The 115343-nt window shown below is 58.5% G+C and carries 96 protein-coding genes, 1 tRNA gene and 1 pseudogene (1 of these 98 only partly in view); 44 read left to right on the forward strand and 54 right to left on the reverse strand.

The window, feature by feature from the left end; all coding sequences use genetic code 11:
- The 3 genes from H8B14_RS16175 to H8B14_RS16185 all read right to left on the reverse strand — a co-directional run.
- On the reverse strand, positions 1–2299 hold the 5' portion of the coding sequence (locus tag H8B14_RS16175) for a 3-hydroxyacyl-CoA dehydrogenase/enoyl-CoA hydratase family protein (protein ID WP_187316701.1). 110 nt of this gene lie to the left of the window's left edge; 2299 of the gene's 2409 nt are visible here — the first part of the coding sequence; it begins with the start codon at positions 2297–2299; its stop codon lies off the left edge, out of view.
- A 155-nt stretch (positions 2300–2454) separates the two neighbouring features.
- Positions 2455–2931: a MarR family winged helix-turn-helix transcriptional regulator gene (locus tag H8B14_RS16180; protein ID WP_044014483.1), complete on the reverse strand. Its 477-nt coding sequence runs from the start codon at positions 2929–2931 to the stop codon at positions 2455–2457.
- A gap of 176 nt (positions 2932–3107) precedes the next feature.
- The gene (locus H8B14_RS16185) at positions 3108–4907 is read right to left on the reverse strand and encodes an AMP-dependent synthetase/ligase (RefSeq protein ID WP_187316702.1); all 1800 of its coding nucleotides are present in this window, start codon (positions 4905–4907) and stop codon (positions 3108–3110) included.
- 214 nt (positions 4908–5121) lie between these two features.
- Here H8B14_RS16185 and H8B14_RS16190 point away from each other — a divergent pair, with 214 nt between their 5' ends.
- From H8B14_RS16190 to H8B14_RS16205, 4 genes are all read left to right on the forward strand, one after another.
- Complete coding sequence (locus H8B14_RS16190; RefSeq protein WP_187316703.1) at positions 5122–6270, forward strand: formimidoylglutamase; 1149 nt, start codon at positions 5122–5124, stop codon at positions 6268–6270.
- 60 nt (positions 6271–6330) lie between these two features.
- A complete protein-coding gene (locus tag H8B14_RS16195; RefSeq protein ID WP_187316704.1) occupies positions 6331–6600 on the forward strand; it encodes a cytochrome b5 domain-containing protein in 270 nt (89 codons plus the stop codon).
- 131 nt (positions 6601–6731) lie between these two features.
- Positions 6732–7532, forward strand: coding sequence for an N-acetylmuramic acid 6-phosphate etherase (murQ, locus tag H8B14_RS16200; protein WP_187316880.1), 801 nt, complete (start codon positions 6732–6734; stop codon positions 7530–7532).
- Between the two features lie 154 nt (positions 7533–7686).
- The gene (locus H8B14_RS16205) at positions 7687–8253 is read left to right on the forward strand and encodes a hypothetical protein (RefSeq protein ID WP_187316705.1); all 567 of its coding nucleotides are present in this window, start codon (positions 7687–7689) and stop codon (positions 8251–8253) included.
- 103 nt (positions 8254–8356) lie between these two features.
- On the opposite strand, the gene H8B14_RS16210 is transcribed toward H8B14_RS16205, so the two are convergent.
- The 3 genes from H8B14_RS16210 to era all read right to left on the reverse strand — a co-directional run bounded on the left by H8B14_RS16210 (position 8357) and on the right by era (position 11156).
- A complete protein-coding gene (locus H8B14_RS16210; RefSeq protein ID WP_187316706.1) occupies positions 8357–8626 on the reverse strand; it encodes a hypothetical protein in 270 nt (89 codons plus the stop codon).
- A gap of 151 nt (positions 8627–8777) precedes the next feature.
- Positions 8778–10100 (reverse strand): ribosome biogenesis GTPase Der, encoded by a 1323-nt coding sequence (der, locus tag H8B14_RS16215; RefSeq protein ID WP_187316707.1) that lies wholly within the window; start codon positions 10098–10100, stop codon positions 8778–8780.
- 159 nt (positions 10101–10259) lie between these two features.
- Positions 10260–11156: a GTPase Era gene (era, locus tag H8B14_RS16220; RefSeq protein ID WP_187316708.1), complete on the reverse strand. Its 897-nt coding sequence runs from the start codon at positions 11154–11156 to the stop codon at positions 10260–10262.
- A gap of 215 nt (positions 11157–11371) precedes the next feature.
- Between era and hemH the strand changes: the two genes are divergently transcribed.
- Entirely contained in the window at positions 11372–12412 is a 1041-nt protein-coding gene (gene hemH / locus H8B14_RS16225) for a ferrochelatase (protein ID WP_187316709.1), read from the forward strand.
- A gap of 116 nt (positions 12413–12528) precedes the next feature.
- Here the strand turns inward: hemH and H8B14_RS16230 are convergent, their stop codons facing one another.
- Together H8B14_RS16230 and H8B14_RS16235 are read right to left on the reverse strand one after the other, a co-directional pair.
- Positions 12529–13050, reverse strand: a complete 522-nt coding sequence (locus H8B14_RS16230; RefSeq protein ID WP_187316710.1) for a PRC-barrel domain-containing protein — start codon at positions 13048–13050, stop codon at positions 12529–12531.
- A gap of 37 nt (positions 13051–13087) precedes the next feature.
- Positions 13088–13819, reverse strand: a complete 732-nt coding sequence (locus tag H8B14_RS16235) for a hypothetical protein (RefSeq protein WP_187316711.1) — start codon at positions 13817–13819, stop codon at positions 13088–13090.
- A gap of 35 nt (positions 13820–13854) precedes the next feature.
- On the opposite strand from H8B14_RS16235, the gene H8B14_RS16240 reads away from it, so the two are divergent.
- The gene (locus H8B14_RS16240) at positions 13855–14844 is read left to right on the forward strand and encodes a DUF2157 domain-containing protein (RefSeq protein WP_187316712.1); all 990 of its coding nucleotides are present in this window, start codon (positions 13855–13857) and stop codon (positions 14842–14844) included.
- Positions 14841–16034: a hypothetical protein gene (locus H8B14_RS16245; RefSeq protein ID WP_187316713.1), complete on the forward strand. Its 1194-nt coding sequence runs from the start codon at positions 14841–14843 to the stop codon at positions 16032–16034. The genes H8B14_RS16240 and H8B14_RS16245 overlap by 4 nt, the downstream gene beginning before the upstream one ends.
- An 82-nt stretch (positions 16035–16116) precedes the next feature.
- Here the strand turns inward: H8B14_RS16245 and H8B14_RS16250 are convergent, their stop codons facing one another.
- On the reverse strand, positions 16117–17265 hold the full coding sequence (locus H8B14_RS16250; RefSeq protein WP_187316714.1) for a cysteine desulfurase family protein: 1149 nt from the start codon (positions 17263–17265) through the stop codon (positions 16117–16119).
- Between the two features lie 167 nt (positions 17266–17432).
- The gene (gene glmM, locus H8B14_RS16255) at positions 17433–18821 is read right to left on the reverse strand and encodes a phosphoglucosamine mutase (protein WP_187316715.1); all 1389 of its coding nucleotides are present in this window, start codon (positions 18819–18821) and stop codon (positions 17433–17435) included.
- A 166-nt stretch (positions 18822–18987) separates the two neighbouring features.
- On the opposite strand from glmM, the gene mazG reads away from it, so the two are divergent.
- The 8 genes from mazG to H8B14_RS16295 all read left to right on the forward strand — a co-directional run bounded on the left by mazG (position 18988) and on the right by H8B14_RS16295 (position 27138).
- On the forward strand, positions 18988–19824 hold the full coding sequence (gene mazG, locus H8B14_RS16260) for a nucleoside triphosphate pyrophosphohydrolase (RefSeq protein WP_187316716.1): 837 nt from the start codon (positions 18988–18990) through the stop codon (positions 19822–19824).
- Between the two features lie 254 nt (positions 19825–20078).
- A complete protein-coding gene (locus H8B14_RS16265; protein WP_187316717.1) occupies positions 20079–20957 on the forward strand; it encodes a MotA/TolQ/ExbB proton channel family protein in 879 nt (292 codons plus the stop codon).
- Between the two features lie 65 nt (positions 20958–21022).
- Entirely contained in the window at positions 21023–21646 is a 624-nt protein-coding gene (locus H8B14_RS16270; RefSeq protein ID WP_187316718.1) for an ExbD/TolR family protein, read from the forward strand.
- Positions 21647–21718: 72 nt separating this feature from the next.
- Positions 21719–22177 carry an ExbD/TolR family protein gene (locus H8B14_RS16275; RefSeq protein WP_315984844.1) on the forward strand — a complete coding sequence of 153 codons (459 nt, stop codon included), beginning with the start codon at positions 21719–21721 and terminating at the stop codon, positions 22175–22177.
- On the forward strand, positions 22174–23001 hold the full coding sequence (locus H8B14_RS16280) for an energy transducer TonB (RefSeq protein WP_261990063.1): 828 nt from the start codon (positions 22174–22176) through the stop codon (positions 22999–23001). The genes H8B14_RS16275 and H8B14_RS16280 overlap by 4 nt, the downstream gene beginning before the upstream one ends.
- Before the next feature lie 225 nt (positions 23002–23226).
- Positions 23227–24063, forward strand: a complete 837-nt coding sequence (locus tag H8B14_RS16285) for an energy transducer TonB (protein ID WP_187316720.1) — start codon at positions 23227–23229, stop codon at positions 24061–24063.
- A 332-nt stretch (positions 24064–24395) separates the two neighbouring features.
- Complete coding sequence (locus tag H8B14_RS16290) at positions 24396–25478, forward strand: PstS family phosphate ABC transporter substrate-binding protein (RefSeq protein WP_261990064.1); 1083 nt, start codon at positions 24396–24398, stop codon at positions 25476–25478.
- Positions 25479–25524: 46 nt separating this feature from the next.
- The gene (locus H8B14_RS16295; RefSeq protein ID WP_187316721.1) at positions 25525–27138 is read left to right on the forward strand and encodes a tetratricopeptide repeat protein; all 1614 of its coding nucleotides are present in this window, start codon (positions 25525–25527) and stop codon (positions 27136–27138) included.
- A 73-nt stretch (positions 27139–27211) separates the two neighbouring features.
- On the opposite strand, the gene H8B14_RS16300 is transcribed toward H8B14_RS16295, so the two are convergent.
- From H8B14_RS16300 to H8B14_RS16365, 14 genes are all read right to left on the reverse strand, one after another.
- A complete protein-coding gene (locus H8B14_RS16300) occupies positions 27212–28303 on the reverse strand; it encodes an RluA family pseudouridine synthase (protein ID WP_187316722.1) in 1092 nt (363 codons plus the stop codon).
- A gap of 95 nt (positions 28304–28398) precedes the next feature.
- Positions 28399–29049 carry an OmpH/Skp family outer membrane protein gene (locus H8B14_RS16305; RefSeq protein WP_261990065.1) on the reverse strand — a complete coding sequence of 217 codons (651 nt, stop codon included), beginning with the start codon at positions 29047–29049 and terminating at the stop codon, positions 28399–28401.
- A gap of 46 nt (positions 29050–29095) precedes the next feature.
- Positions 29096–29770, reverse strand: coding sequence for an OmpH/Skp family outer membrane protein (locus H8B14_RS16310; RefSeq protein ID WP_187316724.1), 675 nt, complete (start codon positions 29768–29770; stop codon positions 29096–29098).
- Between the two features lie 44 nt (positions 29771–29814).
- Positions 29815–32340: an outer membrane protein assembly factor BamA gene (gene bamA / locus H8B14_RS16315; protein ID WP_187316725.1), complete on the reverse strand. Its 2526-nt coding sequence runs from the start codon at positions 32338–32340 to the stop codon at positions 29815–29817.
- 15 nt (positions 32341–32355) lie between these two features.
- Positions 32356–33102, reverse strand: a complete 747-nt coding sequence (locus H8B14_RS16320) for an isoprenyl transferase (RefSeq protein ID WP_187316726.1) — start codon at positions 33100–33102, stop codon at positions 32356–32358.
- A gap of 72 nt (positions 33103–33174) precedes the next feature.
- Positions 33175–33930: a type IX secretion system protein PorG gene (porG, locus tag H8B14_RS16325; RefSeq protein WP_187316727.1), complete on the reverse strand. Its 756-nt coding sequence runs from the start codon at positions 33928–33930 to the stop codon at positions 33175–33177.
- Between the two features lie 48 nt (positions 33931–33978).
- Positions 33979–34875, reverse strand: a complete 897-nt coding sequence (locus H8B14_RS16330) for a DUF6089 family protein (RefSeq protein ID WP_187316728.1) — start codon at positions 34873–34875, stop codon at positions 33979–33981.
- A gap of 128 nt (positions 34876–35003) precedes the next feature.
- Complete coding sequence (locus tag H8B14_RS16335) at positions 35004–35897, reverse strand: NAD kinase (RefSeq protein WP_187316729.1); 894 nt, start codon at positions 35895–35897, stop codon at positions 35004–35006.
- 34 nt (positions 35898–35931) lie between these two features.
- On the reverse strand, positions 35932–37350 hold the full coding sequence (locus H8B14_RS16340) for a POTRA domain-containing protein (protein WP_187316730.1): 1419 nt from the start codon (positions 37348–37350) through the stop codon (positions 35932–35934).
- Between the two features lie 68 nt (positions 37351–37418).
- Positions 37419–38096 carry a CBS domain-containing protein gene (locus H8B14_RS16345; protein WP_261990067.1) on the reverse strand — a complete coding sequence of 226 codons (678 nt, stop codon included), beginning with the start codon at positions 38094–38096 and terminating at the stop codon, positions 37419–37421.
- A gap of 211 nt (positions 38097–38307) precedes the next feature.
- Complete coding sequence (locus H8B14_RS16350; RefSeq protein WP_187316732.1) at positions 38308–39087, reverse strand: alpha/beta fold hydrolase; 780 nt, start codon at positions 39085–39087, stop codon at positions 38308–38310.
- 4 nt (positions 39088–39091) lie between these two features.
- A complete protein-coding gene (locus H8B14_RS16355; RefSeq protein ID WP_187316733.1) occupies positions 39092–39709 on the reverse strand; it encodes an anthranilate synthase component II in 618 nt (205 codons plus the stop codon).
- Between the two features lie 98 nt (positions 39710–39807).
- Positions 39808–40329 (reverse strand): CvpA family protein, encoded by a 522-nt coding sequence (locus tag H8B14_RS16360; RefSeq protein WP_187316734.1) that lies wholly within the window; start codon positions 40327–40329, stop codon positions 39808–39810.
- A 102-nt stretch (positions 40330–40431) separates the two neighbouring features.
- Positions 40432–40896, reverse strand: a complete 465-nt coding sequence (locus H8B14_RS16365; protein ID WP_187316735.1) for a GatB/YqeY domain-containing protein — start codon at positions 40894–40896, stop codon at positions 40432–40434.
- Between the two features lie 274 nt (positions 40897–41170).
- Here H8B14_RS16365 and H8B14_RS16370 point away from each other — a divergent pair, with 274 nt between their 5' ends.
- From H8B14_RS16370 to H8B14_RS16405, 8 genes are all read left to right on the forward strand, one after another.
- Positions 41171–41884 carry a pyridoxine 5'-phosphate synthase gene (locus H8B14_RS16370; RefSeq protein WP_187316736.1) on the forward strand — a complete coding sequence of 238 codons (714 nt, stop codon included), beginning with the start codon at positions 41171–41173 and terminating at the stop codon, positions 41882–41884.
- A 120-nt stretch (positions 41885–42004) separates the two neighbouring features.
- Positions 42005–43027, forward strand: a complete 1023-nt coding sequence (mnmH, locus tag H8B14_RS16375; protein ID WP_187316737.1) for a tRNA 2-selenouridine(34) synthase MnmH — start codon at positions 42005–42007, stop codon at positions 43025–43027.
- A 14-nt stretch (positions 43028–43041) separates the two neighbouring features.
- Positions 43042–43434, forward strand: coding sequence for a VOC family protein (locus tag H8B14_RS16380; protein WP_187316738.1), 393 nt, complete (start codon positions 43042–43044; stop codon positions 43432–43434).
- 29 nt (positions 43435–43463) lie between these two features.
- Positions 43464–44522, forward strand: coding sequence for a selenide, water dikinase SelD (selD, locus tag H8B14_RS16385; protein WP_187316739.1), 1059 nt, complete (start codon positions 43464–43466; stop codon positions 44520–44522).
- A 6-nt stretch (positions 44523–44528) separates the two neighbouring features.
- Positions 44529–45140, forward strand: a complete 612-nt coding sequence (locus H8B14_RS16390) for a hypothetical protein (protein WP_187316740.1) — start codon at positions 44529–44531, stop codon at positions 45138–45140.
- 167 nt (positions 45141–45307) lie between these two features.
- The gene (locus tag H8B14_RS16395; RefSeq protein WP_187316741.1) at positions 45308–47242 is read left to right on the forward strand and encodes an ATP-binding protein; all 1935 of its coding nucleotides are present in this window, start codon (positions 45308–45310) and stop codon (positions 47240–47242) included.
- A gap of 60 nt (positions 47243–47302) precedes the next feature.
- Positions 47303–48079 (forward strand): alpha/beta fold hydrolase, encoded by a 777-nt coding sequence (locus tag H8B14_RS16400; protein WP_187316742.1) that lies wholly within the window; start codon positions 47303–47305, stop codon positions 48077–48079.
- Positions 48080–48144: 65 nt separating this feature from the next.
- Positions 48145–48855, forward strand: a complete 711-nt coding sequence (locus tag H8B14_RS16405; RefSeq protein ID WP_187316743.1) for an SAM-dependent methyltransferase — start codon at positions 48145–48147, stop codon at positions 48853–48855.
- 119 nt (positions 48856–48974) lie between these two features.
- Here H8B14_RS16405 and feoB read toward each other — a convergent pair whose 3' ends face one another.
- Both feoB and H8B14_RS16415 read right to left on the reverse strand, forming a co-directional pair.
- Positions 48975–51164 carry a ferrous iron transport protein B gene (gene feoB / locus H8B14_RS16410; RefSeq protein ID WP_187316744.1) on the reverse strand — a complete coding sequence of 730 codons (2190 nt, stop codon included), beginning with the start codon at positions 51162–51164 and terminating at the stop codon, positions 48975–48977.
- An 8-nt stretch (positions 51165–51172) separates the two neighbouring features.
- Positions 51173–51448, reverse strand: a complete 276-nt coding sequence (locus H8B14_RS16415; protein WP_187316745.1) for a FeoA family protein — start codon at positions 51446–51448, stop codon at positions 51173–51175.
- A gap of 281 nt (positions 51449–51729) precedes the next feature.
- On the opposite strand from H8B14_RS16415, the gene H8B14_RS16420 reads away from it, so the two are divergent.
- Complete coding sequence (locus H8B14_RS16420) at positions 51730–52596, forward strand: carboxypeptidase-like regulatory domain-containing protein (protein WP_187316746.1); 867 nt, start codon at positions 51730–51732, stop codon at positions 52594–52596.
- A 184-nt stretch (positions 52597–52780) separates the two neighbouring features.
- Here the strand turns inward: H8B14_RS16420 and H8B14_RS16425 are convergent, their stop codons facing one another.
- The 4 genes from H8B14_RS16425 to H8B14_RS16440 form a co-directional block, all read right to left on the reverse strand.
- Complete coding sequence (locus H8B14_RS16425; protein WP_187316747.1) at positions 52781–53401, reverse strand: OmpA family protein; 621 nt, start codon at positions 53399–53401, stop codon at positions 52781–52783.
- 71 nt (positions 53402–53472) lie between these two features.
- Positions 53473–54864 (reverse strand): alpha/beta hydrolase family protein, encoded by a 1392-nt coding sequence (locus H8B14_RS16430; protein ID WP_187316748.1) that lies wholly within the window; start codon positions 54862–54864, stop codon positions 53473–53475.
- Positions 54865–55264: 400 nt separating this feature from the next.
- Entirely contained in the window at positions 55265–56614 is a 1350-nt protein-coding gene (locus H8B14_RS16435) for an alpha/beta hydrolase family protein (protein WP_187316749.1), read from the reverse strand.
- A 216-nt stretch (positions 56615–56830) separates the two neighbouring features.
- The gene (locus H8B14_RS16440) at positions 56831–59329 is read right to left on the reverse strand and encodes a bifunctional UDP-N-acetylmuramoyl-tripeptide:D-alanyl-D-alanine ligase/alanine racemase (RefSeq protein WP_187316750.1); all 2499 of its coding nucleotides are present in this window, start codon (positions 59327–59329) and stop codon (positions 56831–56833) included.
- 170 nt (positions 59330–59499) lie between these two features.
- Here H8B14_RS16440 and H8B14_RS16445 point away from each other — a divergent pair, with 170 nt between their 5' ends.
- The 5 genes from H8B14_RS16445 (at position 59500) to H8B14_RS16465 (ending at position 66015) form a co-directional block, all read left to right on the forward strand.
- Positions 59500–60396, forward strand: coding sequence for an EamA family transporter (locus H8B14_RS16445; protein WP_187316751.1), 897 nt, complete (start codon positions 59500–59502; stop codon positions 60394–60396).
- A 270-nt stretch (positions 60397–60666) separates the two neighbouring features.
- The gene (locus H8B14_RS16450; protein WP_187316752.1) at positions 60667–63276 is read left to right on the forward strand and encodes a YfhO family protein; all 2610 of its coding nucleotides are present in this window, start codon (positions 60667–60669) and stop codon (positions 63274–63276) included.
- A gap of 238 nt (positions 63277–63514) precedes the next feature.
- Positions 63515–64264, forward strand: coding sequence for an energy transducer TonB (locus tag H8B14_RS16455; RefSeq protein ID WP_187316753.1), 750 nt, complete (start codon positions 63515–63517; stop codon positions 64262–64264).
- Positions 64265–64370: 106 nt separating this feature from the next.
- A complete protein-coding gene (locus H8B14_RS16460; protein ID WP_261990068.1) occupies positions 64371–65309 on the forward strand; it encodes a 1-aminocyclopropane-1-carboxylate deaminase/D-cysteine desulfhydrase in 939 nt (312 codons plus the stop codon).
- 70 nt (positions 65310–65379) lie between these two features.
- On the forward strand, positions 65380–66015 hold the full coding sequence (locus H8B14_RS16465) for a DUF4230 domain-containing protein (RefSeq protein WP_261990069.1): 636 nt from the start codon (positions 65380–65382) through the stop codon (positions 66013–66015).
- A gap of 173 nt (positions 66016–66188) precedes the next feature.
- Here H8B14_RS16465 and H8B14_RS16470 read toward each other — a convergent pair whose 3' ends face one another.
- Positions 66189–66701, reverse strand: a complete 513-nt coding sequence (locus H8B14_RS16470; RefSeq protein WP_187316754.1) for a regulatory protein RecX — start codon at positions 66699–66701, stop codon at positions 66189–66191.
- Positions 66702–66858: 157 nt separating this feature from the next.
- Between H8B14_RS16470 and H8B14_RS16475 the strand changes: the two genes are divergently transcribed.
- Both H8B14_RS16475 and H8B14_RS16480 read left to right on the forward strand, forming a co-directional pair.
- Positions 66859–67743 carry a DMT family transporter gene (locus H8B14_RS16475; protein WP_261990070.1) on the forward strand — a complete coding sequence of 295 codons (885 nt, stop codon included), beginning with the start codon at positions 66859–66861 and terminating at the stop codon, positions 67741–67743.
- A 129-nt stretch (positions 67744–67872) separates the two neighbouring features.
- Positions 67873–70494 (forward strand): DUF5686 and carboxypeptidase regulatory-like domain-containing protein, encoded by a 2622-nt coding sequence (locus H8B14_RS16480; RefSeq protein ID WP_187316755.1) that lies wholly within the window; start codon positions 67873–67875, stop codon positions 70492–70494.
- Positions 70495–70705: 211 nt separating this feature from the next.
- Here H8B14_RS16480 and H8B14_RS16485 read toward each other — a convergent pair whose 3' ends face one another.
- Positions 70706–70996 (reverse strand): DUF4834 family protein, encoded by a 291-nt coding sequence (locus H8B14_RS16485; protein WP_187316756.1) that lies wholly within the window; start codon positions 70994–70996, stop codon positions 70706–70708.
- 14 nt (positions 70997–71010) lie between these two features.
- Positions 71011–71757, reverse strand: coding sequence for an FkbM family methyltransferase (locus tag H8B14_RS16490; protein ID WP_187316757.1), 747 nt, complete (start codon positions 71755–71757; stop codon positions 71011–71013).
- 182 nt (positions 71758–71939) lie between these two features.
- Between H8B14_RS16490 and H8B14_RS16495 the strand changes: the two genes are divergently transcribed.
- Positions 71940–72012: transfer RNA gene (locus H8B14_RS16495), tRNA-Thr, on the forward strand.
- A gap of 145 nt (positions 72013–72157) precedes the next feature.
- Here H8B14_RS16495 and H8B14_RS16500 read toward each other — a convergent pair.
- The 8 genes from H8B14_RS16500 to H8B14_RS16535 all read right to left on the reverse strand — a co-directional run bounded on the left by H8B14_RS16500 (position 72158) and on the right by H8B14_RS16535 (position 88181).
- Entirely contained in the window at positions 72158–74221 is a 2064-nt protein-coding gene (locus H8B14_RS16500; RefSeq protein WP_222840628.1) for a glycoside hydrolase family 65 protein, read from the reverse strand.
- A 126-nt stretch (positions 74222–74347) separates the two neighbouring features.
- Entirely contained in the window at positions 74348–76114 is a 1767-nt protein-coding gene (locus tag H8B14_RS16505; protein WP_187316758.1) for a glycoside hydrolase family 13 protein, read from the reverse strand.
- A 214-nt stretch (positions 76115–76328) separates the two neighbouring features.
- Positions 76329–77894, reverse strand: coding sequence for a RagB/SusD family nutrient uptake outer membrane protein (locus H8B14_RS16510; RefSeq protein WP_187316759.1), 1566 nt, complete (start codon positions 77892–77894; stop codon positions 76329–76331).
- Positions 77895–77912: 18 nt separating this feature from the next.
- On the reverse strand, positions 77913–80960 hold the full coding sequence (locus H8B14_RS16515; protein ID WP_222840629.1) for a SusC/RagA family TonB-linked outer membrane protein: 3048 nt from the start codon (positions 80958–80960) through the stop codon (positions 77913–77915).
- Positions 80961–81230: 270 nt separating this feature from the next.
- Positions 81231–82772, reverse strand: coding sequence for a glycoside hydrolase family 32 protein (locus H8B14_RS16520; RefSeq protein ID WP_187316760.1), 1542 nt, complete (start codon positions 82770–82772; stop codon positions 81231–81233).
- A 23-nt stretch (positions 82773–82795) separates the two neighbouring features.
- Positions 82796–83683 (reverse strand): carbohydrate kinase family protein, encoded by an 888-nt coding sequence (locus H8B14_RS16525; protein WP_261990071.1) that lies wholly within the window; start codon positions 83681–83683, stop codon positions 82796–82798.
- A gap of 158 nt (positions 83684–83841) precedes the next feature.
- On the reverse strand, positions 83842–85164 hold the full coding sequence (locus H8B14_RS16530) for a sugar porter family MFS transporter (RefSeq protein WP_187316761.1): 1323 nt from the start codon (positions 85162–85164) through the stop codon (positions 83842–83844).
- 191 nt (positions 85165–85355) lie between these two features.
- Entirely contained in the window at positions 85356–88181 is a 2826-nt protein-coding gene (locus H8B14_RS16535) for a substrate-binding domain-containing protein (RefSeq protein ID WP_187316762.1), read from the reverse strand.
- Positions 88182–88539: 358 nt separating this feature from the next.
- On the opposite strand from H8B14_RS16535, the gene H8B14_RS16540 reads away from it, so the two are divergent.
- The 4 genes from H8B14_RS16540 to H8B14_RS16555 all read left to right on the forward strand — a co-directional run bounded on the left by H8B14_RS16540 (position 88540) and on the right by H8B14_RS16555 (position 90949).
- Positions 88540–88878: an ArsR/SmtB family transcription factor gene (locus H8B14_RS16540; protein WP_187316763.1), complete on the forward strand. Its 339-nt coding sequence runs from the start codon at positions 88540–88542 to the stop codon at positions 88876–88878.
- Positions 88879–88918: 40 nt separating this feature from the next.
- A complete protein-coding gene (locus tag H8B14_RS16545) occupies positions 88919–89377 on the forward strand; it encodes a DUF6428 family protein (RefSeq protein WP_187316764.1) in 459 nt (152 codons plus the stop codon).
- Positions 89378–89440: 63 nt separating this feature from the next.
- Positions 89441–89863, forward strand: coding sequence for an arsenate reductase ArsC (locus tag H8B14_RS16550; protein WP_187316765.1), 423 nt, complete (start codon positions 89441–89443; stop codon positions 89861–89863).
- 24 nt (positions 89864–89887) lie between these two features.
- A complete protein-coding gene (locus tag H8B14_RS16555) occupies positions 89888–90949 on the forward strand; it encodes an ArsO family NAD(P)H-dependent flavin-containing monooxygenase (RefSeq protein WP_187316766.1) in 1062 nt (353 codons plus the stop codon).
- A 179-nt stretch (positions 90950–91128) separates the two neighbouring features.
- On the opposite strand, the gene H8B14_RS16560 is transcribed toward H8B14_RS16555, so the two are convergent.
- On the reverse strand, positions 91129–91686 hold the full coding sequence (locus H8B14_RS16560) for a hypothetical protein (RefSeq protein ID WP_187316767.1): 558 nt from the start codon (positions 91684–91686) through the stop codon (positions 91129–91131).
- Between the two features lie 298 nt (positions 91687–91984).
- Between H8B14_RS16560 and H8B14_RS16565 the strand changes: the two genes are divergently transcribed.
- Positions 91985–92719, forward strand: a complete 735-nt coding sequence (locus H8B14_RS16565) for an SDR family NAD(P)-dependent oxidoreductase (protein WP_187316768.1) — start codon at positions 91985–91987, stop codon at positions 92717–92719.
- A gap of 140 nt (positions 92720–92859) precedes the next feature.
- On the opposite strand, the gene H8B14_RS16570 is transcribed toward H8B14_RS16565, so the two are convergent.
- Positions 92860–93234: a hypothetical protein gene (locus H8B14_RS16570; protein ID WP_187316769.1), complete on the reverse strand. Its 375-nt coding sequence runs from the start codon at positions 93232–93234 to the stop codon at positions 92860–92862.
- 341 nt (positions 93235–93575) lie between these two features.
- Here H8B14_RS16570 and H8B14_RS16575 point away from each other — a divergent pair, with 341 nt between their 5' ends.
- Both H8B14_RS16575 and H8B14_RS21415 read left to right on the forward strand, forming a co-directional pair.
- On the forward strand, positions 93576–94136 hold the full coding sequence (locus H8B14_RS16575) for a C40 family peptidase (protein ID WP_261990072.1): 561 nt from the start codon (positions 93576–93578) through the stop codon (positions 94134–94136).
- Positions 94137–94341: 205 nt separating this feature from the next.
- A pseudogene (locus tag H8B14_RS21415) lies at positions 94342–94695 on the forward strand (YkvA family protein); the annotation flags it as partial.
- 440 nt (positions 94696–95135) lie between these two features.
- On the opposite strand, the gene H8B14_RS16585 reads toward H8B14_RS21415, so the two are convergent.
- The 5 genes from H8B14_RS16585 to H8B14_RS16605 form a co-directional block, all read right to left on the reverse strand.
- Positions 95136–95414, reverse strand: coding sequence for an acyl carrier protein (locus H8B14_RS16585; RefSeq protein ID WP_187316771.1), 279 nt, complete (start codon positions 95412–95414; stop codon positions 95136–95138).
- 183 nt (positions 95415–95597) lie between these two features.
- Complete coding sequence (locus H8B14_RS16590) at positions 95598–99017, reverse strand: efflux RND transporter permease subunit (RefSeq protein ID WP_187316772.1); 3420 nt, start codon at positions 99015–99017, stop codon at positions 95598–95600.
- 57 nt (positions 99018–99074) lie between these two features.
- The gene (locus H8B14_RS16595; protein WP_187316773.1) at positions 99075–100205 is read right to left on the reverse strand and encodes an efflux RND transporter periplasmic adaptor subunit; all 1131 of its coding nucleotides are present in this window, start codon (positions 100203–100205) and stop codon (positions 99075–99077) included.
- 47 nt (positions 100206–100252) lie between these two features.
- Positions 100253–101941 carry a TolC family protein gene (locus tag H8B14_RS16600; protein WP_187316774.1) on the reverse strand — a complete coding sequence of 563 codons (1689 nt, stop codon included), beginning with the start codon at positions 101939–101941 and terminating at the stop codon, positions 100253–100255.
- A gap of 22 nt (positions 101942–101963) precedes the next feature.
- Complete coding sequence (locus H8B14_RS16605; RefSeq protein ID WP_187316775.1) at positions 101964–102578, reverse strand: TetR/AcrR family transcriptional regulator; 615 nt, start codon at positions 102576–102578, stop codon at positions 101964–101966.
- Between the two features lie 214 nt (positions 102579–102792).
- On the opposite strand from H8B14_RS16605, the gene ispF reads away from it, so the two are divergent.
- From ispF to H8B14_RS16625, 4 genes are all read left to right on the forward strand, one after another.
- Positions 102793–103269 (forward strand): 2-C-methyl-D-erythritol 2,4-cyclodiphosphate synthase, encoded by a 477-nt coding sequence (gene ispF / locus H8B14_RS16610; protein ID WP_187316776.1) that lies wholly within the window; start codon positions 102793–102795, stop codon positions 103267–103269.
- A 71-nt stretch (positions 103270–103340) separates the two neighbouring features.
- Positions 103341–105044, forward strand: coding sequence for a M28 family peptidase (locus H8B14_RS16615; RefSeq protein WP_187316777.1), 1704 nt, complete (start codon positions 103341–103343; stop codon positions 105042–105044).
- A gap of 238 nt (positions 105045–105282) precedes the next feature.
- Positions 105283–106692, forward strand: a complete 1410-nt coding sequence (locus tag H8B14_RS16620; RefSeq protein ID WP_187316778.1) for a LutB/LldF family L-lactate oxidation iron-sulfur protein — start codon at positions 105283–105285, stop codon at positions 106690–106692.
- Between the two features lie 84 nt (positions 106693–106776).
- Positions 106777–107826 (forward strand): hypothetical protein, encoded by a 1050-nt coding sequence (locus H8B14_RS16625; RefSeq protein WP_187316779.1) that lies wholly within the window; start codon positions 106777–106779, stop codon positions 107824–107826.
- 13 nt (positions 107827–107839) lie between these two features.
- Here H8B14_RS16625 and sdaAA read toward each other — a convergent pair whose 3' ends face one another.
- Together sdaAA and msrB are read right to left on the reverse strand one after the other, a co-directional pair.
- A complete protein-coding gene (gene sdaAA / locus H8B14_RS16630; RefSeq protein WP_187316780.1) occupies positions 107840–108742 on the reverse strand; it encodes an L-serine ammonia-lyase, iron-sulfur-dependent, subunit alpha in 903 nt (300 codons plus the stop codon).
- A 174-nt stretch (positions 108743–108916) separates the two neighbouring features.
- A complete protein-coding gene (gene msrB, locus H8B14_RS16635) occupies positions 108917–109375 on the reverse strand; it encodes a peptide-methionine (R)-S-oxide reductase MsrB (RefSeq protein ID WP_187316781.1) in 459 nt (152 codons plus the stop codon).
- Between the two features lie 152 nt (positions 109376–109527).
- Between msrB and H8B14_RS16640 the strand changes: the two genes are divergently transcribed.
- Entirely contained in the window at positions 109528–111042 is a 1515-nt protein-coding gene (locus H8B14_RS16640; RefSeq protein ID WP_187316782.1) for an NAD(P)H-hydrate dehydratase, read from the forward strand.
- A gap of 13 nt (positions 111043–111055) precedes the next feature.
- Here the strand turns inward: H8B14_RS16640 and H8B14_RS16645 are convergent, their stop codons facing one another.
- The 4 genes from H8B14_RS16645 to pafA form a co-directional block, all read right to left on the reverse strand.
- Entirely contained in the window at positions 111056–111964 is a 909-nt protein-coding gene (locus H8B14_RS16645; protein WP_187316783.1) for a UbiA prenyltransferase family protein, read from the reverse strand.
- Between the two features lie 70 nt (positions 111965–112034).
- Positions 112035–112718, reverse strand: coding sequence for a DUF6766 family protein (locus H8B14_RS16650; protein ID WP_187316784.1), 684 nt, complete (start codon positions 112716–112718; stop codon positions 112035–112037).
- A 99-nt stretch (positions 112719–112817) separates the two neighbouring features.
- On the reverse strand, positions 112818–113402 hold the full coding sequence (locus tag H8B14_RS16655) for an inorganic diphosphatase (RefSeq protein ID WP_187316785.1): 585 nt from the start codon (positions 113400–113402) through the stop codon (positions 112818–112820).
- A gap of 150 nt (positions 113403–113552) precedes the next feature.
- Positions 113553–115259, reverse strand: coding sequence for an alkaline phosphatase PafA (pafA, locus tag H8B14_RS16660; protein WP_187316786.1), 1707 nt, complete (start codon positions 115257–115259; stop codon positions 113553–113555).
- Between the last annotated feature and the right edge of the window lie 84 nt (positions 115260–115343).

A 115343-nucleotide genomic window follows, 5' to 3' on the forward strand; every position in this document is an offset into this window, starting at 1 on the left:
GCTCCGATACTTCGGTGGGGCTGCTCAGGTCGCCGCCGCACATGATGTAGGCCAGCTTGTTGGCAATCTTCACGTCGTGGTCGGAGATGTAGCGGCCTTCCTTCATGGCGTGCACGCCGGTCAGGAACATGCCCAGGGCGCCCTTGCCCTGCACCTTGATGTTGGTTTTCTGCAGCGGCTGGGTGTAGCCATCCTCGGCCAGCTCAATGGCGGCGGCTTTGGCCTGGGCCAGTACGCGGTTGGAGTTCACCACCACTTCGTCGCCGCGGCGCAGGAAGCCCAGGTCGAAGGCTTCGTGGGCCGAGGTGGATACTTTGGCGGTGCTCACCGTCATGAAGGCGTTGCGCAGCAGGTTGTACTCCGGCTCGCCTTCCTCGTACTTGAGGGCGGTGCGCAAAGTCATTTCCTTAGTGCCGCCGCCGCCCGGAATCAGGCCCACGCCGAATTCCACGAGGCCCATATAGGTTTCGGCCGCTGCTACCACCCGGTCGCAGTGCAGGTTCAGCTCGCAGCCGCCGCCCAAAGCCAAGCCGTGGGGTGCGCCCACCACCGGAATGCTGCTATAGCGCATCCGCATCATGGCCTGCTGGAACTGGGCAATCATCAGGTTCAGCTCGTCGTACTCCTGGTCCAGCGCGAACATGTACACGAGGCCCAGATTGGCACCGGCCGAGAAGTTCGGCGCGTCGTTGCCCACTACGAGGCCGCGGAAGTCCTTTTCGGCCAGCTCCACGCCTTTCAGCAGGCCCTGGATGACGTCGGAACCCAGCGCGTTCATCTTCGAGTGGAACTCCACGTTCAGGATACCGTCGCCCATGTCGAGCACCGAGGCCCCGGCGTTTTTCCACAGCACTTTGCCCGTGGCGCGCAGGTTGTCCAGAATGATGAAGTTCTCCATGCCCGGAATGGCCTGGTAGCTCTTCGACTCGATGTCGTAGAACTGCTTCATGCCCGCTTCACTCACTTTGTAGAAGGCGGTGTGGCCGGCGGCTACCATTTCCTCTACCCAGGGGGCTACGGTTTTGCCTTCGGCCTTGGCCAGCTCCAGGCCCTTCTGCACGCCCAAGGCATCCCATGTTTCAAACGGGCCCAGGTCCCAGCCGAAGCCGGCGCGCAGGGCGTCATCAATCTTGTAGAGCGAGTCGGTGATTTCCGGAATCCGGTTGCTCACGTAGGCAAACAGGCCCGCGAAGGTCTTGCGGTAGAAGTCCCCGGCTTTGTCTTTGCCGGCGGCCAGCACCTTGAAGCGGTCCGCCAGCTTTTCAATCGGCTTGGTGGCCTCCAGGGTGGCGAATTTCACCTTCTGGCTGGGCTTGTATTCCAGCGTGTTCAGGTCGAGGGCCTGAATTTCCGACTTACCGCCGGCGCCCTTCACTTTCTTGTAGAAGCCCTGGGCGGTTTTGTCGCCCAGCCACTTGTTCTCGGCCATCTTCTTGATGAAGTCGGGCAGCTGGAACACGTGCTTGGCTTCGTCGTTCGGCAGGTTCTGGGCGAGGCCGTTGGCCACGTTGATCATCGTATCCAAGCCCACCACGTCGGAAGTGCGGAACGTGGCCGACTTGGCGTGGCCGATAACCGGGCCCGTCAGCTTGTCCACTTCCTCCACCGTCAAACCCAGCTCGCTCATCACCTGCACCACGTCCATGATGGCGAAAACGCCCACGCGGTTGGCAATGAAAGCGGGCGTGTCTTTGGCCAGTACGGTGGTTTTGCCCAGGTACAGGTCGCCGTAGTGCATCAGGAAATCCACCACCGCCTGGTCCGTGTCCGGCGTCGGAATGATTTCGAGCAGCTTCAGGTAGCGGGGCGGGTTGAAGAAGTGCGTGCCGCAGAAGTGCTTGCGGAAGTCGTCAGAGCGACCTTCCGTCATCATGTAAATCGGAATGCCCGAGGTGTTGGAGGTGATGAGCGTGCCGGGCTTGCGGTACTGCTCTACGCGCTCAAACAGGCTCTTTTTGATGTCGAGACGTTCCACTACCACCTCAATCGTCCAGTCGCAGCCGGCAATGTCCTTGAGGTTGTCGTCGAAGTTGCCGGTCTTAATGCGCGCGGCATCAGCCTTGCGGTACAGCGGCGAGGGGTTGGCCGCCACGGCTGCCTGCAGGGAGGCATTCACGATGCGGTTCTTCACGGCCGGGTTGTCCAGCTTCAGGCCTTTGGCCTCCTCGGCGGGCAGCAGCTCCTTGGGCGCAATGTCGAGCAGCAGCACCTGCACACCGATGTTGGCGAAGTGGCACGCAATGCGCGAGCCCATCACCCCGGAGCCCAAAACGGCTACTTTTTTGATGGTACGATTCATTCGTGGGGAGGAATGAGGTGGGAAAATGAGTTGTTAGTTGTCAGTTACCAGTTGTCAGCCGAAGGCTTGAACTAGTCGTCATGCCGAGTTTTTAGGCGAACAAACTCCCTTTCTCAGTTGGAAGTAAGTCCGTAAAAAAGCCCCGGGCCGCCCGGCTAAGCCGGCGACTCGGAGCGCAGAGGTTTCAGCTTGAAATCGTCGTAGAGGGTTTTGCCTTCAATCATGCCCGTAATCTGGGCCACTACTTTAAAGAACACGTTCAGCTCGCTCTGCGGGATTTTTTCGCGCACCTTCAGGTTGAAGTGGCGCACCGTCTGGCGGGAAATTTCCTTGCCGCGCAGGCCTTCCTCGGTCAGGAAGATGCGCACCGAGCGTTTGTCCTGGGTGTCGGCCTGTTTATAGATGAGGCCCTTTTCTTCCATGCTGCGCAGAATGCGCGTGAGCGAGCGGGTTTCTAATCCTAGCAGCGGTGCTATCTTCGTAGCAGGCGTGCCGTTTTCCTGATCGATGTTCAGCAGCACAAAGCCGATGCTCGTGGTGATGTCGTGCTTGGCAGCCTGCGTATTGTACATACGCGAAATGGCGTGCCAGGCAACCTTGATGTTATAATCGACGGTTTCTTCGGGAGTCATGGGGAGGTACGGCAAGTCCGGTAAACATACAGAAATATGTTATGCTTGCATACTAAGTTAGGCAAAAAAAGTTTCTCCGGAACGAGCCTTGTGCCCTCGTAGTTACCCGCTCACAAAACAGCCCGGCCCCTGCAATGCAGGAACCGGGCTGTTTCAATTATTTCTCAGCAACTATACTAGTGGCTGCTGGATTTTTCCGGCCGCTCGGCATGCTGGTACAGGTCTTCGATGGCCGCTTTGTTGTTCTCGGTAATGACTTTGCGCTTCACCTTCATGGTTGGAGTCATTTCGCCGGTTTCTACCGTCCAGAGCTGCGGTAGCAGGGCAATTTTCTTTACCTGTTCCCACTGTGCGAAGCCGTTGTTGTACTTATGCACGAGGTCTTCGTACATCTTCACCACTTTCTCGTTTTTAACCAACTCCTCATTGGAGCAGTTGCAATCAACGCCGTTGCGCCTGCACCAGCCTTTGAGGTCATCGAAAGAGGGAATCACGAGAGCCGACGGGAACTTCTGGCCGTCGCCAACCACCATGCATTGCTCTACCAGCGGCGACTCCTTCAGTTTCCCTTCAATTACCTGCGGGGCAATGTACTTACCGCCCGAGGTTTTGAACATTTCCTTTTTGCGGTCGGTGATTTTCAGGAATTTGCCGTCTACAATCTCCCCGATGTCACCGGTGTGGAACCAGCCTTCGGCATCGAATTCCTTGGCCGTCAATTCAGGCTTGTTGTAGTAGCCCTTCATCACCGACTCCGACTTGGTAAGGATTTCGCCGTCCTGGGCAATTTTCACTTCGGTGTTGTCGATAATAGGGCCGACGGTGCCAATCATATTGTTTTCGGGCTCGTAGCCACCCACAGCAATAACCGGCGACGTTTCGGTGAGGCCGTAGCCTTCCATTACGGGAATACCCGCCGACCAGAACACCCGCGCCAGACGCGGCTGCAAAGCGCCGCCGCCGCTCACAATGCAGCGCAGGTTGCCGCCCAGTGCCTCACGCCACTTATTGAAAATGAGCTTATTGGCTAGCTTAAGCTGCGTGTTATAGAAGAAGCCGTGGTCTTTCTGGTTGTCGTATTTCAGGCCCAGATCCAGAGCCCAGAAGAATAGGTTCTTCTTGACACCTTCCAGCGTGTGGCCTTTCGCTACAATCTTGTCGTAGACTTTCTCCAGCAGGCGCGGCACCGTCGTGAAGATTTCAGGCTTAACTTCGCGCAGGTTGTCGGCAATAGTTTCCATGCTCTCGGCGTAGTAGATACTCACGCCGTTGATCAGGTAGAGGTGCGTTACCATCCGCTCGAAGATGTGGCAGAGCGGCAGGAAGCTCAAGGCCTTGTCTTCTTTGGAGACAGGCACAAACCGCTGAGCGTTGCGGCAGTTGCTGAGCAGGTTGTTGTGGGTCAGCATCACGCCTTTGGGCTGGCCGGTGGTGCCGCTGGTGTAAATCAGCGTGAGCAGGTCGTCGGGCGTCACAGCGGCTTTGATAGGCTCCAGGTCGGCAGCGCTACCCTGCTTGCCCAGCGCCAGCAGCTCGTCGAAATGGCGGGCGCCTTCCAGCTTGTCGAATGTGAAGACATTTTCAGCCGGGATATCCAAGCCCTGCGTTGCTTCCCGCACCTTGTCGAGCAGCTTCTGGTCGGCCACGAAAATGGCCTTTACGCCGGCATCTGTGAAGATATACTTATAGTCTTCGACGGTGATGCTGGGGTACATGGGCACGCTGGTGGCCCCCAACTGGGCAATACCAAAATCCGCGAACATCCACTCGGGGCGGTTCATGGAAATGATGGCCACTTTATCGTCTTTGCCAATGCCGAGGCTGCGCAAGCCCAGGCTGACCTGGTTTACCTTTTCAACTACGGTATCGGTGCTGATAGGCGTGTACTGGCCGTTGACTTTGGCGGCGAAGCAGTCAGGTTTATTGTACTTCTGCTGCAAATGAGGCAGGATGTCAAACGTACGGCGAATGTCCATGCGGGGAGAGGGCACTAAGGTGGGATAGATGGTCGAAGAGAGAGGCGACGACGCCCGGGTAGGGTTTCTGAAAGACAGGGCACACCCGAACTGCTGCTTAAATAAACACTTTTTCCAGTTATTGCCTAACTCAAGGAGCTCAGCCGTCTCCTGAAGATAGGCCCATGGCGGCGTTTTCTGTAGCTTTGTACGAGTCTGCATCCTCCCGCGCCCGATGAATCTGGCCATCTTTTTTGATCCGCTCCGCGAAGAGCTTGTTTCCTCTTCCGCTAGCGCCACCATTCTGGCCGCTTACGCCACGCCCTTTCTGGATACGTTTCCGGATTGGCGGGCCGCTGATCTTGCCCTGATTGGCCTGGACGAATGGCGCGGCAGCGCGGCAGGCGCCCCCGCTACCCAAGGCGCCGACGAAGTGCGCCGCCGCTTCTATCAGCTGCAAAAAGGCACCGGCCCGGCCCGCATTGCTGATTTAGGCAACCTGCGCCCCGGCCTGACACTGGAAGACACCTACCAGCGGCTGCGCGAAATCATTGCGGCGCTACTGGAGCACGGCACTGTTCCGATTCTGTTGGGTGGCTCCCACGACCTGGATTATGGGCAGTTTCTGGCCTACGAAACCCTGGACCGCCCCGTGAGCTTCGCCACCGTAGATGCCCGCGTGGACATGGCCGAGCAGGACTGCGCTGCTCCCGAGGAAAGCCATTTGCGCCGCATGCTGGTGCACGAGCCCAGCTTCCTGTTCAACTTCGCGCAGCTGGCCCACCAGCAGTATCTGGTAGCACCCGATGTGCTGGCGGCGCTGGAAAAGCTGCACTTTGAAACCCTGCGCGTGGGTCAAGTGCGCGACGATATCCGGCAGGCCGAGCCATTGCTACGCCAGGCTGATTTCGTGAGCTTTGATATTGCGGCGCTGCGCTGGAACGATGCGCCCGGCTACTACCCGGCCAACCCGTTCGGCCTTACCAACGAGGAGGCCGCCAAGCTGGCCTGGTACGCCGGCCACAACGACCAGCTCAGCTCCTTCGGTCTCTACGGCTACCGCCCCGACTACGATACGCACGGCTTGGCCGCCGCCACGCTGGCCACTATGCTGTGGTACTTTGTGGAAGGCTATTACCACCGCCGCCGCGAAACCGACTTTCAGAGCCGCCGGTTTCTGCGCTACGCCGTGGGGCTACCGGGCACGCCGGCCAAGCTGGTTTTCTACAAAAGCCGCCACACCGAAAAGTGGTGGCTGGAAGTGGAAAGCATGGCCGACAGCGAGATTAAGCGGATTGTGCCGTGCAGCTACGAAGACTACTTCCGGGCCGCGCAGGGCGACCTGCCGAACCGCTGGATTCTGACACAGGCGCTGCTGGGGTAGCTCTGGGGTTTGGCTGTTGGTAAGCATGGCCCAACGCAGAACGATTGATTTGATGAACGCATGAGCCTGACACCTGACCAGCAGCCACCAGCCACCCAGCTCCCTACGTACACCAAAAGCCAGCTGGCCCTCCGCAACGGGCAGGACCGGGACGAAATCTGGGTGGCCTACCGGGGCCATATTTATGATGTGACCCGCTCGCGCCTCTGGAAGCGCGGCAACCACTACGAACACTGGGCTGGCCAGGACCTCACCCAAGAGCTGGACCGCGACGCCCCGCACACGCCCAACGTATTCGATAAATTCCCCGTTATCGGGCAACTAGGGTGAAGGAGGTGTTTAGGCGATAGAGTGAAAAGGTGTTGAAGTAACGAGGCTGCTTTACCACATCAACTACCGCATCACCCTAACTAGCTCATTCCTTCATCACGCTATTGCCCTATCACTTCATCACCACCTTCATGAGCACCACCGAAAGCCCCTCCATCTTCAACAACCTCGAAACCCTCTCCACGCACGAGCTGCTGGCGGGCATGAACAGCGTCGATCAGACGGTGCCGCAGGCGGTAGCGAAAGCCCTGCCGCAGCTGGAGGCGCTGGTAGAAGCTACTGTGGCCCGGCTGGGAGCGGGTGGGCGGCTGTTCTACATCGGGGCTGGTACGAGCGGGCGGCTGGGCGTGCTCGATGCCTCAGAGTGCCCACCCACGTTTGGCGTGCCACACGGGCTGGTGGTAGGTATCATTGCAGGCGGCGACACGGCCATTCGGAAGGCGGTGGAAAACGCTGAAGACGACGCCCAGCAGGCGTGGTTGGATCTGCAGGCCTTCGACATCAATGACAAGGATATTGTGGTGGGTATTGCCGCCTCCGGCCGCACTCCTTACGTAATTGGCGGGCTGCAGCAGGCCCGGCAGCACGGCCTGGCTACCGGCTGCATCGTGTGCAATGCCAACTCGGAGGTGGCGGCTGTGGCTGAGTTTCCGGTGGAAGTAGTGACGGGGCCGGAGTTCGTGACGGGCAGCACGCGCCTGAAGGCCGGCACCGGCCAGAAACTGGCCCTTAACATGCTCACTACCGTCACATTTATCCGGCTGGGCCGCGTGAAGGGCAATAAGATGGTGGACATGCAGCTCAGCAACGCCAAGCTGGTAGATCGGGGCGAAAAGATGCTGATGGAAGAACTGCATATCGGCCAGCCGGAGGCGGCGGCACTGCTGCTGCAGCACGGCTCGGTACGGGCGGCCATGGCGGCGCGGGCATAGACTGGGCGGCGGCTGAGGCTCAAACGGAATTGTGGGTTTCGACCACCAATGGAAACCCTCCGTGTTCACGCGTAGTTACAGATCAGGCTCCTGCCACGCTTTTTTTTGTGCTGACTAACTCCGGCAGAAGCCTACTCCACACTACCCGACCACTATGCATACTCTTGAGCCGCACTACGCCTGGCTGGATCAGTATTCAGCCTCTGAAGACCCCCGCTCTCCGCTCCACGAAGCCGAAAACAGCCTCGACGCCTACGTCAATACCATCTACGGCTACTATATCCATCCACAGTGGGATAGTCTGGATTCTGAGACGCTGTTTCTGAAAATCCTGTTTGTGGATTATGACGAGGGTATCGGCATTATCGAGTTGATTGGCGAGTGGAACGACGCCATCGAAAATGACATCATGCACCTCAAGCGCAACATCATTGATATGATGACCAATGAGGGCATCCGCAAATTCATTCTCATCGGCGAAAACGTGTTCAACTTCCACGGCTCCGAAGACGACTATTACGAAGAGTGGTTTGAGGATGTGGAAGACGGCTGGATTGCAGCTGTAAACTTCCAAGAGCACGTGGTGCGCGAAATGCGCCAATACAATATCGACAACTACGTGAACTTCGGTGGCCAGCTCGACGAGCTACCGTGGCGCACTTACGAACCCAGGCGGCTCTTTGAGGTGGTTGATAGCCTGCTGCAACGGCGACTTGGCTAGTTGCTTCGGCTCCGATAAATCTTGGTGTACTGCAATCGAAAACAAAAAAGAGGCTTTCCGCACGCGGAAAGCCTCTTTTTTTGCGTCCAGGACGCTGCCGTAATTACTGGGCAGGAGTCGTAGCAGGAGCTGGAGTAGCCTGGCTTGGCTGAGCATCAGCAGCATCTTCCATAGCGTCAGCCTTGGCTTCCGTAGCATCTTCTACCGAGTCAGCACCGGCTTCGTTGCCAGCAGCTTCCATAGCGTCAGCCTTGTCTTCGCCAGCAGCTTCTACGTTGTCAGCAGCTTGCTCCATGTTGTTTTCTTTCTGGCTGTCGCACGAAGCGAAGGTGAACGAAGCAGCGGCCAGGGCGAGGAACAGTACTTTTTTCATGATGGGGGTTGTTGAGAGATTTGGAAAGTCTTTTTTGAGGTAAAATCAAGCCCGTGCCGGAAAGGCTACCAGCTGATTTCAGGGCTTTATACCAAGCTGAACAGAAGGTAACCCGGGCGCTGCAAAATATTTTTCAGCGCCCGGGTTCCTCCTACTTTTTGCGGAACACAATGCCGATTGGCACGCCCTTGAAGTCGAAATGCTCGCGCATGCGGTTTTCGAGGTAGCGCGTGTAGCTCTCCTTCACGTATTGCGGCAGGTTGCAGAAAAACGCGAATACCGGATTGTGGGTCGGGAGCTGCGTAACGTACTTGATGCGCACCGTTTTGCCCTTCTGAATAGGCGGCGGGTACTTCTCCACTTCTTTGAGCATGGTTTCGTTCAGCTCGGAAGTTGGGATTTTGCGGCGCTTGTTGCCATACACCTCAATGGCCGTTTCAATGGCCTTATGCACGCGCTGCTTGGTGAGCACCGACGTGAAGATGATGGGCGGGTAGGAAATCGGCGCAATCTTCTCGTAGATCTTCTGCTCGAACTCCTTGGCCGTGTTGGTTTCCTTGTTTTCGATCAGGTCCCACTTGTTCACCAGAATCACGATGCCCTTGCGGTTTTTGTCGGCCAGACCGATAATGTTCACGTCCTGGGCCTCAATGCCGCGGGTAGCATCCAGCATCACCACGCACACATCAGCTTCTTCCAGCGCCCGGATGGAGCGCAGCACGGAGTAGAACTCCACGTCTTCGTGTACCTTGGTTTTGCGGCGCAGACCAGCGGTGTCCACCAGCATGAACTCGTGCCCAAAAGCGTTGTAGCGCGCCTGGATAGAGTCGCGGGTGGTGCCGGCAATGTCGGTCACGATGCTGCGCTCGGTGCCCAGCAGCAAATTCACGAAGCTGGACTTGCCCACGTTGGGGCGGCCCACCACGGCAATTTTCGGGATACCCAGGTCGGGCTCTTCCACGCCTTCTTCCTCGAAGTGGCTGATGACGGCATCCAGCAAATCACCGGTGCCGGAACCACTGGCCGAGGAAATCGGGTAGATTTCGCCGTCGCCAACACCCAACGCATAAAATTCGCCGGAAGAGTGGATGCGGGAGTTGGTATCGGCCTTGTTGGCGACGATGTATATTGGCTTTTTGCCCTGGTAGCGGCGCAGTACGTTGGCAAACTCCTCGTCGAGGCTGTGCACGCCGGCCATAGCATCTACCATGAACAGCACCACATCGGCCTCGTCGATGGCCAGCTTTACCTGCTTGTTGATTTCGCCCTCGAAGATATCATCGGAGTTGTGCACGTAGCCACCCGTGTCGATGACGGTGTAGTACTTGCCGGTCCAGTCGCCGTAGCCGTAGTGCCGGTCACGCGTAACGCCGCTTTCATCGTCCATGATGGCCTTGCGCTGGCCGACGAGGCGGTTGAAAAGAGTGGATTTGCCCACATTCGGGCGGCCCACAATGGCAATAGTATTTTTCATGTTGTCTGACTCCAGCCGCCGGCCCGACCAAGTTCGGCAGTGCCCGGAGTAGTTAAGTGAATGTGAGGTCGGAGGTTTAGTGCTTAGTGCCTGGGGCTTAGTGCTTAGGTCGTTCGTTTCGCAATCGATTAAAGGAACAGCCTAAGCACTAAGCACTAACTATTGATACCCAAAGCGGCTGAGGGCTTTGGGGTCGGTGCGCCAGTTCTCGTTCACCTTGACGTAGATTTCGAGGAACACCTTTTTCTGGAAAAACTTCTCCATTTCCTCGCGGGCCCAAGTACCTACTTTTTTGAGGGCCGTGCCCTGCTGGCCGATGATGATGCCCTTCTGGCTGGCGCGCTCCACGTAAATCACGGAGCGCATCCGGATGATGTTTTCGTCTTCCTTGAACTCCTCAATCTCCACCTCGCAGCTGTACGGAACCTCTTTTTTGTAGAGCTTGAAAATTTTCTCCCGGATCATCTCGGCCGCGAAGAACCGTTCTGGCTTGTCGGTCAGCTCGTCTTTAGGGTAGTAGGGCGGGTGCACGGGCAGGTAGCCGAGCACCAGATCCAGCAGTTCACCAGTCCCGAACTTCTCCAGCGCAGAAATGGGCAGCACGCGGGCCGCGTTGGGCAGATGCTCGCGCCAGTACTCCACTTTGGCTTCCACCTCGGCCTGGTCGGCCTGGTCGATTTTGTTGACGAGCAGCAGAATGGGCGTGTCCACCATCTTGCGCAGACGCTCCACCACGGGCTCCTCGTCGTGCTTTTCGTAGATATCCGTCACGAACAGAATCACGTCGGCATCTTCCAACGACGAGTACACAAACGACATCATGGCGTTATGCAGCTCGTATTTGGGCTGGATGATGCCGGGCGTGTCGGAGTATACCAACTGGAAATCCTCGCCGTTGAGGATGCCCAGAATGCGGTGGCGCGTGGTCTGGGCTTTGCTGGTTACGATGCTGAGCCGTTCGCCCATCAGGGCGTTCATGAGCGTGGACTTGCCCACGTTGGGCTTGCCGATGATGCTCACGAAGCCGGCGCGGTGCGGTTTGGGGTCGGTATTCACTTCAGGGTCTGAAATTTGGCCTGCAAAGCTACGGTTATTTTGAGCCATTAGCCGTTAGCTGTCAGCTATTAGCTTCTTTTGCAGTCCCGTTGAAAGTCAAAAGGCCGGTTTGCCGGTTAATGACGCAACCAACCGATTCAATAATTGCCGTCCTGGCCGCTTTTTGTTTCGTTGCCGGCTACCGGCCAGCAGCTAACCGCCAACAGATCAATAAAATGCCCTCTTCCTCCAACAAAGGCCGCATCGGCGTCCTGCTCGTCAATCTTGGCACGCCCGACTCGCCCCAGACCAGCGACGTACGCCGCTACCTCAATGAGTTTCTGACCGATGGCCGCGTGGTAGATATGCCGGCGGCCATCCGCTACCCACTGTTTCAGGGCCTGGTAGTGCCGCTGAGGGCCCCGAAATCGGCCAAGATTTACCAGCAGCTCTGGACCGACCGGGGCTCGCCGCTGCTTTTCCACGGCCTCGATCTGCAGAAGCTGGTGCAGCAGAAGCTGGGCAACGATTACCTCGTGGCTTTCGGCATGCGCTACCAGAACCCCAGCATCGAGAAGGCCCTGGAAGAGCTGCGCGACGCGGCCGTGGAGCGCATTATTGTGCTGCCGCTGTTTCCGCAGTATGCCGCGGCCAGCACCGGCTCGGTGCAGGAAAAGGTGATGGAGATTGTGAGTAAGTGGTGGGTGGTACCCAGCATCAGCTTCATTAGCAACTTCGTGGACGAGCCGGGCTTCATCGAAACGTTTGCGACGCTGGGCAAGGCCGAAATGGAAAAGCACGACTACGACCATGTGGTGTTCAGCTACCACGGCATTCCGGAGCGGCACGTGCTGAAGGGCAGCCATAAGGGCTACTGCAAGCTGGGCAGCTGCTGCGCCAGCTACAACAAAAACAACCGCTACTGCTACCGCGCGCAGTGCTTCGAGACGTCGCGGCAGCTGGGCAAGGCGCTGGGCCTGACGCCGGAGCAGTACACCACCACCTTCCAGAGCCGCCTGCAAAGCCGCCTCCGCGACCCGTGGCTGCAGCCTTACACCGACGAAGTCATCAAGGAATATCCGGCCAAAGGAATCAAGAGCGTGCTGGCCTTCTCCCCCGCTTTCGTAGCCGACTGCTTGGAAACGACCATCGAAGTAGGCGAGGAATTCAAGGAAATGTTTGAGGAAGCCGGCGGGCAGCACTGGCAGCTGGTGCCCAGCCTGAACACCCACCCGCAGTGGGTAGATGCCGTGGCCGGCATGATTCAGCGCAACTAAAGCGTAGAACAGAATACGTAGCCCGTCATGCAGAGCGGAGCGAAGTATCTCGTCAGCGTAGTGGTTCTACTACCCTGGCGAGATACTTCGCTCCGCTCTGCATGACGTTCTTTTTTCTACTCCAACCTGCGCCGGAAAGTGGACGACGTGTCGGTGGGGCGGCGGTTGCCGTAGAAGCTTTGCTCGTCGAAGGAAGGCTGCGCGTAGAATGCGCTGTCTGTGTTGATCGTGTTTTCGGGAAGCGGCAGGCGCAGGGCGCGCAGCATGGCCTGTTCGTATTCGCGGCTGATCTGGAACTCCTGGTACGGCGGGTACTCCAGCACCGAATCTAGGGTGAGCGAGGGCACGAACAAGTTGTCGCCATCTTCATCGAGGGCCGCTACGCCAATGGGCACGAGGATGTGGCGGTTTTGCTCGTTGATGCGCAGGCTGGCGTCCAGTTCCACGTCGAGGTAGCGCACTTTCAGGGTTTCCTCTTCCACAATCAGCTCGGCTACGGTGCCAAACTGACGGCCGTCGGCGCCACGCGCTGCCCAGCCGCGCACGTCGGGGTTGCCGTCGGCTACTTCGTAGTCGGTCAGGTCGCGCAGGCGGCGCAGGTGCATGTTTTGGGCGGAAGGAATAGGCGTTGGTTCCACGGGAAAAGGCGGGTTGAAACGGGAATAAAAAGATGTGCTACGCAGTAGCCGACGAGTTAAGGACACGCACTAGGCTGGCAGCACGCGTAAAGAATTCCTGCAGCTGCTGGTGGTCGAGGGCAGTGGCGTTGCGGCCCGAAAGCTGAGTGGCGCGGGTTATCAGGTCGGCTACGGCCGCTTCCTGGCCGGGGTAGGCCTGCTGCTGCATAGCCTGCATCAGGCCCGTAGCAGCCACAAAGCCGGGACGCAGGCTAGCATTGGGCTCGTCGAGGCGGGCGGTAGCGCTGGTCAGGTTGTCGCGCTTTTCGCCGATAGCAGTGGTGCGCAGGTCGTCACGGTCGGCCAGGTCTACCAGCGCGGCCGTGAGCAGGCGCAGGCCTTCCAGGGCGTAGGTGGGCTTGGTGGCGTCGGTACGGGCAAAGGCGGCCAGTACTTCCGGCGTTACGGGCGCGGCTTCCGGAGCCATGTCGGCTACGGCGGCATCGGCAGGGCGCGGGCCGGTTTCGGCGCCCGCGCTGCTGTCAGAGCGGATGGGAGCGGGCTCGGCGGTGGGTGGCGCTACCGGTTCGGTGGAAGCCAGCGTGTCGGAGCGGAACAGAAACCAAGCGGCCGCCCCAACGATGGCCAGAACCAACAGGATGAGTAGCCAGGGGCTGGGAGAATTTTTCTTGCGCTGAATGTTGATGTCGGCCATGAGGGAGCGGGCTGGGGTTTGGGCAATCCATACGGAAGCCGGCCAAAATACGATGCGTATGCGGGTTTCGGGCATTCTGCTACATTCGCTACGCACCCCTCCCCCAGCCTATGCGCACCACTCACCTTCTCGCCGACCTGCAGGCGCGGGGCCTTCTGCCGCCCGCCCAGGCCCAGGTTATTGCTGCTGATGAGCGTACCCGGCCCTTGTCGCTGCATCAGGAGCTGCGGGCGGCGCTGTATCTGGGGGTGACGCTGCTCATTGGCGGGCTGGGTGTGTTGCTCTATCAGCACCTCGATGACATCGGGCATGGCGTGCTAATCGGGGCTATGGCGCTGCTAATGCTGGCCGGTTTCGGCTATGCCTGGCGGCACCGGCAGCCGTTTACGTGGGGCCAAAGCACGGCCCTCAACTTCATTCCTGACTATGCGCTGCTGCTGGGCTGCCTGCTGTTTCTAGCGCTGGAAACCTATCTGCAGGTACAATTCGGCATATTCGGCAGCCGCTACGGGCTGGCCACGCTGCTGCCCGCCGTGCTGTTCATGGCGCTGGCGTATCGCCTCGACCACCGGGGCGTGCTGGCCATGGGCCTCACGGCGCTGGGCGCGTGGGTGGGCGTAAGCGTGCAGCCACTGTCGGTGTTCACGGCCAACGCCCTGTTCACTTCCCGGCTGGGCGTGGCCGGCGTGCTGCTGGGGCTGGCCCTGACGGCTGCGGGACTATACGCCGAGTTTACCCGGCACAAGCCGCACTTTGCCTTCACGTATATGTCATTAGGAGCCAACGTGGCGCTGCTAGCGGCCACCGCCGTGCTCTTCGACTACTACCCGCAGCCCTGGCTGCCCAAGTGGGTGGCCGTACTGCTGATGCTGCTCTTGAGTGCGGGCCTGATCTGGTATGCCCGGCACGCGCAGTCGTATCTGTTTCTGCTGATGGGTGTAGTGTACGGCTATATTGCGTTGACTTACACGTTCATCCAGCTGCTGGATTTCAGCAACGAAAATGATGGTGGGCTGCTGATTTCCTTGTATTTCATGCTGTCAGCGGTGGGCGTTATCATGCTGTTTATGCGCAGCAAAGAATTTCTGCGTCGGGTATGAAGATGAAAGCTTATCCGCTGTTGTGGGCCACGCAGGAAGCCATGGCGGCGGCCGCCCCCGGCTGGTTTCGGCGCCAGCTGCTCACCGATGCCCAATTTCAGGCCATCAAAGCCGCTTATCAGCCCGATTTCTACCGACCGGGGTTGCTGCTGTGCATCGGGCTGGCGCTGTTTACGTGTGTGGGCGTGGCCGGCACGGCGGCGTTTCTGGCTTTGTTTGGTTTCGCTTCCCAGCTCGTTGCTCTGCGACTGCTGGGCTGGGCGGTGGCACTGGGCTGCCTGGGCACGCAGGAGTTGATTATCCGCAACTTCCGGCACTACCGCTCCGGCACCGACAGCGCCCTGCTGTACATCGGCCTGGGGACGCTGGCGTTGCTGCTGGCCGAGGCGGCCGACCACCTGCTGCCTCCAGGCACCACCTACGCGTCGGGTTTCGGTAGCCCTCACTACGCGCTGCTATTACCGATACTGGGGTTGCTGCTGCTGGCCACCCTGCGCTACGCCGACCGGCTGGTGGCAGCAGCCACTTACCTGGTGCTGCTGGTGCTGCTGGCCAAGCTGCTGCTATTACTACCAGCCGGGCGTTTGCTGCTGCCTTTCGCGCTCATGCTGACAGCGGCTGGCAGCTACCGGATTCTGCAACATCTGCGCCTGCGGCCCGATTATCTGTATTACCGCGCTTGCCTGATTGTGCTGGAAGTGCTTGCGCTAACTACTTTCTATCTGGCCGGCAGCTACTACATAGTGCGCGAAGGCAACGCCGAAATCAGTGGACTCAATCAGTCGGTGCAGGTGCCGCTGGCGCCACTGTTTTACCTGTTCACGGCCGTCATTCCGCTGGTGTACATAGCCGTGGGCCTGCGCAAACGCAGCCGCCTCTGGCTGCTGACCGGGCTAGCAGCGGCGGCGTTTTCGCTGTTCACGCTTCGCTATTACCGCTCCGTTTTGCCGCCCGAAATTGCAGCCGTTCTGGCTGGTGCCTTTCTACTGGCGCTGGCCGTCTGGGCCGCCCGCTACCTGCGGCCCGCCCGCCACGGTCTCACCTCCCTTCCCGACGCCGACCAACCCGCTCACCTCAACCTAGAGTCGTTGGTGGTGGCGCAAACCGCGCATGTGCCGGCCGCGCAAGAGCCCGGCTTCGAGTTTGGCGGCGGCCATTCCGGCGGTGGCGGCGCCGACAGCTCGTATTGATGTGCTGCTGTCAAAGCGCAAAAAAGCCGCTCCTGCAAATGTAAGAGCGGCTTTTCTTGATAATGGCGAAACGGTTTCGCTGCTACACTTTCAGCGGCTCGCGGCGGTACATTTTGGCCAGCTGCTCTACGGCGTAGTCTACTTCGGCTTCGGTGTTGTACTTGCTCATCGAAAAACGAATGGTGCCCCGCTCCGGGTCGCAGTTCAGGGCGCTAAGCACGTGCGAGCCGGCATTGGCGCCGCTGGTACAAGCCGAGCCGCCCGACACCGATATGCGGTTGATATCAAGGTTGAAGAGCAGCATTTCGTTCATCGCCGACGGCGGCAAGCTCACGCTCAGCACCGTGTAGAGGCTCTGGTCAGCTTCGGCGGAGGTGCCGTTGAACTCCACGCCTTCAATTTCCGCTTTCAGCTTCTGAATGAACCGGTCTTTCAGCCCCTGAATGTGGCGCTGGTGGTCGGCCATGTCTCGGTAGGCTATTTCCAGTGCCTTAGCTAGCCCCACGATTCCGTACACGTTTTCGGTGCCGGCCCGCTGGTTGCGTTCCTGCGAGCCCCCATGAATTAGGGCGTCCATCGTTTGGCCCGAGCGGCGGTACAGGAATCCCACACCTTTCGGCCCATGGAATTTGTGCGCTGAGCCCACCAGAAAATGAGTTTTCAGCTGCTGCACGTCGTGCTTGTAGTGACCCATGGTCTGCACCGTATCGGTGTGGAACACGGCGTCGTAGCGGGCGCAGATGTCGCCAATGGCCCCGATGTCGTTGAGGTTGCCGATTTCGTTGTTGGCGTGCATCAAGCTCACAAACGTGCGCGGGTTGGTGGCCAGCAGTTCCTCCAGCTGTGCCAGATCAAAGCGCCCCTGCGCATCGTGCTGCAGGTAGCTCAGGGTGGCGTCGCCGGCTTTTTCCAGGGCCTGCGTGGTATGTAGCACCGCGTGGTGCTCCAGCCGCGACGTAATCATGTGCTTTAGTCCGAGCGTGCGCACACTACCAAAAGCGGCGTAGTTGTCGGCTTCCGTCCCGCACGAGGTAAACACGATTTCGGCGGGTGCCGCATTGATGAGATGCGCCACTGTTTTGCGCGCATTTTCAATAGCCGCCCGCACCTGCCGCCCGTGTCCATGAATGCTGCTGGGGTTGCCGAAATGGTCCCGCAGAAATGGCAGCATAGCGTCCAGCACTTCCGGATCCAGTGGTGTGGTAGCGGCGTTATCGAAATAAACAGTCATGGGCGGCAACGGAATAGATGAAAGCAACGGCCACAAAAATAAGGGATTCCGCCGGGCTGGCTTTTCTGCACGGCCAGATAACGCCGCAAAAAGGGGGATTTATGCCGGAACAGTGGCCTGCTCCGGCATAAATCCCCCCTTACGCTATGCATAGCAGACTTCCGGGCTTACTTGCTAATAATCTCCCGAATATCGCCGATAATCTTGTTGGCTAAGTGGTCGGCAGTGGCGTTGGAATCCGACTCGGCATAAATCCGGATGATGGGCTCGGTGTTGGACTTGCGCAGGTGCACCCACTCCTTGTCGAACTCAATCTTCACGCCGTCAATCGTGTTTACGGGCTGCTTGGCGTAGCGGGCGGCCATCTGCGTCAGCACCTCGTCGGTGTTGATTTCTGGCGTCAGCTCAATCTTATTTTTCGAGATGAAATAGTTCGGATACGAGTTGCGCAGGCGGGTCATGGTGAGGCCCGTTTTGGCCAGATGACTCAAAAACAGCGCAATACCTACCAATGAGTCGCGGCCGTAGTGTAGCTCCGGGTAGATGATGCCCCCATTTCCTTCGCCCCCGATGATGGCATTGGTTTCCTTCATCTTGGTTACCACATTCACCTCGCCCACGGCCGCAGCGGCATACTGGCCGCCCTGCTTCTCAGTCACGTCGCGCAGGGCGCGGGTGCTGCTCAGGTTGCTCACGGTGTTGCCGCCACCGTTTTGCTGCAGCACGTAGTCGGCCACGGCTACCAGCGTGTATTCCTCACCGAACATGGTGCCGTCTTCGTTCACCAGCGCCAGGCGGTCCACGTCGGGGTCCACCACAATGCCCAGGTCGAAGGAGCCTTTCTCCATCGTCTTGGCAATTTCACGCAGGTTTTCAGGCAGCGGCTCGGGGTTGTGGGCAAAGTCGCCGGTGGGCTCGCAGAACAGTTTTTCGATGATTTCCACTCCTAACTGCTCTAGCAGCATTGGCACGGCAAAACCACCCGTGGAATTCACCGCGTCTACCACCACCCGGAAATTCTTGGCCTTAATGGCCGCCTTATCCACCAGCGGCAGCGCCAGAATTGCCTCGATGTGAGTTTGCAGGAACGTGTCGTCGGTGCTGTATTGCCCTAGCTTGGTTACCAGCGCGAAGTCAAACGATTCAGAGTCGCCCAGCGCCAGCACCTGCTGCCCTTCTACGTCAGAAATAAACTCCCCCTTGTTGTTGAGCAGCTTCAGCGCGTTCCACTGCTTGGGATTGTGCGAGGCTGTCAGGATGATGCCACCACCCGCGTTTTTGGCGGGCACTGCCATTTCTACTGTGGGCGTGGTGCTCAAGCCCAGGTCAATGACATTGATGCCTAGGCCCTGCAGCGTAGCCGCTACCAGCTTGCTCACCATTTCGCCCGAAATCCGGGCGTCGCGGCCAATGATGATGGTATTATTTTGCGTATTCGCCAGCACCCACGTTCCGAAGGCCGCGGCGTATTTCACGATGTCAATGGGCGTCAGACCTTCGCCAGCTGCGCCGCCGATGGTACCCCGGATGCCCGAAATAGATTTAATTAGTGCCACAGGCCAAGTATGATTTTTGAACAGGCAAAAGTAGACAAATGCCCCTGCTTTCACTACGCTAGTGAGTTGCAGTCTTGTTGCTGTCGAAGTTTTAGAAGCAGGCTGCCGGACTGCCTTCCGGCTTTAGGCATGCAATAGTGCGGGCGGCGGGTGTATCTTTGAAATAATGGATACCTCCCTTCACCGCCGCCCCGACCAGCTCGCCGCCTTTGGGCGCCTGCTTGACGTATTGGAACGCCTGCGGGCCGAGTGCCCCTGGGACCGGAAACAAACGCTGGAAAGCTTGCGCCACCTCACCATCGAGGAAACCTACGAACTCAGCGACGCCATCATCCGCAACGACCTCCCTGATCTGAAAAAAGAGCTCGGTGACGTGTTTCTGCACCTCATCTTCTACGCCAAAATAGCTTCCGAAACCGGCCACTTCGACATTGCCGATGTGCTGAATGCGCAGTGCGAAAAGCTTATCTTCCGCCACCCGCACATCTATGGTACTGTGCAGGCCGCCACTGAAGAAGAGGTGAAAAAGAATTGGGAGCAGCTTAAACTGCAAGAAAAAGGCAACACGTCAGTACTTGGTGGCGTACCTACCTCACTGCCGGCTTTGGTGAAGGCTATGCGTATTCAGGAAAAGGCGCGCGGTGCGGGCTTCGACTGGGAAAAGCCAGAGCAGGTGTGGGAGAAGGTAGAAGAGGAATTAGGCGAGTTTAAAGCTGAATTTGCGCACGCTGATCCTGCTACCGTCAATGTAGAGCAGGCCGCCGCCGAATTTGGGGATTTGTTGTTTTCGCTCATCAATTTTGCTCGCCATGCCGGTATTAATCCGGAAGAAGCACTAGAACGCACCAACCGAAAATTCATTCACCGCTTTCAATACCTGGAAACCCAGGCGGCCCGCAACGGCCAGAAACTCGCCGATCTGAATCTTGCCCAAATGGACGTGTATTGGGAAGAAGCCAAACAACAGCTTCCTGCCATTAATCAGAACCCGCCCATGAAATAGCCTTTTTTCGGGGCCCTACCCGCTTTAAAGCGTTTAAACCCCGATTTCATTTGGCGACACTCCGTTTTTTTAATTAGGTTTGCCAAGGATAGACCGAATTTCGGACGAGCCCCGCACACGAGCAGACCCACGTTTTTTGCCCTGGCAAAGCGTGCGGGTGAGCGGGGCACCGTCGTATTTAGGCCTGTTCACCGTTCATTTACCCCGTTTACCAGTTTACCTTTCACCACCAACACCCCTAATTCTCCGGAACAATGGAACAAAAGAATGCCCTAAACAAGAACGTGCGGCCTGCCGCTCCTGCCGCGCCCAAGGGTGAGGCGAAAGGCGGATCCGCGTTTGCCGCCATCGTAATTCCGCTGGCTTTCGTTGTAAGCATTATCATCTTCAAGTTCGTGTTGGGCAACCCCGGCAACTTTGTGGGTAATGACAATGCCAATGCAGCCTTGCCCGGTAACTACCTTGGCACGATCTACAAGGGTGGCGTAATCGTACCAATTCTGATTACGCTGTTCCTGCTCGTGTTGACCTTCTCTATCGAGCGTTTCCTCACCATCAGCAAGGCCAAAGGCTCGAAAGGTGTTGAAAGCTTCGTGCGCACCGTGCGCCAGAAGCTGAATGTAAACGACATCACCGGTGCTATTGCCGCCTGCGACCAGCAGCGTGGTTCGGTAGCAGCCGTAGTAAAGTCGGGTCTGCTGAAGTACCAGGAGATGGCCCGCGAGCGTGGCCTCGACAAAGACCAGAAGATCTTGGCTATCCAAAAGGAAATCGAAGAGTCGACGACCTTGGAGCTGCCAATGCTGGAGAAAAACCTGGTTATCCTGTCCACCATTGCTTCGGTATCGACGCTGGTAGGTCTGCTGGGTACGGTATTCGGTATGATCAAGGCCTTCTCGGCTCTGGCACAAGCTGGTAACCCGGACGCTGTAGCTCTTGCTGAAGGTATTTCGGAAGCACTGATCAACACGGCTATTGGTATTGCCGGCTCGGCCATTGCCATTATCGCCTACAACTACTTCACCAGCAAAATTGACGAGCTGACGTACAGCATCGACGAGGCTGGCTTCAGCATCATTCAGACCTTCGCTGCTCAGCACGGCGAGAAGACGACGGAAACTTATACGGCTTAAGTTGCGGTTAACGCAATAGCAGCACGTAGTCTTCGTTTTTCTGAATATTCTCAACCACGCACGAAATGGGTAAAGTAAAGCCTCATAGAACCGGCCCTTCGCTGGATATGACCCCGATGGTGGATCTGGCCTTCCTGCTGGTGACATTCTTCATGCTGACCACCAAATTCTCTCCAGAGGAAGTGGTGGTGGTTGATACGCCTTCTTCTACTTCTGACTTCAAGCTGCCGGAGAGCAATGTAATCCGCCTTCTGATCGACAAAGACAAGCGTGTCTTCTTCGGTCTGGAAAGCGACAAAGCCCGCCCGGTATTGCTTGATAAGATGGCCGCCAAGTATGGTGTCACCTTCACCGAGAAGCAAAAGAAAGCCTTTAGTGGCCTCAACAGCTTCGGCGTTCCAATTCAGCAGCTTGGCTCCCTTTTGAGCATGTCTACTGAGGCTCGCAAAGAAGTGAAGCAGCCCGGTCTTTTGTCTGTTACCGATACGGTGCAGCTGCTGGACTGGGTGATGGAAGCCCGTAAGGCCAACCAGGAAGCGGTTGGTAAGCCCACGTTTATCGCCATCAAAGGTGATAACAACGCGGACGTAGCTACCGTGAAGCGTGTCATCCAGCTGATGCAAAACAAGAACATCAACCGTTTCAACCTCGTTACTGACTTGGAAACCAAGCCGGTGGTGAGCCGTTAAACCAGCAGCGACATGGCAGAAATACAACAACAAGCCGACTCTGGTAAAGGAGGAAAGAAGCGGGCCAAAAAAATGTCGACCAAAATCGACATGACCCCGATGGTGGATTTGGCCTTCCTGCTTCTGACCTTCTTCATGCTGACCACGACGTTCAATAAGCCGAACGTGATGCAGCTGACCATGCCGGTAAAGGAAAAGAACCCCGAAGAACAATCCCAGATCAAGGCATCCAATGCCTTCACGATTCTGATGGGAGAGGCCAACAAAGTATACTTCTACGACGGCCTGCTGGCCGACGATGTGAAGCCTGAGTTGAAGCTCTCCAACTACTCGGCTGACGGCATTCGTAAGGAATTGCTGTCCCGCCGTCGGAATCCAGATCTGGTGGTACTCATCAAGCCGGACGATAAGTCCAACTACCAGAACATGGTAGATATCTTGGATGAGATGAACATAACCGACCAGAAGAAATATGCGTTGGTTGACATTTCGAAGGCTGACTTGGAGCTCATTAAATCCTCCGGACTATGATGGATAACGCGCAAATAGCGCAGGCGAGCCTCAACGACATCGTATTTGAAGGCCGGAACAAGGCCTACGGTGCGTATGTGTTGCGGCGCTTGTACAACAAGCACGTCACGCGCGCCCTTCTCATCGCAGTTGCCTTCTTTGCCCTACTCGTAAGCTTCCCGCTGATTGCACGAATCTTCAGCGACAACACGGTAGTGGAAGAAGACAAGATGTTGAAGGAAAACGTCCTGATGGATGCCCCTCCATTGGACCAGACCAAACCACCGCCACCGCCGCCACCGCCGGAGGCACCACCACCGCCACCACCGAAGCTCTCCACCATCAAATTCACCCCTCCGGTCGTGAAAAAAGATGAGGAGGTAGTGAAGCAGGAGGAAATTCCAGATCAGAAGGAGCTGGAAGATAAGGTAGTTTCGACCGTCACGGTAAAAGGCAACACTGATAACCCAATCGACTTGAATGGGCTGGAAGGTGAAGGCAACAAAGTGGTGGAAGAGGTAGTAGAGCAGAAAGTCTACCAGTACGTGGAGCAAATGCCCGTATTCCCTGGTGGACAGGAAGCTTTGCTGCAATACATTGGCAAGAACATTAAGTATCCTGCACTGGCTCTGCGTAACCAGGTAGAAGGCAAAGTATTTATTGCTTTCGTGGTTGGTCCGGATGGCCAAGTGTCAGATGTGAAAGTTCAAAAGGGCATTGGCGCTGGCTGCGACGAAGAAGCTAGCCGCGTAATCAAGACCCTGCCAAAGTTTGCACCAGGTAAGCAGAACGGCCGTGCCGTGAGCGTATCTTACACAGTACCGGTAACCTTCGCTATTAAGTAAGCATACCACGTTTGGCCTCGGTCAAACAACTTAAAATCCCGCATTTGGCTTTGGCCGGATGCGGGATTTTTTTTGCAAAAAAATATATACGGCTTGCATACTATATAAAATCAGGCATGCGTTATATTCTTGAAAGCCAGACGACAGGAGGTTAGTAGGGAGGTTGGAAGTTTGGTTTGGGAGTGCGCTACGTGTATCCGTTTCACCTTTAGCCCTATATGCCCCATGACCAACAACACCCTCGATCTGCGCACCGCCACTCTCGACGACATGGTCTTCGAGGGACGCAACAAGGCGTACGGCGCCTTCCTGCTTCGGCGCCTCTATCATCAGCATTTAGCGCGGGCCTCGGCTACTGCTATTGTGCTGAGTCTGCTATTCATCAGCTCGCCGCTGGTAATCCGGTACCTGTTTCCGCCAATAGTGGTAGCTCCGGATGTCTTTGTTTTGCCCGATGAAGGTATCACACTGATTGAGCCACCTGTGTTTGATGACCATAAGGTGGAGCCGGCTAAGCAAGTGGCCGTTACGGTTAAGCCTCCACAGGCTACTACCCCCACTAAAGTGGTAAAGGACGAGTTGGTAAAACCGGAAATAGCTAAACCGGAAATCACGGAGGTGGGCCCAATAGCCGAGGTAGATGGTCCGACTGGCCCGGTTGCCATCCCTGGCTCGTCGACCGGCAGTCTTACAGGCAACCCCACTGGCACCACCGACTCTGGCACGACCAAGACGACAGCGCCGCCTAAGCCGTTTATCACGGCGGAAGTAATGCCACAATTTGTGGGTGGCCAGGAAGCGCTAATGCGCTATATGCAGAAAAACCTGCGCTACCCGGCACAGGCATTACGCAACAGTGTGTCTGGCCGCGTATATATTTCCTTCACAGTGCTGGCCAGCGGCGACATTGCCGATGTACAGGTACTGAAAGGCCTGGGCTTTGGAACGGATGAGGAAGCCAGCCGGGTGGTAAAGAATATGCCGGCCTGGACTCCGGGCCAGCAGAACAAGCGTACCGTTGCAGTACGCTATACCTTGCCTATCACCTTCCGCTACGAGTAGCCGATACAGTATCAACGGCCACTAAGTATCAGTTAGTTACGCTGGAGCAATTTTTAAAGGGTCAAAAATCAGTTGGTTTACAATAAACCGGCTGATTTTTGACTTTTTTTGTGGCAACAACGCGCCTCACTCATCGTTTAGACGAACCAGTGCAGGAAAAAAAAGTGTTACATAAGCGCCCGGCACTTCAACCGGGCTGGCAAACATGACCAACCGACCCACAACCGAAGAACGCCTCAACCAAACAGGTCCCAAAACGCTGTTGCGCTACTTCCTGCTATTGATGACTATCGTCTATATTGGTTTGGGCATCTGTTTATGGATTGCACCCATTGCGCTTAATCTTACCCCTACTGTTCGCCGGATCTTGGGCGGGGTATTCGTGCTGTATGGAATCATTAGATTTGTCCGCATCTACCGGGAACATTTTCAGACTTTCTCCAAGCATGACCGCACCACTCGTTAATATGCAGCGCCTAGGTTTGCCGCTGGCTCTCGGGGCTATGCTGCTTGGCAGCTGCAACCAGAACCCTGACGCCAATACGGGCCCAAATGATGATACGGCAACCAGCGGCCGGATTCAGATCAGTGTAGATGAGACGTTTGCTCCTATCGTTAAATCACAGGTAGACACGTTTCAGAAGCTCTACACTTACGCGCATATTGATGCGGCTTATAAAGCCGAGGACTATGTGGCCAACGATCTGGTGACCGGCAAAGTGCGGGCTGTAGTGCTTTCACGCCCGCTTACAGCAGAGGAACAGGCTGATCTGGAAAAACAGAAGCTGTTTCCGCGTACTACCAAGATTGCTACCGATGGCTTGGCTATCATTCTGCACCCATCCAATCCTGACTCTCTGTTGACGATGGCTCAGCTCAAGGCTATCTTCACGGGGCAAACCAGTAGCTGGAGGCAAATCAGTGGTAAAGACAAGCTGGACAAGATTAATGTGGTATTTGATGCCAACCGCTCCAGCACCACCCGTTATGTACAGGACTCGATTACGCGGGGCACAGCCCTCACCAAGCAGGTATTCGCCGCAAAATCGAACCCGGCGCTCCTCGATTACGTTGCTACTCATCCAAACGCTATAGGCATAGTAGGCGCCAACTGGATCAGTGACCGGGACGACGCGGCTGTACAACGGTTCTTGAAGCAGGTACGGGTAGCAGGCATCAGCAAATCAGCCAGCCCTAAATCTGAAGAAGATTACTTGCAGCCATATCAAGCTTTTCTGGCCCTGAAAACCTACCCGCTACGGCGTGAAGTATATATTATCAGCCGTGAAGGGCGGGCCGGACTTGGCACCGGTTTTGCATCCTTTGCAGCAGGTACCAAAGGGCAGCTAATAGTGCTCAAGTCGGGAATGATGCCTGCTACCGGGCAAACCCGGATTGTCACTATCAAGAAGTAACAGTCCTTTCCACAGAAACACACCTTTTTTCACCAACCTTATGCTCATGAACTTCAAGCCCTGGAATCTTTCGTTCCTCGTTGCCTTGTCAGTTTCCGGCTCTGCCGCTTTCGCTCAGACGACTCCCCAGAAATCCATTGAACTGGAGCGTTACAGCGAAGCACGCGCCGCTTTGTTGCGTCAGGGCCAATCGGCCGAATCTTCGTTCGAGCTGGGTCGCCTGTACCAGATGCGCGCTATGCCTGACTCGGCTGCCTACTATTTCAACCGCATCAGCCTCGACCCCAAAAACCCGATGACCATGGTGGCTGCAGGTCGTGCCGCGTTGGCACAGGGCAAAGCGGCTGAGGCGCAGGTGCAGTTCGACAATGCGGTGAAAGCCAGCAAAGGCAAGGATGCCAAAGTCTACACCATGATTGCGCAGGCTTATGGTGAGTCGGATCTGAAGGACGCGTCGAAAGGCCTTACCTACGTTGATGCAGCGCACAAGCTCAATAAGAACAAAGACGATGCAGCTTTGATGATTGCTCGTGGCAACATCTACGCTAAATCGGAGAGCGGTGGCGGTGAGGCCATGAACAGCTACGAGCGTGCCCTTCTGGCCGATCCAAACAGCGCCCAGGCCAGCTACCGCAAAGGAGAGCTGAACGTTCGTTCGCGTAACTACAATGACGCCCGCACTGCGTTTGAAAAAGCCATCAGCGTTGATCCTAACTACGCTCCGGCTTACAACGCATTGGCAGAAACGTATTTTTATGCCGGCAAGTACGACGACGCGCTTGCTACCTTCCAGAAGTACCAGGGAGTGGCTGAGAAGTCGCCAGGTACGGATGCAAAGTATGCTTCTTTCCTGTTTCTGACCAAGAAGTATCCGGAAGCACTGGTGGAAGTGGAGAAAGTATTGGCCCGCGACCCGCAGAACGTGACCATGAACCGTCTGAAGGCCTATTCGTTGTTTGAAACCGGCAAGAACGCCGAGGCTCTTACAGCTATGGAGGCTTATATGAAGGTACAGCCCGCTGACAAGCTCATCACCGAAGACTACGTGTACTACGGTAAGATGCTCTCAAAAGCAGGTCGTGCTGATGAAGGCACTGCTGCTATCCAGAAGGCTATTGCTGCTGACCCGAAGAAGGCTGCCGAGTTGCAGAACGAGCTGGCGGCTAGCTACATGCTAGCTAAAAACTACCCTGCTGCCATCAAGGCCTATCAGTCGAAGATGAAAGCAGACGGCACGCCTGAGCTAACCGACCAGATCCGTCTGGCCGTAGCCTACGGTGGAAACAAGCAGTATGACAAGGCTGACAGCCTCTACAATGCTGTGCTGGTGGCTCGTCCAACGTACGTTCCTGGCTACCTGATGCGCGCCAAAGCCAACTACTACATGGACCCAGATTCCAAGCAGGGTTTGGCTAAGCCTCACTATGAGAAGTACATTGAGATGGCCAAGGCCGATCCAGCTAAGTACAAGGACGGGCTGGTAGAAGCCAACAGCTACCTCGGCTACTACTACTATCAGAAAGGAGACAAGAATACTGCTGCTCCTTACTACAAGGAAGTACTGGTGCTTGACCCTACCAACGAGAATGCTAATTCGGTAATCAAGTCGATGCAGGCACCAGCCAAGGCTCCGGCTAAAGCTGCTCCAAAGAAGAAGTAATTCCGTTGCGTTAAACAAAAAAGGCCTGCTACTTGGTAGCGGGCCTTTTTGTTTAACGCAACGGATGCCAGCACTATTTCTCAAAGCCAGCCCAATGTTCCAATAAGGCCGTAAAATCGGCCGGCAGTTCTGCCTCGAACTGCATCTGCTCGCCCGTAACCGGATGTACAAAGCCCAATGACTTGGCATGCAATGCCTGGCGCGGCATTAGCTCGAATGCTTTTTCCACAAAGGCTTTGTAAGCACCGGTGCGCTGGCCGTACAGCACTTTGGTACCGCCATACGTAGCATCCGAAAACAGTGAGTGGCCGATGTGTTTCATGTGCACCCGAATCTGGTGGGTGCGGCCTGTTTCGAGGTTGCACTGCACCAATGCCACGTAACCGAACGTCTGGAGCACTTTGTAATGCGTAACGGCGTGCTTGCCGTGCTCGTCGCCGAGCGGAAATACGGTCTGCACTTTGCGGTCTTTCAGGCTGCGGCCAATATTGGTACTGATGGTGCCCTCTGTCTCCTTCGGAATTCCCCAGACCAGTGCCAGGTAAGTGCGCTCGATGGTATGGTGGAAGAACTGCTGCGAAAGATGCGTCATGGCCCATTCCGTTTTGCCGATAACTAGCAGCCCCGACGTGTCTTTATCGATGCGGTGGATTAGACCGGGCCGGATGTCGCCGTTGCGACCGGTGGGTAGATTATTCAGGTGATAGGAAAGGCCATTTACCAGCGTACCGCACCAGTGCCCGAAGGCCGGATGCACTACCATACCGGCGGGCTTGTTCACCATCAGCAACGATTCGTCTTCGTAGCGAATATCCAGCTCCATTTCCTCGGGCTGCACGCCTACCTCACGAGGTGGCTCGGGCAGCGTGATGGTTATCACGTCGCCGGGCTTTACGCGGTAGTTGGATTTCACGGCCCGCTCGTTTACCTGCACCGCCTCGGCCTTGATGGCGTTCTGGATTTTGGTGCGGGAAGCATTCTGCAGGCGGTTGAGCAGAAATTTGTCCAGCCGAATCAGTTCCTGCCGCTTGTCGGCATGAATGCGGTGGTGCTCATACAGTTCGTCTTCGCCTTCAGTTTCCTCGTCGTCATCATCCTGCTCGGGAGCAGAAAGCAGCGGCAATGGAGCTACAAAATCGTCGTCGGTTGCGTCAGGAGTGGTCATAGGGTGCGAAAGGAACATGTAACCCTTCTATAAACAACGAAGCCGGAGCACAGCGGCTCCGGCTTCATTACTGAACTGATAAGGTGGTAACGGCCTTATTTCTTCGTTTTGGTTTTGGTCTTGGTAGAAGCAGCCGGAGTAGCGGGAGCAGCGGCTGGGGTGGCAGCCTTAGGAGCCGCCTGCGCAGCGCCTGGGGTTACACCCATCTTCTTCAATACCAGATCCGAAATATCGCCTTCTTTCGGGCCGTGCAGCAGCACTGGGCTGGCCCCATCGGAGTTCAGCACGTAGGTGTAGCCGTTTTCTTCGGCCACCACGTCAATCGTCTTCTGGAGCTTGTCGAGGGCGGGCTTCAGCAGGGTCTGCTGCTTCTGCTGCAGGCTCTGGTCGGCGCTGCGCTGGAACTCCTGGATGGACTGCTGCAGATTGGTCAGCTCCTTCTCTTTATCGGCCCGCACGGCTTCGGCCATAGCAGCTCCACCTTTCTGGTAAGCTTCTGCCTTGGTCTGGTATTCCTGGTATTTGCTTTTCAGCTGGTTTTCAAGCTGGGTGCTGAACGCCTTCAGGTCCGACTCGATCTGGCGGCTCTCTGGCATCTGGCTCAGCACATACTCTACGCTGGTATAGCCGATCTTCAGTGGACCACTGGTGCTCGTGGTGGCCGTAGTAGGCGCCTGCGCCAGCGTAGCCGTGGCCGAGGTGAAAGTGAGGGCGGCCGCAGCCAACGCAACGCGGAATAGGTTCATCGTGGTCATCAAAAGAGAAACGTCTGAGGTTGTTTGAAGTACAAAGTTAGTTTTTTCGGCTGGCCGGACGCGCCGGGCGGGCAGCAGGCTTTGTAGCGCCTTTCTCGGTGTCTACATCCGCCTCGTCGCCGGCAGGGGTCTGAGGCGTTGCCACCGTCTTCACGCTGCCCCTCTGCGGGGTTTGGTTGCGGTCTTCACTAGCCAAACCCAATTCTTCCAGTACAAATTCCGTGTAGTCATGCACTGGGTTGGTGTAGAGCATGGTCAGGTCGCCGGATTTATCGAATACGATGGCCAGCTGCTTTTTCTTGGCCACTTTCTCAATGGCCTCGAACACTTGGTCCTGCACGGGCTTGGTCAGCTCCTGCCGCTTCTTAAACAGCTGGCCTTCGTAGCCAAAGATGCGGTTCTGGTAGGTTTTGATGTCCTGCTCTTTCTTTAGAATCTCGTCCTGCCGCTTTTTCTTCATTGGCTCGGTCAGCAAGACTTCCTCCGCCTGATAAGTACGGTAGAGCTTGTCAAGGTCTTTTTTCTGGGCCTCTATTTCCTTCTGCCAGTTGCCCGACAGCGTATTGAGTTCCGTTTGGGCTTGCGCGTAGGCCGGCATTTTGCCCATAATAAATTCGGAATCAACGTAGCCGAATTTCTGAGCGGAAGCTGTTGTGTTGGTGGCACATAGTAATACCAGCGTAGCGGCCAGCGCGGAGAGCAGCTTTTTCATACTTAATGAAATGAATTGAATTGGCTGGCCAGCGCGCGCATTGGTTAGCGAATCTGCTGGCCGATGATGAAGTGGAATTGGTTGCGGTCTTGGGCAGTCTGCGAACCGCTCGTGCGCGGAATCAGGTCAAACGCCCGGCCGTAGTCGAACCCTAACAAACCAAATGCCGACATGAAGATTCGGGCGCCAAAACCAGCCGAACGATACAATTTATATGGATTGTAGTCGGTATAGCTGTTGAAGGAGTTGCCGGCTTCCGCAAAACTCAGGACATACACCGTAGCCGCGGGGTTCAGCGACACTGGGTAACGCATTTCCATCACGAACTTATTGTACACTACGCCACCGTTGTCGTTTTGGCGGGCCGTCGGAATGGCATTCGGGTCCTGTGGGTCGGCGTAGCCACGCAAACCGATGTATTCGGTACCGACCAGGAAGTTGGCGCCGCCACCAGCAGCCAGGCCGGAGCCACCCAGCTTAAAGCGCTCAAACGGCCCGATAGCGCGCGAGCTGTTATAGTTGCCAATGAAGCCGAAGTGGGCGCGGGTATTCAACACCAGCTTGCCTACAATCGGCGTAAACCACGAGGCATCCAGCATCCACTTGTGGAACTCCACCCACTCATTCACGTTCGGATGCGAGCCACTGAACACCGAGTATGGGGGCGTCAGGTTCACACTTAAGGCCAGCGAAGAGCCCCGGCGCGTATACGTGGGGTTGTCGATGCTATTGCGCGACAACGTGGTGTTAAGCGTGATGTTGTTGGCCGTACCGTTGCCGTTGGCAAATGCCTGAATGAATGGATAGTTTTTGAGCTTGTACTGGCTCACCGACAGCGAGTTGCTAAGCGTAAAGTAGTCGTCTGGCCAGCGCAGGCGGCGGCCCAAACTCAGCGAGGCGCTGTTCACCTTAATCGACTGCTCAGAGTTGGCATCAAAAGCCTGCCCTACCCGCTGGATGCTTTTATTGAGGCTAAACGACAGCGAATTGGGCTTGCGGCCACCCAGCCAAGGCTCCGTAAACGAGAACGAGTAGGCCTGATACTGTGTGCCGTTGGCCTGCACGTTCAAAGCCAGCCGCTGTCCGTCGCCGGCTGGCACGGGCGTCCAGTTGCGGAAATCGTTGGCCTTGCGCAGCGAGAAGTTATTGAATACCAGGCCCACTGTCCCGATAAAGCCCGCATAGCCGCCCCAGCCGCCCGAAAGCGTAATCTGGTCCGACGGCTTTTCCACCACCGTATAATTGATATCTACGGTGCCATCGGCCGGGTTCGGAACCGGGTTGATGCCTACTTTCTCGGGGTCGAAGTAGCCCAGCGTTGCTATTTCGCGCTGCGAGCGAATCAGCAGCTCCCGGTTGAACTTGTCGCCGGGCAGCGTACGTAGCTCGCGGCGCAACACATGGTCCGACGTCTTGGTGTTGCCGGCAATGTTGATATCCTTGATCCGGGCCTGCACACCTTCCGTGATGCGCATCTCAATGTCAATCGAGTCGCCTTCCACCTTGGTTTCTACCGGGTCGATGGAGAAGAACAGGTAGCCATCGTTCATGTAGAGCGAGGTAATATCCTGCCCCGTTGGGTTGTAGTTGAGGCGCTTGTCCAGCGTTTCCTTGCTGTATACGCTCCCTTCCTTGATGCCCAGCACCGACGCCAGCGTTTTGTCGTCGTAGAGGTAGTTGCCAGCCCAGTTGATGTTGCGGAAGTAGTACTTCGGGCCCTCGTCTACTTTAATACGTAGTGCCAGGCCGTCTCCTGTACGAATCAGGGTGTCGGATACCACAATAGCGTCGCGGTAGCCCTCAGCATTGTAGAACTCGATTAGCTTCTTCTTGTCCTCTTCAAATTCCAGCTTTTGAAACTTACCGGAGTTGAGGATTTTAGGAAACTTCTTCTCTTTGGTTTTCTTCAGCTTGCCTTTCAGCTTGCTGTCTTTGAACGCCTCATTGCCTTCAAAAGCAATGTCGCGCACCTTGATTTTACCGCCTTTATCTACGTTGATCTTCAGCACCACGCTGTTCGACAAACTTGAATCCGGCTGCTGCGTGATGTTGACTTTGGCGTCGAGGAAGCCTTTGTTGGTATAAAACTTCCGGACCTGAGTGCGCGTGTTACTCAGTAGCGCATCCGTCACTACTTTACCCCGGATCAGCTTGATCTTCTTTCCCAGGTCATCGGCTTGGCTTTTGCTGATACCAACGAACTCGAACTTCGACAGCCGCGGACGCTCTTTCAGATTAAAGTCCAGGAAGATGCGGTTGCCTTCAGTGCGCGCAATCGACACACTCACGTCACCCAGAATGCCTTGGTCCCAAAGCTTGCGGATGGCTTTGCCGATTTCTTCGCCCGGTACCGAAATAGGGTCACCAACACGTAAACCAGTAAGGCCAATCAGCGTATTAGCATCCAGATAGCGGGCACCACTAATGGTGATGCCACCTAATTCATACCGTTTCGGCTCTTCTCCGGCAGCCGCGGGCGCAACCTGCGCCATGCCCGCTATCGGAAACCCGACGCCCAGAGTCAGTACTACGGCCGCAACCCGGCCTACTGTGTGCAAAGAAAAATTCATTCTGTCGTCGAAACCTTACGAAACGGTGAGCTGCTCACTTGTCTTCCCAAAACGCCGCTCCCGGCGCTGGTACGCCTGAACTGCCTCCTCAAAATGCGTCCGGCGAAAATCCGGCCACAGCAAATCAGTAATATATAACTCGGTATAAGCCAGCTGCCACAGCAGAAAATTGCTTATCCGCTGCTCCCCGCTGGTTCTAATCAGCAATTCGGGGTCTGGTATTCCAACAGTAGCCAGATAGTTGGTAATCGTATCTTCCTGCACATCCTCTGCCCGCAACCTTCCTGCCGCAACATCTACTGCCATGCGTTTGGCAGCTTGCGTCAGGTCCCAGCGGCCACTATAGCTTAAGGCAAGTACCAACGTCATACGGGTACCAGCCTTCGTTATCTCAATAGCTTCGGCCAACTCTCGTTGGCAGGAAGCCGGCAAGTTTTCAATTTGCCCAATAGCCTGCAGCCGAATGCTATTCTTCAACAGCGTCGGTGTTTCCTGCCGGATGGTGTGCACCAACAGTTGCATCAGTGCCGTCACCTCATAAGCTGGTCGCGACCAGTTTTCGGTGGAGAAGGCATAGAGCGTCAGAAAGCGCACGCCCATTTCGGCGGCGCCTTCCACCGTATCGCGCACGGCCGTAATGGCACTTTGGTGCCCGAAGATGCGGAGGCCGCCCTTCTGCTTGGCCCATCGGCCGTTACCGTCCATGATTACGGCAACGTGGGCGGGAATATTCTGGGGGTCAATTTCGGACCGGACGGCCATTGTTGCTTTTTGCGTAAAGAGGCTGCAAGGTACGTAAATGGTTGCATACGTCTCTTTTCCGGTCGCAATCTGCTAGCGCAACAGCTTCGGATTGTCTTTATACTGCGGCGGGCAGTTGATTTTGTAGAACGTATAGGAGAGGCTGATGCCGTTGTAGAAGTACCAGTCTTGGTCGTTTGGGTTTCCAATTCGGTCATTCTGGCCACCCGTCTTACCATCGATATGGTCAATTTGGTCGCTAAAGGCTTTGCGCGCCCCTATTTCCAGCCCCAGGTTCCAGTGAGTGGATACAGCATATTTCAATCCGAAGCCAGCTGGCACTGCTAGTCCTAACATGGTGCCTGTTTTATTCAGACTTGCCAAGTTTGCGTTGTTGGTAGCTGTGGTAGTATTAGCCACAAACCCCGCTAGCCCAATAAATACATAAGGTGTAAAATGCACCTTGGCTTTGCGAAAATGGTAATCAAAGAAGTTGTACTCAACTATAGCGGAGGCTTCGTACAGGCTGCCTTTCATATTAGCTTGCCGATAAGCAGCCAGAGGCGGCACTCCCCCATTGAAGCCCTGCACATTGCCGTCGTCGGCCCTCAACAACCCGGCAGTCAGCCCGCCACGGAGCGTAATAGGAGCTGATATATCCTTACGGTAAAAAGCCGTGATGGCCGGACGGTTGTTCTTGAACTGGTAGCCGGGGGAAAGTTCACCACGGTAGCTCAGGCCTCCTAGGCCGATGCCAACCTCACTGGTATACTGGGCACTAGCCGAATGGGCAAAAAAAACACTCCCCGCCTGCACCGAGCAGACAAGGAGTGTTTTGATGAGATTCACTTTGGTCATTATAACTGGCTGTGGGTGAAACTAGCCAGCAGATGCTGACTAGCGGAATTTCGGGCTCTTCACTTTCGGAGCCAGGATGTAATTTACGGTGATACCGGTCGTAACGTACCAGTCATCCTCGTCGGACTTGCCACGCTGGCTGCCTGGGGCGTTGAAGTTAGGGAATTCACCTCCAGTAACCAGTACGTTGCCACCACCAAAGTACTTGGCTGCGTCAGACGACAAGGTAGCCTGATCTACGTAGACGGTGCTTACGTCATCGAGGTAGTCGTTGAAAGTCTTGCGGAATCCTACTTCCAGACCTACATCGAAGCTCTTGTTCACCTTATAACGGACACCACCGCCGAAAGGTATAGCAATGCCTGCTTTGTTGTAGTCAACACCTTCCGTTTTGAGGGGCTGAAGTGCAATGTACGAACCTTGGGAAAGGCTGCTGGGAGCATTCGCTCCTACCAGACCTTTAGGGTTGCCTGAATAAGCAGCCACACCACCGAATACGTAAGGAACCAAGTCAGGGCGCTTGATGTACGTGTTGCGGTTTGGAATCAGGTCGAAGATACCTACAACGGAGAATTCAGCAATATCATTGCGGAAGCTCATGTTACGGTTGTAACGGTATTTTGCGTCTGGGTCGTTCTTGTCAGCAGCCTTGGTATCATCACCTGTGATACGACCATAGGCTAAGGCAGCCCGAGCCGAAATACGCGGCGTGAAACGGTGCGTGAAGTTCACACCAATATTTGGGCGGGTGGCGCCAAAACGCAAGCTAGGAATGCTTGGTTTCGGAGTAATGTCGCCGAAGTAGTTCATTGCGTTGAGGCTAACGCCCACCGAATTGTACTGCTTTCGCTTGCTGAACTGCTGTGCGCTAGCCTCTGAGGCTACCAGCGACAGGACCAAAGCCAGCGCTAGAGTGTAGGTGAAGATCTGCTTCATATGGAGCAATGGTTTATGGATATCAAGGGGTTGGTGAGTAACTAAGGTGTGAAAATTCACGCTCAGTCAGCGACAAAATTAAGACAGTAAGGGAACTTAAAAAACTTATGTCAAAAAAAGAACTTTCACTATACTGGTATTCCAGCTGGGTTACGCCTGTCGAGGCCCCAATTTAGTTTACTCCGCAAGGTACTCAGGAAGTTAACATGATTGAGCTTTACCAGCCGAACAGTGAAATTTTCCCGGCGAACTGCAATCTGGATTCCGGCCTCCACAGCAACAGAGCGTGAATCCAGGGAAAGAAGAAACTGGTTGCTCCTGCCTTCTATTTCAAAGGAAATCACACTTCGGTCTGATACAATGAGTGGCCGTACATTCAAGTTGTGCGGACATACGGGAGCAATGATAAAATTGTTTGTCTGGGGTAGCATTACCGGGCCGCCGCAGCTAAGCGAGTACCCCGTAGAGCCTGTTGGGGTTGCCACAATCAACCCATCGGCCCAGTAAGAGTTGAGGTATTCGCCATCGATATAGGTGTGGACCACAATCATGGAGGAAGTATCCCGTTTCAGAATACTGAATTCATTGAGGCCAAAGTTTATACCATCAAATGCCTCTGGATCAGTGTCGACCCGGATCAGGCTGCGCTCCTCAATAACGAAATGCCCTTTGAAGAGAGCATCCAGCGCATGCGTAATCTGGTCAGGCGTGATAGTAGCAAGAAAGCCAAGCCGGCCTGTATGGATGCCTAATATTGGAATCTGGGCACTACCAACGTAAGTCACTGTATCCAGCAGGGTGCCGTCGCCACCGATGCTAAGCACGAACTGAATACCCCGTAAAGAATCGCCGCGCCGGAAAGTCTGCACGCCGTCGGGCAGTTGCAGGCGGTGGCTGAGATAGTCGTGAAACGATTCGGCAATACAAATTTCGGTTTGACGATTGCTCAGGTTATCCAGAAGGCCCTGCACAAAAGGCAAATTATCGTCTTCGAAGGGTTTTCCGAGAATGGCAATTTTCATACGTGTGGCAGCATCCACCGAGGTGGAAGGTAGTTCAAATAGGAAATTCGGAGCGAAAAAAGAATCCTCCCTGCCCTTGAAGAGTACGGGAATACTCCAAGGTGAATGTCCGGTCGTAGTAAGTAACTAGGTGCAGGCCCAACCCTACCGAGGCCAGCAGGCGTCCGGGCAGCTCATTAGGCCCTCTTCCAGAGGCAATACTTACATAGCCAGCATCGGCAAAGGTATTTAAATAGAGCACCAATGGAATGGTATTGATTTTGGGATTATCTACCGGGCCCAGCTGAAGCTTACCGGCGTCGAATAGCCGATAGCTGACGCCTTGTTGTAGCAGCGCATAGTGGCGGCCGTCGATTACGTAGGCGTCATAGCCCCGAACTAGTGCTTCGTAGCCCAGTGCCCGGTTATCGGAATAGCCAAGGCGGCGGCTGAACCGCATTTGACCTTGAGCGGCAGCACTGTAGTAGAAAGGCCCACCAAGTGCTACGTAGCGCGCATAGCGTCCTCGCGCTAACAGTTGGGGCGGCGCACCGGGCGTCAGGAAGCGCCGATAGACGATGCTACCCCGGAGGTAGCGTCCAGTGAGTGGATAAGCGAATGTATTGCGCTGGTTGAGCACCGCCGATAGCCCAAAGTCCAGAAACTGGCGCTGGGTGCGGCCCAGGAAATACTCAGGGTTTAACAGATTGACAGAATCTGAAATCTGCTCCTGATGAAAGCTCACATCGAAGGCCGCCAATGCCTGCACCGTGCGGCGCCACCGCAAGCCTACGGTAGCGTAAGTACGGCTGATAGGGTCGCCGCTCAGCGGCCGAAAAGTAGCCAGCCGATCCTGCAGCGTAGCGTAGTCCAGGGCCCGGGCGCGGTAAAACGACAGGCCGGCTCCGACACCAATACGGCGGCGGGGACCGTAGCCAGGGGCCTCATAGAACAGTTCGTACTTCCGATTGAAACCGAGCTGCAAATTGCCGAGTAACTCTTCGTTGCGGCCCCGAAAATTGCGCCGCGTGATATGCAGTCCGTAGTCGACGCGGCGCCACTTATCGGATCGGTCGGCCCAGGCGCGCAAGTTGCGGTCGGCGAGGGAGAAGATGGGCACTGGGAAGGTATACCAGCGTTCCTGCACGCTGAAAAGCACTGTAAGCTCGCCGTTGCGGCATGCCAGCTGTACCAGAACCTGATGAAACAGTTGCAGATTGAACAGCCGGCGGCGGTTGGCTTCCAGACGGCCTCGCAGGTCTGACGCACTAAGGGTATCTCCTTCCCGAAAATCCAGCTCGGCTCTCAGCACCTGCTCTTTGGTCACGTCGTTGCCAACAAACAGTAAGGTGGCAACACGGAGTATGGGGTAGTTGGGACACTGGGCCTGCAAAAGGCTATCCGGCGCACTGCGGCGCGTGGAATCCGGCGCGAAGTAGCTGGAAGTTACAGTGGTCTTACAATAGGCACGCATTGGACAGGCTGTATACACAACCGCCAGCATCAGCCACCACCAGCACCCTTTTTCCACTCGTCTGGCGCTTACAGGCTCAGATACTTAAGCAGCGCGTCATAGCGTTCCTGCTCGTTTTCTCCTAATTCCCCTACCCCACTGAACTGGGCCGTGATGGTATAGCCGAAACGCTCTAAGGTGGCAACTATTCTTGTGAGGCTGGGCGTATTCACTTTGATGGTGAGCCGAATACGATATTGATCATGCTCGTCTTGTGCAACGTGGGCGCTAAGGACTTTAGCCCCATTTTCTTCGATGTAGCGGCTAATGGTAGCCAAGGAATAGTCGCGCTCTTCCATCGACAGCACTAGCACCGCCCCCTGCCCGGCCGCGATAATTGGCTGCCCGAAAGCCGCCAATGTGTCACTGATTGTTACCACTCCCAGGTATTCGCGCTCCTTGTTCAGCACTGGTACCAGCTGCACCTTATTCTGGATGGCCACTTCCATGATGCTGTAGAAATGCTGGTCGTATTGCACGTGCACATCAGCATAGCTCAGCGGCAGCCCTGCCAATAGCTGCCCGTTGTTTTCGGCAAGCTCGTAGTCCAGCAAATCCGCTTCCGTGACCAGGCCGCGGTACTGTCTGTCGTCAAGCACGGGTAGCTGGCCGACGTGGAATTCCTCCAGCCACTTGGCCGCTTTCCCAACGGTGTCCGACACCTTCAGGGGCGGAATCATCTGGTTGAGCAGTTCTTCAGCAATCATGGAATGCATCGGCGGGCGTAATGGAGGTTGAGGAGCAAAGGCCGCATCTGCACGGCGGGCAGCTCCACGGAACTCTGCTCGGCAAATTAAGGTACGAAAAGCAGGCCGGGTTGGCCTGTAGGAAGTGCCTCAGCCAATAAAAAGTTTTACAGAAAACTTAGCTCCGCTATGGTGGCAAATTCTGCAGCAGTATGCCGAGCGCTACGTCTGCCTAGTAAGAAACGGGGACTGCTGCGGTACGTTGCAGAAACTGCCACACTAATGCATTGAACTCCTGCGGGCGTTCCATCATGGGGGCATGGCCACAATGGTCGAGAAAGCGCAACTCGGAATTGCGAATGAGGCGGTTGAAGTCGTGGGCTACCAGCGGCGGCGTAATGGTATCGTTGAGCCCCCATACCAGCAGCGTGGGCACGGTAATTTTGCCGAGCTCCTTGCCTAGGTTATGGCGCTGGGCTGAGCGCGCAATACTAATGATGCGTAGGCACTTGATATTCGAATTGGTGACATTAAACACTTCATCCACCAGCTCGCGAGTAGCTACGGCCGGATCGTAAAAGGTATAAGCCACCCGTTCCTGCACGTAGCCATAGTTGCCGCGCTTCGGAAACGACCCGCCCATACCATCCTCAAACAAGCCACTGCTGCCTGTAAGCACCAGCCGCGCCACCTGCCTGGGGTTGCGCAGTGTGTACTCCAGCCCTACGTGGCCGCCCAGCGAATTGCCCAGTACAGTGCAGGGCTCAGAAAGCCCTATAGCGCGCACAAAGTCCTCTACATACTTCACTAAACCAGGCACGCTGGCTTGCGTCAGCGGCATTTCGTAGATGGGAAGCAGCGGAATGATGACCCGATGCTCTTGGCTGAACTCCGTAACAACGTCGTGCCAGTTGCTGAGGGCTCCGAAAAGACCATGCAGCAACAGCAGCACCGGACCGGTGCCTTCCTCCACATACTGAAACTCTCCGCGTTGTTTGATCTGCAATTCCATGTGCTCAGGCGAAGGTCGGGGTGGCAGTAGCCGGCCGGCCCTCTTCTACAATGATACAATACCGAACCCAATTGCGCAGCATGGCTAGCCCGTACGTGGTCAGCAGCGCTTCGGGGTGAAACTGAACGCCCACCAACGGGAGCGTGGTATGGCGCAACGCCATGATTTCGCGGTTTTCGTCAGTGGTGTGCGCTAGTGGGCGCAGCGTGGGCGGCAGGTTGTTCACTATCAGCGAGTGGTAGCGCGTGACAGACAACCGGGCCGGCAAATCCCGAAACAGCGGGTCGGTGGTATCCACGTCCAGTTCCGTGACTTTGCCGTGCATGGGCCGCGCGGCGCGGGTGAGCGTGGCCCCAAAAAAATCTCCTATTGCTTGGTGTCCCAGGCACACCCCTAGTATCGGCACACGCTGGTGCCAGTGCGCCAACACGGCCGGCATGTTGCCGGCTGCTGCCGGTGTGCCGGGGCCCGGCGACAACACCAGCGCATCAAACTGCAGCTCCTGCAGCGCAGCAGGTGCTACGTCGTTGCGCACCACTTCTACCGCACACCCCAGCTGCCGGAAATAATCCAGCAGATTATAAGTAAACGAGTCGAAGTTGTCGAGCAGCAGCAGGCGCATTTTGGGGCTTGGGGGTTTAGGGGCTTGGATGGCGTTCCGATAATCTGTAGCAGCGTTAGAACGTCATCCAAGATTCTAAGCTCCCAAATCCCAAGGCCCTAAAACACTGTTTTCAGCTTATCCAGCAGCGTGCTGGCAAAAGGCATCACCACCCCCACAATTTCCAATGCAAGCGGCGTAGCCTGTCGCACGAAGGGCAGCACCTGCGAGTCGGCCACCAGCTTGGGCGACAGCAGCTGCAGCCCGGCTATGCCGATGCCGTGCAGCAGCAAGCTGAGCCCTAATATCCACTTCAGTACACCTGCCAGCCCACCACCCAGGTTGTCGAGCACCCCGAGCGGTGTGAGGTGCACGGCTGTCTTGATGAAGCTCCCCAGCAGGTGTACGCCCCACACAATGGCCACAAACACCAGCAGAAACGACACCAGCGGCAGCAGCCCAAAGGCTTCGCCAACATAGTGCCGCACCAGCGGAATGGCGTCATTCAGCAGGACCAACCCACCAATGGCCCCCAGCACAAACGCCAGCAACGAGGCAGCCTCCAACACCAGTCCGCGTCGGAAGCCTTTCACTGCTCCCACCGCCAGCGGAATCAGTAGCAGAATATCGAAAGCAGACATTGTTGGTGATGATGAACGTCATGCAGAGCGGAGCGGCGCATCTCGCTAGTGTGCTAAAATCACCACACTAGCGAGATGCGCCGCTCCGCTCTGCATGACATATTACAAGTTCGTGTTGTTCAGTAGATTGCTGACAACCTGCGAAATCACACGGCCGTCGGCCTGGCCAGCCAGCTCGCGGGCAGCAACACCCATCACCTTGCCCAGATCTGAAGGACCGGTAGCGCCTACGCGCTGGATGATGGCCACGATGCGCTCCACAATATCGGCCTCCGTAAGCTGCTGCGGCAGATATTCTTCGATGATAGCCAGCTCGTTGAGCTCCACTTCTTCGAGGTCGGAGCGGAACTGCTTGTTATAGGTTTCGGCAGCTTCGCGGCGCTGCTTGGCCTGCTTGGTCAGGAGCTTGATTTCGGCGTCGGGTGTGAGGGCCGCGCCGTGCTGGCCTTCGGCGGTTTCGGCCAGCAGAATCTGCGACTTGATGCTGCGCAACGTGGTCAGGCGCACTTTATCCTTGGCCAGCATGGCCTTTTTGATATCGGCGTCGATGGTTTCTTTGAGAGCCATAGTTCAGGGGAAGTGAGGTGCAAGATTACGGTTTTTGGCGCTAGCCGAAGCGTATACGGCTAGCCAACACCGACGGCAGCCTGCAGCAACGGCGCAAATTCCGGCCGGTTGTTGTCATATAGTGCCGCCTGCCGCCCGGTACACCGCAGCGCTACTCCCCTACAACAGTGAGGGCTACAGGATCGATGCGGCATAAGGGCAACAGAAAAAGGTGTACGCGGTTTGAGGGTGTATCTTTGGCTTTCCGCCCCCACTCCCAAGCCAGCCTCTTCGCATGACAAAGCTTAGCGTAAACATAAATAAAATAGCTACCCTCCGAAACGCCCGTGGCCACAACCGCCCCGACCTGCTGCAGGTAGCCCGCGACTGTGAGCGGTTCGGCGCGCAGGGCATTACGGTGCACCCTCGCCCCGATGAGCGCCACATCCGCTACCAGGACGTGCGCGACCTGAAGGCTGTAGTGACAACTGAACTGAACGTAGAGGGCAACCCAACACCCGACTTCCTGAACCTTGTGCGGGAGGTGCGCCCCGAGCAGGTGACGCTGGTGCCCGATGCGCCCGACGCCATAACCTCCAACGCTGGCTGGGACACGGTGCAGCACCAGATTTTTTTGATTGGGGTAGTGCAGGAGCTGAAGTCGCTGGGGTGCCGGGTAAGCATCTTCCTTGACCCCAGCCCCGAGATGGTGAAAGCCGCCGTGGCTACCGGCACCGACCGGATTGAACTGTATACAGAAGACTACGCCCGCCACTACCATCACAACCGCGAGGCAGCCCTGCAGCCCTACCGCGCCGCCGCCGCTATGGCCCAACAGCTGGGCCTGGGCCTGAACGCCGGCCACGACCTCGACCTCGACAATCTGGCCTACCTCAAGCAGAACCTGCCGGGTCTGGCCGAGGTAAGCATTGGGCACGCGCTGGTGTGTGATGCACTGTACCTGGGGCTGGAAAACACGATTCAGTTGTACCGCCGCCAGCTGCAGTAGCGCTTACAGTCTTGAAAACCCGGCCTCAGCAATGAAAGCCAGCAAGGCTGCTCGTTCACCGCAGAATGCCGTATCTGGTTTTCATTTCTGGCTCCCGAGCGCCAACCACTACTTTCTGCCATGCCCCGCCTTTCCCTCCCCGATTTCCTGCACACGAACCCTGCTATTCCGCTGCTCGACGTACGGGCACCGCTGGAATATGCACAGGGCCATATTCCGGGAGCCGTGAGTTTTCCGTTGTTTTCAGACGAAGAGCGGGCCCGCATCGGTACCACCTACAAGCAGGTGAATCCCGACAAGGCGGTGCTGATGGGCCTGGACATGTTTGGCCCCAAGATGAGCCGTATGGTGCAGCTGGCGCAGAAAATAGCTCCGTCCAAGCAGATTCGGGTGCATTGCTGGCGCGGCGGCATGCGCAGCGGGGCTGTGCAATGGCTGCTGGAACTGGCCGGCTTTCAGGTGCAGCTCCTCGACAAAGGCTATAAAGACTACCGCCATTTTGCCCTGGCCGAGTTTGCGCAGCCCCGGCCGCTGCTGGTGCTGGGCGGCCTCACCGGTTCCGGCAAAACCGATGTGCTGCACGAGCTGGTCCGTCGCCAGCAGCCGCTGCTCGACCTCGAAGGCCTGGCCCACCACAAAGGCTCAGCATTCGGCAGCATCGGCCAGCCTACGCAGCCCACGCAGGAGCAGTTCGAAAACGAGTTGGCGTGGCAGCTGGCTGCTTTGCCGGTTGGTTCGCCGGTGTGGGTGGAAGATGAAAGCCGTACCATCGGCAGCGTGCATGTGCCACCGTCCTTCTTTGCCCAAATGCAGGCCGCACCGCTGATACTGCTGGAAATCCCAAGGGCCATTCGGGTGCAGAAGCTCGCCGCCGAATACGGCCGCGAAGACGCCGGCGCGCTGGCCACCTCCATTCTGCGTATTCGTAAGCGCCTGGGCGGCTTGGCCACCAAAGAGGCACTGGCTGCTATTGCCGAAGACGACATGGAGAAAATGGTTAGCCTCGTACTCGACTACTACGACAAAACCTACACCCATAGCCTCGGCAGCCGGCAGCCTGTGCGCGTTGCGTCCGACACCTGCGACCCGGCCGTGAATGCCGAGCTAGTGCTGCAGGCCGCTAAGGTGATAGTCACTGCCTAGCACTCCCCTGCCCTATGCCTACGCCCACACTCCGGGTGGCACGCCCCACCAACGATATATCCGCGTTGCTGCCGTTTTATAGAGACGGGTTGGGCTTTCAGGTTCTCACTTCTTTCACGGCGCACAACGGCTTCGACGGGGTGATGCTTGGGCACGAGCAGGCTCCCTATCACTTGGAGTTCACGCAGCAGGCCAACCATATCAGTGGCCGCGCACCCAGCCAAGACCATCTGTTGGTATTTTATCTACCGGATGTCATTGAGTGGAACGCGGCCGTGCTCCGGATGAAAGCGGCCGGATTTGCGCCGATGCCCGCTTACAACCCGTACTGGGACCAACAGGGGCTCACTTTTGAGGACCCCGACGGCTACCGTGTTGTGCTGCAGCATGCGGCCTGGGTTTTATAATTTTTTCTTCGCCTACACCTCCTTTTCCCATGCCTGCTTTCAACGAAACTACCGAGCAAATTCGCCTCACTCAATACAGCCACGGAGCCGGCTGCGGCTGCAAAATCGCACCCAAGGTCCTCGACCAGATTCTGCATACCAGCATTCCGCAACCCCACGACGCCAACCTGCTCGTCGGCAACTCCTCCCGCGACGACGCGGCCGTGTACGATATCGGGGGCGGGCAGGCCATCATCAGCACCACCGACTTCTTTATGCCCATTGTGGATGATGCTTACGACTTCGGGCGCATTGCCTCAGCCAACGCCATCAGCGACGTGTATGCCATGGGCGGACGGCCCGTTATGGCCATTGCCGTGTTGGGCTGGCCCATCGATAAGCTGGCTCCTGAAGTGGCCCGCCGCGTGATTGAAGGCAGCCGTAGCATTTGTGCCGAAGCAGGCATTCCACTAGCGGGTGGCCACAGCATCGACTCGCCGGAGCCAATCTTCGGGCTGGCCGTTACGGGGTTGCTCGACATCAAAAATCTCAAGCAAAACGACACTGCCACCGCCGGCTGCGAGCTGTACCTGACCAAGCCGCTGGGCGTGGGCATGCTCACAACCGCGCAGAAACGCGGCATCCTGCGGCCTGAGCACGAGCAGATAGCGCCTCGCAGCATGATGCAGCTCAATAAAATAGGCGCAGACCTGGGCCGGCTGGAGGCTGTGCGCGCCATGACCGATGTCACGGGTTTCGGGTTGCTGGGCCACCTCTCGGAGGTGTGCGAAGGCAGCAATCTGACGGCCGAAATAGAGTTCAGCAAGGTACCCCTGTTGCCTGAGGCGGCCGAATATTACGCCCAGAAGTCCATCCCCGGCGGCACCGTGCGCAACTGGGATTCCTACGGCCACAAAATCGGCACTATCACCGACGAGCAGCGCGCCTGGCTCTGCGACCCCCAAACCTCCGGCGGTCTGCTTGTGTGCGTTGATCCGGCTGGCCGGGCCGAGGTTGAAGCAGTATTCGGGCAGTATGGCCTGGCACTAACGCCATTCGGTACCTTGCGTGCCCATGTAGCCACCGAGCCCTGGATTCAGGTTCGCTAGCCACTTATGAGAACTATTTCGCTGCTACGGCCTCTATTGGAGTTCGGGGGCGCCCTATTGATTTTACTGGTGGGGCTACGGGTAGTGACGGGGCTGTTTGGCACCAAGCGCGCCACCTACCAAGTCACGTTTGGGCGGCAGCTGGCGCTGCTGTTATGGCCACTGCTGTGCCTGAGTATGGGGCTGCCGTTTCTGGCTTCCTTCCTGTTTGCGGGCACTCTGTCCGGCTTCGAGCTAGTGCTGTTGCTGGCTTTTTCGGCGCTGGTGCTGGGTTTTGCTATGCCCGCTTTGCTGCTGCACCTGCACTATTATGCGCGCAACCACAGCACGGCCCTTGTTTTCGAGCCGAAGCAAAATCTACTGGAGGTATACGAGCACGGCCAGCGCGTTCCGTTTGAGCGTGCCGATATACTGCGGGTAGAGTATGTACGTTGTTCTTCGCAGCGTCTGTTTTGGAGTAACTATGAGTACATACAATTGTATCTGCGCAATGGGCAAATAGTCACGCTCACTTCTTTGGTACTTAAACCAGCACCTTTAGCAGCTTTCTTACGCAATACCAACCTACACGTCAGGCAGAATTGGTTTTGCATAATCCAGCGACAAAGCACTATTTAGCCTGGAAACGACTAATTATAATATCCACACAATAAAATGTTATATTCTATTGCAATTGTCTTTTATTTAAGCCGATGCCCACATTCTCGCACACCCGTTCCGGAAACGCACAAGTCAATATTGCTTTTCAATAGCTATATTTGCTGACAGTATTTTTGTATTTCGTCGTGATTCGACTGCTCTCGTTGTGTCTTCTGCTTTTGGCTGGCTTTGCAGCTCCCGCTATCGGGTGGGCGGCCGAAGTACCACCGAGCACTACCGAAGCCGACCTGTTGCGCCGCCTCGTAGTGCAGCCGCTCGATACCGGGCGGGTTCGGTTACTGTCAGCGCTGTGCTATGAGCTGCACGACTCCGATCCGACGCGGGCCTTGCGCTACGGCGAGCAAGCCGTAACCCTGGCCACTACCCTCAACGACCAGGTGGGGCAGCTATATGGCTTGTTGAATCTGAGCAGTTGCTACGCCAACCTCTCCGACGGTCCGCACGCCCTGCGTTTGCAACAACAAGCGCTTACTTTGGCGCGGCAGCTACACGATGCAAATGGGATTGTGCGCGCTTACACAGGCATTGGCGGCATCCACCACGAGCGTAGCGACACGGTAAACGCATTGCGCAACTACCAGTGGGCGCTTGAGAAGGCGTATGCAAAAGGAGTAAAAACACGCACACAGCTGATGCTGTTCGGCAACCTGGGCAACCTGTACTCCTACCTAGGCCGCTACCCGCAGGCGTTGCTGTACACGCGCCGGGCATTGCAGCTTGCCCGGAGCAATGGCGACAAGGCAGGTGAATCACTCTACATGGCGCACCTGGGCACGCATTACTATCAGCAAAACCGCCTCGATTTAGCGGAGGGCCTTTTGCGCGAGGCTATTGTGTTGGTTGAGCCATTGCGCAGCTACCGGATAGAGGCCGGCCATCTGGAAATGCTGGCTATTGTGCTGCTGCTCAAAGACCAGCTGGACGAAGCCGAAACGCTTACCCGGCGAGCCCTGCGCCTAGCCCGCCAGACTGCCTCGCAGGAACGGCTGCTGGATGGCTACAACCTAATGGCGGAAATCAATGCCAGCCGCAACAATTACGAGCAGGCCTTTGGCTGGCAGAGCCGTTTCCGCGACCTGAACGACTCGCTCAATAGCCGCTCGCGCCTGCAAACGTTAGCTGCCCTGCAAACCCGCTACGAGACGCAGGGCAAGGAACATCAAATCAAATTACTCACGCAGCAGGGCGAATTGCAGAACCTTCGTAACCAGGAGCTGTGGGCGGTGGTGGGAGCCTTGGTATTGGGGCTTGGTGGGGTATTTTTTCTGTATTGGAAGCTGCGCCAGAGCCGGGCAGCCTTAGCGGCCAACAATGTAGCCCTGCACCAGGCCACGCGTGAGCTGCGCGAAGTAGCCGCTTCCAAAGACCGCCTCTATGCTGTGGTAGCCCATGACTTGCGCGGCCCCGTTACATCGTTTGTGGGCGTGACCGAGCTAATTGAGTTTTACCTGCGCAAAGGCGACGAAACTGGTTTGCGCCGCCTGCCTGCCTTGGTGAAGCAGTCTGCTAATAGCCTCAACAGCTTGCTTGATAATCTACTGAGTTGGGCCGTCAACCAGACCGGGGAGCTGGTCAGCCAGCCCGAATGGCTATCAGTTGATGAGTTGTTCACGGAAATTGAAGAGCTATACCGCACCACCGCCGAAGCCAAACAGATTCAACTTGTTGCGTCGGACGCGCCCGGCCTGCAGGTGTGGTCCGACCTGAACATGACGCGCACTATCCTGCGAAATCTGGTGGGCAATGCGCTGAAGTTCACGCCAAGCGGCGGCCATATTCAGCTGGATGCCGCCACCACTCCCGATAACAGCGTGCTACTTACCATAGCCGACTCAGGGCGGGGAATGCCGGCAGAACAGCTGGACGCTTTGCTGCGCGACAATGCCAGCTCACCCATGATGGTGGCGGCCTCCACCAACAATGCCCGCTCGGGCACCGGACTGGGGCTGCCCCTGTGCCGGGCTTTTGTGGAGCGGCTGCATGGTACGCTCACCGTAGAAAGTACCTTGGGCCAGGGCACTGTGGTGCAGATCCGGTTTCCGGCGCGGCCGGCTGCTTAGTTGCGGCTACCCACATGTGGCGCCCACTCCCGACCTTTGCGGGCTCCTACTGTTTCTACTATGCTGCTTCACTTCCGCGAACAAGGCCAGGGCGCGCCGCTGGTTATTCTCCATGGCCTGTTTGGAACCCTCGACAACTGGCAAACGCTGGCCCGCCGCTGGGCCGACGCCGGCCACCGCGTTATTAGCGCGGATCTGCGCAACCACGGCCGTTCATTCCATAGCCCCGAACACAGCTACGAATTGATGAGCCAGGATGTGGTGACGCTGTTTGACCACCTGGGCCTGGGTGCCGACACCACCCTGATGGGCCACAGCATGGGCGGCAAGGTGGCCATGCGTTTCGCCCTCGACCACCCCGACCGCCTGGCCAGGCTCGTGGTGCTGGATATTGCCCCGCGCCTCTCCGATATGGCACACCAAGACGAGATTGTAGCGGGCCTGAATGCTGTGCCGCTACCTACTCTGGAAAACCGCCAGCAGGCCGATGAGGCGCTGGCCCAGCACATTCGTTGGCCCGATGTGCGCCAGTTTCTGCTCAAAAACTTATATCGGCAGGAAGACAATACTTTCGCTTGGCGGCAGAATCTGCCGGCCCTCACGCAGCACATGGCCGCCATCGGGGCCGAAATCAGCGCGCCACAGCCGTTTATGAAGCCCGCACTGTTTATTCGCGGCGGCAAGTCCGACTACATTTCTCCGGAAGACAAGCTGCACGGCATTCCGGCCTTATTCCCCAACTCGCAGGTGGAAACCGTGCTGGATGCCGGCCATTGGGTGCACGCCGAAAAGCCAGAAGAAGTGTTCCAGCTGGTAGCGGCTTTCATCGGGAGCTAAGCTGCCTTGCATATTGCTCGCATTCCGGCGCGTTACTTAATTCACCCACTCAACTCAACCAGCTTTTGAAAACCGGCACGCTGTACCTCATCCCCACTATTCTGGCCGACGATACGGCCGCGCAGGTGTTGCCGCCTCAGGTGGCCACGCACGTTGCGGCGCTGCGCTGCTTTCTGGTGGAAAACGCCCGTACGGCCCGCCGCTTCATCAAAAGTGTAGCACCGCAGCACATCATCGAGGAGTTGAAGATCAGCGTCATCGATAAAGACAGCACCGAAGCCCAGATTCAGGCGGCGCTGGCGCCGGTGCTGGCGGGCCAGGATGCGGGCGTGATTTCGGAGGCCGGTTGCCCCGGCATTGCCGACCCCGGTGCCGAGCTAGCCCGCGCGGCCCATCAACTGAGAATTCGGGTGGTGCCGCTGGTGGGGCCCAGCAGCCTGCTGCTGGCGCTCATGGCTTCGGGCATGAACGGGCAGAGCTTCACGTTCCACGGCTATCTGCCCATCGAGCGGGCCCGCCGGTCGGCGGCCATCAAGCAGCTCGAGCGGCTGGCGCAGGCCCAGCACCAGACGCAGCTGTTCATCGAAACGCCCTACCGCAACATGCAGCTGCTGGACGACCTGCTCAGCCAGCTCGGCGGCAGCACCCGCCTGTGCATTGCCGCCAGCCTCACTGCCCCCAATGAGTACGTGCGCACCGATACCATAGCTGGCTGGCGCAAAGCAGGCCTGCCTGAAATCCATAAGCAGCCGGCCGTGTTTTTGATTGGGATATAGGGGGTAAATCGTCTGTCATCCTGAGCTTGCGAAGGACCTTATCACGCTAGAACGATTCGTTGCTACGATTGTCATTCATACGTGGTAAGATCCTTCGCAAGCTCAGGATGGCAGACAGTTTACCGCAGCACCTGGTACACCAGCAGCGAGGCCGCGTAGGCCAGGCCCGTCATGTAGAACAGCTGCAGCAGCGGCCACATCCAGCCTTTGGTTTCGCGGTAGGTAGCGGCCAGCGTGCTCATGCACTGCATGGCAAACACATAAAATACCAGCAGCGAAGCCGAGCGGGCCGGCGTGAAAAATGGCTGCCCGTTCACATCTTTTTCGGCCGCTAATTTCTGCTGTACAGTCAGTTCGTTGGCATCTTGGCCCACACTATAGATAGTGCTCATGGTACCTACAAATACCTCCCGCGCGGCAAAGGAAGTGAGCAGCGAGATACCAATTTTCCAGTCGAAGCCCAGCGGCCGGATGGCGGGCTCGATGAAGTGGCCGAAGTGGCCGGCGTAGGAGCTTTCCAGCTTCTGCGACGCCACCCGGCTTTCAATTTCGGCAGGCACTAAGTTCTGCGTTTGTGCAGCCGTGCGGGCCTGGGTTTCGGCCTGCTCCATGGCAGTGCCCGGCCCGTAGGAGGCCAGCACCCACAGAATCACGGAAATAGCCATAATCACCTTGCCGGCCTGAAACACGAAGGCTTTCACCTTCTCCACGATGGTCAGGCCCACGTTTTTCCAGCGCGGCCAGCGGTACACCGGAAATTCCATAATGAAGTAGCTGCGCTCAGTGGTGCGCATAAACAGCTTCATCAGCCAAGCCGAGCCTACCGCCGACACAAACCCCAGCAGATACAAGCTCATCAGGGCCACGCCGCGCAGGTTGAAGATGCCCAGCACCGGCTGGTCGGGCACTACCAGCCCAATCAGCACCGTGTACACCGGAATGCGGGCCGAGCAGCTCATGAGCGGCGTCACGAAGATGGTGATGAGCCGGTCTTTGCGGTTTTCGATGGTGCGCGCGCTCATAATAGCCGGCACAGCACAGGCCATACCCGAAATCAGGGGCACCACGCTTTTGCCGTTGAGACCGAACTTGCGCATGATGCGGTCCATCATGAACGTAACGCGGGCCATGTAGCCGGTTTCTTCCAGCACCGCAATGAAGGCAAACAGCAGCGCAATCTGCGGAATAAAGATCAGCACGCCCCCCAAACCAGCCAGCACGCCCTCCGTGAGCAGGTTGATAAGCGGCCCATCGAAATTGGTTTGAATAAGGCCATTAATCCAGGCTACGCCCTCGTCAATCAGCTCCATGGGGTAGCTGGCCCAGGCGAATACCGCCTGAAACAGCAGAAACAACACCAGCATAAAAATCAGGTAGCCCCACACGCGGTGCGTGAGTACCTTGTCAATACGGTTGCTGTAAGGCTCGGCCCGCTCCGTACGCGTCACCGACACGGCATTCAGCAGCAGCTCGTTGATGCGGGCGTAGCGGGCAATAGTTTCCTGCGCCTGCCGCGTGGTGGGCTCGAACTGATACTTTGCTACCAGCTCGGCCACGTAGGTGCGCTGGTCGGGCGTAAGGAAGCTGATGTGGCGGCCCTGATGGGCGTAGTGCAACGCCAGGTAGTCGTTGTGCAGGTTGAAATAGTAGCGGATCTGCCGGATCATAGGCAGCAGATCCGGCTCGGGCTCGTAGAACGACACGGCCGGGGCATCCAGCTGCTGCGCCATCACAATCTTGAGGGCCGCCACCCCAATCCCTTTGCGGGCATTCATTGGAATAACGGGCACCCCCAGTTCCTGCTGCAACTCCGCCAGATCAATGCTGATGCCGTGCTGCTCGGCTACATCCATCATGTTCAGAGCCAGCACGGCCGGCAGGCCTAAGTCGGCGAGCTGCGTGAACAGGAGCAGGTTGCGGCGCAGGTTGCTGGCGTCGGCCGTTACAATCACGAAGTCGGGGTACTGGTTCGACGTCTGATCGTACAGTAAGTCAGTGATTACCTTCTCGTCGAGGCTCTTGGGATAGAGTGAGTAGGTGCCGGGCAAATCAATGATTTCGGCGCGGTGCTGCGGCGTCAGCTGGCTGATGCCGGTCTTGCGGTCCACGGTCACGCCGGGGAAGTTGCCTACTTTCTGGTTGAGCCCCGTCAGTTGATTGAACAGCGACGTTTTGCCGGAATTAGGGTTGCCGATCAGCGCAATGCGGGTCAGGCGGGTTTGGCCGGGCAGGAGCGTGGCAGCCGTTTCCAGCGCAGCCGCCGAGGCAGCCTGCCCGTTGGGGGCGGTTCGGATTCCGGCACTACGCATATAACTGGCTATTCTTTCAGCAAAATAGTAGCCGCCTCACTCACCCGCAGCGACAATGTGTAGTCGGCCGCTTCGCCTACCACCAGCGTGATGGGGCAGCCTAGGGGAGCCCGGCTGTTGAGGCGCACCTGCGTGCCCGGGATGCAGCCCATTTCCAATAGCTTCAGGGCCATTTCGGGATCCTTGAGGCAGCAGATAGTGCCACTCTCGCCCAGCCGCAGGTCTTTCACGCTCCGCTGAGGAGAAACGGGAGCAGTGGAAACGGGGGCAGGAGCAGTGGACATAGGAGCGGAGTTATTTAGACTTGCTTTAAACAAAGGTACTACCCATTTATGTTTCGGCCAACAGCACCTGTTATCCACTATGTTTCCGTGGCCCTACGCATCCATAGTATCAATCTGAAATAAAGCGCCTTGTATAAGGCTAGCACTATTCCTTTTCGCAATTGCATCTTTAGGAATATTTAAAGACGGCATGATGGGAATTGGTTTTATCATTTTAATTTTGGCATACAACACTATTCTGCCAAACCATGCTTCAACGCTTACTCGCTTTTTTTACCCTTTTGCTGTTGTTCCCGGCGCTGGGCATGGCCCAGGAGAACCGTTTGTCGGGTCGCATCGTCGACTCCAAAACCAAGGAACCGATTCCGTTTGCGTCTATCGGACTGAAAGAGGAACAAACCGGCGCTCTGACCAACGAGTATGGCTTTTTTCAGATGGCAACGCCGGAGAAAAGTGCCGTCGACTCCATTATTGTGCTGGCTTTAGGCTATAAGCGGATGGCCGTGGCCGTGAAGCGGGGTGTATCGCAGACCGACCTGATTATTGAAGTGCCCAAGCGCGTCATCGAACTCAGCAACGTAACGGTTAAAGGCGGCAAGATCAAGGATCTGGCTTTGGGCTCGAAGTCGAGCACGCCGGGCGAGGGCATGATCCAGGGCATGCCGGGCAGCCAGTATGCCTTCTTTGTGAAGAATGACAAAGGCAAAACGCTCGGCAACGTTCGCTCGGTGTCGTTCTATATCGGCGAAAATGGCTTTCCCCGCGAGCCATTCCGCGTACGCCTTTACAAGGCCGACGGCAACTACAACTCGCCCAACACCGATCTGCTCACCGAAAACGTAGTGGTTTCGGCCCCGAAAGGCGGCGCGTGGTACACCGTTGACTTGAACCAGTACAATATTGAGGCGCCCAAAGAAGGCTTCTTCGTAGCAATGGAGTGGATTGTGAGCGGCGACAAGTTCTATACCACCAACTTCATGGACACCTACACGCCCTACGGCCAGATCATGCGCCCTACCTTCGAGTTCAAGGAAAGCCGTACCTGGAGCTACACCATGGGCAAAGGCTGGAGCCTGCTCACGCTTTCCAGCAACGGCCAGCGCTACAACGCCATGATCAAGGCGGAGGTAGACCAGATCAAAGACTAATCACGGATTCTGTCGGATTATCCGGATTTCACGGATTTCGTGAACGGTGCTAACTGGCCTTCTTTGGCGATACCCAAAAAGCGCAACACCACAAAGAAAAGAGGCTTGCCAATCGGCAAGCCTCTTTTCTTTGTAATCGACTACAAAATCCGTGAAATCCGGATAATCCGACAGAATCCGTGATTTACTTGATGACGGCAATTTCCACGCGGCGGTTTTCCTGGCGGCCTTCGGCGGTGGCGTTGGTAGCTACCGGAGCAGCTTCGCCCATAGGCTCAATGCTGACACGCGTGTCGCCCATACCGCCGTTCATCGACAGCCACTTCTTCACCGCTTCGGCCCGCTTGGCGCTTAGCTCTTTATTGTAGCTTTTGTCGCCGCGTGAGTCAGCGAAGCCCATTACGCGCACCTGGCTTTTGCCGTAGCGGCGGCCGATAGAGGCAGCAATTTCCGACAGGGCGCGGGTGGCCGTAGGCTTGATTTCAGCCTTATCCGTATCGAAAAGCACTTTTTCCTCTAATCCGTACACAATAAATTGCTCGTTGCCACGCACTGAAACTTCGGGCAGGTCAATTTCTTCGTAGGTTTCGTTAGCCAGTTGGGCTTTGGTCATGTCCCAGGCGGCATCGGCAGCAGTAGTGGCACTAGCTCCGGCATCGGCAGCCGTAGCACCGATGCGAGCCACTACGGCCGTATCGGTGGTAGCCTCCGAAAGCTGGTCTTTTTCTTCGGGCTTCTTGAGGTCATTGCAGGCTGAAGCCAGCAACGCAGTGGCTGCCAATGCAGACAGTAAAGTCTTTTTCATGGAACTGGGAGAGTTGGAGTAGTAAGTGGATTGTGGGGCGGAAGGTACCAAACTTCCGGTTTCCGCTGGTGCTACTTGCCAGCTGTGTGCGCTACAATCCAGGCTCTGATGGTTTCCTGCGCTACCGGCGAGAAGGTTTCGCGGGGTTGGCCATTCACTATTGGCCACTCAGCAGGGTCCGGCTGAAACAGGTGGTTGACGCCTGGCAGCTTCTTGCTGGTTACGTCGCGGTTGGCTTTTAGCGCTTTTGCCAGGGCGCCCATATTCTGGTCTGCGGCCACATAGAGGTCGGCTGTGCCATTGAGCAACAACACCGGACATTTCACCTCCGCCATTCGCTCCAACGGATTAAAAGCCAAGAAATACCGGTACCGAACTGACGTCAGTTCGGCAGCGCTAGCCTGAGCAGACTCTGCGTCGAGGGCGGCGTTGTTCTGACGCAGCATGTTGGCCACAATAGCGCGAGCCTGCGCGTTATCAGGAGTCTGTCGAATAATTTCCAGCATGGCTTCCTGGCGCTTGGTTGCAGCTTGCACCTGCGCCGCGTCGGTGCCCAGGGAGCGAAGCAACGCTAGCTGCTGCTGCACAGCCAATATATTGCCCGGTACGCCATAGCCAGCCAACGACACCACAAAAGCCGGGGGTAGTGGCTGGGTTGCCGACAACAAGGCGACGTTGGCACCTTCGCCGTGTCCGATAACTCCAATCTGCGACAGGTTGACTTCGGGCCGCGTACGCAAATAATTTAAGCCCGCCTGCACGTCGCTGACCAGCGCCAGCGTGGTAGCCACGGCATAATCGCCGGTGGAGTTGCCTATGCCGCGGTCATCGAAGCGCAGTACCGCAATACCACGGCGGGTCAGGTAATCAGCCAGGGAGCCCAGCAGCTGATACTCCCCTACCGTTGCGTCGCGGTTGTGTGGCCCGGCATCCGACACCAGTACTACCGCCGGAAACGGGCCCGGACCTGCCGGCACGGTGAGCATGCCACCCAGGCGCAGATTTATGGTCACATTGGAGTACGCTACTTCCTCTTCGCGGTAGGGAGGTGTGAGGCGGGCCTTGGGGGCCGTGCTGATAGCCGGCGCGACATAGGACAGGGTGAGGGGCACCTGAAATCCAGGCTGTTGCCAGGTACCTTCCACTTGCTTGCCTTCTGCTACCACTCGCCCGATAAAACGGCTTCCTGCCTCCTCGGCCACAAAAATGACTGTGTCGCCGCGGACATCTACTTTTACCGCCATGCGGCTCACTTTCTGCAGCGGTACGTCCAGGGTGGCAAAATAGGATCCATCTGTGAGGCTGATCAAACGAAAAATCACCTCCAACTGGCCTCCCGGCATTTTAAGCGGCCCTTTCCATAACCCGTCGAGGCTGGGAGCTGCAATGGCAGAGCTGGCTGCCACCCACAAAGTAAGGAGCAGCCAACAACGCAGTAGCATAGCGTAGAAAGCAGTTTTCATGACTGAAAGATAAAAAGCACCAACAGGCCAGAAACGACCAATCAACACTACGGCAACTAAAGCCAATGCTTGTTTTTTCGCAAGATAATTACATCCTGAGCTTTTGGTACCGGCACAAGTGGTACTCTTACGACTTCAGTTTGTGCCAATGTGCACCGCGCACAACATCCCGATGGCGAATTGCGGGTTGGCATCGAAAGTAAGAGCCTGTGTGAAATTCAATGAAAACGTCGATTCTGCCCTGCCGGGTTTATCGAAGCAGGACGCTCTTTTCAAATTCGCCAATACACTCTACGCCTGATAGCCGCACACCAAAAGAGCCGAAGCATGGTGCCTCGGCTCTTTTGGTGTGCGGTGGAAAATTAGTTGTGCAGCTGTCTGTTTGCAGCAGACGCTACAGCTACTTGACTGGCGCCGGGGCTTTGGCTGGTACTTTAGCCATAATCCATTCCCGAACCGTTTCTAGCGCAACAGGCGAGAATGTTTCGTGAGGCCGGCCGTTCACAATTGCCCAGTTGGCAGGCGGCGCAAGAAACTGATGATTAACGCCCGGCAGCTTTTTCGAGGTCACCCGGCTGTTTTTGTAGAGCGCAGTGCTGAGCGCCTGCAGGTTGGTATCGGCGTTTACTTCCTGGTCGGCAGTGCCGTTGAGCAGCAGAACCGGACATTTTACCTCGTTCAGCAGAATGGTAGGGTTGAAGCTTAGCGAGGTGCGGTAGCGGAACGATGTTAGCTCGGCAGCGCGGTTTTGCGCGGTAAGCGTGTCCAGGTTGGCATCGTTCTCCCGCATCATCTTCATGACGATGGCCTGGGCCTTTTTAGGGTCCGGTGTTTTGAGCACCACGTCCTGCATGGCTTGCTGCTGCTTGCTGAATGCCAGCACTGCAGGCTCCTGAACGCCGATAGCCCGAAGCAGTGTCCGCTGCTGCTCCAGAATGAGGTCGTTGCCAGGGAGGCCATAAGCGGCCAGCGTCACGACAAAAGCAGGTGGCGACGGTTGGCTGGCCGTAAGCAATGCCACGTTACCGCCTTCGCCATGGCCAACTACGCCAATATGAGCAGGGTCTATTTTAGGGTTGCTACGCAGAAGTTTCAAGCCGGCTTGCACATCCCCTACCAGTTCGCTAGGGGTTATGGTGGTGAAATCTCCGGTAGAGGCACCGGTGCCGCGGTCATCAAAGCGGAGCACGGCAATGCCACGGCGCGTCAGGTAATCAGCCAGAACTCCCATGGGCCGGTACTCGCCCATGGTGGCGTCACGGTCATGGGGGCCGGCATCCGACACCAGTACTACCGCCGGGAATGGACCTTCACCAGCAGGGATGGTCAGCATGCCACCCAAGCGCAGGTTCACGAGTTCATTGGTATAGGACACCTCCTCTTCGCGGTAAGGAGGCGTAAGGCGCGCTTTGGGAGCAGTATTGATGGGCGCCGGTGAAAAATCCAGAGTTAGTGCGGACTCGTAGCCGGGCTGGTACCAAGTGCCCTGCACCTGCTTGCCGTTGGCGGCCAGCATCCCGATAAAGCGGCTACCCGCTTCTTCGGCCGCAAAAATCACTGTATCACCGCGCACATCCACTTTCACGGCCATGCGGCTCACCTTTTGCTGCGGCACATCCATGGTGGCAAAATAGTCGCCGCCGGTGAGGCTAACCAGCCGAAATACAACCTCCAGCTCGCCGCCGGGCATTTTGAGCGGGCCTTTCCACAACCCGTCGAGGGCGACAGGCGCAGCCCCTGCAGATACCACACTGATAATACAAAACAATAACACGGAAATACAAACCCGAATCGAAAGTGCGACAGTAGAAGTTGGCATATGGCCTGTTCAGGGAAGTGAAACTAGGAAAGGAACTTATGTCGTCAAAATCAGCCAGCAGCACCAGACACTGCCAGCCAATTAGTATGCAAGATACATATAGCAGGATAGTATACTGTATTATTATTATACAAATCCAATATCTTCTTACTCGGCCACAAATACCCGCTTCACTCGCTCGCTCACGTTTGTGAGCAACTCGTACGGAATGGTGCCGATGCGCCGGGACAACTCAGGCAACGGCACGCCCGGACCAAACACTTCCGCCACGTCGCCGGCTTGTGCGCCAGCAATATGCGTGACGTCGGCCATGCACATATCCATGCACACGTTGCCAATGATAGGGGCGCGCTGGCCCCGGATAACGACTTCGCCCGCGCCATTGCCGAAGCGCCGGTCGTAGCCGTCGGCGTAGCCAATGGCCAGCGTGGCAATGCGCCGCTCGAAGTCGGCGGCCTGGCCATGGCGGCCGTAGCCGACGGTTTCGCCGGGGGGCAGCGTTTTCACCTGCGACACGGTGGTACGCAGCGTGCTCACAGGTTGCAGCGCATCCTGTTCGCGGCCGCTGGCCTCTACCCCATACAGGCCAATGCCAAGCCGGACCATATCGAAGTGCGCCGCCGGAAACCGCAGGATACCGGCCGAATTGAGCGCGTGCTTGAGAATGGGGTAGCCGAGCACGTCTTCCACAGCAGGAGCCATGCGCTGGAAAGCGCTTAGCTGGCGCTGAGAAAAGTGGTTATGCTGTTCCTCGTCGGCGCCGGCCAGGTGCGTTAGGGCGCTGGCTACGCGCAGGTGAGTGGCATTTTCGCGCAGCAGCCTGATTAGTTCGGGCAGGTCTTCTTCGGCGAAGCCGAGGCGGCGCATGCCGGTATCGAGCTTGAGGTGAATGGGCGGCAGCGGCAGCTCCTGGCTGGCGCGCAGGTAATCGTGCAGGCGCTCGAAAGAGTATATTTCGGGCTCTAGCTGGTACTGGCGCAACTTGTCGAAGGCATCCGGCGAGGGGTTCATCACCATAATGGGCAAACTGATGCCGTGCTGGCGCAAATCCACGCCCTCATCGGTGTAGGCCACGGCCAGGTAGTCGGCGCGGTGGAACTGCAGCAGGTTGGCCACTTCCGAGGAGCCGCTGCCGTAGGCAAAGGCCTTTACCATCACCATAAGGCGGGTACCGGGCTGCAGACGGCGGCGGTAGAAATTGAGGTTGTGGGCCAGCGCATCGAGGTTGACTTCCAGCACTGTGCCGTGAATCTTCTGCTGAAACGCCGCCACAATCCGTTCGAACCCAAACCGGCGCGCGCCTTTTACAAGGATGGTTTCGCGGCGAAATGCATCCGGCTGAAAGTGGCGCAGGAAGTCCTCGGTGGTGTCGTGAAACACGGCCTCTATTCCATCGAAAGCCGCCTGGTGCAGCCGGATTTCGGGGCCAATGCCGACGAGGCGCACTACGCCGTGAGTGCGCAGCAAAGCGGCCACGCGGGTGTAGAGGTCGGGGCCGGCGAGGCCGGATTCGAGCACGTCGGAGAGGATGAGCGTGCGGCGGCCGCGCTGCAGCTGGCGCGTAAGGGCGTCGAGGGCCAGGGCGAGGCCGGCGAGGTCGTTATTGTAGGTGTCGTCGAGGACGTAGCAGTCGTTGAGGGCCTGCTTCATTTCCAGGCGCATGGCCACGGGCTGCAGCCTGTCTAGGCGATGCTGGATTTCGGTAGCGGGCACTTGCTGCCACAGCAGCACCGACAGCGCATGGAGGGCGTTTTCCACCGAAGGCTCGTCGGCGAAGGGCAGCGTGAACGTGTGCTCCTGGGGCACGGGGCGGGCCAGTGTAACGCGCACCACGGTGCGGTCGGCGCTGGCTTCGGCTACCGTCACGGCTACGTGGGCCTCGTGCGGGTGCTGGCGGCTCCAGGTGAAGGTGCGGTGCGCGGGCAGGTGGCGCTGGGCGGCTTCGTGAATCAGCGGGTGGTCGAGGCAGTAAAACAGCGTATCCACGTCCGTAAAGAGCTGCATTTTCTCTTCTACCTTCTGCTGAGGCGAGGCAAAACCGGCGTCGTGGGCAGTGCCCAGGTTGGTGAACAAGCCCAGCGTGGGCTGGATAACGGCCGCCAGCCGCGTCATTTCGCCGGGCTCGGAAACGCCGGCCTCGAAGATGCCCAGCGTGTGGCGGGCATTCAGCTCCCACACGCTCAGGGGCACGCCCACCTGCGAGTTGTAGGAGCGGGGGCTTTTGCAGATGCGCTCCTCGGGGGCCAGCAGCTGCGCCAGCCACTCCTTCACGATGGTTTTGCCGTTGGAGCCGGTGATGCCCAGCACCGGCAGCCTAAAGCGGCGGCGGTGGGCGGCAGCCACGGCCTGCAGGGCACCCAGCACCTGCGGCACCAGCAGAAAGCCGCTATCGGGGTAGGCCAGCAATCCACCCGGAATATCAGCTTCGCTATCCACCACAAACAGGCGCACACCCTGCTGGTACAGCTCGGGTAGGTAGCGGTGGCCGTTGTGCTGAGGCCCGCGCAACGCAAAAAATACGCTGCCGCTGGCCTGTCCCACGCGGCGGCTGTCCAGCAGCAGGGTTTGGACGGGGGCGGGGGCGGGTGGGGTCAGCAGCAGGGTGCCACTGGTGAGAACGGGCAGATCAACAGAGAAATCGAGCATGATAAGGCAAAGGTACAGGAGGCAACAAGTAACAGGAGAGAAGTGACAGGTTAGAAGGGGCACAGGACGTGTGAGCCCCGGGCCGGGGCGTGCTGCATGCTTGGCTGGCGCAGTACAGCCGACCTGATTCGGGCGTACCTTTGCGGCTTGTTTTGCTTTTCCGGTTCGTTTTGAAACTCTCCCGTCATCATCTGGCCGCGCTGGCCGCCTTCCTTATCTGGGGCTTCTTCCCGATTCCGCTGCGGTGGCTGCACGGCTACGCCAGCGGGCAGATCCTGTTTTTCCGCATTCTGATTTCATTGTTGGTGCTTTTGCTTGTGCATGGGCTGGGGCGGCGGGCGGCGGTACGGGCCGTATGGCAGCAGTGCCAGACGGCCCCGGCCTCGGAGCGCCGCGCGGTGGCCATCAGCACCGGGCTGGGCGGCGTACTGCTGACTTCCAACTGGCTGCTCTTTATCTATGTGGTGAACCAGGTGAGCGTGCAGGCGGGCTCGTTTGCCTACCTGATTTGCCCCATCCTGACAGCGCTGCTGGGCTTTGTGCTGCTGCGCGAAAAGCTGCGGCCGAACCAGTGGGCCGCCATTGCGCTGAGTGCCCTGAGCTGCGCGCTGCTGGGTGCCGGCGACCTGCGCACGGTGGGCATGAGCCTGGTGGTGGCCTTCACGTATGCTTTCTACCTCATCACGCAGCGCCGCCTACAGGGCTACGACCGGCTGGTGCTGCTGACGGTGCAGCTACTACTGGCTGCCGTCCTGATTCTGCCGCTGGCCCCGCTGCTGGGCGCCGAGCCCTTGGCCGGCCTGCACGATACGCACCTGCTGCTGGTGACGGCGCTGTTGAGCGTGGTATTTACGGTGCTGCCGTTGTTTCTAAACCTATATGCTCTGAACGTATTGCCTTCGGGCACAGTAGGTATTCTGATGTACCTGAACCCAATTGTGAGCTTTGCGCTGGCGTTCTGGTATTTTGGAGAGGCCGCCACGGCGGTGCAGGGCGCGGCGTATGCCGTTATTTTGGGGTCGGTGGTGCTATATAATTGGCCGTCGAAGCGGGGTGTTAGAGTCTAGGGGCTTCACCGGAAGAGAGGGAGGGCTAGGTGTAGTCGCCTCACTCCTGGCCCTTCTCCGAAAAAGGAGAGTGGGACTAGCTGTAGCATCATTCTGACGGCATCAACCACCCCTAGCCCCTCCTTTCCAAGGAGGGGAACTAGCTTTTAAATTTTAGAAACTAGTCCCCCCTCTCTTTTGGAGAGGGGGCTAGGGGGTGAGGCGAACGTGAGGTTCCCGTCCGGTTTCCTTGTTACCTTCGGGCAGTTTTCGCCCCTACTTTCCTGTTGAATGACGACTGTTTTTTCTGCGCCGGCCGTGGCGCCTGTTGCGGTGCCGCTGTGGCGGCGGGTGCTGCCCCACCTGGCGGCGGTGCTGGTGTTTTTGGCGCTGGCCGTGCTCTACTTCTCCCCCATCGTGTTCGATGGCAAGACGCTCAGCCAGCACGATATCGTGCAGTTCAACGGCGGCGCGCACGAGGCGCAGCTGTACCGCGAAGCCACCGGCAAAGAGGCCCTGTGGACCAACTCCATGTTCTCGGGGATGCCTACTTACCTGATCAGCACACGCTTCCCCGGCGACCTGAGTATTTACCTGCAGAAGATTTTCACGCTGGGACTGCCGGCGGTGGTGGCCAACTTGTTTCTGGCGCTGGTGTGCGGCTACGTGCTGTTTGTGACCCTGGGCCTCTCGCCGTTGGTGAGCGGCGTGGGCGCTATTGCACTCGGCTTCACCAGCTACAACCTTGTAATTCTGGCGGCCGGCCACAACACCAAAAGCCTGGCGCTGGCGTATGCACCGGTGGTACTGGCCGGATTGCTGGTGGCGTTTCGGCGCAATAAGTGGCTGGGCACCGGGCTGTTTGCAGTAGGCTTGGCCATGAACGTGCGCGCCAACCATTTACAAATCACCTACTACCTGCTGCTGCTGGTGCTGGTGTTTGGGGTGGTGGAGCTGGTGTACGCGGCCCGCGAAAAGCGCCTGCCCGACTTCCTGAGCCGCACGGCCCTACTGGGCGTGGCCGCCCTACTGGCCGTGGGCGTGAGCTTCGGCCGCCTCTACACCACCATCGAATACGGCAAGTACAGCATCCGTGGCAAGTCGGAGTTGACGACGCCCCTGCCTACCACGCCCGGCCAACCCGCCGCAGCCCCTGCCGGCGACGACGGCTCGGGTGGTTCCGGCCTGGAGCGAGACTACGCCTTCGGGTGGAGCTACGGTGTGGGCGAAACCATCACGCTGCTGGTGCCCAACTTTTACGGTGGCGCTTCGCAAACCAAGCTTTCCGACGATTCGGCCACTGGCCAGGCCCTAACGGGACTGGGCGTACCCACCGGGCAGTTGTCGGAGTATCTCAAGGCCATGCCTACTTACTGGGGCGACCAGCCCGTGACCAGCGGGCCGGTATACGTGGGCGCCATTGTGTGCTTCTTGTTTGTGCTGGGCTTGTTTATTGCGGATCGACGCACCCGTATTTGGCTGCTGGTTGGCACTATTCTGTCCATAGTGCTGGCCTGGGGCAAGAATTTTGAGACGTTCAACTACCTGATGTTCGACTTCTTCCCGGGCTACAACAAGTTCCGCTCGGTGAGCATGGCCCTGGTGATTGCGCAGCTGGCCATGCCGCTGCTGGCCGTACTGGCCCTGGCCCGCGTGCTGCGAAATCGCGCCGCCGGGCTGCCGGTAGCCGGCGTCAGCACGCACCCCAGCCTGGCTGCTCTGGCCGGCACCACCACCACCGACGCGCCCGAAACCGCCGACCTCAAGCGCAAGCTGCTGCTGGCCGGGGGCATTACGGTGGGCGTGTGCGTGCTGGCGTTGCTGATCGGGCTGGGCGCAGATTTCTCGGCGCCGATTGATGCGCAGCTGCAGCAGCAGGGCTTCCCGCTGGACGCGCTGCGCCAGGACCGCGCCTCGCTGCTCCGCTCCGACGTGTTCCGCTCCATCATCTTCATTGCCCTGGCTTTCGGCGTGCTGTGGTTCTATCTGCAGCGCAAAGTGTCGGCGGGTATGGCGGCGGCGCTGGTAGGCTTGCTGACGCTCGTGGATTTGTGGGGCGTGGATAAGCGCTACCTCAACGACGGCAACTTCCAGCGCGAAACCATTGCCCAGCAGTTCGTGCCCTCGGCCGCCGACCAGCAGATCCTGCAGGATAAGGACCTCAGCTACCGGGTGCTGAACACGGCCAACCCGTTCAACGAAGCCAATACCTCGTATTTCCACAAAAGCATCGGGGGCTACCATGGCGCCAAGCTGCGCCGCTACCAGGATCTGATTGACCGGCAGATTTCGCAGAACAACACCCAGATGCTGAGTATGCTGAACACGCGCTACGTGATTCTGCCCGGTCAGCCCGGCCAACAAGGACAGCCTGGCCAGCCCGAGCAGGTGCAGCGCAACCCCGGCGCGCTGGGCAACGCGTGGTTTATCAACGAAATCCAGAAGGTGCAGACGCCCGACCAGGAAATTGCGGCCCTCAGCAACCTGAGCGTGGCTACCGCCGCCGTGGTGGACGTGGCCAAGTTCCCAATCACCAAAACCAGCTTCAGCGCGCCTGGCTCCACCATCACCCTCACCGACTACTCGCCCGACGCCCTAAAATACCGCGCCACGGCCACCGCCGATGCCTTTGCGGTGTTCTCGGAAATCTACTACGCCGACGGCTGGAACGCCTACCTCGACGGCAAGCTGGTGCCGCACGTGCGGGCCAATTACGTGCTGCGGGCCATGCCCGTGCCGGCCGGCACGCACACCATCGAGTTCAAGTTTGAGCCCACCGAATACGCCATCGGCAACACTGTATCCATGGTGTCGTCGGTGCTGCTGATTCTGGTGCTGCTGGCGTTGCTGGTATACACGGTGCGCCAGCCCGCCGACCCTAATAAGGCCGCTTTTGTATAACGTTTTTTCTGCCTGATTTGAAAAGTCCTGCCGCAGTCGGCTTGTACTAACCCGAAACACAAACGCTCTTCTGACCCTATGGCCGGAAGGGCGTTTGTGTTTTGGGTAAAGCCTTGCGTAGAATTGGGGCCTTTTCATATCGTTGCAATAAGGCACCGCCTCTTGCTGTATAACTCATCCGCTCATGCCGTCTATAACACCCCCTCCAGCGGCTCCAGCGAAGCGCCTGAGTAGCCCGATGCTATTCATCCTGTGCTTTCTAGGCAGTTGCGGGGTGATAGCAGCCATCCTTTTCCTGGAAATAAGCAATTTCACTAGAGGCAACAAAGGCTTTCAGGCAAGCACCTATCTGCTGCTCTTCTTTCCTCTTTTATTCGGCTTCGGCGGGGTAGTGGTGGCGTGCTGCTACAAACGCTTTTTGCATGCGCTAGCCATTGTGCTAGGCCTCCTACCCGTTGGACTGGTTGCGCTGCTGGTCTACGGTTACGGTATAACGGGCGGAGGCGCTTCCCCTCAGCAAGTGCCCCTGGAACAACCGGAGGCTGAGACCAAGGCCCGTCAAGAAGCAATAGCCCGCCAGGAAGCCATTATTCGCTCTCACCCATACACCGGGCGAGACTCAATTGAGCCATACTATACGGCTGAGCAGATGCCCAGTCTGACCGGTCAGCCCGAGCACCACCCGAAAAGAAGCGAGTCCTACATCGAACTGGCCCAACTGCTGAGTCGTCGCGCTAGGCCTGGCCTGAACTCATTGGAACAGCATCCGGATACTATTCCCGTCAGCTTCACCGTGGGGCCCTACGGGGGAATTTATCAAGAACGTATTCAATACGCAGAAATTCCGGAGACGTACGCGCATACACGGGCAGAGGAGGCCGTACTACGGGCCGTTCGCGAGTTGCCCCGACTGTACCCAGGCCGCACAAAGGGCCAGCCCGTGGCCGTGCGTATTGTAGTCGCGGTACCACTGTCCGCTGCCCCTTAACGAGAGGCTTATTCGTCTTGAAGCCCCAGCCAATTGCGGCCTACCGGTCGGTACTTTCTTAGTTTTGGATAAGGACAAGCCGCAGTCGGTGGGGCCTTTTCATGAAATGCTCTTTCTGCTTCTGATGCTGCTCGAACTGCTTGCTGAACCCGATGCCACCCGCCAGAAGATCCGGCTGCTGCTCCTGCGCGACGACCTCGCGCACCCGGAGCTGCCCGGCAACAAGTGGCGCAAGCTGAAGTACAATCTACAGGAAGCCGACCGCCATGGCCACGATACACTGCTGACTTTCGGCGGGGCCTTTTCCAACCACATTGCCGCCGTAGCCGCCGCCGGGCGCCTCACCGGCCTGCGCACCATCGGCCTGATTCGGGGTGAGGAAACCACCCTGCTTAACCCCACGCTTGCCCGCGCGGCTGCCGATGGCATGACGTTGCGCTACCTCAGCCGCGAAGCCTACCGCCGCAAAGCCGAGCCTGAATTTCTGGAGGACCTGCTCCGGGAAACCGGTCCGGCCTACGTGGTGCCGGAGGGCGGCTCCAATGCGCTGGCGCTGCCCGGCTGCGCCGAGCTGGTCACGGAGCTACAGGCACAAACCGACTTCGATTACCTGTGCGTGGCGTGCGGTACGGGCGGCACACTGGCCGGCTTGCTCACAGGCCTGGCGCCACACCAGCAAGCAGTAGGCATGGCGGCCCTGAAAAACGGCGGCTTTCTGCGCAACGATGTAGATGCCCTCACGCAAGCCGCCACCGGCCGCAACTTTCCCAACTACGACCTGCGCACTGAGTATCATCTAGGAGGCTACGCACGGTTTTCGCCGGAGCTGCTGCACTTTATCCGGGAGTTTGAGGCCCGCCACGGTGTGCTGCTGGACCCCATTTACACCGGCAAGCTGCTGTTCGGCATCTTCGATTTGCTGCGCCAGGGCTATTTCCGGCCGGGCAGCACGGTGGTGGCAGTGCACACCGGCGGCCTGCAGGGCTGGGCAGGCTTCCGGCAGCGGTTCGGGCCCCGTAGTGCGTGGTGGCCGGCCGAACAATAGCCTAGCCAGGCGGCGCAATTTGCCGGTTTCGCGTATACGGCGGCTACTGCCCTCCTAACTTCTGCTTTGCATGTCGCTGCCCCTCCTGATCCGCCGTTTGCTGCCGTTGTTGTTTCTGCTGGGGTTAGGCTGGTTTCTCTGGACAAAAGTCGGCTCCGTGCTCAGCGAGCTGGAAAATCCGCTCAACCCCACGCCCCGCGTTACGGTCACGCACAACACGGTGCTGCAGAAAGTGGAAAGCCTGGGCCGGCTGGAGTTGGTGCGCTACCAGTTCAAAGACGTAGTGGAGTACAAAAAAAGCACCTACCGCTTCCTGCCCGACGCCAAAGTAGCCCTCATCGTGGCCGGCAACGCCATTGGCTGCCTGGATTTGCGCAAGGTGCGCGCCCAGGACGTGGTGTTCGAGGGCGACTCGGTGGTGCGGGTGGCGCTGCCCGCCGCCGAGCTGTGCACCTGGCAGGTAGACCACAGTCAGAGCCGCGTGTTCAGCGTGGAAAACGGCTTTTTCCAGGATGCCGAATTGGTAGATGCTGGCTACAAATACGCCGAAACCAACGTGCGCCGCGCCGCCCTGCAGTCCGGTATTCTGGCTCAGACCGAGCAGAATGCCCAGCAAATCCTGCGCCCCATGCTCGAAACCATGACCGGCCGCCGCGTGGTGCTCACCAAGCAGATGCAAAACCCGCTCCGCCCGGCGCAGCGGTAGCTGTCATTGCGAGCAGAGCGAAGCAATCCTTCCTCTCCGTGAGACGAGCAGCCCTAATCGAAAAGCCCCCGGCTGTAGGTTGCTAACCTAATGCCGGAGGGCTTCGCGCTTAGGGAGGTTTTCAGCTTGGCGGAGGAAGGATTGCTTCGCTCTGCTCGCAATGACACGCTGTTCTATTCGTCGTCGTCCTTTTCTTCTGGAGTTTTTCCTAGGTCATCGAGGGCCATTTTTATCAAATCCTGCTCGAAGCCTTTGGCCGTGAGGAAAAGCTGAATTTTCTGACGGCGCAGGCGCGGGTTGCGCTCCTTTTCCTGGCGGTCCTTTTTTTCCAGCACATCTACCAGGTTCTGGTAGTATTCGTCGCCGTCGATTTCCTTGAGGCCCGCTTTGATGCAGTAATCGGAAATACCCTTTTGCTTAAGCTCCTGCACAATGCGGCGGCGGCCCCACTTCTTGGTGCGGTAGTGGCCGCGCACGTAGGCCTTGGCAAAACGCTCCTCATCCAGCAGCTTTTCGCGGCTCAGGCGGATAATGATTTCGCCTGCCTCATCTTCATCGAGGCCGTACTCGCGCAGCTTGCTTTCCACCTCTTTCTGGGTGCGCTCCTGATAGGCGCAGAAGGCGGCAATCTTCTGCAGGGCTTCGGCGGGCGTATAGAATTTCTTTTTCTTCTCAAACGAGTTCATAGCGGAAAGCAACGGGCAAAACCAGCCCAACAGGCAGGCAACTTACGACACAGGGGCGGCTTGAATCGTTCGGCTACGCAGAAACAGATGTTCTGCTTTGAGGTTGAATCCCTGCTAACAATTCCAGCCCTCCGCTCTTTCGCCTTTACTTTGCTTCATGCTTACCCCTGGTATTCGTTACATGCTGCTGAGTACGCTGGCGTTTGCGCTGCTCAATGTATGCGTGAAGCTGCTCGCCCACTTGCCGCCGCTGGAAATTATCTTTTTTCGCTCCACCCTTTCCCTGCTGTTCAGCTACGTAGCGCTACGGCAAGCCAGTGTACGGCCCTGGGGCCAGCCGGGCAGCCGCTGGCATTTACTTTCGCGCGGCACCACGGGGGCACTGGCGCTGGTACTGTACTTCTACACACTCCAGACCATGCCGCTGGCTTCAGCGGTGACCATTCAATATCTGGCGCCCGTTTTCACGGCGGTGCTGGGCATTTTCATTGTCAAGGAAAATGTACGGCCCTGGCAATGGCTATTCTTTCTGGTATCGTTTGGGGGCGTGCTGCTGGTGAAAGGCGTGGACACGCGCATCACACCGCTGTATCTGGCCATGGGCGTGGCTTCGGCTGTATTCTCGGGCCTTTCCTACAATGCCATCCGGCGGATGGGCGGGCGTGAGCATCCGCTGGTGATTGTGCTGTACTCGCAGCTGGTAGTAGTGCCTTTCAGCGCTGTGTACTGCCTGCTGCACTGGACTATGCCTCTGGGCTGGCACGAGTGGGGGTTGCTGCTGCTGACGGGCATCTTCACGCAACTCTCGCAGGTGTACAAAACCAAAGCCTACCAGGCCGGTCCCCTGGCCAGCATCAGCAGCCTCGATTACCTGGGCGTACTGTACGCGTTGGGGCTGGGCTACACGTTTTTCGGCGAAACCTTCGGGCTTCCCTCCTACCTGGGTATGGCGCTGGTGCTGCTGGGTGTAGCCCTGAACACAGCCTACGCCTACCGTCAGGCGCGACGGCCAATGCCGGTGGTTGAGGAAGTGGCTGCGTAGTATCAGTTGCCGAGACCCTTAGTCGAAAATAGCCCTGGCTTGGTCGAAAACAGCCTTAGTTGCTGGCTGTATACAACCGTTGGGCTACCTATTCTATCTATCTTGGCGTCGTCTATTTCAACCTGCTTTATGCCGCGTATTTACCTGTTTCTGTTGCTCCTACTGCTTGCCGGCGCTACCCACGGCGGCGTAGTGCGGGGCCGCGTGGCTGATGCCGCTGGCGCCGGCCTGGCCTTTGCCAACGTGGCTGTGCGCACCACTACCACCAGTACTGCTACCAACGAGCAGGGCAGCTACCAGCTGCGCCTGCCCGCCGGCCAGTACGAGCTGGTGTTTCAGTACGTCGGCTACAAGCCGCGCATTGAAAGCATCCGTGTCGCCGGCGGCGACACGGCCCTTATCCTCAACGTGACGCTGGAGCCCGAAAGCTACAAGCTGCGCGAAGTAGTGGTGCGCGCCTCCGACCGCGACCCGGCCTACGCCATCATCCAGCAGGCCCAACAGTGGCGGCGCTACCACCGCCGCGAGGTGGCCGCGTTCAAGGCCCGCACCTATATCAAGGCCCTGGCGCGGTTTGTGGAGGTGCCGGGCAAGATTCTGGGCTTGGTTAAGATTGGGCCCGACATCAAACCGGGCATTTTCTACCTGTCCGAGTCGGTGTCAGAGCTGAGCTTCCGGCAGCCCAACGTGGTGCAGGAGCGCATGATTTCCTCCCGAGTGAGCGGCGACGCCAAAGGCATCAGCTTCAACCGGGCCGGGCGCGGCGCGGGCCTCAATTTCTACGACAACGTGCTGAAAAGCGGCTTTTCGGAGCGCGGCTTCGTGTCGCCGGTGGCCGATGGGGCTATGCTGTTCTACAAGTACGAGCTGGAAGGCAGCAGCCAGCAGGGCGGCGTATTGGTGCACAAAATCCGCGTTACGCCGCGCCGCCGCACCGACCCCGTGTTTTCCTCGGGCCACATCTACATCGTGGACGGTACTTGGCGGCTGCATTCCGTGTCGCTGTACCTCGACAAAAACGCCCAGCTCGACTACGTCGACAGTTTCCACATCGAGCAGCTGTTTGCGCCCGCGCCCGGCCCGTCGGATGTGTGGGTGATACAGTCGCAGAAGATTACGGTGGGCTTCACGGCCCTCGGCTTCAAGGGCAACGGCTACCTGACGGCGGTGCTCAGCAACTACCGCGTGCAGCCTACCTACCCCAACCGCCCCGCTCCCACAGCCTTGCCCGCCACGCCTGAGCCCGCCGATGCCCCCGTCACGCGCGAAACCGCCGCCGACATCCGGCGCCAGAAGCCGCAGCTCGGTGGCCTGAGCCGCGAGGTGCGCCGCCAGGCCAAGCTAGCCGAGCGCGACACCGCTGGCCTAAGCATCGGAAAGCTAAAGCGTGGCGAGGTGATGCTGGTGGAAAAAGGTGTGAACGAGCGGGATTCCAGCTATTGGGACAGTATCCGCCCGATTCCACTCACCGCGGAAGAGCAAAAAGACTACACCGTGAAAGACAGCACCGAAGTGGTGCGCAACTCGCGCCCCTATCAGGATTCGCTGGACCGGGCACGCAACGAGTTTAGTGCCGGTAACCTGCTCACGGGCTACTTCCACAACAACAGCTTCCGCAAAACCTCCTGGATTGTGCCGCCGGCTTACAACCTCCTGCTCTATAACACAGTGGAAGGCACGGTGCTGCATCCGCAGGTCACGTTTCGGCAGCGCACCGACGACCGGCGGTTTCATTCTATCACGCCGGCTTTGCGCTACGGCTTCAGCAATAAGCTGCTGAGCCCAAGCGTATCGGCCGTCTGGCAGCTGCATCCTGTGCGCGTGGCCCAGCTTAGCGGGCAGGTGGGCCGCACCATCGAGAACTTCGACCCTAATACGCAGCTCACGCCCATCATTAGCACCACTTACACGCTGCTCAACAATCGCAACTACGCCAAACTCTACCGCCGCGACGGCGCCCGGCTGGGCTATCAGGCCGAGGTGCTGAACGGCCTGACGCTGGAAGGCACCCTGAGCTACTACGAGCGTCGGGAGCTGGAAAACACCACCATCGACTTGTGGCGCGACCGGGCCGGCGTGGCCTTCACGCCCAACGATCCGGTGGCCGAAGAGCTGCCCGGCGGCACCAGCTTCGGCCGCAGCCAGGCACTGGGCTTTGAGCTGGAAGCGTCGTTCCGGCCCGGCCAGCGCTACATTACCCGCCCCGATGGCAAAATCAACCTGGGCTCGAAGTCGCCGACGTTTACGGCCCTCTGGCGGCAGGGCATCGGCGGCGTACTGGGCTCCGATGTGCGCTACACGCTACTGGAGGCCGGTATCCGGCAAACCATTGGGCTGGGACTATTAGGCACGAGCAGCTACCGGGTGTCGGCTGGCGGCTTCATAGGTCAGCCGCAGCTCTCGTTCATGGACTACCGCCACTTCAGCGGCAACCGCACCTACTTTGCCGCCGACTTCAGCCAGTTTCAGCTGCTCGATTACTACCGCTTCAGCACGCGCAAGTCGTTTCTGGAGGCGCACTTCAACCACCATTTCAACGGCTTTTTCCTCAACAAAATCCCGCTGCTGCGCCAGCTGAAGTGGCAGGAAGTGGCTTCGCTCAACTACCTTACCACCGCACAGGTGGGCCACTACGTGGAGCTGGGCGTGGGCCTAGAACACGTTTTCAAGGTTGTCCGCGTCGATTTCTACACCGGCCTGCAGTCGGGCCAGCGCGTGGGCACCGGCCTGCGGGTCGGCATCGGGTTCTAGCGGCGAGTTAGCGCTCCGGCTGTCATTGCGAGGACGCAAGCCCCCGCGGGGCAGCACGTTGGTAGCAATAAGGCATAAGCTAGAAAATCAAAGCCCCCGCGGGGTGACACCTGACCCGTATGGATAAGGTGCCGCCCCGCGGGGGCTTTTGTATTTGCAATGACTGCTGCTACCAATATGCTGCCCCGCCGGGGCTTATGGGCAATTACGGCTACTTCACCTCCTCGAAATCCACGTATTCGCCGCCCTTAAACTCTTTAGGCTCGTCTTTTTTCTGACGCGGCGTAGGTGGCACGTAGTCGATGTGGACCTGGCCGGGCGCCTCTCGGCCAGGCGTTGGAGGCGGTGCGGCGCCGCCGAATGGAGCCCCGCCGAACTGCTGCGCGTGGCGGCGGGCTTGCTTCTGCAGAAAGCCCACCACCAAATACCGCATCAGCAGCGGCAGCACAAAGCGCACGACCAACGACAGAACCAGAAAAATCAGCAGGATTTTGATAAACATGGACAAGCCGGGAATTAGGCGAACTGGAAGTAGAAATCGGCCGTGACGGTGCTGTTTAGCTGGGTTTCAGTGCACGGCACCAACTCAGAACGCGCCGACAGCACAAATGGTTTGTAGCCTAGTGCGGCGAGGGTAGTCACCACGGCGCGGCGGTTTTCCAGGCCATTGAGCTCGGTCTGGATGAGGGGCCGGAACCGTCGTAGCGTGTCTTGCATGTTGGCAAACACCACGTGCTCGAAGCCTTCCACGTCGCACTTCACAAAGTCGAGGCGCGGCAAGTGGGCCAGCAGGTCGTCGGGCACGCGCATGGGCACTTCGTAGGTGCGGGCGTAGTGCTCGTTGGGGTTGCTGGACGCCACCTTGGTCATGCCGTGGTGGAGCAGGCCGTTGCGCTCAGGCGTGCCCATCTGCACGGTGGTATTCTCGCTGCCCAGCGCGTAGGGCAGCAGTGTGAGGTTACTGATGCCGCTGCGCTTCACGTTGTCCTGCCAGATGGCTTGGAAATCCGGAATCGGCTCGACGGCCAGCACCTGCCCCTCTGGTCCCACCAGCCGCGAAAGTGCTACCGAGTAGTACCCTAGATTTGCGCCGATATCAAGGCACACAAAACCCGGCTTAATGATCTGCTGCAGGAAAAACAGCTCCGGGTATTTCTGCCGGCCCCAGCCCGCGCCCACCAACCGCAGGTACACGCCGCTCACGAGACGAATGTAGCGCTCGAAGCCAAGCGTGCGGACCAGAAGTTTGCGGAGTGCTTTCATAGGAAACGCAAAGATGCCGGAAAGGTGGGAAATGCGGCGTGGTCTTTTACAGACGCTTATCACCATACAAACTGCTACTAGCCGCCAACAGCATTCTGCGCAAAAAACACAACCAATAGTTGCGCAGGTTTCCGCCGGCTTTCTATCTTTGCTGCCCCCGACGGATATGCCGCCGCGGAAATGCCTGTTTAGCTCAGTTGGTAGAGCAGCTCATTCGTAATGAGCAGGTCGTTGGTTCGAGTCCAATAACAGGCTCACGCACAGAGAAAACCCGGAATTTCACTTGGCTGATGACAGCAGTGAGGTTCCGGGTTTTCTGCGTTTTCAGTTAGGTGAAGTTCAGCTGGCGCACATCATTTCGGAAGTTGATGCTGGCGGGCTTTTAAAGCAGCGGAAAGGTCTAGCGGTTTGTCGTGTAGGTTTTGTTTTGCCCGCCCACGCCGGTAATCTTCACCGATTGCCAGCCGGTGGGCAACGTGGTTTTGCTTTGGGTGATGCCCGTGGGGGTGATATTCAGGCCGCCAAAACCCATGAGCACAGCCTGCAGCACGCCGCCCGCGCCGGTGGCAAAGTAGGGGTTGGTGCCGCCCTTAGTTTCGGCGATGACGCGGAACGGCGGCAGCAGGTTAGGCACGTAGGAGTCCTGAAAGAAGTGGCGGGCCTTGTCGGCGTTGCCGAGGCGGGCGTGCAGCAGCGCGAAGATGGCCTGCGTCATGGCCGGCGTGCCTTCGTTCGGGACGCGGGTTTCATAGTATTCCAGGTCTTTGCGAACCTGAGCCGGGGCCGTGATGACGCCCAGCGGGTAAGCCAGCAGGTTCACGTCGCCCTGCTTGATACCCTCGCCGTTGTAAGTGGCGTGCTCCCGCGTGACGCCGTCGGGAAACTGCAGAATCGGGATGTTGCGGGCCACCAGCTGCCAATCGGCGTTGGCGGGCAGATTCAGGAGCTTGGCGGCGGCGGCGGCGTTTTGCAGGTTCACGCGGGCGGCAGCGTTGGTGAAGGCATTGTTGTCCACATTCTCAGCCCACTCATCGGCCGCCACCACGTTCTTGATGTCGTAGTGGCCGGGGCCGTTGCGCTCCACGCGGCTAGCCCAGAAGTCGGCGGTAGCCTGGAGGATGGGCCAGCCTTTTTCGCGCAGCCACACCTTATCTTGCGTCACGCAGTAGTACTGCCAGGCGGCCAACGCCACGTCGGCGGTTATGTGGTGCTCGAACGGGCCGCTCAAAGCCCACACCGGCGTTTCTTCTACGCCCGTATCGGCGCTTTCCCAGGGGTACATGGCGCCCTGATAGCCATGGGCAAAGGCATTTCGGCGGGCCGCTTCGAGGCGCCGGAACCGGTATTCCACCAACGATTTGGCAATGTCGGGGTGCAGTACCAGCAGCGCCGGGAACATCCACAGGTCACTGTCCCAGAACACGTGGCCGTTGTAGCCCAGCCCCGAAAGGCCCATCGGCGAGGGGGAGTAGTCTGTACCGGCCCGGGAAAAGCTGTAGAGGTGGTATAGCATGCTGTGCACGTCCTGCTGGGCCTGAGCGTCGCCGGTTATCTGAATGTCGCTTTGCCAGAGTTCGTCCCAAGCCTTGTTGTGGAAGGCCAGCAGCCGCTCGCGGCCTTCCAGCCGGGCGAAGATGGTAAGGCGCTCGGCTTCGTTCAGGGGGTCCTGATGATGGGCCGAGGTGATGCTGGAGCCCGCCACGGCGTAGGCGTAGGTTTGGCCGGCCTTCAGGGCTTTACTAAATTTCATCAGGTGCTGGTTGCTGTCCCACATTTCGTGGATAACGCGCGGCTCCTGCCCATGCGGCTCGCCAAACAGAAAGCTGGTGGACGCGCACAGCTGCAGCCGCCCGGTGCTGCTCTTGGCCGACGACGTGAGCAAGCTCAGCGTGGCGTGCGGTCGGTCGATTTCGTTGTAGTAATTCTGCACGTCGCGCAGGGCGTCGGGCGCATCCATCACGCTGGCCGCCGCAATGCTCACGTCCTTTTTCGCCGTCACCGACACATCGAGCAGCACGGTGTAGGGCAGTTGGCGCAGGGCGTAGTACGTGTACTTGATAGTGGCCTTGTCGGCGTAGTCGAAGGTGGTGGTGAGCGAGGCGTGACGCATGTCCAGCTCCTGCCGGAAGTTGGTGGCGTCGCGGCCCGACAGGCGGCGGCCGTCCACTTCCAGATACATATTCAGCAGGTTGAAGCTGTTGAGGAAGTTGCTGACCCGGCCCCGACCGTACTGGTCGTAGGCGCCAGCCAGCACCACGCTCTTCACCTGAAACGGCTCCGGCGACGACACAATTCCCAACATGCCATTGGCCACGGTGGCGCCATAATAGCTGCGTGGATCAATGGTAGCCGCCGTGATGCGCCAAGGGTCGGGCGGCGTGGTTTGGGCTACAGTGGGCCTTACGGCGGTGGATAGCAGCAGCGTTAGCGCAGCAAAGAGCAGATTCGGAAGATGGATGGACATTGAGCGGGTGGGAAAGGATGGCAAGGAGAGAAGCAATTCGAAGTAGGATACGGGTATCGTCCCCGCCCGTCGTTTGCACCATTGCAACGATTCTGTTCAATAGCGGGCGGGGGCAAGCTCCGCGCCCTACTGTAACGGGAGCACCAGCGCTTGCCAAGGCGCTAAATCCAGCGTGGCAGCCGCCGCAAACGAAGGGTAGTTGTTGAGCCAGGGCGCACCGCCTGAAGTCATGCCGGCGGGAAGTGGCCAGCGGCGCTTTTCAGAGGAAAAGTTGAGCACCACCAGCACCTTTTCGCGGCCCTGCGTGCGGATGTAGGCGTAGATGTGCGGGTTGGCCGCATCCAGCAATTGGTATTGCCCATACACCAGCACCGGGTGCGCGTTGCGCACCGCAATGGCCCGGCGGAAGTGGTTGAGCACCGACGCAGAATCTCGTTCCTGCGCGGCTTGGTTGACGGTGGTGTAGTTGGGATTAACCGGCAGCCAGGGCGTACCGGTAGTGAAGCCCGCGTTGGCGGTGGCATCCCACTGGAAAGGTGTGCGGCTGTTGTCGCGCGAGAAGCGCTGCAGGCTTTTGAGGTAGGCCGGCAGGTTGCCGCCCTGGCTGCGCACCAGCTCGTAGCCGTTGCGGGCGGCTAGGTCGCGGTAGTATTCGATGCGGCTGAACCGGATGTTGGTCATGCCCAGCTCGTCGCCGTTGTAGCAGTAGGGCGTGCCGCGCATGGTCAGCAGAAACGTGTTGAGCAGCTTGGCCGACGGCGCGCGGAACGCCGGCCGGTCGTCGCCGAACTTGCTCACCATGCGGGGCTGGTCGTGGTTGCCCAGGTCGAGGGCCTGCCAGCCTTTTTGGGCAAAAGCGCTGTCCCATTTCGTGAACACGCGCTTGAGCTCCGTGAGCTGGTAGGTGTCGGAGTTGCCGCCCACGCCGGTGCCCTCGAAGTGGTAAGTCATGTCCAGCTCTTTGCGGGCGGGGTCCACGAACAGCATGGCCTCGGTGGGGTTGCGGCCGGCGCCCTCGGCCACGCTCATCACGTTATACTTGCTTAGCACCTCCCGGTTGATTTCCTGCAGGTAGTCGTGCAGGCGCGGGCCGTGGTTGTAGGCGTTGGCGTAGTTCTGCTCGGTGAGGCCCGGCATGGCCGGAAAGCTGGGGTCTTTGGCCACAAACTGAAAGGCATCCATCCGAAACCCGTCGATGCCCTTATCCAGCCAGAAGCGCATGATGTTATGCACCTCCTGGCGGAGCTTGGGGTTGTTCCAGTTCAGGTCGGGCTGCTTTTTAGAGAAGATATGCAGGTAGTAGGCATTCGTGAGCGAATCGTACTGCCAGGCGTTGCGCTTCACATCAAACGTACTGTAGCGGGCCGGAGGCGTGCCTTTTTCGGCGGGCCACCAGTAGTAGTAGTCCCGGTAGGGGCTGGTGCGCGAGCTACGCGACTGTTTGAACCACGCGTGCTCGTCGGAGCTGTGGTTGACCACCAAGTCCATTACCAGCTTGATGTTGCGCTGGTGCAACCCCTTGAGCAGCGCGTCGAAGTCCTGCATGGTCCCGAACTCGGGCATGATGGCCCGGTAATCGGAAATGTCGTAGCCGTTGTCGTCATTGGGCGAGGCGTAAATCGGGTTCAGCCACACCGTGCCCACCCCAATGCTTTTCAGGTAATCGAGGCGGGAGATGATGCCGGGCAAGTCCCCTACCCCGTCGCCGTTGCTGTCCTGAAAACTGCGCGGGTACAGCTGGTAGACCACAGTTTCCTTCCACCAGCCGGGCTTTTTGGCTACCGTATCAGCCGCGGCCGCAGCAGGCGGAGCGGTGGTAGCGGCAGTTTTGGGGTTTTGGTTGCAGGCGGCCAGCAAAGCCAGCAGCGGCAACCCAAGTCGCAGACGCTTCATAAATGGAGAGTAGTAAAGACCGAAGATGTGCCGACCTGTCCGCACGCAAACAGGCCGCTGGCGCCTGCCGACTGGCAGTCACCAACGGCCTGTTATGCCTTATCAAACGGGCGCAAGGCGCACCAAAACTGAACGAGTGGCAAGCAGGCAGCAGGAGCAGATACCACCACTTTCTACCACTTACTCAGTCAGGGCCATTGCCGAAGCGGAGCAACTAGTACCCAGGGTTCTGGACGATGTTCCGGTTGATATCCACCTGGTTTTTCGGTATCGGATAAAGCAGGTATTTCGGGTCGCTCTGGGGTTTGTCTTTGCGAGCCTGCAGGAACCGGCCAAACCGGATCATGTCCTGCCGCCGCCACGACTCGCCGTACAGCTCCCGGCCGCGCTCAGCAAGTAATACGTCGAGCGTGATAGAGCCCAGGGCGCTGGCGCCGCGCGAAGGATGGGTCCGTAGCGTGTTGACGATAGTCAGGGCCGAATTGCCGTATGTGCCGGCGCTGGTGGGCGTACCACCGCGCAGAATGGCTTCGGCCTTCATCAGCAGCACGTCGGCCAGCCGGAACGTTACGTGGTCATTCTCGCAGCCGTTGCCGCCCTTGCCCTCGCTCACGTAGTCGACCGGGTATTTCAAGGGCCGGATACCTTTGGCTTCGAGGTCGGGGCCGGTTTCAGAAAGGTTGATTTCCTTGGTGAAAGCCAGCGGTGCCCCGCCGCGCGTGGTGAGCGGCGCATCGTTGGTCAGGTTGTACTGCTGGCCAATCAGGAAGCCCACATTGATGCGCCGGCCGGGGTTGGCCGGGCCACCGGCTACGTCGTAGGCCACGCCGCGGCGCTTATCGGTAGCCTCAAACAGGTCGTAGAACTCGGCCGTCGTGGCTGGGCCGTTGTAGCCGTCCACGGGCCGCATGTTGTAGTGCGACACAAACTTCCAGGAGTCCCGCGTGGGTCCCGCGTTGCCGAAGGTGTTTTCCTGCGTGAAGATGTTTTCCCGGCCAATGGCGCCGTTGTTGGGCGCGAAGTTGTCGAAGAAGTTAGGCGTGAACTGGTACCGGTTGCTGTTGATTATCTCGTCGGCCAGCCGGATTACCTGGTTCATGTCGGCGGCGGCGAAGGTCGGGGATGCCCGGTTGGCATACACGCCTTTGTTGAGGTAGCACTTCATCAGTAGCACCCGGGCGGCGTCCTTGGTAGCACGGCTTACGGGGGCGTCGGGCAAGTTGGCCTGAATGGCGGTCAGCTCACTCACGATGTAGTTGAGCGCCTCAGAGCCCTTGCGCACCTTGGCCAGCTCGTTTAGCGGCTCGCCTGGCTCGCGGTACAGCACCTGGTCGTAGAGGTCGAGCAACAGGAACGTGGCCCAGGCCCGCAGAAACCGGGACTCGGCCTGCTGCTGCGTGGTGGGGTCGAAACGCAACAGGTCCGTGGAGGCGAAAATGATGCCTTCCAGCTGGTTGAAGGTGTCGCGCACCCGCTCGTTGTTGCCGTCCCAGGTGTGGTTGAACAAGGCCCGCCACTTGCCATTGTCGTCCCAGTCTGGCCCACGAGTGGGCATGATGCGGGCATCGGTGGATACTTCTGCCAGCGCAAACACACTCACGTGGCCCTGAATTGGGTCGCGCTGCGCATTATACACGCCCTGAAGCAGGGCCGCCGGGTCGCCGCGCGGAATCTGGTCTAGTGCAAGCTGCCCCTGTAGTGTTTCATCAACATCGCAGCTAGTGGCTCCCTGTAGCAACGCCAGCAGGGCGGTTGCATAGGCAATCTTAGCGTATTTCATGGTGGAAGAGCTTAAAGGTTACAGGTTGAAATTGACGCCGAGCGTGAAAGTGCGGGCGCTGGGGTACGGCAGGTAATCAATACCCACCGAAGGCACTTGGTTGGCGCCACGCTTCACCGTGTTTACTTCCGGGTCAAACCCATCGTAGTCGGTAATAACAAACAGATTCTGACCCGTTATGTATACGCGGGCACCTTTCACGAAGCTGCCTACGTCGCCAAAGCCGTAAGCCAGCGTCAGGTTGGACATTTTCAGGTAGTCGCCTTTTTCCAGGTAGCGCGTGGTGGCCGCCGCCGGGTTGCCAATGGACTCCTTGATCGGGTTTTCAAATGTGGACAGAGCAATGTTTTTGCCGGCTCCAATCTGGCCCACGTTGCCTACTGCGTTGAGCGTGTTGTTGTAGATATACTGGCCGAAGGCACCGGTCATGTTGGCAATCAGCGAGAGTTTGCCGTAGCGGGCATTGGCGCTCAAGCCCAGCAGCGTGCGGGGGTTTGGGCTGCCGGCGTACACTAGGTTGGCGAGGTCTATCGGGTTGGACAGGCCCTGCTCGTTGAGGCCGTTGAACTGAGGCAGGAAGAAGGCGTTGATGGGGTAGCCATTGCGGATCAGCTGCGATGTCGACCCCGACAGGCCCTGCCCGTTGATGGCACCGGTGATGATGTCGGGCCCTACCAGGTCCTGCACTTCGTTGCGGATGAAGGTGGCGTTGGCATTGAAGCCCACTTCCACTTTCTCGCTGCGCACCAACACTGTGTTCAGGGCCATTTCTACGCCCTTGTTCACGATTTCACCGTCGAGGTTGTCCCAGAAAATAGCCTGAACCTGCGGCGCTGGCTGGCCGGGCACGGTCGGGAACAGAATGTCGGTGGTGGTTTTATTGAAGTAGTCGGCCGAGAAGGTAAGGCGGTTGTCCAGCGCCCCGATGTCGATACCAACGTTAAACTGGCGGTCGGCCTGCCACTTCAGATTCTCATTGCGGCTATTGAGCGGAATTTGCGCTCCGTTGTCGCGGATTTCGAAACGGTCCTGGGCGGCGCCGGCCGGAAACTCCTGGTTGCCGGTGAGGCCATAGCCGGCCCGCAGCTTCAGCTGGGTGAGGCGCTCAGCCGGGAAGAAGGCTTCCTGGCTTAAATCCCAGGCCACAGCGAACGAGGGGAAATAGCCCACTTTTTCGTTGTCACCGAACTTGCTGCTTTCGTCGCGGCGGATTGTGCCGGTCAGCACGTAGCGGTCCTTGAAGTTCAGGATGGCCCGCCCGAAAACCGACTGCAGCGACGAGGTCGGGTCGTTGAACGAGGTGATGCTGCGCGAGCCAGTAGCCGACGTCTGGATGTAGTCGGTATAGTCGAGGCCGAAGTTGCCGAAGCCGCCCGTGGCCGGATTGCCGAAACCGCTCAGGCTGGAGCCCAGGTTGATGAACTTGGTGTACTCATAGCCCAGCACCGCGTTCAGGTTCAGGTCGGCCGTCACTGCCTTGTTGAAGTTCAGGGTATGCGCCATCTGCTGAGTGGTCAGCTCGTTGTTGCTGATGGCAGCAAAGCCCTGGTTTTCAATGCCGGGGTAGTTGATCAGGCGCTGATTGATAGACGTGCGCCGCTCGCCACTGTTGTAGTTCACGCTCAGCAGTAAGCGGTAGTTCAGCCAGTCGGTGAACTTGTACGAAGGCGCAATGCTGGCCAGAATGGTGTTCACCCGGGAGTTGTCGTTGAAAAGCTCCTGGGCGGCCAGCGGGTTCACTACGTCGCCAGCCACGATATAGAGCGAGCCGTCGGGGTTGCGCAACGGCTGCGTGGGGTTCCACTGCAGGGCCTGCCCGATGAGGCTGCCCCGGAAGCCGGCGTCAGTGGTGATGTTGGCCAGCTGCTCGCGGAACTGGCTGGTGGCAATGTTGATGTCGAGACCTAGCTTCTTGCTTTCCAGAAACTGCATGTTCGTGGACAGGTTGGCGCTGTACTTCTTGAAGCCGGTTTTGCGCACGATGCCTTCTTGGTCGAGGTAGCCCAGCGAGAGGCGGTAGCGGCCGGTTTCGCCGCCGCCGCTCATGCTCACGTTGTAGTTTTGCAGTTTGCCGGTGCGCAGAATCTCGTCTAGCGCATCCACGTCGCCACCCTTGTCGTTGGAAGCCGGGGCGCCATAATACGTTAGGGCCTGCCGATATTGGCCGGCGTCAAGAAACTCCGGCCGGCGCAGCAGCGTCGAGACGCCCGTAGAGGCGCCCAGGCTGAGAGTCGGCGCGCCCGAATTGCCCTTTTTGGTGGTAATGAGCACCACACCGTAAGCAGCGCGCGAACCGTAGATGGCCGTGGCCGAAGCGTCTTTCAGTACTGTGAACGTCTCAATATCATCCGGATTGAGGAAGTTGAGCGGGTTGCTGTCGGCACCGGCTCCCACGTCGGCTGAGGCTACCAGGCCGGGCCGGGCGGTGCGGCCGTCCAGCGGCACGCCATCTACCACGTACAGTGGCTGGCCGGTGCCCGTCACGGCCGAGTTGCCCCGGATACGAATGGTGGATGGGCCGCCGGGCTGGCCACTGTTGTTGCTCACCTGCACCCCCGATACGCGGCCCTGTAGCAGCTGATCGGGCGAAGTGAAAGTGCCGCGGTTGAAGTCTTTCTCGCCGATAACAGTTACGGCGCCCGTCACGTCCTGCTTGCGGGCCGTGCCATAACCGACTACCACTACGTCGCCGAGGGCCTGGGCATCTTCTTTAAGCGTCACCTGCACCGAAGTTCTATCGGTAATACTGACTTGCTGGGCAGCATAGCCCACGTAGGAGATATTGAGAGTAGTGGCCGTAGCGGGGGCCTGCAGCTCAAAGCGGCCGTCGGAGCCAGTGCTGGTGCCGACGGTAGTACCCGTCACGACCACTGTCACGCCTGGCAGCCCGTTGGATTGTGCGTCCACTACGCGCCCCGAAATAGCGCGGGTCTGGGCCTGGCTCAGCAGCGGCAGTAGCAGCAGCAACATGCTGAGCAACAACCAAAAGCCCGTAGGATGGCGAAGCCCCGCTACCGCGGCCGGCTGCCCATCCGAGTTGTACTGTTTGTACCAGTTATGGCTCATAAGTGAAAAGATGAAATGGTGGGAATGCGTAAGCTTGCCGGGGTTGAAGCCGGTTTTCATCAAAGGCTTTTAGCCTGAGGCGTGCGCAGTGCGCAGCCAGGCACCAGAAGTAGCGGTCCAGGCTACAGCCCGGAAAAGCAGTCCTGCCACGCGCCATCAGCAGCGGCAGACACCACAGGGCCGCCTAATGCGGAGGAATGGTGGGTAGCGTCATGAGCATAGGAAAGTGAGTGAAGTGAAGATTGGCGCAGAAGGGACGAGTAGCCCCGGTTAAGGCGTAAGAGGTTGGCGCAGGTCGGTGAGGCGCAGGGCCGTTATCTGAGCCGGGCCACCGTCGGTGCTAAGCGTGATGCGGCCGGTGTGCTGCCGCGGAAATACTAGGTCGGTGAGCGTGACCTCACCGTCCTGGGCAAACACCTCCACCACCGACTTGTCCACCAGCAGCCGCAGTTGCAGCTGCCCGTCGCGCAGGGGCACGCGCGCCGATTCAAGGCTGCTGGCGAACAAGGGGTGAAAGGCGACATTGCCCGATTGGGTGCGGTCGAGCGTTAGTTCCTGGCGGGCCACGTCGTAGCGGAGTGTGGTGCGCTCAGCTTCGCTCTGCAGTACATTCAGAGTCAGCACTTTGGCGGCACCGGGCTTCAGCGTCAGCTCCAGGTCGTAGGACTCGCCCTTGAAGGGCAGCTCGTAGCCGGCCGCACCGGACTTGACGGTCTGGTTTTTCAGGCTCAAAGCCTCTTTGCCGATTTTGCGCAGCTCTGGCACCGGCTGCTGCACCAGCGCAAGGCCCCGGGCAGTGCGGCGCAAGCTTAGCTCGCGGGGCACCGCAAAATTGCCGCGCCACTCGGTGCCGGTGGGCACGTCGCGGGCGTAGGCCCAGTCGTTGGTCCAGCCCACCAGGATGCGGCGGTTGCCGGGTGCATCGTTGAAGGTTACGCCGGCAAAGAAATCCTTGCCAAAATCAAGGTAGCTGGGCTCCTCGTAGGGCTGGTCGGGCGTGAATTTCTTGCCATCGAAGCTGCCCAGGAAATACTGCTGCCCACGGAACTGCTCGGTGGGGTTGCCAGCCGAAATCAGCAGCACCCACTTAGTGCCGCCGCCGGGCACGGGCAGCTCAAACAGGTCGGGGCACTCCCACTCGCGCACCGTATTACCGGCCCGGCCCCAGCGGCTCAAAAAGGTCCAGTTCTTCAGGTTTTTCGACTCGTAGAGGTACACCTCCTGGCGGTCGGCTTTCACGGTGGCCATCACCCATTTTTGCTGGGGCGCGTACCAGAACACCTTGGGGTCGCGGAATTCCTTGCTGCCGATGTCAAGCACGGGGTTGCCGGTGTAGCGCTGCCAGGTTTGGCCGTGGTCGAGGCTATACGCAATGTTCTGGTGCTGGCGCAGCACCACGCCCGGCCGCTCCACGTGGCCGGTATAGAAGGCCACAAGGCCATCGGTCTGGCCTTTCGGAAACAAGCCCGAGGTGTTGTCTTTGTCGGCTACGGCGCTGCCCGAGAAAATCATGGTGTTGCTGCCGTCGGGGTTCTTGTACTCGGTAAGGGCCACGGGCTGCGGCGTCCAGCGTAGCAGGTCAGGGCTGGTGGCGTGGCCCCAGCTGAGGTGGCCGGGGTCGGCGCTGTAGGGATTGTACTGGTAGAATAGCTGGTACTGCCCATTGCTGTAAATCAGGCCGTTGGCATCATTGATCCAGTTTTTGGGCGCCGTGAAGTGATACACCGGCCGATAAGGGTCGGGCGCAGCAGTTTGGGCCGCACACGGAAGCGTGCCGAGCAGAACCAGAGCGCAGGAGAGAAAGAGTTTCATAAAAGAGAAAAGAGACAAGCAGATCAGACAGCCGGCGCGGCATTAAGCAGGCTGCGCACCTGGCTTTCGGAAATGGCGGGCGTGGCGCCGTGGCAGCTGGCCACCAATGAGCCGGCCGCGCAGGCGAAGGCTAGGTATTCGGCCGGGGCCTGATGGCCGCGCCAGCCCCGGATGAGAGCTGCCAGGAAAGCGTCGCCACTCCCGATGGTGTCCTGCACCTGCACCGCAATGCTGGGGCTGCGGTAGAGTTGGCCACCGGTCCAGAGCACGGCGCCATCGGCACCTTTGGTTACGCACACAGCTTCCAGCTGAAAGCGGGCCGCCAGCCACTCCAAGGCCGTTTCTTCGGCGGCGCTGGCCCCAAACCAGCCCATAATTTCGATTAACTCGTGGTGGTTGAGCTTCACCAGATCCGCCTGGCGCAGCAGGTAGGTCACCACGTCGCGGGAGTAGTGCGGGGGGCGCAGGTTCACGTCGAACACCTTCAGGCGGGCCTGCTGGAGCAGGCGGTAGAGTGTTTCGCGCGTGCCGGAGCTGCGGGCGGCCAGGCTGCCATACACAAACACCTCCGAGGCCTCCACCAGCGCACTCAGGTCGGGCGCGTACTGGATGTAGTCCCAGGCCACAGGCTGCACAATCTTATAGGTCACTTCCTGGCTGTCGCTCACATTGGCTTTCACCACGCCGGTGAGGTGGGTTTCGCCCTGCTGCACGTAGCGGGTGCTCAGGCCCTTGCTTTCCACAAACTTGCGCAGCTCAGTGCCCAGCTCGTCGTGGCCCAGCCGGCTGATGAGCTGCGCCTCCAAACCGAAATTGTGCAGGTGCACCGCCACGTTCAGCGGGGCACCGCCCGGCTGTTTTCCCGTAGGCAGAATGTCCCACAGCATCTCTCCAAAGCAGGTAATAGCCATGTGTGGTGGGTTGAGAGGTTGGCAGATTGGTGGAATGAACGTCCTGCTGAGCTTGTCGAAGCATCTCTGCCTCTGACTAATCAACGGCCTTGCAACGAAGCGGCAGAGATGCTTTGACAAGCTCAGCATGACGTTCGCTCTGTATCATAACTACATAACTAGTGCATTACCAGCACCCGTTCGGCGCTTTCGAGGCTGGTGCCTTTGGTTTCGGGCATGAAGCGCCACACGAACACCAGCTGCAGCACCATCATGGCGCAGAAGAAGGCGAAGGTGTTGCCGCCGCCCAGCTTCTCGGCGAAGTAGGGGAAGGTGAAGGCAATGACCGTGGCCATCACCCAGTGCGTGGACGAGCCCAGCGCCTGGCCTTTGGCCCGCACGGCGTTGGGGAAGATTTCGGAGATGAACACCCAGATGACGGCGCCCTGCGAGAAAGCAAAAAAGGCGATGTACACAAACAGCAGCACCGGCACCAGCACGCCCCCAAACTGCTCGGTGTAGAAGGCCCGCGCCACCAGCCCCAGCGTGGCAATCAGCCCCACCGAACCTACCAGCATAAGTGTGCGCCGCCCGAACCGGTCAATCAGATTCACGCCCAGCAGTGTGAAAATGAAGTTCACGAGCCCGATGCCGGCCGACGACAGCAGCGCCGCGCCCTGGCCCAAACCCGTCATCTCGAAGATGCGCGGGGCGTAGTAGATAATGGCGTTAATGCCGGATACCTGGTTGAAGAACGCAAACGCCACAGCCAGCAGCACCGGCGTGCGGTATTGGCTGGCCCACAACGACTCGCTGTGGTGGACCGTGTCGGCTTGGCTGGTAAGAATGGCGGCTGCGTCGGCATCCACGGTGGCGGGGCTGATGCGGGCCAGCACCTGCCGGCCTTCATCGAGGCGGCCGTGCAGCAGCAGCCAGCGGGGGCTTTCGGGCACGCGGAACAGCAGCAGCAGAAAAATCAGGGCCGGCACGGCCTGCACGCCCAGCATCAGGCGCCACGAATGCTCTCCGAGGCCTGCCAGCAGGTAGTTGGAGAGGTAGGCCACCAGAATACCCGTGACGATGTTGAACTGGAACAGCCCCACTAGCTTGCCCCGCGAGGCGGCCGGCGAAATCTCGGAAATGTAGAGCGGGGCCGTTACGGACGAAGCGCCCACGCCCAGCCCGCCCAGGAAGCGGCACACCATAAACAAGCCCCAGCCCGGCGCCAACGCCGTGCCCACCGCCGACACCAGATACAGTGCCGCAATGCCGCGCAATGTCTGGCGGCGGCCCAGCTTGTCGGAAGGGATGCCGCCGAAGATGGCCCCCAGCACCGTCCCGATCAGGGCAATGGAGATGGTGAAGCCGTGCTCGAAGGCACTCAGGTTCCAGAGTTGCTGAATGGCTTTCTCAGCCCCCGAAATTACGGCCGTATCGAAGCCGAACAGGAAGCCGCCGAGCGCCGTGACGATAGACCAGAAGAGTACGTTACGTGGGAGCATGGCCGAAGAAGTTTCAGCAAACCTCCACTTATTCCGGGCCCTACACCTGCCCGATCATGCCAAATGCTTTAAGAATTGGTGCAACCTCAATACTACCTTCATCCTACTGAACATCAATAAAGTACACCTAGCTCAACTGTTGTAAAAATAGGCCACGCCTTCACTTTTGATGCACGACTTTCAAAATCGGTTCAGGCGCGCATGGGCGTGTGCATGGCCTTGAACTCGGTGGGCGACACCTCGTACTTGCCCTTGAAGGCAGTGGAAAAGTAAGAGGGTGAAGAGAAGCCGGTCTGGTACGCCACTTCCGCCACCGTGCTGCCTTCCTGCAGCAGCAGCTGCCGGGCCTTGGTGAGGCGCAGCCCCTGGATGTACTCGTTTACACCAATACCCAGCAGCGCCTTCACTTTGCGGTAGAGCTGCGTGCGCGACACCCCGAGGCTGTGGGCAATGCCGTCCACGCTTAGGTCGGGCTGGTCGAGGCGGCCTTCGATGATGGCCGTGAGGTCGGCCAGAAACTTCTGATCGACGCGTTGCGGCGCCACGATGGGCGTGGCGCCCGAAAGCTGCCGCCGGAAATGCTCGCGCTGCTGGTCGCGGTTGCGCAGCAGCGTGCGCAGGCTTTCCAGCAGAAACGTGGGATTAAACGGCTTGGTCAGGTAGAGGTCGGCGCCGGCCTGCACGCCTTCCACCTGCTGCTCGGGCGCGCTGCGGGCCGTGAGCAGCACCAGCGGAATATGGCTGGTGCGCCAGTCGCCTTTTAGGGCAGTAGCCACCTCCAAGCCACTGAGTTCAGGCAGGTTTACGTCGCAGACTATTACGTCGGGGATGGTTTCGGAGGCCAAACGCAGGCCAGTGGCACCATCGGCGGCCGTGCTCACCCGGAAGTGGGGCTGCAGCTTCTGCTCCAGAAAGCCGCGCAGCTCGTCGTGGTCCTCGATGATGAGGGCTGTAGGCTCGGGCGTGGCGGACGCTGCAGCACTGGCCGGCGGCGTGGCCGTTGAAAGAGCCACTTCTTCGTCGGCCTCGAAGGAAAGCGGCGTGGGCGTGTGAGCGGCCGACGCCTCGAGAAAAGAGGCAGGCTTGGTGAGCGGCAAGGTTACGTCGAAGGTAGTGCCATGGCCAGGGCGGCTGCGGAATGAGAGTGTACCCTGATGTAGGCGTGTAAGACCCTCAGCCAAGGCCAGCCCCAGCCCTGAACTGTTGGCCGACTGCTGCTGCCCTTGGTAGAACCATTCCAGAATGTGCGGCTGGTCGGCTTCGGCAATACCCTGGCCGTTGTCTTCCACGCTGATGCGCACCGTATCGGTGGCCACATCCTGCTGCATGCTCACCACAATCCGGCCGCCATCGGGGGTGTATTTGAAGGCGTTGGATAGCAGGTTGAAGAACACTTTGTCGAGAATGTCGCCGTCGAACCATATGAAAATAACGGGCTCTGCGGGCTGAAACCGGAAGGTGATGTTGCGCTTTTGGGCGGTTTTTTCGAACACATCCATGATTTCGCGCACAAATTCCACCAGATTGCCTTCCACGGCGCGCACGGCCATCTTACCCACGTCTATTTTGCGGAATGCCAGCAGCTGATTGACCAGCTGCATAAGACGTTGAGTGTTGCGGCGTACCAACGCCAGGTCGTGGCGCTGGGCCGGCGAGAGGTCGGTGGGGCTGGCCAGCATGTCCTCCACTGGCCCCAGAATGAGGGTAAGCGGCGTGCGCAGCTCGTGCGAGAAGTTGGTGAAGAAGCGCAGCTTGGCTTCCGAGGAGCGGCGGGCCTCTTCGGCCAGTTCGGCAATCTGGTTGCGCTGGGCGCTGATTTCAGCGTTCTGCCCTTCCACCATGCGCCGGATGCGGCGGTTGAGCCTCGACGAGCGCCAGGCCAACGCCCCCAACACTACAGCTGCCAACAGAATAGCCAGCAGCAGATACACTGTTAGCTCCTGGTTGGCGTAGCGCCGCTGCTGCTCGCGCAGGTGGCGCTGCTGGCCCTCCAGGTCCTGCTGCTGATCTACGAGCTGCTCGGTTTGGGTGCGCATGGTTGTCACATTCGACGAGTCAATCACCATGGTACCCAGAATGTTGTCTTTCACAAACGGCTCGTGCCGCAGAATGCGCATGGCCGTGCGGATAGCTTCTTCGCCCCCGGTTTGGTAGAGCAGCGTAGCCTGAATGATACCCGCTTCTACCAGCTGCAAGCCATTGCCGGGACCCGCCAGGCCATCAACGCCGATGATGCGGATACGACGCTCAATGCCCAGACGGCGTGCTACCTGGTGGGCGGCCTGCGCCATGGGGTCGTTGTGGGCAAAAATGAGGGTGGTTTCGGGGTGGGCGCGCAGCACGGCAGGCAGGCGGGCCAGCACTGAGGCCGGCTGCCAGTCGCACTCCACCCGGGCCGCCAGTTGCAGCCCGGGGTGCATGGCCAGCGCCTGTTGGAACCCTTTGGTGCGGTCGGTGGCCGGCGAAGAGCCGGGCGTACCCGTAATTTCGAGCACCCGCCCGCGGCCCTGCAGCAGCTGGGCGGCGTAGTGGCCGGCCGTGCGGCCCACTTCCAGGTTGTTGCCGCCCACGTAGGCCGTGTAAAGGCGCGAGGTGGTCCGGCGGTCCAGAATCACAACCGGTATGCCTTGGTTGTAGGCAGCCTCGGCCAGCTCCGTAAGTGGGCCCGACTGGTTGGGAGAAATCAGCAGTAAGTCAACCCGCTGCCGAATTAATTCCTGCACCTGCCGACGCTGCAGGTCGCTGTCGTTGTGCGCGTCCAGCATCTGAAACTGCACATTGGGGTGGAAGCTGAGTTCTTTCTGCATGCCCGCCAGCATGGCCTTGCGCCAGGCGTCGTTGGTGGTGCACTGCGAAAACCCAATTCGATATACCGGCTCCCGCGCCACCTTCTGGCAGCCACCCAGCCCACCCAGCAACAGCAGGCTTACCATCCAGACCACTGAAACGAAGCGTGGCAGCAGACTGGAATCTGCACTGGTTCTGGTAAGGCTGGCAACCACTTTCACCTCGGCCATAAATCAAAAAAAGGGACTAGTTATGATGTGTCCTTCTCTACTGGCTTAGCGAGCAGCAAAACCTGGAACAAAACGGCTAATTCGTTAATGTAAAGCGTTTTTTCCGGAAGTTAGCCATTGCCGTACCGGTTTACCACCGGTACATAGTTCCCAACAGGTCTGGTGCACTTAGTGGTTGTGGTGTCAGTGTGCTGCATTGTTCTGATTGTGATGAGGAGGTAGGTAATAGAAAGAGTTGAAAATAAATTTCCCTTATGTCGTAAACATGCTTCATTAAATGACGTATGTTTACGACATAGTTGACGCACCTGGGCTCTAACAGCCTGTTATTTTCTACCCTGAAGAATTTCTTCTTTTTGTGACGTACGCTAAAACCGCCGCCTTTACCGAAGAGCAACAGCAGCTGGCCCGCGTGGCCAAGGCCCTTTCTCATCCGGCCCGCGTAGCTATTGTGCAGTTGCTGGCCAGCAAGCAAACCTGCATTTCCGGCGACATTGCCGCCGAGCTACCCTTGTCGCGCACTACCGTGTCGCAGCACCTGCATGAGTTGAAGGCCCTGGATTTGATTCGCGGGGAGGTAGACGGGCTTACTGTCTGCTATTGCCTCAATACCGAGCTGTTGCAGCGGGTGCATCAGCAGTTCACCGCCTTTTTCATCGAGGCCACTACTAGCTCCGTCGACGCCTGCGGCTGTTAGTGGCACCATCCGCTTTTCTCACGTACCCCCTTTTGTAGTCATGAAAATATCTGAAATAAAGCACGCTCTGGCAGGCCTGGAGGCTATCAACTTCCGCCTGCCCGATGGCACTTATCTGCCGCCCCACTTCCACGTAACCGAAATAGGGTTGGTTGGCAAGCACTTTATTGATTGTGGCGGTGTGGAGCGCCAGGAAACGGTAGCCAACTTCCAGCTCTGGGAAGCCGGCGACTATGACCACCGACTTGCTCCGCAGAAATTCCTGCACATTCTCAACCTGTCTGAGAAGATTCTGGGCTCTGCTGACCACGACATTGAAGTGGAATACCAGCAGGCCACCATCGGTAAGTTTGGGCTGGCGTTTGACGGCATTGACTTCCTGCTGACTCCGAAATACACCGCCTGCCTGGCGCAGGACGCCTGCGGTATTCCAGCCACTTTCGTCCCACTGGGGCAGTTGCAGCCAGCTTCCTGCTCTCCTGGCGGCGGGTGCTGCTAGTTCAGCCAGGCTTCGCTGTTGGCCTGTAGTGTTTGGTTTCGCCCTCCTGTTTTTCTGTATCCCATGAATCCGAAAAATATTCTGGTGCTGTGTACCGGAAATTCCTGCCGTAGCCAACTGCTGCACGGCTACTTATCCAGCCTATTGGGTGCGCGTGCCGTGGTGTATAGTGCGGGCGTAGAGGTGCATGGCCTAAACCCGCGCGCTGTACGCACAATGGCCGAAGACGGCCTCGACATCAGCCAGCATACCAGCAACCACGTAGACGAATACGCCGCCGTGCCCTTCGACTACATCCTTACTGTCTGCGACCATGCCCACGAGGTTTGCCCGGTATTTCCTGCTACCGCCCGGAAGCGGCACCACAACTTCCCCGACCCCGCCAAGGCTATTGGCTCCGACGAAGAGGTGATGCAGCAGTTTCGGGTGGTGCGCGACCAGGTAAAAGCCTATGCTCAGGCTTTTGTGCGGGAAGAGTTTGCATAAAGCGTTGGTGTGCCAGGTGTACTGATGACGACTACTGAAGTGGCCGTACTGGTGATTGGGGCCGGCCAAAGCGGCTTGGCAGTGGGCTATTATCTGCGACGGGCGGGTGTACAGTTTGTCCTGCTGGACGACCAGCCCGCGCCGGGCGGTGCCTGGCGCCACGGCTGGGACTCGCTACGCCTGTTTTCACCATCCGACGCCAGCTCTTTGCCTGGGTGGCTGATGCCCCGCCCGCCCGACAACAGCTTTCCGACCCGAGACGCAGTCATAGCCTATCTGACTGACTACGAAGCTCGTTATGAACTGCCGGTGCTGCGGCCAGTACGGGTGCACAACGTAACCCAAACAGCCACCGGCTTTGCGGTGCTCACCAGCCACGGTGTTTGGGCAGCGCAGGCAGTGGTGTGTGCCTCCGGCACCTGGAGTGCGCCTTACATTCCGCCTTATCCGGGTCGCCAGAATTTTGCTGGGGTGCAGATGCACTCGGCACACTATAGCCGGGCGGCACCCTTTGCCGGGCAGCGGGTGCTGGTGGTAGGTGGCGCCAACTCCGGCGCCCAGATTCTGGCCGAAGTATCAGAAGTGGCCCACACTACTTGGGTGACTGAGCACACGCCCCGCTTTCTACCCGACGACGTAGATGGCCGCGTACTGTTCCGGCAGGCCACTCAGCGCTACCACGCCGGCCAGACTACCGGTCCACCGCCCACCCTCGGCGACGTGGTGATGGTGGACTCTGTGAAAGCAGCCCGGGCGCGTGGTGCATTGCACAGCGTACCCCCCTTCAAGCAGCTCACCGCCGCCGGGGTGGTCTGGCCCGATGGACTGGCAGAAGCCATAGACGCTATTATCTGGTGCACCGGTTTTAAGCCGGCACTCCGGTTTCTCAGTGGCCTGGAAGTGGTGCAGCCCAATGGCCGCGTAGCTATGGCAGGCGGCACCCGGGCCGCTACGGAGCCAGGTCTATGGCTGGTTGGATATGGCTCCTGGACGGGTTTCGCATCGGCAACTCTTATTGGCGTAGGCCGCTCAGCCCGCGCCACCGCCGAGGAAATCAAGGAGTACTTATCAGAGGCAGTAGCCTAAGCTCGGGGCTTGGAGGGTATACATTACAGTTATCCGGGCTTAGGGGCTATCCTGACTCAGAGACGGTACCTGGTTGGCACTTGTCGAATGCAAAAAGGCGCCACCTGCATGTTGCAGGTAGCGCCTTTCTGTATATGGTGCCGGCGTTAAAATAATATTACCGCCGCACAGGAAAAGCCTTAGAAGCTGTCGTTGTCGAAGCCGGTGTTGCGCTCCGAAGAGGTGCTGCCACGGTATACTGATTCGCTGCTGGCTTTCCACTTCGACTCGCCTTTTGGCGTGTAGCGGGAGCTTTCCACTGAAGACTTGTTGCTCTTGTTGCGCAAAGCCAGCCAGCTCAAGCCGCTTACCAGCAATGCCCCGCCCACTACTTTCTGGGTTGGAGTCAGCGAATTAACCTGGTCCAGTGCCTTGCCACCAAGATCTTTCAAGGACTGTGGTAGCTCGTTGAGGCTCTTCGACCACTGTTCCTGATCAAGCCAGGACTTGCGGCCGGCATCCTTATCGGCTCCGGCAATTACGCGGCTGATGCCTTCGGAACGGTTATCGGTGGTGGCTGCTGATGCAGAAGATGGGCTGGTTGCCGAGGATGGCTGGCTGCTGCGCGTGCTGTCTGACTTGGAGTCATTGGCAGAGGACGTAGCTGCTGATGCAGAAGGAGTGGAAGCAGGTTTATTGGCGGCGTTGGCAGAAGACGAGTTCTGGCCGGCATTTGGCTGATTTGGCTTGTTATCCATGATAGTAGAAGGTTAGAAGGTAGATGAGCTGTTGGAACCTGCCAGTTGGCAGATTTGGGGTTGTATTCGAAAAAACCAGACGTGAGGTTGCCAATTTTATCTGCAAAACCCGGGCATGCGCTTGGTTAAGTAGCATGGCAGCTGAGGTTTGAGCCCATGCCGCGCAACCTGACAGCTAGTGTCACCGCCCACAATCGAGGTTTCCTGATGCTGCGGCCAAACTTCTGCGCAGGCTGGCCGTTTCTGCGGAGGTAGCTGGACAATAGCAGTCCGGCCTACCCCCTTCTCAGTGTCTTATATGGAGCAGCGTTTCAAGAATAAAGTGTGCCTAGTGACAGGTGCAACGTCAGGTATCGGGCAAGCCGTGGCCTTGCAAATGGGCCGCGAAGGTGGCTGTATAGCAGTGTTGGGGCGCGACGTGGCGGATGGCCGCGCCATTGTGCGCGAGATAAAGGAAGCTGGCGGCGAGGCTATCTTCATCCGCACCGATGTAGGCCGCGACGCCCAGCTAGTAGCCGCTGTCAACAAAACCCTGGCTGCCTGGGGCCGGATTGATATACTAGTCAACAACGCCGCCATGATGACCTTTGAGCCTATCCTGAAGCTTGACCCCAAAAGCTGGGATACACTCATGAACGTCAACCTGCGCAGCCTGTTCCGGCTCACGCAGTTGTGTTTACCACACATGAAGCACGGCAGCATCGTGGCCGTCAGCTCGGTGCACGCTCACCAAACTACTCCACACGTGGTGCCCTATGCGGCCAGCAAAGGAGCCATGGAAGCCTTCGTGCGCGGCCTCAGCCAGGAAATCCCGCACACTCATGCCCGCATCAATGCCGTGGCACCCGGCGCCGTAGATACCCCTATGCTGTGGAGCAACCCCAACGTAAAGAGCGGCAAGGAGAAAATTACCGGCCAGGTAGGAACTCCCGCCGAGCTAGCCGCTGCCATCTGCTTTCTAGCCTCTGCTGAAGCCAGCTTCATCAATGGCACCACTTTGGTAGCCGATGGTGGCCGGCTGGCGGCGCTGTAGTATACCGACGAATAGATTTTGCTGAGTGGCAACGCTGCTTGCGTAGCAGACCTTTCTATCTATGCCTTACTGCCTAGCTCCTTTCTGCATTGCAAGAGGCCGGGAAGTGCATACCAGCAGGTATATACATACCTGCGCAGTCAGCTGTTCTTCTGGCTGTTTCGTGGGCCTTGGTGCAGGGTGGCCGGGTCGGGCAGGGGCAGGCCGCGGGCATAGAGGGCCGCATTGCGGTGCCCGGCTTCCCGCGCCTGCGCCTCAAAGGGAATGTTGTAGTAGCCGTGCCGCACCCAGCCCAGCAGGTAGCGCCACAAAAACCCTACGCGGCCATATTGTTCGAATTGCCGGATGTGCTCCATTTCGTGCGCTACCCAGTATGGGTCGCTCAAAAATTCTTCTTTGGTAGCGCCACTCAAATGAATCTGTTGGCCCAATACCATAGCGACGCTACGCGTCCCCAGCTTCAGGCGGGCCAGTCGGGCAAGCGGCGAATTTTCGATGATGCGGGGTGTAATCATGGTTGAAAATCGGGCGCGTTATACGGCGCATGGCTGGTGCATGGTTGTATGGCTTTCAGAAATTATTCAAATAAAAAGCATAACTCATAAAAGATTATTTACCTTTCTTACGGCGCAAGCTAGGCAGTTTCCAATCTTTAGCCTTAGCTTTAACCATCAGGGGAAAGCAGAATCTATCTGTTTCTTCTGTTATAAACGGTTTTTTGAACCTCTTTTTCATCTCGCTTCTATCGACGAAAGAAGTACTTCCTGGTTTGTTCGGCTCTAGCCGAAAGCCACTTTTGCCACCCCCACGACGGACAATGAAGAACCCAATCCTGTATTGCCTCGCCGCGGCCTCCATGGCCCTGTCTTTCTTCTTCGACAACACCACGACTACCACCACCGCTTCCGCACCTATTGCGGCTGAAGCGTCTTTATTTGCCGGTTTCTCCCTCGATGAGGAAAAGAAATCAGCCGCAGCCGCCAGCGACTCGGCCGCCTACGACTACTACGGCCAAGCGCTGGGCCTTCGCTTGGCTCGCACTGAAAACACCACCCTGTTGCGCACCGTGCTCGATTGGATGGGCACTCCCTACCGCTACGGCAGCGACACCAAAAAGGGCACCGACTGTTCTGGTTTTGTTACCCGCGTGTTCAAGGAAGTGTATGGCATCACGCTGCAGCGCAGCTCGCGCTCTATGTTTAGCAGCGTAAAGCACGTAGCAAAAACTGAAATGGAAACCGGTGACTTGGTGTTTTTCCGGCGCGGTCCGGGCCAGCCGATCTACCACGTGGGCATCTATCTCAAGGATGGCAAATTTGCTCACTCAGCCACCAACGGCGGCGTGATGGTTAGCTCGCTCACCCAGGCATATTATCAGCGCAATTTCTACGCCGCGGGCCGGGTGGCCACCAACTAAGTAGGTTTTTGCTTCTTCAGCCTTGCGCTTCTGTAGCAGATAACGCCCAGCTTCTTCAGGAGCCGGGCGTTTTTTTATGTGCGCCACCAGCGCTGGTACAGGATAACCATTTTGCGCTGAAACAGTATAGGCAGGCAGCGGCCCAGCCAGACAATGCGCTGGCCTCATCCGCCCGGCTTTTTCTACTCTTTACTCTTCTTTCCTGATGGATAACTCCACTCCCAAAGGCGAAACCATTGCCTCCTCCCCCCTATTTAAAAAATTCGTTGGCAAGGCTGAGGAATACATCAAGAAGCCAACCCGTGTCAAGCAGTTGCTGAACGACGCGTATACCAAGGCCAGCGAGAAAAACGACCTAGGCACCATTGCCCACGAAGCCTGGGAAACGCTCCAGACGCTGCTGCGTCTGATCCGGGCCTCCATGTCGGGCGAGTATACGGGCCTGCCTACTAGCACCGTAGTGGCCGCCGTAGCCGTTACAATCTATTTCCTGAGCCCTATCGACTTCATTCCAGACTTCATTCCGGTGCTGGGCTTGCTTGATGATGTGGCACTGGTAGCCTGGTTCAGCACCACTATTAAAGAAGAAATGGACCGGTTCACGGAATGGGAGAAAACCCGTCCGATGGTGGTAGAAGAGTCCCGCCCGTTTGAAGACAAAGCCTCGGCCGGCGCCCCTAAATCGGCTCCGGTGGAAGCTCCGGCCCTCACCAAAACCCCTGCTACTCCGGATGGCAGCCCTGCTACCGCCACTTCGCACACCAATGCCACTACTTCGCACTCCGGCACCACTGAAGGTGGCAGCCGCGAACCAGGCGAATCAACAGAAGCACGGCCAGCTGGTGGCGACGCTGGCGGCAACGTACGATAACTACACACGTCTGTCAGCCATAGAAAAAGCCCGGCCTCCATTCATGGAGGCCGGGCTTTTTCTATGGCTGACAGCATCACAGCCCACAGTTATGAGCCAGGACTAGCGCACACATAATGCTGTTACTGCTAAGCCGCTCTGGCGTGCGAGGCAGCTTTGGCGTGTGAGGCAACGTAGCTCACAAAGTCGCCGATTGTAGCCAGCGGAACTTCATCAGGAATGGTGATGTGAAAGCTGCGCTCTAGCTCCAGAATAATATCGACTACGTCCACGGTGTCAAACCCCAGTTCGCGGCTGAGGTTGCTTCCGATACGCAGGCGCCGGGCTTTAATGGCCTTGCGCTTGCTGATGATGCGCAGCACTTGCTGCTGAATGGACTTGGCGGCGGAGGTCGTTGAGGTAATCATAGGAACGACGGAAACGTGGGGTACTGAAAAAAATTGCGACTGGCCAGCCAGCCATTCCTGCGGGCGCCCGTTCGGGCGAAGGAGTATTGGAGCCCGGCGGATGGTTGCAAGCCTCGGCAAAAAACTATCGACCATGACAATCTGGAGCCGGCCACAGTATTGCCGCCGGCCCCGGAAGTGTCTTTACACCTCTTCTTCTACAAAAATGGGTGGCGTAGCAGCCCGCACCTCGTCGTGGCTGACGATGGGCTCCGGCTGCTTCTGCACGCGCAACTTCAGGCTTTCGGTGAGCAGGTACATCACCGGTACTACCAGCAGCGTAATGCCGGTGGCAAACACCAGCCCGAAGATGATAGTCCAGGCCAGTGGGCCCCAGAACGTCACCGATTCGCCGCCGATGAAGAAGTTGGCGTGGCCGGAGTTGAACAGCTCGTAGAAGTCGATGTTCAGGCCAATGGCCAGCGGAATCAAGCCCAGCGTGGCGGCCGTAGCCGTCAGGATTACCGGGTTGAGGCGGGTGCGGCCGGCCAGCACAATGGCTTCGCGCAGCGGCATGCCCTGGGCCCGCAGAATATCGGTGAATTCCACCAGCAGAATACCGTTTTTCACCACAATACCGGCCAGGGCAATGATGCCCACGCCCGTCATTACGATGCTGATGTTCATGCCCGTGATGGCCAGCCCCAGCAGCACCCCAATCACCGAGAAGATGATTTCGGTGAGGATGATGACCGGCTTGCTCACCGAGTTGAACTGCATCACCAGAATCAGGAAAATCAGACCGATGGCGCCGATGGCGGCCACGCCGAGGAAGTCGGAAGTCTCCTTTTGATCTTCCTGCGCGCCGCCCATCTTGATGGTATAGCCTGCCGGCGTTGGGTACGATTTCAGGGCCGTTTCGATCTGGCGCACCACGTCGGGGCCGGTGAAACCGTTGAGGACGTTGGAGCTAATGGTAATCACGCGCTTCACGTCTTTGCGCTTGATGCCGCCGTAGGTGGTACCGTAGTTCACGTCGGCGACTGATGAGATGGGCACCTGCCGGATAGCACCGGTGGCGTCGCGGAAAGTCAACGGCGAGTTCAGAATGGCGTCGATGTCGGAGCGGTAAGGCTCGGCGTAGCGCACCTGAATCGGGTACTCGTCGTCGGGGGTTTTGAATTTGCTGGCCTCAGTGCCGTAGATGGCCGTGCGCACTTCCACTCCAATCTGGGCGGTGCTGATGCCTTCCCGGTTGGCGCGGGTCCGGTCGATATTGACGGCAATTTCGGGGTTACGGTCTTCCAGGTTGGAGCGCAGCTGCTCGATGCCGCCGATGCCGAGCGAGTCGACGTAGCGGGTTACTTTCTTGGACAGCCGGGCCAGGGTGGCGTAGTCGTCGCCGGCTACTTCGATGGCAATCGGCTTACCGGTCGGCGGCCCGCTCGACTCCTGATCTACGGCAACCTCGGCGCCGGGAATACCTTTCACCACTTCCCGGATCTTGTCCATGTACGTGGACGTGGCCGGGCCGGTCCGCTCGCTCATTTCCTTGAACGCCACGGCCACTTTGGCCAGGTTGGACTGCGACGTACCAGCCGCCGAAGCTTCGCCGGGGTCGGAGGCGCCAATGGCCACGTTGGTAATCACCGATTCCACGTCGGGGTTATCCTTGCCGATAACAGTGTAAATGCGGTTTTCCAGTACCCGGGCAATGGAGTCGGTGACGGTGACGCGAGTACCCACCGGCATCTTGAGGTAGGTGTACACAAACTTGGGGTCGCCTTTCGGGAAGAAATCCACTTTGGGCTGACGAGCCGCAATGGCGAAAATCGACACAAAAAACAGCACCACCATACTCACCATCACCAGCACCGGGTGGCTGATAGCCCAGTTCACCAGATTGGCATAGCCGTTCTGGAAGCGGGGCAGCACTTTGGTTTGGAAGCCGGCAATCATGTGCACGAACACGAAACGGTTCAAAATCACGAGCACCGTAATCGTCAGCATCAGGTTGCCGACGAAAGTGGAGCCCGCTACGTAGCCGACACCCGCAATCAGCACCAGCACGCCCAGCGCAATCAGGAAGCTACGGTCCCACTTCGGCTTTTCGCCGGTGTGGTGGTCTTCGCGCTCCATGAACGACACGGCAAACACCGGGTTCATAATGAAGGCCACAATCAGCGACGACATCAGTGTGAGAATCAGCGTGACGGGCAAGTAAAACATGAACGAGCCCACGATACCGGGCCAGAACATGAGCGGCACAAACGGCGCAACCGTGGTGAGCGTGCCGGCCAACACCGGAATGAATACCTCGCCGGCCGCGTATTTAGCAGCCTGAGCAGTAGTCAGATTGGGGTGCTCATGCAGCAGGCGGTGGGTATTTTCGATTACCACAATGGCGTCATCAACCACGATACCCAAGGCCAGCAGGAAGGCGAAGAGCACAATCATGTTCAGGGCGAAGCCGAAGCCGGGCAGCAGCAAAAACGCCAGGAACATGGAAATCGGCACCGAGAGGCCCACAAACAGCGCGTTGGTGGTGCCCATGAAGAACATCAGGATCAGCGTCACGAGAATGAAGCCGATGATGATGGTGTTGATCAGGTCATGGAGCGTGACGCGGGTGTCGTTGGACGTGTCGCCCGTCACGGTGATGGTCAGCTCGGTGGGCAGCGTCTTCTTCGACTCAGCAATTACTTCTTTGATTTTGTCGGAAGCGTCAATCAGGTTTTCGCCCTGGCGCTTGATAACGTTCAGGGTCACGGCGGTTTTGCCGTCAAGGCGGGCGAAAGACTCCCGGTCCTTAAACGCATCTGTGACAGTGGCAATGTCGCCGAGGCGTACGGCCGCACCGTTCAGGTTTTTCACCTGAATGTTGGCAATGTCGGCGGCGCGCACGTACTGGCCGGCCACGCGCACGGCCCGCTTCTGGCTGCCCACATCAATGGAACCGCCCGAAATGGTGATATTCTCGCGGCCGATGGCGGCCGAAATATCGGAGAAGCTCAAACGGGAAGCCCGCAGCCGGTTCAGGTCCACGTCCACGTTCACCTGCTGGTCTAGGGCGCCGATGATGTCTACACGGGTGATTTCGGGCAGCGCCTCAATCTTGTCCTGGAAGTCGTCGGCGTACTTTTTCAACTGGCTCACGGGCAGGTTGCCGGCCAGGTTGATGTTCATGATGGGCAGCTCCGACAGGTTCACTTCCTGCACGGTAGGCGGCGAGGGCAGGTCGTTGGGCAGCTCGTTCTGCGCCTTGTCTACGGCGTCCTTGATGAGCTGCTTGGCGTACTGCACGTCTACACCGGAGGTAAACTCCACGTCCACGATGCAGTAGTCTTGGTTGGAGGTCGAAGAAATCTTCTTCACTCCGTTTACGCTCTTGATTTCCTTCTCCAGCTGCCGCGTCACCAGGTTTTCGATGTCGGTGGGCGACGTGCCGGGGTAAATAGTTGCCACGATAATCCGCGGAATTACGATATCGGGGAATTTCTCCTTACCCAGCTTGATATAGGAGAAGATACCCGCCACGCACAGAATAAGCGTGATGATGTAGATGCTGGTTTTATTGTCGATAGACCAACTGGTGGGGCCAAATTCTTTTTCTGGATCCTGCATGATGAGGGCTTTGCGAGGTGGACGAAACCGTCGGCGTCGGGGCTGGCGGTTGCTCTGCTACAGCGTTACCGCCTGTCCTTCGTTCAGATTCTGATAGCCAGCCGAAATCACCTGGTCGCCGGTTTGCAGGCCACTGGTTACTTCCACTTTGCCGTTATAGGTATTGCCAATCTGGATGATGCGCTTGGCTGCTACTTTTTTGCCGCCCTTTTCATCTACCACTAGCACGAAGCTGTTTTGCTCATCTTTCTGCACCAGGTCTACGGGCAGCACAGTGGCATTTTGGCGGTCGTAGTTCTGGATGCGCACGTTGGCCACCATGTTGGGGCGCAGCTGGCCGGCTTTGCCGGGGCTGTTGAGGCGCAGCTCGGTCGTGAAGGTGCGGCTGGTGGGGTTGATGGTGCTGGTCACGACGCGCACGGTGGCCGTCATTTCTTCGCTGCCCAGGTCTGGAATGGTCACCAGGGCTTTGTCGCCGACTTTCACGCGGTTGGCGTAAGCTTCCGACACATCTACCACAATTTTGCCGGTGCCGCCGCCGCTCAGCAGCTTCACCACGGGCGCGCCGGGCGCTACGGTTTCGCCTAGCTTGGGCAGTACATCGTCCACGGTGCCCGCAAACGGCGCCACCACGGTGTAGAGGGCGCGCTGCTGATTGATGGTGGCCAGGTTGCGCTGCAGCGCCTGGTAGTTGTTTTTAGCTTGCAGATACTGGATTTCAGTGCCAATTTCCTGCTTCCAGAGGCGGCTTTGCTTTTCGTATACCACACGCGCCAAGTCCATGCGGGTGCGTAGCTCAGCAATGCTGGCATCAAGGATGCTGGCATCCACAGTGGCCAGAGTCTGGCCCTTGCTTACCCGGTCGCCGCGCTGCACCCGCACACTGGTGAGCGTGCCAGCGGCCCGGGCGGCCACGGTGGCGTTCTGGTCGAAATCAACGCGTCCCTGCACTTCCAGGTAGCTTTTGAAGTTCTCAGATGCCACCTTGATAACAGAAACGGGCGTGGTTTGCACGGCGGCTTCGGCGGCGGAGCCGGCCGTGCCGGTTTTGGCTTCCAGCTCGGCTATTTTGGCTTGGTTGGCGGCCTGCTCCTGTTTGAGCGTGGCAAGTTCAGTGGCAGCATCTTTCTGGCCGCAGGCGGCCAGCAGGGCCAGGGCCAGTACAGCCGAGGAAGTAACGTATTTCATGGAGAAGGAAGAGCTAGTCGTCATCAGGGAAGAGAAAAGCGGCGGGCCTATTTCTGGGCCTGGCTATAGAGTTCACCGGTCGCCTTGTCACGGTCGACTTTGGCTACCAGCACATCATAGAGAGCAGCGTAGTAGTTGGTTTGGGCCGAGCGCAGTTCGGTTTCGGCCGTCACTACTTCCAGGTTGGAGCCCACGCCTTCCTGAAACTTGATGCGCGACACGCGGGCCACATCAGCAGCCAGCTCCAGGTTGGCTTTTTGGCTGTCCAGTACATCAAGAGCGTTGACGAGGGTGGTGCGGCTTTGCGCATCCTGCAGATCAATGCTTTGGCGCAGCGTTTCGAAGCCGCGCTCAATGGTTTGCTGCTGAATACGCGCCTGCTGCACCTGGTACTTGCGGCGGAAGCCATCGAACACCGGAATCTGCAAACTCAGGCCCACGTTGCCGAACCCAAACCAGTTCTGGTTGGGAAAGCCATTGCTGGCCCGCGAGTCAGGGCCGCGGAAAGCAAACAGGTCGCCGGCCGTTTTGGCGGAGCCCGAGAAACCGTAAGCGGCCGTAGCGAGCAGGCGCGGATAGGCGCCGGCGCGGCGGTTAGCCAAGTCCAGCCCGGCCAGCGCCTGCTGGGTTTCCAGCGTGCTGAACTCGATGCGGTTGTTGTAGTTGAACGCTGCAGCAAGCTGGCCGGTGCGGGCGCCACTAAGCGCCGTCTGCTGGTCTTGCTGACGCTGGTCGGGGGTGGTACCGGCAGGAGCTGCCACCGTGGGCACGCCACCCAGGCCGCTCACGCCGCCACCGGTAGTAGCATTGGCGACACCCAGGCGCTGGCGCAGCGCGCCGGCATCTACCAGCGCATTGCTCAGGGAGTCAGTCAGCTGTACGCTTTGCTCCTGCGGCAAGCCCATCTGAAACTTTAGCAGCGCCACACTTAGCTCGGTGAGGCGGCTGGCTTTTTGCTGCTCCACTACCAGGTTATTGCGCTGCACCTGCAGGCGCTGCACGTCCAGCTTCTCGGCAAAACCTGCCTTAAAGGTTTCGTTGGTTTGATACAGGATGGTATCGAGGCGCTGCACATTGCGTGAGAGCAGCTGCAGCCGCTCGCGGGCCACCAGCGTGCTGTAATAAGCCTTGCTCACTTGTTCCACCACGTCAATTTCAGCCTGCTGGGTTTGCTTCTGCGCCAGCTGCTCATACACTTTGGCTGCTTTCAGGCCAATGAGGTAAGCGCCGTCAAACAGCAGTTGCGACACCGAGGCGCTGGTGTTGCCGGCGTAGCGCAGCCCGAAGGCAAAGGCTTGCGGCGGCACCGGCTCCGAAGGCCGTGTTGCCACGGTCAGGTCAACGGTTTGTCCGGCCTGAGCGGCTGCCACATCGGCCGCCGTGAGTGTAGTAGCCGTGTTACCACCACCCAACGCTCCAAAGTCCACCAGTGCCTTCTGCAGCTTGAAGTTGTCGGCCACGTTGGTCGCTACGTTCACCTGCGGCAAGCCCGCCGACCGGATTTCGCCCACTTTGGCGCGGGCCGTCTGCTCGCCCAGGCGGGTAGCCAGCAGCGTGGGCTTGTTCTGGATGGCGTAGGCAATGGCCTGCTGCAGCGAAAGCGGCATGTTGCCCACCGTGGGCTGCGTCGCCAGCGCCGGCTGAGCGGCTGGGGCAGTCTGCGCCAGGGCGGCGCCAGCGGGGGCCAGCAGGCCCGGCCCGGCAGCCAGCAACAACGCACGAAGGTTGATTTTCATAGTAAAGAAGCGGTGATGAAGCTTATTCTTCTTCCGTCACATGACGGTACTCGTTGATGAGCTTATGGCCTTTGAGCGTGGCTACGCCCAGTAAGAAGTGCTCCAGAAAAGTGAAATGCACTGTGGATGCATCGAACTGCTTGGGTGGAAACAGGTCGGCATTGAAGGCCAGCTCTATTTCAGCCAGATGCAGCCGGCTCAGAATGTCCACGTTGAGGTCGGCGCGGTAGAGGCCCTCGGCCATACCCCGGCGTAGGTTGGCGCCTATCTTTTCCAGAATGAATGTGTTTTTGTGCTGCTCCCACAGTGCCCATGCGGCCGGGTAGTACTTGCGCAGATCATAGAAGATACCTGGGTGCACATCCTGAATCTGGCGCTTGGCCCAGTTGATCATCTGGAATAGCTCGTCGAGGGCGTGCGGCGCGGCTGCAAACATGCGGCAGCACTCAGCTTCTTCCATGCCCAGGTGCTGCTTCGTGACGCCCAGCACAATCTGGTCTTTGTTTTCAAACCACTTATAGAGCGTCTTTTTCGACATAGCCAGGTGCGTGGCAATGTCGTCCATGGAAACGCTACGAATGCCGTTGCGCATAAAAAGGGCTTCGGCAGCTTGCAGGATACGGTCTTTGATTTCCATAAGGTTGGGCGCAAAGATACACCGGAAACATTTTATGAAACCAAAGTTTCCATTAATTTTTTGCTATCCTTTTTTGCTGTCCCTGCTTCGCTTTTCTCTCACGACGTGCAAGAGGAGGCTTTACTTTAATGGGCTGCTATTTTTTTGGCGAAGGCCAATTGCCGGGTTGCCGTACCTTGCCACTCTATTTTTTCGTTTGCTTTCCCCGAACTCTATGAAAATCCGCACTGGCTTCGGCTACGACGTGCACCAACTGCAGGAAGGCCTGCCCTTTTGGCTGGGCGGCATCCTGGTGCCCCACACCCACGGCGCCCTCGGCCACTCCGATGCCGACGTGCTCATCCACGTCATCTGCGACGCGCTGCTGGGCGCGGCCAACCTGCGTGACATCGGCTTCCACTTCCCCGACACCGACCCGCAGTACAAAGGCATCGACAGCAAGCGGCTGCTGACGGAAGTGGTGCGCCTGCTAACGGAGCGTGGCTACAGCATCTCCAACATCGACTCTACCGTCTGCCTGGAAGCGCCCAAAGTCAACCCGCACATTGCCGAAATGCAGCGCGTACTGGCCGAGGTGATGGGTATTGATGCCGACGACATCAGCATCAAGGCTACCACCACCGAGAAGCTGGGCTTTGTGGGCCGCCGCGAAGGTGTGGCCGCCTACGCCTCGGTGCTAATTACCAAGTAGCGCGCCGCCCTGCGGGGCCGTGCATCCTTTGGCAGAATTTCCGTCCTTACCGTCGTCTAAACCGACTTTTTATGTCCACATCCTCTTCTTTCCTGGCCGGGCTGCTTCTGGTAGGCGCTACCGTTTCGGCCGTGGCGCAGCAGGCCCCCGAGAAAATCAAAGTCAAGAAAAAGCGCAACGCCAAAACCGAGGCGCCGGCCGTAGCTACTCCCGCCACCGAAGCCGTGCTGGCGGCGCCGGCTGCCGACAAGCCTACTGAGTGGGCCGCCACCTACGCCGCCACCATCACGCAGGCCGACTTGCGCCAGCACCTGACCGTGCTGGCCTCCGACGCCTACGAAGGCCGCGAAACCGGCGAGAAAGGCCAGAAAATGGCGGCTGATTACCTCAGCGCCGAGTTCAAAAAGCTCGGGCTGGCCGGCCCCGTTGCGGGCTCCGACAACCCCTATTTGCAGCACTTCACAATGGAGCGCAGCACCTGGGACGAAACTGCCACCCTGAAAGTGGGCACCCAAACCTATAAGTGGCTGACGGATTTCTACGCCATGGGTAACTCGCCGTTTCAGCAGGCCACCAGCGTGCAGCCGGTGTTTCTGGGCTACGGCATCGAGCAGGACGGCTACTCCGACTACACCGGCAAAGACGTGCAGGGCAAAGACGTGCTGATTTTGCTAGGGGAACCCAATGGGCCTGATGGCAAGCCGGTGTTGGGCAAAGACGGCGCCCCCAGCAAATGGGGCAACGACTACCGCGCCAAGGCTGCCAAAGCCGCCGAGAAGGGCGCCCGTAGCGTGTTCTTCGTTAGCTTCGACCCCAACAACAACTTCGACAAGCTGGTACCACGCCTGATGCCGTCCTTGCGCCGGCCCAGTATTTCGTTTAAGGATGCCAAGCCGGAAGGCCGGCGGGCAGCCTTCTTTTTGTCGCCGAAGCTAGGCTACCAGCTGCTGGGCTCCAACGCCGCGGCCGTAACCAAATACATGGACGCTACCGGCAAAGCCGGCAAGCCCGTAGCCAGCCCGTTCAAGCCGGCTAAGTTCACCATCACGGCACCCAAAAAGCGCGAGGACTTCACCACCGAAAACGTGCTGGGCTACCTCGAAGGCACCGACAAGAAAGACGAAGTGCTGGTGCTGTCGGCCCACTACGACCACATTGGCATCATCAACGGCGAAGTACACAACGGTGCCGACGACGACGGCTCCGGCACCGTAACGGTGCTGGAAATGGCCCAGGCCTTCACGAAGGCCAAAGCCGAGGGCCACGGCCCGCGCCGCAGCATTCTGTTCCTGGCCGTCACGGGCGAGGAAAAAGGTTTGCTTGGCTCGGAATACTACACCGACCATCCGGTGTTCCCACTAGCTCAGACGGTAGCCGACGTGAATACCGACATGGTGGGCCGCACCGACAAAGACCACGAAGGCAAGGGCGACTACGTGTACGTTATCGGCTCCGACAAGCTTTCGTCGGAGCTGCACGAAATTGTGCTGAACGCCAACGCGCAGTACACCAAGATGGACCTGGACTTCCGCTTCAACGACCCCGAGGATCCCAACCGCTTCTACTACCGCTCCGACCACTATAACTTCGCCAAGCACAAGATTCCGGTGGCTTTCTTCTTCAACGGCGTGCACGACGACTACCACGGCCCAGGCGACGAAGTAGATAAAATTGAGTTTCCGAAAGTGGAAAAACGGGCTCAGCTGGTGTTTCACACCGCGTGGGAGCTAGCCAACCGCGACACTCGGATTGTGGTGGATTCCAACAAGAAGTAATCCTGGAAGTGAGAGGTGAGAGGCAAGGTGCCTGTCATCCTGAACAAAGCGAAGGACCTTATCAGGTTAGAACGACCGTCGTAACAACGGCCCGTTCCGGCGTGGCAAGGTCCTTCGCTTTGCTCAGGATGACAGGCACCTTACCTCTCACTTTTTACTTATATACATAACAGACGTCTCAGCTCTCACTTCTGCCTTGCTGCCTTTATATTTGTTATCTACTGGTCAACCTGCTGCTATGAACCCGACGACGACCACGCCCGCCCCTACCAAATCCAGCCAGTTCCAACTCGACAGTGAGAACAAGGCCTTCGACCTGGAGCACCGCCGCAAAATCCGCTTCAATATCGGCAAGTACAATGCGGCCGTGACCACCGGCCTGGGCTTCTACGCCGACCATGAGCTGGCGCGCGAGCGGGCGTCGTACTTAAAGGCGCAGGCCATCAACCACCTCGATGAGTACTTGCTGGAGTTTGAGCGCAACTTCACGGCCCGCGGCGGCAAGGTTATCTGGGCGCAGGACGCCAACGAAGCACTACGCGAAATCGGCAAGATTATGAGCCGGCGCCACGCCCGCACCGTGGTGAAGGCCAAGAGCATGACAACCGAGGAAATCCACCTCAACCATTTCCTGGAGCAGAACGGCATCGAGTCGGTGGAAACCGACCTCGGCGAATTTATTGTGCAGCTGAACGGCGAGCGGCCCTACCACATCGTGACGCCAGCCATGCACCTAAGTAAGCTCGATATTGCCAATATCTTTGTCAAGCACCTCGGCATCGAGTACACCGACGACGCCCAGAAACTGGTGCTCACGGCCCGCCACCTGCTGCGCAACAAGTATACCTCAGCCGAAGTAGGCATCACGGGCGGCAACTTCCTGATTGCAGATACCGGTGCCGTGGCTGTAACGGAAAACGAAGGCAACGCCCGCCTCTCGGCCACTTTCCCGCGCACGCACATCGCCATTGTGGGCATCGAGAAGGTAATTCCGAAGCTGGAAGACCTGGCGTTGTTCTGGCCCTTGCTCAGCACCAGCGGCACCGGCCAGCAGGTGACGGTGTACAATACCATCTACACCGGCCCGCGCCAGCCGCTGGAAAAAGACGGCCCCGACGAAATGATTGTGGTGCTGCTCGACAACGGCCGCACCAACCTACTGGCCCAGCCGGCCCAGCGCGAGGCGCTGCACTGCATCCGGTGTGGGGCCTGCCTCAACATTTGCCCGGTGTACAAGAACATCGGCGGCCACACCTACGAAACCACCTACTCCGGCCCCATCGGCTCGGTTATCAGCCCACACCTAGCCGGCATGGCCGACAACAAGCACCTGAGCTACGCCAGTAGCTTGTGCGGCGCCTGCACCTCGGTGTGCCCGGTCAAAATCCCGATTCACAACCTGCTGCTGCAAAACCGCCAGCAGGCCGTGCGCGAAAACCTCACCGACAAGGAAGAACGCACCGCCATCCGGCTATGGCTGCTGGCCATGAAAAACCGCCGCCTGCTGGACTTGCTGCCGGCCCGCGCCAAAAACTGGGTGCTGCTGCGCCTGCTCAGCCAAGTAGGCTGGAGCAAGCGCCGCGATGCGCTGGAAGTGGCCCCGCAGTCGTTCCGGAAGATGTGGAAGACAAGAAAAAGCTCTGTGTAGAGCAGCCAGGCGCACCCGCCAACCCTACCACACTCAATGCAGTACAACAGCCGCCGCCTGCTTGGGTGGCGGTTTTGCTTTTCTATGCTGTATTACGCGCTGCACACGCTGGCTTTTGCGGCTGGTGTTCTTCTGGTTGTCATTACGCTGTCGGCCGCTATTCGCTCGTTTGTGCTGCCGCGCAACGAGGTAGTGAAGCTCAATAGCTTTGTGTTCCGGCCGTTGCGGGCCGCGTTTGATTTTGCGGCTTCCCTGCATAAGACCTTCGGCGGGCGCGACCGGGTGCAGGCTCACTACGCGCCAGTGGCGTTGGTGGCGCTGCCTGTAGCCTGGCTGGCGGTGGTGGCGGCAGGCTTCACGTGCATGTTCTGGGGTATGGACGAGGGCAACTGGCTGGAGTGCTTTCAACTCAGCGGCAGCTCACTGCTTACGCTGGGCACCCACAAAACCCGCGGCCCGATTATTACGGTTTTCACCTTCGCGGAAGCCTCACTGGGGCTGCTGCTCATGACGCTGCTCATCTCCTACCTGCCTACTATTTATCAGGCTTTTTCGCGGCGCGAGATTGTGGTGTCGCGACTGGAGCTGCGCGCCGGTACGCCCCCTTCCACGCGCAACTTGCTGGTATGGCTCAATCGGAGCGGCTCTTTGCAGGACGACACTGCCCAGTGGGAAGACTGGGAGCAGTGGTTTGTGGAGCTGGAAGAAAGTCATACCTCACTCCCAATTCTGTCGTTTTTCCGCTCGCCGCAGCCCGGCCGCTCCTGGGTAACTACGGCCGCTCTGATTCTGGATACGGCCGCCTTCATGTTCAGCGCCGTGCAGGGCGCCCGCGACCGGCAGGCCGAGCTGACGTTCAAGGCCGGCTGCCTGGCCGTGAACCGGATATTCCGCTTTTTCAAGGAGGACATTCACACGGCTCCGCACGATATCCTGCCCGACAACGATCCTATGGAAGATCCTACCCGTGCCGACTACAATGAGACTTACGCCTTACTAGCTGAGAGTGGCTTATCAATGCACCCCAACCGCGACGAAGCCTGGAAGCAATACCGGGAGCTGCGCAGTCGCTACACCTCGGCCCTGGAGTTTCTGGGCAAGATTACGATGGCGCCGGAAGTAAAGCCGGTATAGCTTCTGCGCGTCCTTACTCGCCCTCATCGGGCAGAATCTGGACATCTTGCACCAGCACCATCTTCTCGATTTCGCGGCCGCGGGGCGTATTGGCAAGGCCGCCGAGGGCGGTTTCTTTGTAGCGGGTTTCCATACTCTGGCCTACTTCGCCGAGCGCTGCTACACACTGATCCACCGGAATTACCGGGTCGATGCCGGCAATGGCAATCTGGGCAGAGCTGAAGGCAATAGCGGCGGCCGAGGCGTTGCGCACCACGCAGGGCACCTCTACCAGTCCCGCCACCGGGTCGCAGACCAGCCCCAGCATGCATTGGATGGTGACGGCCACAGCGGCAAACGTCTGGTCGACGGTGCCGCCCAGGCAGTACACGATGGCTCCGCTGCCCATAGCTGCCGCCGAGCCGGTTTCGGCCTGGCAGCCTCCTACGGCTCCGGCCAGTGAGGCATTCTGCTCGATGATAAGCGCCACGCCGGCCGCCACCAGCAAGCCTTCCAGAATCTGGCGGTCAGAGAGCTTATGCAATTCCTGCAGCGTCACGAGCACGCCGGGCAGGATGCCGGAAGCCCCGGCGGTAGGGGCCGCTACCACCCGGCCCATGCAGGAGTTCACCTCTTTGGCGCCCATGGCCCGCGTGACGAGCTGCTTGAACTCCGGCGACAGTACCGTGACGGGCGAGGCGGCAATCTTCTTTGCACCGTTGTTGATCATGCCCGAGCGGGAGGTCATATCTTGGGTGAGGCCGGTCTGCACGGCGTCGCGCATCACGTCGTAGGCCCGCTGCAGGCCGTTCCAGATTTCCTCTTCGGCACGGCCTTTCTGCTCGATTTCGTAGGCCAGTACGGGCTGGTAGAGCGGCTCGCCGGTGGCGGCGCAGTGCGCGCGCCAGGAGGCGAAATCAGTGAAGAGCAGTGACATGATTGGGGTGGAATTTGGGGGTGGGTAGAGGAAAGCTGGCAGCAGAAGTTTAGTACGAAAAGCCTACAAAAATCGACAGAAATTCCGGCTATCCGGCGTTACCTGACTTCTATAAAAAACGGCCTCTGTTTCGCCAGACGAAACAGAGGCCGGAAGTACCAGAACACGTAGGCCTTAGGCTTTCTGCTGTTCCGTCACCAGCTTCACGCTGGCTGAGTTGATGCACAGACGTAGGCCACTGGGCGGCGGGCCGTCAGGGAAAACGTGGCCCTGGTGGGCATCACAAACGTTGCAGAGCACTTCCACGCGGGTCATGCCGTAGCTGGTGTCCTTCTTGTAGCGCACGGCGCTTTCGTCGACAGGCTGCGTGAAGCTGGGCCAGCCGGTGCCACTTTCGAACTTAGTGCGCGAATCATAGAGCGGGGTGCCGCAGCATACGCAGGCGTAGAGGCCGGCCTCGTGGGCTTCGCAGTATTCGCCGGTGAAGGCGCGCTCGGTGCCGTGCTCCCGCGTAACGTGGTATTGCTCGGCCGTGAGCTGCTGACGCCACTCGGCGTCGGTTTTTTCCACCCGCCGGGGCGGGGTAGGGCTGCCGTGGTTGGCCAGCCGGATTACATCATTCCAGGTTTGCATATCAGGAGTGTTTCAGAGAAAATAGTAAAGCAATAACGCTACTTGAGTGCAAACGCGGCAGGCGGGCCCGAAGTTTTGATGGCGCAACCAGCACGCCTTCATCATTGGCAGGCCCGCCACACCCAGACCAACTTCGTAAGAGTATACGCTGTATGAAAATCCTCTCCGCCGCCCAAACTCGCGCCCTCGACCATGCTACTTTGCAAGCGCAAGGCATCAACTCCGTGGAACTGATGGAACGGGCGGCCACGGCCTGCACTACCTGGCTGCTCGACCACCTGCAGCCGGCGTTCAGCACCGAAATCCACGTGTTTTGCGGACCCGGCAACAACGGCGGCGACGGGCTGGCCGTGGCCCGGCAGCTGCACGCGGCCGGCTACACGCCGCAGGTTTGGCTGCTGCCGGCCGAGAAATATTCACCCGATTACCTACACAACCGGCAGCTGCTACCCGAAGCCATCCGCTGCCAGGAGCTGAGTGCCCGACGCCTGCTGCCACTGCCCGCCGACGCCGTTGTGCTGGATGCGCTATTCGGGACCGGGCTTACGCGGGTGCTGGCAGGATTGCCGGCAGAAGTAGTGCAGCATCTGAATAAGACGAAGGCAACCGTAGTAGCCGTGGATATACCTTCGGGCCTGCTGGCCGATGCGCCCCAGCCTGCCGGAACAGCCGTAGTTCGTGCGCGCTACACGCTCAGTTTCGAGCTGCCGAAGCTGGCGTTTCTGCTGCCGCGCAACGCGGAGTTTGTGGGCGACTGGAAGATACTACCCATCGGACTGGACCAGGCATTTATTCACAACGAGCCGGTGGATAACTACTTCGTAGATGCTGCTGCGCTGGCTGGCCGGCTGCCAAAGCGTGGACGTTTTTCGCACAAGGGCACGTTTGGGCACGCGCTGCTGGTGGCGGGCAGCTATGGCAAGCTAGGCGCGGCGCTACTGGCGGCACAGGCCTGTCTGCGCGCAGGTGTGGGCCTGCTCACGGTCCGGACGCCGGGTGTGGGCTACGCCGTGCTGCAAACCGCGGTGCCCGAGGCCATGGCCCTCCCCGATCCGGCCAGCTACTTCATCACCGAACTACCCGAGCTGCAGCAGTACGCCGCCGTGGGCATGGGGCCGGGTCTGGGGCAGGAAGAATCCACGGCGGAGGTGCTGCGCCTTTTGCTGCGGCAGGCGGGCCCCCACCGCCCGCTGGTATTGGATGCCGACGCCCTCAACCTACTGGCCTCCCACCGGGAGCTGCTGCACAAGCTGCCAGCCAACACGCTGCTCACTCCGCATCCCAAAGAGTTTGAGCGGCTGATGAGCGAGCCGGCCCGCGACGACTACCATCGACTGCAGCAGCTGCGCGCCTTCTGCCACGCACACCGCTGCTACTGCGTGCTGAAAGGCGCCTACACTGCCCTCGGCACTCCCGACGGCCCCATCTACTTCAACAGCACCGGCAACCCCGGCATGGCTACCGGCGGCAGCGGCGACGTGCTGACCGGCCTGTTGCTGGCTTTGCGCGCCGACCAGCGCCTTTCCGCGCTTGACGCGGCGTTGCTGGGCGTGTATGCCCACGGCCGCGCCGGCGACCTAGCCGCGCAGGAATCTGGCGAAGCAGGCCTGATAGCCAGTGACCTGATCCGGTTTATCGGGCCGGCTTTACGTGAACTGGAAGGGTAGCCTGGAGCCAGAGCTAGCTCCATACCACGTAGGCAGCCAGAAACTGGAGCAGCATTACACCATCCGTGAACAGCGCGAAGTAGTAATCGGGACGGTTTTCGTGGGCGCCCCAGATGAGCAGGGCCCCTACGGCGGAGGGCAGCGTCAGCACCAACACCTGCAGAGCCGATGCCTGAGGCGGCGGCAGCAGGTTGGCCAGTACCAGCGCTACCAGCGCCACACCTTTGGTGGCCCGTAGCCCAAACACGCCCGGGAAGGTTCGCGTGCCCATGAGGCGGTCCTTGGTGTAGTCGCGAATGTCGAATACGAAGGCCAGTGCCAGAATAAACAGAAACCGGCGCCCGAAGAGCAGCAAAACGGTGTACGTGTCCCAGGCGTAACCCAGGGCCAGGGCAGGCACCCACACCGTCACGGCCGCCCACACGTAGGCAATCAAGAACACTTTCAGCAGCGGCAGGTCGCGCAGGGCCCACCAGCGGCCGCGCCACTTAAGCAGCGGCAACGAATACAGCAGGGAAATAGCGGTCAGGTGGCTTAGAAACAGCAGCCACCGCTGCCAGCCATCCAGCAGAAACAGCCCGCCTGCCACCACCAGCGCCGCCAGCGCTAACCCCAGCATTGCCGGGCGGTGCTCCAGCATCCAGCGTTTGCGCCCCGACACCTGCTGCTGCTGCCGGAACTTATAAGGCAGCACACTATCAATATTGTAGAGGAAAAGCGTGGCCGAAAAAATGAGCAGTCCCAGCCGCATCGGCATGGCGGCCTGCCAAGTCAGAAAAGTAGACCAGGTAAGGCCCAGCGCCGCCAACGACAGCCAGACACTGCTATAGAGCACCGCATCGGTGGCTCGGCGTAGCGCTGACCCCTGTAGCGGTACCGCCGCAGCCACACGGCCAGAAGATTTGTTGGGGGTGGAACGCATAAAGCAACCAGAAGCCAGAGACGCTACGGCCAAACTAAGCGAGCGGGTCAAAAGTAAGGCCACTGACCGGTTAGTGGCCGGTTTCGGTGTGGCTGGCATCAACGGGCTTGGACTCCGGAGAGCCTTGTTGGCGCAGGAAGATGGAAAGCCCCACAATAGATACGATGCTCAGCATTTCACTTTGCCAGTTCTGAAACGACTCAAACCAGAAACGCACAGTGCTTATGTACTTCAGCGTCGTTATGCCTGGCTTGCCTTCCTGCTGCTGCTCAATGCTGTATACTTCAGCCCCACCCTGAGCGTGCAGCCACATCGAAGCCAGAAACAATATCAGAAAAGCAATAGAGAGAGAATGTTTGTAGAGGGCCAGCTGCCAGCCCCCACGCTTCACCGGGCCAGGTGCATCCGGCTTGCTGGCGTCCGGCTCCTGGTCCACCTTCTCGGACTCATAGAGTTTCTTGGACTCCGATGAGCCTTTCTGGCGCAGCCAGATCGTGAGGAGTACGTACAGCCCCATCTGCAGAAATTCGCTTTCCCAGTTTTCGAAGGTAGCCTCCAGAAAGTGCCCCGAGCCCAGGTATTGGCGGAGCGTGAGTGGCGCCAGTTGCAACTGTTGGAGTTCGTCGTTGTAGTGGTGCCAGCCCGTGAGGACCTGCCCGAGCAGAGTACCGACAATCATCAATGTGCCGACCAATAGCAAGCTGTTTTCGTAGAGGAAACGAAAAAAAGGAGATACGGGTGGTTCGGTGCGCATATTCCCCTTACGCAAGGCTGCCGCAGAAAGTATATGTAATCAAAAAGCCCCTCCTCCGGCATTAGGCAAGAGGAGGGGCTTTTATAAACTGAGGTGAGCTTACAGCTCTACCCCCGTTGGCTTAGCAGTCTGCTCGGTGGCAGAGCCGTTTGGGAAAGTTTCGTTGTACAGCTTGATGCTTTCTTCAATAATGCGGTAGGCATCTTCGCGGCCCATGAAACGTTCTACGCTTACGTGCTTGTGCTCCAAGGCTTTATAGTCCTCGAAGAAGCGCTGCATTTCGTTGAGCGTGTGTGGGGGCAGGTCGGCAATGTCGTTGAAGTGGTTCACAGAAATATCGTGGGCTGCCACTGCAATGATTTTGTCGTCTTCCTCGTCGCCGTCGATCATCTGCATCACACCGATAACCTTGGCTTCAACCAGGCACATCGGTACGATGTCCACCGAGCACAGCACCAGAATATCGAGCGGGTCGTTGTCGTCGCAGTAGGTTTTCGGAATGAAGCCATAGGCTGCCGGATAATGCACGGCCGAGAACAGCACCCGGTCCAGCTTCAGCAGGCCGCTGGCTTTGTCCAACTCATATTTGCCTTTAGAACCTTTGGGAATTTCGATGATGCCGTTTACCACTTTCGGAGCGTCGTCGCCGCGCTCTACGTCGTGCCATGGGTTGAAATGAGTCATTCTAGGAGTTGTCAAGTAATAGTTGTCGTTGTCAGTTTACGGGTTGCCGGTTTTGTGGGCGGGTAGTGTACGATTGATCAGGTAAAATGGCCAGCCGTTTCACCAACAACTGTCTTCTGACTTCTCATTACCACCCACCAAAACCGGTTACTACCAGCCCAGCACAGCCTGCAGCGGCGTGCCGGTGTTGCCGTCGGGCTCCTGAATGTGAAGCCAGCTGGCCAATGTGGATGCAATATCGGTGATTTTGGCGGGGTGGCTGGACTCGCCGTGCTTCACGCGCCAGCCCCAGAACACCAGCGGTACGTGGGTGTCGTAGTTGTTGAGCGAGCCGTGGGTGGTGCCTTTGCTTACGGGGTAGCTATACGATTCCAGCCAGCCGGGCTGCAGCACCACCATTACGTCGCCGCTGCGCTTGGGGTAGAAACCGTTTTCCAGGTACATCAGCATGCCACTTTCCCAGTGCGACTTCTGCAAGTCGTCGGCCGTGATGGCACGGTTGACGCCGGCCAGCTGGCTGGCAATGTCCACCACCTCATCCTGCACCGTGCGCAAGCTCAGCTTCTTTTCGGCAATGAGCGGGCGGTTGAGGTACACCTGCTGGTTTTCATAACTCAGCACCCATTTGCCGGCCCCGTGCCGCCGCACCAGCTGCTGTTGAATGGAGTCCTGCATCAGGCGCGGGCCCACTGAGCCACCGGGCAGGTGGTGGTCGGCCAGGAAGCCCGGCGAATGCGCGGCGGCGTGGTCGGCAGACAGAAATACCAGGGCTTGGCCCTTGCCCACGGTCCGGTCGAGGTAGTCGAGCAGCCGGGCGATGTCCTGGTCGAGGCGTAGGTACGTGTCTTCGGTTTCAATAGCGTTTACCCCGAACTGGTGCCCCACGTAGTCGGTGCTACTGAAGCTGAGAGCGAGGAAATCGGTCTGGCCGCGCTGGCCAAGCTGCTCGGCGCGTACGGCTTCCAGCGCGAAATCCAGCGTGAGCGAGTTGCCGAACGGCGTGCTCCGAATCAGGTCGAGGTTGCGAGCTGGCACAGGCTTTTCACCGGTGGCCGCCAGCGCCCCCTGCACCGGGGCGGGCAGTGTGGCGCTTAGCGTAGGCAGGTCGTGCGGAAAAACCGGCCGGGCTTCTCCCTTAAATGCTGCTTCCCACGCCACGTCGTCGGGCGAGCTTTCGGTGTACTGCCCAATGGGCAGCAGCGTTTCCCAGGGCTTATCGAGGTACTTGGCGGCGCGGTTTTCGGCGTTGAACTTCGTCACCCAGTCGGGCAGCGAGTTCTGGTAAAAGGTGCTAGTGATAAAAGCACCGTTGCTGCCGTCGTACCAGTAGGCGCCGTTGGCAGCGTGCCCGGCGGGCAGAATGGAGCCCCGGTCTTTGATGCAGACGCCGATTACCTTGCTTTGGAAGTTGGTGGCCAGCCGCAGCTCGTCGGTGATAGTGCTCGTGAGCATATGGCGTGGGCTCTGCTGCCCGGCCGCCACCGTACCACCCACTGGCTGCACAGTTTTGTCTTCTGTCACGTAGGTGCCACGGCCGGTTTCGCGCTCAAACCAGTTGTTGCCCACAATACCGTGAAACGAAGGCGTGGTGCCGGTGTATATGCTGGCGTGGCCCGGCCCGGTATAGGTAGGCACGTAGTTGTAGTGGGTGTTTTCGTAGCTGAACCCCTCGCCCAGCAGCCGGCGGAAGCCGCCGCCGCCGTACTTGCTCCAGTAGCGGTAGAGGTAATCATAGCGCATCTGGTCTACCACTACGCCCACCACTAGCTTAGGCCGGGCCAGTGTGGCAGATTTCTTCTGCCCAACGGCAGAACCCGCCAGCGTGGCGGCCAGCAACAATAACAGGCTCTTTTTCAAATCAGAAAGCAGTTAGAAGAGGCCGAGGGTGCGGCCACTCGCGCAAGCGGCCCCAAAGATAGAGGCCGCCGGCCGGAATTGCTT

Origin of the sequence: Hymenobacter puniceus, from assembly GCF_014333525.1 — a bacterium.
Taxonomy (GTDB): Bacteria; Bacteroidota; Bacteroidia; order Cytophagales; family Hymenobacteraceae; genus Hymenobacter.

Coding starts and splice junctions, on each gene's coding strand:
- H8B14_RS16180 (WP_044014483.1), bottom strand. CDS start 2,931: ATGACTCCCGAAGAAACCGTCGATTATAACATCAAGGTTGCCTGGCAC.
- H8B14_RS16185 (WP_187316702.1), bottom strand. CDS start 4,907: ATGGACATTCGCCGTACGTTTGACATCCTGCCTCATTTGCAGCAGAAG.
- H8B14_RS16190 (WP_187316703.1), top strand. CDS start 5,122: ATGAATCTGGCCATCTTTTTTGATCCGCTCCGCGAAGAGCTTGTTTCC.
- H8B14_RS16195 (WP_187316704.1), top strand. CDS start 6,331: ATGAGCCTGACACCTGACCAGCAGCCACCAGCCACCCAGCTCCCTACG.
- murQ (WP_187316880.1), top strand. CDS start 6,732: ATGAGCACCACCGAAAGCCCCTCCATCTTCAACAACCTCGAAACCCTC.
- H8B14_RS16205 (WP_187316705.1), top strand. CDS start 7,687: ATGCATACTCTTGAGCCGCACTACGCCTGGCTGGATCAGTATTCAGCC.
- H8B14_RS16210 (WP_187316706.1), bottom strand. CDS start 8,626: ATGAAAAAAGTACTGTTCCTCGCCCTGGCCGCTGCTTCGTTCACCTTC.
- der (WP_187316707.1), bottom strand. CDS start 10,100: ATGAAAAATACTATTGCCATTGTGGGCCGCCCGAATGTGGGCAAATCC.
- hemH (WP_187316709.1), top strand. CDS start 11,372: ATGCCCTCTTCCTCCAACAAAGGCCGCATCGGCGTCCTGCTCGTCAAT.
- H8B14_RS16235 (WP_187316711.1), bottom strand. CDS start 13,819: ATGCCCGAAACCCGCATACGCATCGTATTTTGGCCGGCTTCCGTATGG.
- H8B14_RS16240 (WP_187316712.1), top strand. CDS start 13,855: ATGCGCACCACTCACCTTCTCGCCGACCTGCAGGCGCGGGGCCTTCTG.
- H8B14_RS16245 (WP_187316713.1), top strand. CDS start 14,841: ATGAAGATGAAAGCTTATCCGCTGTTGTGGGCCACGCAGGAAGCCATG.
- H8B14_RS16250 (WP_187316714.1), bottom strand. CDS start 17,265: ATGACTGTTTATTTCGATAACGCCGCTACCACACCACTGGATCCGGAA.
- mazG (WP_187316716.1), top strand. CDS start 18,988: ATGGATACCTCCCTTCACCGCCGCCCCGACCAGCTCGCCGCCTTTGGG.
- H8B14_RS16265 (WP_187316717.1), top strand. CDS start 20,079: ATGGAACAAAAGAATGCCCTAAACAAGAACGTGCGGCCTGCCGCTCCT.
- H8B14_RS16270 (WP_187316718.1), top strand. CDS start 21,023: ATGGGTAAAGTAAAGCCTCATAGAACCGGCCCTTCGCTGGATATGACC.
- H8B14_RS16275 (WP_315984844.1), top strand. CDS start 21,719: ATGTCGACCAAAATCGACATGACCCCGATGGTGGATTTGGCCTTCCTG.
- H8B14_RS16280 (WP_261990063.1), top strand. CDS start 22,174: ATGATGGATAACGCGCAAATAGCGCAGGCGAGCCTCAACGACATCGTA.
- H8B14_RS16285 (WP_187316720.1), top strand. CDS start 23,227: ATGACCAACAACACCCTCGATCTGCGCACCGCCACTCTCGACGACATG.
- H8B14_RS16295 (WP_187316721.1), top strand. CDS start 25,525: ATGAACTTCAAGCCCTGGAATCTTTCGTTCCTCGTTGCCTTGTCAGTT.
- H8B14_RS16300 (WP_187316722.1), bottom strand. CDS start 28,303: ATGACCACTCCTGACGCAACCGACGACGATTTTGTAGCTCCATTGCCG.
- H8B14_RS16305 (WP_261990065.1), bottom strand. CDS start 29,049: ATGAACCTATTCCGCGTTGCGTTGGCTGCGGCCGCCCTCACTTTCACC.
- H8B14_RS16310 (WP_187316724.1), bottom strand. CDS start 29,770: ATGAAAAAGCTGCTCTCCGCGCTGGCCGCTACGCTGGTATTACTATGT.
- bamA (WP_187316725.1), bottom strand. CDS start 32,340: ATGAATTTTTCTTTGCACACAGTAGGCCGGGTTGCGGCCGTAGTACTG.
- H8B14_RS16320 (WP_187316726.1), bottom strand. CDS start 33,102: ATGGCCGTCCGGTCCGAAATTGACCCCCAGAATATTCCCGCCCACGTT.
- H8B14_RS16330 (WP_187316728.1), bottom strand. CDS start 34,875: ATGAAGCAGATCTTCACCTACACTCTAGCGCTGGCTTTGGTCCTGTCG.
- H8B14_RS16335 (WP_187316729.1), bottom strand. CDS start 35,897: ATGAAAATTGCCATTCTCGGAAAACCCTTCGAAGACGATAATTTGCCT.
- H8B14_RS16340 (WP_187316730.1), bottom strand. CDS start 37,350: ATGCGTGCCTATTGTAAGACCACTGTAACTTCCAGCTACTTCGCGCCG.
- H8B14_RS16345 (WP_261990067.1), bottom strand. CDS start 38,096: ATGATTGCTGAAGAACTGCTCAACCAGATGATTCCGCCCCTGAAGGTG.
- H8B14_RS16350 (WP_187316732.1), bottom strand. CDS start 39,087: ATGGAATTGCAGATCAAACAACGCGGAGAGTTTCAGTATGTGGAGGAA.
- H8B14_RS16355 (WP_187316733.1), bottom strand. CDS start 39,709: ATGCGCCTGCTGCTGCTCGACAACTTCGACTCGTTTACTTATAATCTG.
- H8B14_RS16360 (WP_187316734.1), bottom strand. CDS start 40,329: ATGTCTGCTTTCGATATTCTGCTACTGATTCCGCTGGCGGTGGGAGCA.
- H8B14_RS16365 (WP_187316735.1), bottom strand. CDS start 40,896: ATGGCTCTCAAAGAAACCATCGACGCCGATATCAAAAAGGCCATGCTG.
- H8B14_RS16370 (WP_187316736.1), top strand. CDS start 41,171: ATGACAAAGCTTAGCGTAAACATAAATAAAATAGCTACCCTCCGAAAC.
- mnmH (WP_187316737.1), top strand. CDS start 42,005: ATGCCCCGCCTTTCCCTCCCCGATTTCCTGCACACGAACCCTGCTATT.
- H8B14_RS16380 (WP_187316738.1), top strand. CDS start 43,042: ATGCCTACGCCCACACTCCGGGTGGCACGCCCCACCAACGATATATCC.
- selD (WP_187316739.1), top strand. CDS start 43,464: ATGCCTGCTTTCAACGAAACTACCGAGCAAATTCGCCTCACTCAATAC.
- H8B14_RS16390 (WP_187316740.1), top strand. CDS start 44,529: ATGAGAACTATTTCGCTGCTACGGCCTCTATTGGAGTTCGGGGGCGCC.
- H8B14_RS16400 (WP_187316742.1), top strand. CDS start 47,303: ATGCTGCTTCACTTCCGCGAACAAGGCCAGGGCGCGCCGCTGGTTATT.
- feoB (WP_187316744.1), bottom strand. CDS start 51,164: ATGCGTAGTGCCGGAATCCGAACCGCCCCCAACGGGCAGGCTGCCTCG.
- H8B14_RS16415 (WP_187316745.1), bottom strand. CDS start 51,448: ATGTCCACTGCTCCTGCCCCCGTTTCCACTGCTCCCGTTTCTCCTCAG.
- H8B14_RS16425 (WP_187316747.1), bottom strand. CDS start 53,401: ATGAAAAAGACTTTACTGTCTGCATTGGCAGCCACTGCGTTGCTGGCT.
- H8B14_RS16430 (WP_187316748.1), bottom strand. CDS start 54,864: ATGAAAACTGCTTTCTACGCTATGCTACTGCGTTGTTGGCTGCTCCTT.
- H8B14_RS16440 (WP_187316750.1), bottom strand. CDS start 59,329: ATGCTCGATTTCTCTGTTGATCTGCCCGTTCTCACCAGTGGCACCCTG.
- H8B14_RS16450 (WP_187316752.1), top strand. CDS start 60,667: ATGACGACTGTTTTTTCTGCGCCGGCCGTGGCGCCTGTTGCGGTGCCG.
- H8B14_RS16455 (WP_187316753.1), top strand. CDS start 63,515: ATGCTATTCATCCTGTGCTTTCTAGGCAGTTGCGGGGTGATAGCAGCC.
- H8B14_RS16460 (WP_261990068.1), top strand. CDS start 64,371: ATGCTCTTTCTGCTTCTGATGCTGCTCGAACTGCTTGCTGAACCCGAT.
- H8B14_RS16465 (WP_261990069.1), top strand. CDS start 65,380: ATGTCGCTGCCCCTCCTGATCCGCCGTTTGCTGCCGTTGTTGTTTCTG.
- H8B14_RS16470 (WP_187316754.1), bottom strand. CDS start 66,701: ATGAACTCGTTTGAGAAGAAAAAGAAATTCTATACGCCCGCCGAAGCC.
- H8B14_RS16475 (WP_261990070.1), top strand. CDS start 66,859: ATGCTTACCCCTGGTATTCGTTACATGCTGCTGAGTACGCTGGCGTTT.
- H8B14_RS16480 (WP_187316755.1), top strand. CDS start 67,873: ATGCCGCGTATTTACCTGTTTCTGTTGCTCCTACTGCTTGCCGGCGCT.
- H8B14_RS16485 (WP_187316756.1), bottom strand. CDS start 70,996: ATGTTTATCAAAATCCTGCTGATTTTTCTGGTTCTGTCGTTGGTCGTG.
- H8B14_RS16490 (WP_187316757.1), bottom strand. CDS start 71,757: ATGAAAGCACTCCGCAAACTTCTGGTCCGCACGCTTGGCTTCGAGCGC.
- H8B14_RS16500 (WP_222840628.1), bottom strand. CDS start 74,221: ATGTCCATCCATCTTCCGAATCTGCTCTTTGCTGCGCTAACGCTGCTG.
- H8B14_RS16505 (WP_187316758.1), bottom strand. CDS start 76,114: ATGAAGCGTCTGCGACTTGGGTTGCCGCTGCTGGCTTTGCTGGCCGCC.
- H8B14_RS16510 (WP_187316759.1), bottom strand. CDS start 77,894: ATGAAATACGCTAAGATTGCCTATGCAACCGCCCTGCTGGCGTTGCTA.
- H8B14_RS16515 (WP_222840629.1), bottom strand. CDS start 80,960: ATGAGCCATAACTGGTACAAACAGTACAACTCGGATGGGCAGCCGGCC.
- H8B14_RS16520 (WP_187316760.1), bottom strand. CDS start 82,772: ATGAAACTCTTTCTCTCCTGCGCTCTGGTTCTGCTCGGCACGCTTCCG.
- H8B14_RS16525 (WP_261990071.1), bottom strand. CDS start 83,683: ATGGCTATTACCTGCTTTGGAGAGATGCTGTGGGACATTCTGCCTACG.
- H8B14_RS16530 (WP_187316761.1), bottom strand. CDS start 85,164: ATGCTCCCACGTAACGTACTCTTCTGGTCTATCGTCACGGCGCTCGGC.
- H8B14_RS16535 (WP_187316762.1), bottom strand. CDS start 88,181: ATGGCCGAGGTGAAAGTGGTTGCCAGCCTTACCAGAACCAGTGCAGAT.
- H8B14_RS16545 (WP_187316764.1), top strand. CDS start 88,919: ATGAAAATATCTGAAATAAAGCACGCTCTGGCAGGCCTGGAGGCTATC.
- H8B14_RS16550 (WP_187316765.1), top strand. CDS start 89,441: ATGAATCCGAAAAATATTCTGGTGCTGTGTACCGGAAATTCCTGCCGT.
- H8B14_RS16555 (WP_187316766.1), top strand. CDS start 89,888: ATGACGACTACTGAAGTGGCCGTACTGGTGATTGGGGCCGGCCAAAGC.
- H8B14_RS16560 (WP_187316767.1), bottom strand. CDS start 91,686: ATGGATAACAAGCCAAATCAGCCAAATGCCGGCCAGAACTCGTCTTCT.
- H8B14_RS16565 (WP_187316768.1), top strand. CDS start 91,985: ATGGAGCAGCGTTTCAAGAATAAAGTGTGCCTAGTGACAGGTGCAACG.
- H8B14_RS16570 (WP_187316769.1), bottom strand. CDS start 93,234: ATGATTACACCCCGCATCATCGAAAATTCGCCGCTTGCCCGACTGGCC.
- H8B14_RS16575 (WP_261990072.1), top strand. CDS start 93,576: ATGGCCCTGTCTTTCTTCTTCGACAACACCACGACTACCACCACCGCT.
- H8B14_RS16585 (WP_187316771.1), bottom strand. CDS start 95,414: ATGATTACCTCAACGACCTCCGCCGCCAAGTCCATTCAGCAGCAAGTG.
- H8B14_RS16590 (WP_187316772.1), bottom strand. CDS start 99,017: ATGCAGGATCCAGAAAAAGAATTTGGCCCCACCAGTTGGTCTATCGAC.
- H8B14_RS16595 (WP_187316773.1), bottom strand. CDS start 100,205: ATGAAATACGTTACTTCCTCGGCTGTACTGGCCCTGGCCCTGCTGGCC.
- H8B14_RS16600 (WP_187316774.1), bottom strand. CDS start 101,941: ATGAAAATCAACCTTCGTGCGTTGTTGCTGGCTGCCGGGCCGGGCCTG.
- H8B14_RS16605 (WP_187316775.1), bottom strand. CDS start 102,578: ATGGAAATCAAAGACCGTATCCTGCAAGCTGCCGAAGCCCTTTTTATG.
- ispF (WP_187316776.1), top strand. CDS start 102,793: ATGAAAATCCGCACTGGCTTCGGCTACGACGTGCACCAACTGCAGGAA.
- H8B14_RS16615 (WP_187316777.1), top strand. CDS start 103,341: ATGTCCACATCCTCTTCTTTCCTGGCCGGGCTGCTTCTGGTAGGCGCT.
- H8B14_RS16620 (WP_187316778.1), top strand. CDS start 105,283: ATGAACCCGACGACGACCACGCCCGCCCCTACCAAATCCAGCCAGTTC.
- H8B14_RS16625 (WP_187316779.1), top strand. CDS start 106,777: ATGCTGTATTACGCGCTGCACACGCTGGCTTTTGCGGCTGGTGTTCTT.
- sdaAA (WP_187316780.1), bottom strand. CDS start 108,742: ATGTCACTGCTCTTCACTGATTTCGCCTCCTGGCGCGCGCACTGCGCC.
- msrB (WP_187316781.1), bottom strand. CDS start 109,375: ATGCAAACCTGGAATGATGTAATCCGGCTGGCCAACCACGGCAGCCCT.
- H8B14_RS16640 (WP_187316782.1), top strand. CDS start 109,528: ATGAAAATCCTCTCCGCCGCCCAAACTCGCGCCCTCGACCATGCTACT.
- H8B14_RS16645 (WP_187316783.1), bottom strand. CDS start 111,964: ATGCGTTCCACCCCCAACAAATCTTCTGGCCGTGTGGCTGCGGCGGTA.
- H8B14_RS16650 (WP_187316784.1), bottom strand. CDS start 112,718: ATGCGCACCGAACCACCCGTATCTCCTTTTTTTCGTTTCCTCTACGAA.
- H8B14_RS16655 (WP_187316785.1), bottom strand. CDS start 113,402: ATGACTCATTTCAACCCATGGCACGACGTAGAGCGCGGCGACGACGCT.